Below are 115,343 nucleotides of genomic sequence, written 5' to 3'. Positions count from 1 at the left end.
CCATGCTGAAGGCGAAGTTGGGGATGTAATCGTAGGCGGCGTTGCACCACCACCCGGCGAGACCCTTTGGGAACAACGCAGTTGGATCGCCAAGGATCAGACCTTCCGCAACTTCATACTGAACGAGCCACGTGGTGGCGTGTTTCGCCATGTAAATTTTTTGGTCCCTCCGGTGCATCCAGAGGCACAAATGGGCTGGATCATCATGGAGCCAGAAGACACGCCGCCGATGTCCGGGTCCAATTCGATCTGTGTCTCAACGGTACTGCTGGATAGCGGGATCATTCCAATGACCGAACCCGTAACCAAGATGGTACTCGAAGCACCCGGTGGACTGGTCCGCGTGCACGCCGAGTGCCGGAACGGCAAGGCAGAGCGGATCACCGTGCGCAATCTGCTATCCTTTGCGGGTGCATTGCGCGTGCCTTTGGATGTGAAGGGTATCGGCCAATTAACCGTCGACACTGCCTTTGGCGGTGACAGCTTTGTTGTGGTGGATGCGGCAACTCTCGGGTTCGAACTTGCCGCGTCCGAGGCCAGGGCGCTGGCAGAACTTGGCGTGTCGATTACCAATGCGGCCAATGCACAGCTAATGTTCCGCCATCCAACCAATCCCGATTGGAAACATTTCTCCTTTTGCCTGTTCGCAGGACCAATCACACGCGAAGGGAGCCACCTGACCACCTCGGCTGCCGTCGCGATCCAGCCTGGAAAAATCGACCGCTCACCTAAGGGTACAGCCGCCTCTGCACGCATGGCACTGCTTCATGCACGCGGCGAGATGCAAGTGGGGGAGACCTTCACGGCCCGTTCAATCATTAACTCGGAATTCCACGGACGGATCGCCGAGAGAACTACGCTAAGTGACACGCCCGCGATAATCCCTGAAATCACGGGCCGCGCGTGGATTACAGGCACACATCAGCATATGCTTGATCCCAAAGACCCCTGGCCCGAAGGGTACCGCCTGAGTGATACTTGGCCCGATTTGAAGGGGAGCTGAGAATGGCAGATATGAACATCCCTTATTTGTCGCAGGACGATATGATCGGATTGGGTCTAACCACCGAGCAAATCGTCGATAGCATCGAATGTGCTATTCGTGGGAGCGTGAACGGCACTGTCTGGGGCGCACCTAAAGCAGTGATCACGCCACTTGATGATCCGCGTTATATGATGGCCGCTCTGGCGGCGATGGATGATCCATCTCTACTTGCTGTCAAAACGGTTGTGCTGAACCCCGAAAACAACGCAAACGGTCTGCCGCAGATCAACGGTCTTGTGACAATGCTCGACAGCGTCACGGGATTGCCGGCTGCCGTGCTTGATGGCAACTGGATCACCGAGGTGCGCACGGCGGGGCTTAGTGCGATGGCTGCAAAATATATGGCCAACTCGGATGCAAAAACCATCGGCTTTGTGGGGTGCGGTGCTCAGGCGCGCAGCCACCTTGACGCATTTGCCGACATCTTCGACCTTGAACACATGTGCTATTTTGGCCGCGGCCAGGCCAATCAGGACCGGCTCGCAGAGCAAGCCAAAGCACGTGGCATACCCTCGACTGCGTGTGCTTCCGGGCAAGAGGTTGCGGCCAGCTGCGACTTGCTGGTGACCACCGTCACACATACCGGCGGTGCAGCCCCGTTTCTCGACGCGTCTGGGATGAAGGCAGGGTCATTTGCGGCTGTCGTCGATCTTGCTGCCCCATGGAAGCGCGACAGCCTTGGCACGCTCGATTGCGTCGTGATCGATGACCTCAAGCAAGAAGCTTCGTTGCCCAACAAGCTGTGTGATCCTGGGTTCATCCACGGTGATCTAGCTGGTTTGGTGACTGGCGAAACAAATGGACGCAACGCGCGTGAGGATCGAACAGCATTCATCTTTCGTGGACACGCGCTAGGTGATTTAGCGTTGTCCGTATTGGTTTTGGAAACGCATCGGAAACGCGACGCCGGTCGTCTGACGATGTAAGCAGATCAACTCACGTTTCCCACTCGTTTCCAAGAAGCCGACGTCCATACAATCTGCAGCATTGGTCACTCTGGGCTCTCTCCGGACCTTTGCCGTACGGTGTTCAAAGGACGGCGAAGCGGATTTTCTTCCTTGAGGGAGGGTTTCAGGCACACCGTAACCACCAGGGGGTGGAGATGAGACAGAAACTCGGAACCGGTAAGAAACGCCTTGCCGGTGGCAGGGTCCGTGTCGCGACATCGACCGAGGTTAAAGATCTGTGGAGAATGACGGCTGCGTGCCCAATGTGTCGAATGATGCGCAAAGAATGAACGTCCGCTCGGCAGTCAAACCTACTCTCACAAACGCGACAGTTCTGCCTCCATATTTTTAGTCAGGTGTCTCGATCGTCGGCGGGCCACCACCAAGCGCTCTGCTGAGTTGCTCTGTGAGCGCGAAGAGCCGTTTGCTGTCCTCTGATCCCAGGATGTTTTCTATTAACTTGTCGCCTTCTTCCCAAACCTCTGCGACTCCCAGCAAAACCGACTGTCCGCTAGGTGTGATTTTGATCACATCAGCGCGCCGGTCTGTAGGACTAGTCTCGCGTTGCACATATCCAAGTGCTTCAAGCCTGGAAATCATTGAGCTCATGGTTCCAGGTGAGACGCTGAAATGTTTGACGAGGTGCTGCTGAGAGGATGGTCCAATCTTCTGTAGCGCATCCAGAACAAGGGCCTGGCGATGCCGTATCCCGGACGATCCAAGCAAGCTTTCCAGTCGCTTTTCCAAAATCGCAGCTGAGTGTAGGAAGGGATGGATTCGTGCGTGCTGACGTTTCATGGGCTCACTTTGAGAAATCTTGTGTATTAATTACAGTGATTTAAGCAATTTGTCAAATTAGTTCTAGTTGAAATAGTTTGGCTTGAAAGTATATTGAAGTGTAAGTAGATTATCCTCTTCAATCAGCCTTAGAAAAGGACACACAATGCGACTTACGATGTTCACAGCCACGCTGCTTGGTGCGGCTGGCGTTGCCAATGTTGACGCACCACAGGTTCCGTCAGAAGCACCATATATCGTCCTCAGTGAAAACCACGACGAACCAAACGGATATGGGTTTTGCATTGATACATATGGGGCCGGGCAGTCTGATCTTTTGCAGACCCATTCTTGCAAACCACCCAGTGAGGGTGAACCACGTAGCTATGCAGGTCATGACACGCGTTTTGAGTACAATGTAGACACCATGCAGGTCGTATCTTACCCGTTTGAAGGCTTCTGCATGCAGGCCTTAATCGCTACAGGAAAGTCGGAATTTGCACTGTTGGAATGCAGTGATCATCCTCGCCAAAAGTTCATTTACGACGAAACAGATCAGACTCTGCGACTAAGCGAGGACCAAGCTAATTGCGTGGTAGTAGCATCGGAAACAGTCCCAGCGGGTCCGTGGGTGAAACGGCCACTCTCGTTGGAATCCTGCGATGAGGTCGAGGCATCTCTGAAGCAGTGGAGCATTGTCACTGAATGACGCAAAGCGGGGTATTCTCCCTGCCGTTCACTCCCATGTGCTGTCCTCAGTTTTGTGACCATGCGCTTCCTGCCATCACGGAATTGAAAGCTGCAGGCGCCCCTATCCGATCCGCGCCGCGCCCAGTGCTATTTCGTCAGCGCCAAACGGCAAAGCGTACCGAGTTCCCAGCTGACATAGCTCAAGACGGAGCTGTTTTATGAACTTCCGCCCATTGGCGATCCTGCCCCCACTCGTGATTGCTGTGCTCGGCTTCAACTGGATGACTCGGGAACAGCCCAAGGACATCACCCGTCACGAAGAAACCCGTCTCGCGGTGCGCGCGATGGAGATCCTACCGCAACCAGTCTCGGCCACTGTCATCGGCTATGGACGGGTCGAGCCAGCTCGGAACTGGTCAGCCGTTTCCGAGGTCGAGGGGCGGATCGACGCGATCCCCGGGGACCTTGCCGTCGGAAGCGTCGTCGAAGCCGGCGATGTGCTGTTCGAGATCGACGTGACGGATTACGAGCTTGCCCGCCAGAAGGCGCAGGCAAATATCACCTCGGTCGAGGCCCAGCTGCGCGAGAGCGAACGGCAGGAAGAAAACACCCGCAAGACGCTGGAGTTGCAGGAGCGGACGAAAGCTGTGGCGCAGAACGAGTATGACCGCGTCGCCTCGCTGGTTGAACGCGGCGCCTCGACACAGGCCGCGCTCGATACCGCGCAAAAAACCCTGCTGGCACAGTCGAATTCGGTGCTCACCCTGGAGAATACGCTGGCGCTCTATCCAGCGCAACGCGAGAGCCTGGAGGCGACACGCGCGGTGCGGATGTCCGAACTACGCGAGGCTGAGCGGTCGATCGAGAAAGCCAAGATCTCCGCGCCATTTCGCGGTCGGGTCTCGGAGATTGGCGTCGAGGCCGGACAGTTCGTTCGTACCGGCGACATATTGTTGGTCCTGGACGACACTTCGGCCGCGGAAGTAACCGCCGAGGTTCAGCCGAAAACCTTCGCGCCGATCTTTATGGCGGCACGCGGCAAGGGCGAGGCTCCCGCTGAGGGCATAGACACCTCCCGGGTCATGGAGTTCCTGACGGATGCCGGGATTTCGGCAGAAGTGCGCGTCTCGCTTGAAAATCGCGTCCTGTCATGGCCGGCGAAGTTGGAACGTATGCGCGGCACACTCGACGCCGACACCGCAACGATGGGCGTTGTCGTCCGGGTCGAGGATCCGACAATCGGGCAGCCGCACCTGCAACGCGGCCCGCTTGAATCCGGTGCATTTGTCTCGGTCATCTTCAGCTCGGAGCCGATGGAGAACACCATCGTCGTTCCGCGCAGCGCTTTGCGCTATGGCGACGATGGCGCTGCGTTTGTCTACCTCGCGGATGCGCAGGACCGGCTTGCCAAATCCGCGGTCAAGGTCGGTCATTCCATCGGCGAGGGCGCCATTATCCTCAGTGGGCTGGAGGGCGGCGACCGGCTGGTGCTGAGCGAGCCATCCCCGCCGGTGATCGGCATGGCGTTGGATCTTGTCATGCCCACGGCGGAGCAGTGACATGATTGCCTGGTTCGTCCGTCACCCCGTTGCGTCCAACCTTCTGATGGCGTTGATTTGCATCCTGGGTCTCGCAACCGTCAGCAATATCGAACGCGAGACCTTTCCCGACACCACTGCCTCCACCGTTCTGGTCTCTATCTCCTATCCCGGCGCCTCGGCCGTCGATGTGGACGAGGATATCTGTACCCGGCTGGAGGATGCGATTTCCGGTACTGACGGATTAGAGGAACTTTATTGTCTCTCCATCGACGGACGTGCCTCAGCCACGGCCGAGCTGGAGACCGGCGGCGATATCATCCAGTTCTACAACGACGTCTCCTCGGCCGTCTCCGGCGTGGACGACTTCCCCGATGATGCTGAGACACCCTCAATCGAGCGAGGTGGGCGCACCGAGATGATCGCACAGATCGGCATCTCTGGGATCGACGGCGAGCAAGGACTGCTGGAATATGCCGACGAGCTGGCCAGCACGCTCCAGGGTGTGGACGGTGTGACCGAAGCTACCGTGTCGGGGCTGACCGATCGAGAGCTGCGCGTAACTTTCGACGACGAGGACCTGCGCCGCTACGGGCTGTCGAGCCAAGACGTGGTCGATGCGATCAACGCCCGCTCGCTCCAGCAGCCGCTGGGTGAGGTCGAAACCACTGAGAAGAGCCTCGTGCTGCGTTATTCGGACGTGCGTCGCTCGGTTGCCGATCTCGAAGACCTGATCGTATTGCAGAACCAGAACGGTGGCATCGTCCGGCTCAAGGATCTCGCAACCGCACGGATCGTCGACAGCGACGAGAACACGCAAAGCTACATCAACGGTGCGCAGGCGGTGACCATCCAGATCATGAAGGCGTCGGATGGTGATTCCATCCGTATTTTCGAACGTGTCGAGGCGATTCTGGAGGCGGAGCGCGCAGCTTGGCCGAAGCCATTCGAAATTACCGTCATCAACAACATGACTGAGATCGTTGAGGAACGCCTTTCCCTCATTGTCAGCAATATCGTGATGGGCTTGGCGCTGGTTTTTGCGGTGATGTGGATGTTCTTCACACTCAAAGAGGCTCTCTGGATCTCGGCCGCACTGCCGGTTTCCTTCCTCGGCGGGCTGTTTCTGATGAGCGCTCTGGGCGTCACCATCAATATTTTCACGCTCATCGCGCTCCTGCTGGCTGTTGGGCTGATCATGGACGATTCAATCGTCATCGCCGAGAATATCGACAAGTGGCGCCGGCGCGTCGGCGGCAAGGAAGCTGCCTGGCGCGGCACGCAGGAGATCTTGCCAGGCGTGTTGTCCTCTTTCCTGACCACGGCCTGCGTCTTCGGCCCGCTGATGTTCATCGACGGCGACCTTGGACAGGTGCTCAAATACATCCCGATGGTGCTGCTGATGACGCTGGCATTGTCCTTGCTTGAAGGCTTCCTGATCTTGCCGCATCACCTGAGTCATATCGGGAAGGGGGCGCCCGCCGAGTACAAGGATCGACCAGCTGCGCGGGTGCTGGAGCGGTTCAAGGAGGGTGTTGTCATTCCCACCGCCGCAGCGCTGGCGCGGGCACGCTACCTGACCGTCGGCAGCGTTCTAGGCGCGCTCGTCCTCTCGATCGGGTTGGTCGCGTCCGGTCAGGTCAAGGTGGTTGGCTTTCCAGAGGTGGAGGGCGACACGATCGAAGCAAAGATTGCGCTGACCTCGGGGATCGCCCGCCATCGCACCCTGGCCAATGTCGAGCAGATTCTCGCGGGCCTCGAACGGGCGGATGCGCAATTCAGCCCTGAAACTGAGGGCGCCGCGCCGCTGGTCGAACGTGTCCTTGTCAGCTACGGCTCTAACTCGAGCGTTAACGACAATGGCTCGAACACCGCGACGGTGACCGTCGACCTGTTGGAAGCTGGGAAGCGCAATGTGAGTGCCGACGAGGTCCTGCAGGTCTGGCGCGCGGAATCCGGCACGCTTCCAGACCTTCACCAGATAAGCTTTGCCCAGAATGAGGCAGGGCCGGGGGGCAATGACATCGATATCGACGTCTCGGGAAGCGATCTCGGGGAGATCGAGGCGGCCGCGTCCAAAGTCCTGTCACGGCTCTTGGAGCGGATTGACGTCAAAGAGGCCTATTCCGATTTCTATGGTGGCCGTCAAGAAGTGAAGCTAACGCTGAACGAATACGGTTATACCGTCGGGCTGACACCGCAATCGCTCTCGGCGCAGCTCCGCCAGGCCTTTCAAGGCTCGGAGACCGACACGTTCCACACCGGAGCCTCGAGCGTGAACGTGCAGGTGCAGCTAGGAGACACAGTCGCGAACTTCACCGAGCTGGAACAATTCCCGATCATCGTCGGCGGCGGCAAACAGACCGCCCTGATCTCGGTGGCCGATATGGACCTCGCTGCCTCCTACCCGACGATCACACGTAAGGATGGGCGGGTCGTCGCCAATATCATCGGCCAGATCGACCGCAAGGCCACCACCTCCACAGCCATTTCGGGCTTCGTGCTGAACGATGTCGCGCCGGAACTGGAGCGGCAATACCCCGGCATTTCGATCTCAATTGGCGGAGCCACCGAAGAACAACAGAAGTCGCAATCTTCGGTCGCCACGAAGCTGCTATTGGGGCTTGTCGGCGTGTATATGGTACTCGCCTTCCAATTCCGCAGCTACACGCTGCCGCTGGTGGTGATGCTGTCGATCCCCTTTGCGCTGATCGGCACGATCCTTGGCCACTGGGCAATGGGGTTGAGTCTGTCGATGCCCAGTCTGATCGGCTTTGCCTCGCTTGGGGGGATTGTAGTCAACAACGCCATCCTTTTCCTGACTTTCTTCCAAACCCACCTGCAAGGAGACGACCACGTTGCCGCAGCACTGGATGCCGTCCGTGCCCGCTTCCGGCCGATCATCTTGTCGACCGGGACCACGGTGGCCGGGCTTCTTCCCCTGATCTCCAACACCTCGGTCCATGTGCAAACCACAGTGCCCCTCGTTGTCTCGGTGGCAGCTGGTCTAACGGCCTCGATGATTCTGGTGACACTGGTGCTGCCATCTCTTCTCAGTATCTATTTCGACATTTTCTCGGTGCAGAGATGGGTTGGAAAGTTCGATGACGCGGAGGGAGGAGACATCCCGGCGCAGTAAGGATTGCCGTCGGAGGCCTGAAGTATAAGCAAAAACTTGCGACAAACCTCGGCTTTGCAGAATGCCTACTGCATTTGGCCAGGTTGGACTGGTCAGTACCCGATTTTATGCATCTTGTGTCGTCGACAAAGGCCGCTAAGTGTAGACCTGCCTACCGTGATAACAGCGACCGAAGTCATCGAAGTCCAACTGGGTGTTGAAGCCGAAAAGCTGTTCGGCAATGGTGGTATACTAAGCGGACAGCTGAGCGGAGTTCTGCGGCGCGATCTGGGAACAACAGATGCGAATGTAACCGTGTTCTCCTCAACTCAGTCGCTGATCTTTGCCTCTACCGACTTCACCGGCGCTCGCGTCTCGGTTGGTTACGAGCAGGAGCTTGTTCAGGACATTCGGCTCGAATTGAATGCAGAGCAGGAAATCGGCAACGACGCCCAGGGACCCTTCCTGCGGGCGGGGCTTCGCTGGTCGTTCTAAATCCAAGGATCCCTGCGGCACCCAGTGGGTGCCACAGATTTCAGCTCGAAGCTGAACGATGTCGGGCTATTTGACGTATAGTGTTGACCCTTTCACAAGTCTATTTGAGCTTTTCGAGTGGTCGACAATTATCCGAACTTTTTGCGGTTGCCTGAAAGCAATTGTGCAACTGTTTCTTGAGTTTGTGTAAGCCGACATTTCGTCCGAGTTGCGACATTGGTCAAAAAGGGCTCTTATCAGACCTTATCCGCGCAAAGTTATTGTTTATAGTACAAAGGAACGACTCATGACCTCACCCAAACCAAATGTCGGCGCGCAAATCGAGCAAATGAGTTTTTTGAGGCTGGGATCTGAGGACAAGGTTACGATCGGTCAACAAAAAGACCGCTGGACCATGTTGTTTGTTTACCGAGGTAAGCATTGTCCACGCTGCAAGCGCTTCTTGAACAAGTTGAATGTGGCGCTGCCAGCATGGGCTGACGTTATGGACGTTATTGTTGTCTCTGCCGACACCAAAGAAAAAGCTGCGGCAGACAAAGCAGAATTCGGCTGGGAGTTTGATCTTTGCTATGGAATGACCGAAGCGCAAATGCGCGCGCTTGGTCTTTATGTGTCATCACCTCTATCTGATGCGGAAACCTCGGGTCTGTTCGCCGAACCTGGCGCGTTTGGTATCCGTCCGAATGGGACGCTGATGCTGGCCGACATCTCTAACGGCCCTGCGGCACGTCCCGATTTGGAAGAGCTTTTGGACGGCATGAAATTCAATATTGATAATGATCGTCCGGAACGAGGAACGGCCTGAGACCACCAGATCGCATGGCCTCGGTTACTCAAAGTAGCCTGGGTGCGTCTTGTGAATGAAGTCGATGGTTTCGTCAAGGCGGGACAAGTGTTTTCTGACAGAGGCTTGCGCTTGGTCATGGTCTCCTGCCGCCATGGCCTCTGCAATCTCTCGGTGATCGGCGAGGATGGCGTCTGCGGCGCTGCCCTTTTCAAGACTGAGCATACAAAGCCGGTCAACCTTTTGCTTGGATTCTAGCATTACATCAAATGCCATTGGATTGCCGCTGAGCACGTAGATCAGTTTGTGAAAATCATAGTCCAGCGCGTGAAATGCCGATAGGTCACCGTCACTGATCGCTTGCTCTTGTAAGGCGAGGTTTTCTGCAAGTTTTGCTTCACGTGTTGCGTCCCAAACTTCCATTGCTCGATGGACGATCTCTAGCTCCACCGCCATTCTAACCAATCGCGCGAGAGCCACACGCTCCATAGAAAATCCTCGAACTACGGTCGCCTTTTGTGGTCGTATCAAGAGCAGATCTTCGTTGCCGAGCCTTGTGAATGCGTTGCGAACAGGTTGGCGTGATACGCCGAATCGGCTGGCTACCTCTGTTTCGGATAGCTTTGTACCGGGAAGAATTTCAAGCGAAACGATCTCGTCGTGTAGCGCTTCATAGACCGCATCGGTTGTGGTTCGTCTGACAATATCTTCCACGGTATGTTGCTTGCGCCCTCTATCTTGGTTGCGTTTCAAATTACAGGTTCACCTTTAGATCATTGAAATATATAGAATATTCTATTTGATCTTGCTTGAGTGAACCAATGTAACCCTGTCACCTATCAAATGCCCTGCGCTTTCGACTGTCAAGCAATCTGACATACTAAAAGCCTACAGTTGACATAACTTGGATACTAGTGTCCCTTTGGGGGCAGCAGCGATTCTGGTTCTTGGGGGAAATCGAAAGCTACGTGGCTTACGGTCTCTGAATTTCCATGAAAGCCAAATCCTGTCCAAAATTAATCGGGGAGGAGAACCCATGACTTTCACGAAATCGTTCTTTGCAACTGCGACCGCTGTGGCATTCATTGCAACGTCAGCTTCGGCCGAAAACTGGCGGGCCTGGAACATCCACAACGACGGCCATCCCAACACGGCTGCAATGGACAAGTTTGCCGAACTGGTTGACGCTGCTACAGACGGCGAGGTTACCGTCGATGTGTTCCACGGTGGTGTTCTTGGTTCCCAACCGGATGCCCTTGAACAGGTTCGTATCGGCGCAATCGAGGTTGGTAACTTCAACCTCGGTCCCATTGGCCCAATGGTGAAAGAAGCTAACCTTGTATCGCTTCCTTTCATCTTTAAGGATGTGCCGCACATGTTCCGCGTGCTGGACGGCGAAGCCGGTGAGGTTGTTTCAGCTGCGATGGGTGAAGCAGGCGTTCTGCCACTGGCATGGTTTGATGCCGGTGCGCGTTCTTTCTACAGCCAAAAACCGATCAACACGCCAGCAGATGTCGAAGGCCTGAAAATCCGTGTGATGAACAACGATCTTTATACATCGATGATTTCAGCTATGGGCGGAAACCCGTCTCCAATGGCTTTCTCCGAAGTTCAGCAAGCTCTGAAAACCGGCGTTGTTGATGGTGCGGAAAACAACTTCCCGTCATTCAAAAATGTTGGCCACTTTGAAGTGACCACAAATTATTCTTTATCCGAGCACCTGATTATCCCCGAGTGCATCTGCGTGAACACAGCCAAATTCAATGCGCTGTCTCCTGAACTGCAGGCCGCTGTGCGCGGTGCAGCAGAAGAAGCCGCATTGGTCCAGCGTGAGCTTTGGGCAATCGGCTCTGAGCAAGCGCGTAAAGATGTCGAAGCGGCTGGCATCACAGTCAATGAAATCGCTGACAAAGGCCCATTCCAGTCCGCAATGGATTCGGTTTATGCAGACTACTTGGCTGCAAATCCTGACATGAAAGCGTTGGTAGAAATGGCGCAAGCCACTGAATAAGTTGTCTTAACAGTTCAACTTTGAGCGCCCGGCTCCGCCAATTGGATGCCGGGCGTTTTGTCTCAGAGGAAATCCAATGCAAGAGCCCGACACCCCCCCCGCCGCCATGCGCAACATGGACAGGATTCTTGATCTGCTCGCACGAGTTTGCATGTTGCTGTCCGGCGTCGCCATTGTTGTTATGACAGCGATCTTTGCCTGGCTGGTGTTCGGGCGCTACGTTCTGAACAACACGCCCACTTGGGTCGAGCAGGTTTCACTGCTTTTGGTCATGGTCATCGCGTTTCTCGGTGCGGCTGCGGGTGTGCACAATCACACGCACCTCTCTGTTGTTGTGTTCCGCAATATAGTTCCACCCTCTGTGCGAACGGTTTTCGTCGTGCTCACTGATGTCCTGATGGCAGGTTTCGGTGGCATGATGTTTTGGTACGGGATCGAGTTGACCATATTCAAATGGAACACTCTGATCCCGCTCATCCAATGGTCAGAAGGCTTGCGCTCCTTGCCTCTGACAATCAGCGGCGCTTTGGTGTTCCTTTTTTCCACTGGCCATTTGATCCGCCTGTTTCTGGGCCGAGACGAACGCCAAGACAACATTGATCAGGGATAGTTATGGGACTCATGATTCTGTTGGGGGTTTTTGCCCTTTGTGTCATCATCGGTGCGCCAGTGGCATACGCCCTTGGTATCGCTGCATTGGCTTCCTTTTGGTTTGAAGGATTGCCGATGTTTGTTGGATTCCAGCGTATCGTGTCGGGGATCAACGTCTTTTCCCTAATGGCGATCCCATTTTTCATCTTTGCGGGCGAGCTGATGTTTCACGGTGGTATCGCGATCCGGTTGGTTCGGTTCGCGCAGGCTGCCGTAGGCGCTGTGCGCGGTGGGCTTGGTATCGTCAATGTCTTCTCGTCCATGTTGTTTGGTGGCATTTCCGGATCGGCAATTGCAGATATCTCGGCGCTTGGGTCAATCCTGATCCCGGTGATGAAAGACAAAGGTTATGATGCCGACTATGCGGTGAACGTCACAGTGACATCATCAATTGCCGGGATCATCATCCCACCCAGCCACAACATGATCATCTTTGCCCTTGCAACCGGCGGTGCAGTTTCAATCTCAAAATTGTTCCTGGCCGGTGTTGTTCCCGGTGTCCTTATGTGTTGCTGCCTTGCGATTGCTGCCTATGTCGTGGCGGTCAAGCGCGGCTATCAGGCCGAACAGTTTCCGGGTTGGACCGCACTGGCCATCGCCTTTGTGGGCTCGATCCCTGGCTTGTTGACGGCCGTGATCATTGTTGGAGGGGTCTTGTCAGGCGTCTTTACGGTGACGGAATCCGGCGCGTTCGGGGCAATGTATGCCTTTGTGGTGACGCTTGTTGTCTATCGCAGCCTGTCCTGGGAAAACTTCAAAACCGCCGTTATCTCTTCGGTGCGCACAACGTCTATGGTGATGATCCTGATCGCCTGCGCCGGTGCCTTTGCCTATATGCTGACGTTCAACCGGGTTCCGACAAAAACAGTCGAATTCCTGTTGGGTATCACAGAAAACCCGATCCTGATCTTGTTGATGATCAACGCTGTGCTGTTGCTCTTGGGGATGATCATGGACATGGCCGCGTTAATCCTGATCTGCACACCGATTTTCCTGCCTGTGATGAACATGCTGGGCATCGACCCGCTGCAGTTCGGCATGATCCTTTTGGTGAACCTCGGTCTTGGTCTTTGCACGCCACCTGTCGGGACCTGTCTCTTTGTGGGGTGTGCTGTTGGAAAACTACCGATGGAGAAAGCGGTCAAAACGATTTGGCCTTTCTACCTCGCCATCTTTGCCGCGCTCATGCTGATCACTTTTGTACCGGCAATATCGCTGACGCTGCCGAACCTGATCATTGGCCCCTAAAGCAAAGGAGAATGAGGCGATGCTGACAATAAGACGCCTGGACATCGATGACGCGGGCAAGTTGATCGCCGGAGCGCGAGCCAAAGCGAAGGAAATCGGCGTGCCGATGTGTATTGCCGTCACAGACGAAAGCGGCAACCTCATCGCGTTTGAACGGATGGATGGTGGCAAGATTACCAGCATCATTTTGGCCATCGACAAGAGTTTCACTGCAACCGGTATCCAAAAAGGAACCGATGCTCTTGGTGAAGCAAATCAGCCTGGCATGGCCGCACACGGAATATCCTCAACGCTGGGCGGACGAATGGTGACCGTTGCAGGTGGCCTTCCCGTGACGGTCGACGGACAGGTGGTTGGCGGGATCGGTGTCAGCTCGGGCTCACCAGCCCAGGATCTCGAAGTTGCACAGGCAGGGGTCACGGCGCTCTGCGAAGCCTAATTGGAAAGAGTTTAAGGAGTCAGATATGACAAAACCCGTCATCGGTTTCATCGGCCTCGGTCTTATGGGCGGCAACATGGCAGAGTGCCTGCAAAACAACAGTTTTGACCTGGTTGTCATGGGGCGAAACAAGGAAGCCGTCGCAGCCACAGTCAACCGCGGTGCTGTAGAGGTTAAAACGCCACGAGAGCTTGCTGAAAACAGCGATATCGTGATGCTTTGTGTAACAACATCGGATGTCGTCGAAAGCCTGATCTACGGCGATGACGGTATCCTGGCAGGCATCAAGGATGGTGCCGTAGTCATTGACTTTGGCACCTCGATCCCGGCGTCCACTCGCAAAATCGGCGCAGACTTGGCCGCAAAAGGTGCCGGTATGATTGACGCGCCGCTGGGACGCACACCCGCGCACGCCAAGGATGGTTTGCTGAACATCATGGCAGCGGGGGATATGGCCACCTTTGAGAAGGTGAAACCTGTCCTGGACGTACTGGGGGAAAATGTCTTTCACCTCGGCGAGCTGGGTGCGGGCCACGTGACCAAGCTCATCAACAATTTTATGGGTATGACGACGGCTTGCACCATGAGCCAAGCCTTTGCTGTGGCTGAACGCTCAGGGGTAAACAAACAGCAGCTTTTTGACATCATGTCAGCTGGACCGTCCAGTTCCCCCTTTATGCAGTTTTGTAAGAACTACGCGGTGGATGGTGTCAGCGATTTGGGGTTTTCGATTAACAACGCCAACAAGGATCTTGGTTACTTCCTGAAGCTGGCCGAAGACGTGGGCACTCGTGCCGAGATCGCTGAAGGAACCGCGAGCAACCTTCAGGCGGCCGCGGACGCAGGCATGGGCGACGGCAACGTGCCGGAAATCTTCGACTATTTTGCCAAGCTTTAGCGTCAGATCCATCAGTCACTCACAGCAGCACCAATTGAACGGGAAAGAACAACCATGAGACTTCAGGGAAAGACCGCAATTGTCACGGGTGGTGGCCGCGATATCGGGCGCGCCTGCGCTGTCAAACTCGCCTCCGAAGGGGTGAATGTCGCGGTGAACTACTTCGCCAGTAGTGCCGGTGCCGAGGAAACCGTAACCGAGATCAAAAAGATCGGTGGAAAGGCGTTTGCAATGCAAGGCGACCTGAACAAACCCGAAGAGGTCGATGCGTTAATCGCCAAGACGGTCGATACCTATGGCAGCCTGGACATTCTGGTGAACAATGCCGGAGGTTTGATCGCGCGCAAGAAAATCACCGAGATGTCGCTTGAACATTGGCAGGCTGTCATGGATCTCAACCTGACCAGCACGTTTCTTATGGTCAAAGCGGCACTGCTGCATATGAAATCCGGGGCCATTGTAAACATCGCCAGTCAGGCGGGTCGCGACGGTGGTGGCCCGGGTGCATCGGCTTATGCAACGTCAAAAGGCGGGGTCATGACGCTCACCCGTAGTCTTGCAAAAGAACTGGGTCCCGATATCCGTGTCAATGCAATCTGCCCAGGCATGATCGACACGGATTTCCATAACATCCATACTCCCGATGCAGGCCGTCGCGGGCTAGAAGCTGCTGCGCCGCTCAAGCGGCAAGGCCAGTCTCAGGATGTTGCGAACCTCGTGGCGTTTCTAGCAAGCAAGGACTCGGCTTATCTGACCGGGACCAATGTCGATATCAATGGTGGGATGCTGTTCTCGTGACCACTGCAGAACAGGTTACCTAATTGTCGAACGCTACCGTTTGTCAAACTTCGAAGTACTGGAAACCGGAATATGCGAATTCTCGCGATAGGTGAGTGCATGGCCGAAATGGCCCCAACTGACGCGCCAAGCACGTATCAAATGGGGTTCGCCGGAGACACGTTCAATACAGCTTGGTATCTGGCCCAACTCACACCCGAAACACCCTTGTCCTATTTTACCGCCGTCGGAGATGATGCCATCTCGTCCCGGATGCTGGGGGCCATGCGCGAAAGTGGGGTGGATACCCAGCAGGTACGGATCGTGCCAAACCGTTCTGTGGGGTTGTATCTTATCACGCTGGACAACGGGGAACGTAGTTTTACTTATTGGCGCGGTCAGTCCGCCGCACGCCTGTTGGCGCAAGACAAGCAAGCACTTGCCCACGCTATGGCGCAATCAGATCTCATCTATTTCTCGGGTATCACTCTGGCAATCTTGAACCCTGAAGGGCGCGCCGCCTTGCTCGACGTTGCTCGGTCAGCGCGGCGCGCCGGGAAACGGATTGCCTTCGACCCCAATCTGCGCCCGCATCTTTGGGACAGCCCCTCTGAGATGACCGAGAACATCATGCAGGCGGCCGCCGTTAGCGATATCGCCTTGCCATCGTTCGAGGACGAGGCACGTTGGTTCAGCGACATGAACCCCGCGGCCACTTTGCAGCGCTATGCAAGGGCGGGTGCGGAAACGATCGTTGTCAAGAATGGCGCAGAAACGGTCCTTTATCGTACCCGCGGCGCAGAGGGCTCTGTCCATGTTCCGCCTCTGGCCTCGGTTGTGGATACGACTGCTGCAGGCGACAGTTTCAACGCTGGCATTCTGGCTGGGCTGGCAACGGATACACCCTTACCTGACAGCATAGCGCTGGCCTGCAAACTGGCAGGGCATGTCGTGCAAGGCAAAGGTGCACTTGTTCCTATCAACCAAAGCCTGCTCGACAGTTGCCCACAGCCTTAGCAGAAGGATCCAGCCCATGCCGAACCCTCAGCCTGCCGAAACGATCAAACTGCGTCCGGATACGCTTGATCGCTTGTCAAAGGTCAGCACAGCGACTGTGGCCACGCTGCTTTACAAACGCGGTTATCAAAACGCCTATGTTCAAGGCGTTGCCCCATTGGGCAAAGGCAAGCCCACCCTAGTGGGACCGGCTTTTACACTGCGCTACATTCCTGCACGGCCTGACACCGACCCGATCGAGGCGTTTCGTGAGCCAGATCACCCGCAGCGCGTGGCCGTGGAAACATGTCCTGAACGCGCGGTATTGGTCATGGATTGTCGCCAAGATGCCTCGGCGGCCTCGGCAGGTTCGATCCTTTTGACTCGACTGGAAATGCGCGGAGCAGCGGGCGTTGTCACGGATGGTGGCATTCGCGACGCCGACGGTGCCGCAGCACTTGAGATGCCGGTCTTTGCTGCAAAACCGTCTGCCCCAACCAACCTTACGAAACATCATGCGGTTGATATCGGGTTGCCAATCGGGTGTGGCGGCGTTGCGGTCTATCCCGGCGACATCGTTCTGGGTGACAGCGATGGTGTCATGATTATCCCACGTCACCTCGCCGATGACATTGCGATCGAGGCAGGACCAATGGAGCTGTTCGAACGCTTCGTTCTGGAAGAGGTGCGAAAAAACACCCCCGTGATCGGACTTTATCCTGCAACCGACCCAGACGTTCTTGAACGATTTGAGGTCTGGCGCGCACGGATCTCTGACTGATGTCTGAATCGCTGCCATGTTTTGTCCAATACTGGGACGAACTCATTTCCCTTCAGGGCTCACTCACTAAAAGGACCATCGCCTTGAGTTTAAAGAACAGCAGGGAAATAGGGCAGAAACGGATCGACAGACAAGTCAAACCGCCGCGCATGACAGCTTTGGGAGCATTTAACGCTATGGAATCCGGCTTACTTGACAACTCGGCGATCGCCGCCAAAATTTTAACTGTCTCGTCTGGCTTAGAAAACGCGCTGTACAAGTCGTTCCGCTTCACAGTCGGATCGGTTACACCATGCGCCCACCAAAAGGATAATTTGTCCAGATGACTATTTCGCCAAAGGCAGCGAGTTTACGGGCCCGAGAAATCTGTGCACTCGCGCCAATTGTGCCGGTTTTGGTGGTTGATGAAGTCGCAACGGCCCGACAGTTGGCCGAGGCGCTTATCGCAGGCGGTTTGCCCTCGCTGGAGGTCACGTTGCGCACCCCTGCCGCTCTCGAGGTCATTCGGGTCATGAGCGACGTCCCGGGTGGACATGTGGGGGCTGGTACGCTGATAACCCCCGAAGATGTTCGGGCTGCCAAAGAGGCGGGAGCGACCTTCGGTGTCTCTCCGGGTGCAACCGACGAACTTCTTGCGGCTTGTGAAACCGAAGGATTGCCGCTCCTGCCCGGCGCCGCGACTGCCTCTGAGGCGATGCGTCTTTTGGCGCGCGGCTATGACATGCTCAAGTTCTTTCCAGCCGAGGCCTCGGGCGGGGTATCGGCACTCAAGGCTATTGGCGGGCCATTGCCACAGATTTCCTTCTGTCCTACGGGCGGGGTCAGCGCGGCCAATGCAGGCTCGTATCTGGCGCAGCAGAACGTGGTTTGTGCTGGAGGCAGTTGGGTGGCGCCCAAAGATCTTATCGCCGCGGGCGATTGGGCGGGTATCGAAACTCTGGCTCGGGACGCGGCCCAGTTAGAGGTGTGTAAATGAAGATTTCCGAGGTTTATACACATCTTCTTGACTACAAGCTTGAGACCGCCTTCGAGAGCGCAGCAACTCGTTTCACGCGGCGCCAACATGTTTTGGTCGAGATTGTCTGTGATGACGGTACGACGGGTTGGGGAGAGTGCTTGGGGCCAGCGCAGCCAAACGCGGCGATCGTAAAGGCCTATGCGCCCTATTTGATTGGCCGCAATCCGCTGGATACGGAAGTTCTCTGGCAAGGCCTGTATAATCTCCTACGAGACCAAGGGCAGCGCGGTCTCACAATGACCGCACTTTCAGGAATTGATGTCGCTTTGTGGGATATCAAGGGTCACCACTTTGGCGTTCCGGTTTCGGTTCTTCTCGGGGGACGTGCTCGGGACACAATACAGGCATATGCGACCGGGTCATTCCGGCGCGACGGGGTCGATCGCATTTCGGACAATGCCGAGGAATGCGCAGCCCATGTCGCTGAAGGGTTCGACGCAGTTAAAATCAAGATTGGCTTTGGGGTGGAAGAAGATCTTGCAGTCATCAAAGCGGTGCGTGAAGCGATTGGCAGGCATACTCGTCTGATGATCGACGCAAATCACGGGTACTCGATCCAAGAAGCGATCACTCTGGGCAACCGTGCCGCAGAGTTCGATATCGATTGGTTCGAGGAACCAGTCATTCCGGAACAACTTGACGCGTACCGTCGCGTACGCGCCGGTCAGCCTATTCCGGTTGCTGGTGGCGAGACTTGGCATGGCAGGTTTGCGTTCCGCGAGCCCCTGGAAACAGGATGTATCGATATCGCCCAGCCAGACTTGTGTGGCACTGGCGGTTTTTCGGAGATGCGCCGGGTCGTTGATATGGCAGCTCTTCATGGCGTACGTGTTGTTCCGCATGTTTGGGGAACAGCAGTGCAAATCGCTGCGAGCCTTCAGTTTGTTTCGGCCCTGCTACCAGACCCACCACGGCGGGATCCAATCGAACCGATTTTCGAGTTTGATCGGACGCATAACCCATTCAGGCAGGCGATCATCACTCACCCGATCGAACAAAAAAACGGTGTGATCGCAATTCCAAACAAACCGGGTCTGGGTATCGAGATCAATCGTGATGCATTGGCAGAGTTCGCCATGGGAGAACCCGAATGATCGAGCGCAGCTTCTCTGGCCGTGCCCCTGAGACCAAGCTGCCTGCAGGCGCCATTGATACACACCTTCACGTCTATCTTTCCGGGTTTCCAGCACTGCCAGGAGGTCCTGATCTGCCGGAGGGCCAGCCTGGGTTATCAGAGTACAGACAAGTCATGGGCTGGCTTGGCATTGACAGGTTTGTCATCACACAAGGAAATGCACATCACGCCAACCATGCGAATTTGCTGGCGGCGCTCAAGGAAACCAGGGACGTGGCACGTGGCGTGGCCGCCATTGACGGTGAAACCTCTGACGCAGAACTTGAAATGCTCAAGGATGGAGGGGTCGTTGGGACGCGTATCGTGGATCTGCCAGGGGGAGCCGTTGGGCTCAGTCAGCTCGAAGAGGTTGACGCCCGTGCTTTTGCTGCGGGCTGGATGATTGCAATTCAGTTCGATGGCTCAGACATTTCGGACCATGTTGATAGGCTCTCAAAACTGCGATCCAAATGGGTGCTTGACCACCATGGCAAATTTTTGAGGGGCGTCGCGCCAGATGGCGATGAAGTAGCAATGCTCAAACGCCTTGTCGACGGTGGCCGATGCTGGTTCAAGTTTGCTGGTTGTTATGAGTCCTCCATCGAAGGCGAACCGCATTATTCAGACGTAGCTAACGTTTCGAGGATCATGGCAGCCCATGCCCCCGAGCGCATTGTGTGGGGAACGAATTTTCCTCACAATTCGGCGACAAAAACCTCGGACTACCCTAACGACGCGGCGTTGCTCGACACGGTTCTGAACTGGTTTCCAGACGACCGCGCGCGTCACCTCGCTCTCGTAGAAAACGCCGAAGAACTCTACGGTTTCCAATCTGAAGCGACGTGATCGCCGCCTGCAAAAAGTGAGAAATACAAAATGTTAAACAAACTTTTGATAACGGGCGCGGACGGCAACCTAGGGTCGGTTTGCCGGTCTCGCTTGCACGGCCTTGCCGCAACCATTCGCCTTGGTGCGAGGGAAGATGTGGGCCCTGCCGGTGAAAATGAAGAGATTATGTATTGTGACTTGGGCGAAAAAGATGCGGTTGAGGCCATGGTTGAAGGGTGCGATGGGATTGTTCACATGGGGGGGCAATCGATCGAAGCACCTTGGGAAACTATAAAACAATCCAATATCGACGGTGTATTCAATCTCTATGAAGCGGCCCGAAAATCGTCGGTTACGCCGAGGATATTCTTTGCCAGTTCAAATCACGCGATTGGCTTTCACGAACAGACAACGCGGCTTGATGCCAATGCACAGGTAAGGCCGGATGGTCTGTATGGCGTGTCAAAAGTCTTCGGAGAAGCTCTCGCACGGCTCTATTTTGAGAAGTTTGGGATCGAGACAGCATTGGTCCGCATCGGTTCATCCTTTCCGGAACCAAAAAACCATCGCATGCTTGCAACCTGGTTGAGTTACGATGATCTGATATCTCTTATCGAGAGTGTTTTCACTATTCCGCGCCTGGGGTGTCCGATTATCTACGGTGCTTCGAACAACGACGCATCCTGGTGGGACAATCGTGAAACAAGCTTTCTGGGGTGGAAGCCAAAAGACAACTCCGAGATGTTTCGCGCCCGTATCGATGCCGAATGCACCCCACCTGCGAACGACGAAGTTTCCGCAGTTTATCAGGGCGGAGAATTCTGTGGTCAGGGCATTCTCGAAGAATAGCTCCAATCCGATCAACCCATATGAGTGGACATTCTAAAAAGGTAAACTGATGCGCTCAAACAAAATTAGAGAGCATTGGGCCGCCGGACGGCCTGTAGTCAATGGATGGCTGGCGATCCCAAGCGGTTTCTCGGCGGAAACCATGGCGCATCAGGGATGGGACACGCTTACTGTTGATATCCAACATGGCGTAATCGACTACCAGAAGGCGGTCGAGATGTTCACTGCGATTTCGACAACCGATACCGTCCCAGTTACGCGCGTGCCGTGGCTCGAGCCCGGTATTTTGATGAAGGTGCTCGATGCCGGCGCTTACGGTGTTATTTGCCCAATGATCAATAGCTGTGAAGATGCTGAGAACCTTGTGGCGTGGACACACTACCCGCCCAACGGAACAAGGAGTCTTGGGCCGACCCGAGGCCTCTTGTACGGAGGTTCAGACTACCCACAGCATGCCAATGACACGATCGTCGTCTTCGCGATGATCGAGACTCTGCAAGGTCTCGACAACCTTGAAGACATACTGTCGGTTCCAGGGCTCGACGCCGTGTACATCGGACCTTCCGACCTTTCCCTGGCTTTAGGTTGCCGCCCGGCATTCGATGAGGTCGAGCCCCCCGTGGCCGAGGCCATTGAACTAATAGCCGCCAAGGCAAAAGAGTATGGGAAGTTCGCTGGCTGCCATAACGGAACACCGGAATACGCTTTGAAACGCATCGAAATGGGGTTCCAGTTCGTCACAATCGCGTCGGATGCCCGTTTGATGGCAGCTGCCGCGAAAGACGCTTTGGCCCTGGTGCGTGGTGGACTGTCATAGTCTGTTGGCGGTGAATTTTGGGAAGCGCGTTTTAAAAACGTGAAGCCAGACAAGTTTCCGCTACTGTACGCTGCTCAAATATGAGGACCCGCATTTCGCGCTGTTTGGTATGTTCAAAGGTCGAAAGATCTAACCGACACACGACCAAGACTTAGGAGGCACGCATGTCACGTATGAAGCCCGAGAACCTCAGATCACGTCAATGGTTCGCCAATCCGAGTGATCCGGAAATGACCGCGCTCTATTTGGAACGTTATCTCAACTACGGGCTCACGCGCGAAGAACTGCAATCCGGTAAACCTATCATCGCAATTGCACAGACGGGCAGCGACCTAAGCCCCTGCAACCGCCACCATCTGGAGCTCGCCAAACGGGTACGGGACGGAATCATCGCAGCAGGAGGCACAGCCATCGAAGTGCCGGTCCATCCCATTCAGGAAACTGGCAAACGACCCACCGCCATGCTCGACCGTAATCTGGCATACCTGAGTTTGGTTGAATCGCTGTACGGCTACCCGATTGACGGCGTGGTGTTGATGATTGGCTGTGACAAGACGACACCGGCCCTTCTGATGGCAGCTTCAACGGTCAACATTCCAGCCATCGCTCTGTCTGTGGGGCCGATGCTCAATGGTTGGCACGAGGGGAAGCGTGCAGGGTCTGGCACTGTTATTTGGAAAGCTCGCGAACGCCTTGCTGCCGGGGAAATCTCCGCTGATGAATTCATGGATGCCGCCGCCGCATCTGCTCCCTCAGTGGGGTACTGCAACACCATGGGGACCGCCACCACCATGAACAGCTTGGCCGAAGCACTCGGCATGCAGCTACCAGGCGCGGCGGCCATTCCGGCACCATACCGCGAACGCGGTCAGATCAGTTATGAGACCGGACAACGCATCATTGAAATGGTGTGGGAGGATCTGCGCCCGTCTGACATCATGACGCGCGCGGCTTTTGAGAATGCTATCGTGGTTAACTCCGCCATTGGCGGATCCACCAATGCGCCTATTCACCTAAATGCCATTGCGCGCCATCTAGGTGTGCCGCTTGACAATGATGACTGGCAGGCTTTGGGGCACAATGTGCCACTTTTGGTCAATCTACAGCCCGCAGGCGAGTATCTCGGCGAAGATTACCACCGCGCTGGCGGTGTTCCTGCCGTGATCGCAGAGCTGATTGCAGCTGGTCGCCTACCTCATGCAGAGGCCAAAACTGTCAACGGGCACAGCATAGCCAAAAACTGCACGCGCCGGCGCAGCACAAACTCCAACGTCATTAAATCTGTTGATGCCCCGCTGAAAGACAAGGCAGGGTTCATCAACTTAAAAGGCAATCTATTTGACAGCGCGTTGATGAAAACCAGTGTTATCGGGTCAGAATTTGCAAAAGCCTATCTTTCCAATCCCGATGATCCCAACGCGTTTGAGGGTCGTGCAGTTGTTTTTGATGGACCCGAAGATTTTCACAAGCGTATTGATGACCCTTCTCAGGATATCGACACCGGTTGCATTCTCGTTATGCGCGGAACCGGCCCCAAAGGGTATCCCGGCGGAGCAGAAGTCGTGAATATGCGTGCGCCATCCTATCTCTTGAAGCAAGGTGTTCAGGAATTACCCTGCATAGGCGATGGGCGCCAATCTGGCACTTCTGGCTCGCCATCAATCCTGAACGCTGCACCAGAGGCTGCCGACAATGGTGGCCTAGCAGTTCTGCAAACAGGGGATCGGATCCGCGTTGATCTTAACACCTGCACAGTCAACATTCTGATTTCCGACGCGGAACTTGAACGGCGCAAAGACCAGTTAGTCCAAAACGGTGGATATCCCGTGCCCGAAAGCCAATCTCCTTGGCAACAGTATTTCCGTGATCTGGTGCAACCTTTTGACAAAGGTATGAACCTACGCAATGCTGACGCCTATCGCGACATCGCGCGCAAGTCACTGCCCCGAGACAACCACTGAATTCAACAAAATGTGGGCACGCTGCGGGATCTTTTGCGGCGTCACATACGCATTCCAGCTTCACATCTTCATCTCGATGGTGACGGTAATCACGACTATTATGATGTCTCCCCTGCTTCTCATTTTTCGTGGCTCCTGCTTGGCAGGGTGGTTTGGGCCAGCATTTTCGGGAGGAGGTGAAAATGCTGGCCCTTTGCGTTGGCGCTCCCTGTTGGCTTTTTCGCCGCCGCTTTTGCTGGCTTACTCTGGGAGGAGCGAGGACCAGCAAATTTCGTGTGAGCTTCTTACCTGAGGGCCCCCGCTCTATTAATCAGCCATCAATTTCGCGGCGTATTCCGGGATGTCGGATCGCGAAATTCCGATCTGAGCGAGCTGATGGTCGTTCATATTTGAAAGTGTGGAGAGCATCCGGGCCATTTGAAGCGCCTTCAAGGCAGCATTTGCCGTGGCTCCGATCCACGCCAGGAACCTGATTGATAGGGCGATGGCCTGACCACGATCTGTACCAGCCGTTTGGGTATTAGCAGCCATACGCAGCCTCCATAGCAAGTCTTTTGATGCAACTGCGCGGAATGCCCAGATCAATTAAGTCGCGGTCGGATAGCGCCGAGAGCTCATAATACGTTGCGCGATAAACCCTGCGTTTGGCCTGTGCCTTTCGCATCGTATCCAGCTTTTGATGAAAGAACGTGCGGCCAGCTTCGAAAACGACATCCAGACCGCTGTTTGATCGAGAAATTGCCATGATATTTCCTCGTCCGTTGCTGCAATGCAGTATTTATGCTGCAATGCAGAGATAAGGGTATTTGGTAGCGCTCACAATTCGACAATTTGGCAAAGGCCCCATGCCATATTGGAACAGCAAAGGTCACGACATGGACATTTCTGCGCAAATGCTAATCTTTGCGACGGTTGTCGAGCAGGGCAGCATCTCTGCGGCTGCAAGATCAATGGGGCAGACCCCATCGGCAGTAAGTAAGCAGATCGGATTACTTGAAGATCAGGTGCACTACCGCCTTCTTAATCGCACCAGAACGGGTGTCTCTCCGACGCGAGAAGGCCAAGATTTCTATGAAAAATGCAAAGCGATGGCTGACAAGTACAATGAAGCCAAAGCGATGATCCACAGCTTTGACGGTGTCCCACGCGGAGAACTCAGGATCGCATCCACTGTTGCATTCGGTAAGTCCCAACTGATTCCTGCTCTGCCAGAGTTCATGAAAGAGAACCCTGAGGTTCAAATGTCTTTGGATCTGACCGACCGAGAAATTGATCTTCGGAATGAAGGGTTCGATGCGGCGATCTGCTTTGCGGAACAACGCAAGAATCCAGATATGGTCATCAGGCGCATTATGCAGAGTCGAAGGGTGCTATGTGCCTCACCTGAATACCTTGAGCGTTCTGGAACACCGTTGAATTTTGCCGAATTGGCTGAGCACAATTGCTTGAGAGTTGCTGGGAGAAGCCAACGGAATGCATGGAACAGCATCGAACTGAACGCAGGCGAAAAATTTGTAGCAACAGGCAGCTTTGAGGGGAACAGCACCGATGTCGTCTTTCGAGCCGCTCTTGCTGGCATGGGGATCGCACGGCTGCCCTGCTATATGGCCAACAGTAAATTTAGCTCCGGCGAACTTGTCCACGTCATGCCGGAGTATGCACCACCCAGCACAGATATTGTCGTAATGTTTGCCGAAAGGCGGAATCTAGCACCAAAAACCCGCGCGTTCGTAGATTATCTCGCGCGGCGGTTTCGGGATGCCGAAGAGCACCAAAAGAACGGCTAACTACGCGTAGAAACGATAGCAGTTGTCCAAGCTTATCCGATCCCATCTGCTGAGACTGTTTAAAAGCCCAGTCGAAATTCAAAGAGAACTGCCGGGGCACCGCGATCAAAAATCTGGTAGCGGTTGGTGAATGCAGAATTGGTTACTTCGATCTAAGAGGAGCCCTTTCCGAACACATGATCGATGGCTGCTATCAGCGGCATCAAAGTGATAGTGCGTTTAACCCGCAGATGAGCTGCACACCTAACGATGGATCGCTTCACCTAAAACCGCTTCGACAATACTTTCCAATCGTTTCGACTCTAAAAAACATCCAATGGTTGGGATAGAAGGCCAAGACCTTGTCGCGGAAACGCTGACTGCGAAAGTCAATTTTCTAGGGCCTCTGAGGGCTTGGCCAAGATGAACCGTGGATTGCCACGAAGCGATATCAACGCATGACTGACTTCGTAGCTTACACCAATTACCTCAGATAGGTGTTGAACCAATTAATGGTGCGGTCCCAGGCTAGGTTTGCCATCTCCTCGTCATAGCGTGGCGTGCTGTCATTATGAAAACCGTGGTTGGCGTTTTCGTAGATGTAGGCCTCGTATACCTTGTCGTTGGCCTGCAGGGCGGCCTCAAAATCTGGCCAGCCTGTGTTGATGCGCTCGTCAAGCTCCCCCATCTGTATCAGTAACGGCGCCTGAATTTTGGCTACATCTTCGGCTGCTGGCTGGCGGCCATAGAACGGCACACCTGCGGCCAATTCGGGATAGGCCACGGCAATTGCGCTGACCACACCACCGCCGTAGCAGAAACCAACAGCGCCGACCTTCCCAGTGCAATCATCTCGGTTCAACAAGTATTCGAACCCATTGAAGAAATCGTTCATCAGCTCGACCCGATCGACGGTCTTTTGCAGCTCGCGCCCATCGGCGTCGTTGCCAGGGTATCCGCCCACTGACGTCAGGCCGTCGGGGGCCAAAGCCATAAACCCGGCTTTCGCCAATCTGCGGGCCACATCCTCAACGTAAGGATTCAAGCCTCGGTTTTCGTGGATTACCAACACCGCGGGTAGGGGCTCTTCCACGCCAGCAGGCCGAACAAGGTACCCCCTGACATCACCGGTTCCATTTGGTGAAGGGTAGGTGATGTAGTCTGCATGGATATCGGGATCGTTGAAGGATACCTGCTCGGCCAAAGCATAATTCGGGCTAAGCATGTTCAGCAGCGCGACCGCTGATAAACCACCAACCGCGAACTTACCAGCGCGGTCCAGGAACTGGCGCTTGGTGATTTTGCCGTGCGCATAAAAGTCGTACAGGTCCAGAAGTTCCTGGTCAAAGTCCTTTGCCGTCATGCGAGTCATTGTAAGTCTCCTTATGAATAGGCAGTCAAAAAGGTTGGTTATTGTTCGATCTATGAGTCTTGGTTTGGCTGTGTTTTTAGAAACTCTGTCCAGCGCTACGCAGCCTTGAGATGTTCCAAGGCAGCCTGAGTACCGCCTCCGTTATGTGGCATCCCGCTCTTGGCTAGCCCCATTTCTACGCCAGAAAGGGTGGCCATCAACATTAAGTCGTTGAAGTCGCCCAAATGGCCAATGCGGAATACCTTGTCGGCTACCTTGGACAGACCATTTCCTAGTGAGATGTCATAATGCTCAAGCGCCGTAGCACGAAACGCATCGGCGGAGTGACCTTCTGGGACCTTAACCGCAGTCAAGACGCCCGATTCCTGACCTTGATGTGTGCACAAAACCTCAAGACCCCAGGCGCGCACGGCAGCCCGTGTCGCGGCTCCGTGTCGGGCATGACGGGCAAAAACATTGTCCAACCCCTCCTCGTGCAACATGTCTATGGCCTCATTTAATCCATAGAGAAGATTGGTGCCGGGGGTGTAGGGAAAGAAGCCCTTCTGATTTGGCCCGACCATATCCTGCCAATCCCAGTAACTTCGCGGCGTGGTCACGGATTTTGAGTGTTTCAGCGCCCGATCACTCACGGCGTTGAAGCTCAGACCAGGCGGTAACATCAGTCCTTTTTGCGAGCCGGAGACACACACATCGACCCCCCAGTCATCGAACCAAAAATCAATCGACGCAAGGCCGGAGATGGAGTCCACGATTAGAAGCGCAGGGTGTTTCGCTGCGTCTATGGCTCTGCGCACTTCCTCAATTGGTGAGACTGACCCGGTAGACGTTTCGTTGTGGACGACGCACACCGCCTTGATGTCGTGCTGCTCATCCGCACGTAGACGGTCTTCAATCTGATTGGGGTCAGCGCCGCCACGCCAATCTCCTTCAATCAGCTCTGGCTGCAACCCTAGTTTTCCAGCCAAGTTGCACCACATGAAAGCGAAATGCCCTGTTTCGAACATCAGTACTTTTTCGCCCGGCGAAACCGTGTTCACAAGTGCGGCTTCCCATGCACCGGTGCCGGATGAAGGATAGATAAAGACGTTCTGTTGTGTCTTGAAAATCGTTTTCATGCCATTGAGGGCTTTATTCCCGACTTCTGCAAAATTGGGTCCTCGATGATCAATGGTCTGCGTGCTTATGGCTCTCAGGATGCGATCTGGCACAGCGCTTGGCCCTGGAATCTGCAAAAAGTGTCTACCCGCCTGACGCATTTGAACTGATCCTTACGCTGGTGCCAAAAGAGTGGCGCTATTACCTATTGCAAAAGTTAATTATGAATTCATTATTCAGTCAACGGTGAAGTGAAGCGTCTAACTGGGGCTTACAGGGAAGGGAAGGCGAACCTGATGGTAGAGAATGGATCGTTGTACCGCCGACTGTTGTCTGATGTGCGGGGGGAAGTGATGACAGATCTGGCATCGCTTGCTCGATACTCGACCGATGCCTCAATCTATCAGATGATACCGGACGCTGTGGTGATCCCCCAGTCCACAGAAGATGTCCAAGCCGTGATGTCCATTGCGCGGGACGAAGGAAGTTCGGTTCTGCCTCGCGGCGGCGGCACGTCGCAATGCGGGCAAACGGTCAATCAGAGTGTTGTGCTGGACAACACAAAACACTTGAATCGTATTCTAGACGTAGACGTTGAGAAGCGTATTGCGCGCGTTCAACCCGGTGTTGTTCTGGATCAATTGAACGAAGCTTTGAAGAAGCATGGCCTGTGGTTTCCCGTGGATCCCTCTACAGCGTCTCGTTGCACTCTTGGGGGGATGGCCGCAAACAATTCTTCAGGTGGAAAGTCTCTGCGATACGGGATCATGCGAGACAACGTCCGTGCGATAAACGCAATCCTGGTTGACGGCATGGAAGCGCGGTTTAGCACTGATACGGCCGCATCAGGCGATTATGCGGATCTTGTTGGTGATTTGCGCGCTCTTGGGCGTCGCGAGGCTGTTGAAATTGACGCTCGTTTTCCCAAAGTCCAGCGCCGTGTGGGCGGGTACAATATCGACGCCCTCGTAGGTAACGACATCAACATGTCCCATTTATTGGTGGGGTCAGAAGGCACATTGGCCTATTTCACAGAACTGGAACTAAGTCTGGCACAGTTGCCGGGCGCGAAAGTTACTGGTGTGTGCCATTTCCGACATTCCGTGCTGCAATGGAGGCCACCCAGCACATCGTGACACTCAACCCCCAGGCGGTAGAGTTGGTCGACGACACCATGATTGCGTTGGGGCGTGAAATCCCATTGTTTCGCAAAACGATTAATGCATTTGTTGAAGGCAATCCCGAAGCCCTGCTGCTGGTGGAATTCGCCGAGGGCAGCGGCGAGGCCAATGCCGCAAAACTGGTCGAACTTTCGCAACTGATGGGAGATCTCGGGTTTGCTTTCAGCGGTGCGGGAAACCGGTGGGGCGGCGTTGTCACTGTTACGGACAACTCTTTGCAGAATGCTATCGCCGAGTACCGAAAATCCGGGTTGAATGTCATGATGTCGATGAAAGAGGCAGGCAAACCGATCTCTTTTGTCGAAGATTGCGCCGTCCCTTTGCCCGACCTCGCCGATTACACCGCTGGCCTAACCGAAATATTTGCCCAGCATGGCACAAGGGGAACATGGTACGCGCATGCCTCGGTGGGGTGTTTGCACGTGCGCCCTGTGCTGAACATGCGGCAAGACAAAGACGTCCGGACAATGAGGGCGATCGCCGAAGAAACATTTGATCTGGTCAAAAAATATAAAGGATCTCATTCAGGTGAACATGATGACGGGATCGTACGGTCAGAATTTCATGAAAAGATGTTCGGTCAGCGTATCGTTTCTGCGTTTGAACAGATTAAGAACCGGTTTGATCCCAACGGGGTAATGAATCCCGGCAAGATCGTGAACGCGCCTGCCATGGATGACCGCCGACTGTTCCGCTACGGCCAGGACTATTCGGTTCCTGAATTTGAAACGACGCTGGACTGGTCCGCTTGGCCGGGTTCCGGAGGAGGGTTTCAGGGCGCCGTCGAGATGTGCAACAATAATGGTGCATGCCGCAAGCTCAAGGGCGGCGTTATGTGTCCATCTTTTCGAGCGACCCGAAACGAGCGTGATGTTACGCGTGGACGGGCAAATACGCTGCGGTTTGCGATCAGCGGGCAGATGCCGGGCGGTTTGTCGTCAGATGCCATGTTGGACACAATGAAGTACTGCGTATCCTGCAAAGCTTGCGCTCGGGAATGTCCGACTGGCGTCGACATGGCGCGAATGAAAATCGAAGTATTGTCAGCGAAACGTAAAAAAGATGGGCTGACGTTGGCAGACAAGTTGATAGCTTACCTGCCCCGATATGCGCCAATAGCAGCGAAAGTCGCGTGGCTTATGAATTTACGAAACAAAATTGGACCCTCGCGTAAACTATTGGAGGGACCGACTGGTATTTCAGCGCGAAGTGACCTGCCAGTGTGGTCTTCTGCTCCGTTCCGTGATGCCGAGGCTCAGGACAATGATCCGCAGGTGTTGCTGTTTGCCGATGTGTTCAACCGGTATTTCGAGCCGGAAAATCTACGCGCTGCTGTCCGGGTTCTGCGGGCAACAGGACTTCGGGTGGCCGTGGCGCGAGACAAGCGATCTGACCGGGACTTGGATTGCGGACGTACTCTCTTAGCTATGGGCTGCGTCGACGAAGCGCGTCACGAGGCACAGCGTGTGATTGACGCGACGCAAGAGGCGGTTGCAAAAGGTGTGCCGGTAGTCGGACTCGAACCGTCCTCTATCCTCACTTTCCGGGATGAATTTACAGGTCTTTGCCCGGGGTCGGAAGCAGACTCGTTGTCTGACGCCACGCATACCTTCGAAGAATTCCTGGCCAACCAGCCGGACTTGCCTTTGAAGCCGTTCGATCGCCCAATTTATGTGCATGGGCATTGCCACCAGAAAGCTTACGATGCTGTCACACCGATGCTTGACCTTTTGAAGCGTATTCCGGGGGCACAAGTTCACATGATTGAAAGCGGTTGATGCGGCATGGCCGGGGCGTTTGGATATGCGCCTGACACTATCGATGTTTCGATAAAGATGGCACAACTCGACTTGTTCCCGGCGTTGGAAGCGGCGCCTATAGACGCAGTTATCGTGGCAGACGGGACATCTTGCCGCCACCAAATCGCCGAAGGTACGCAACGCCAAGCTATGCACGTCGCGCGCCTGTTGGATATGGTTCTTGATGTTTAGGAAATGGAAATGAACCTGACGGACAGCATTAATCGCCCGACCCTTCACGAAGAACTGGTCGAAAGGCTGCGTAACCTGGTTGTCGAAGATGTTCAAAAGCCGGGTGAAAAAGTGCCCGAGAAACAGCTTTGCGATTCGCTGGGGATCTCACGGACACCACTGCGAGAAGCCCTAAAGGTGCTTGCATCAGAAGTCTTTGTGGTACTTCAGGCCAACCGGGGAGCCCGCGTCGCCAGTGTCACGCGAGAGGAATTGGAGAAAACGTTTCCAGTGCTTGCAACGCTTGAGCAACTGACGGGAGAGTTGGCATGTCAGCACATGGATTCTGCTGAAATCGAACTAATCGAACGTCGCCACGTCGATATGCTGAAAGCCTATAAATCGAGTGATCGCCAGGCATATTTTTAGGCCAATCAGGACATTCATCAGGCACTGATACGTGGCGCGCGAAACGATATCCTTGAAAGCCACCACAAGCTGTTGGCCGCACGGGCCCGCCGCGCACGCTTTATGGCCAACTTGTCGGACGAGCGCTGGGCGCAGGCCATTGACGAACATGAAGCCATGATGAAGTTGCTCAAGGACCGAGATGCAGATGGGCTTGGAAAGTCCATGAAGCATCACATGATGAACAAGCTTTCTGCTCTTGTGAAAGCGCTGGAGGCAGAGGGCGAGACACCTCGCTAAACTCTCGTCAAAAGCGCCTACCAGCTTCCCACGGATGCGCTGCTAGTCGGCACTGAGACTAGGAAACAGAGGGGATAGCCCACAGTCCTCAGCAAGTTTGTTGAGATCTCTACAAAGAGCGGGGTTCAGCCTCACACCGTCTTTGCGGCGGGCCTCTGCAGCAGCCGTTTTGCCGTCTCCGGGCAAGCGCACCGGGTCATGACCGGGCAGGGGGGGAGATGCGCGCATTTCAGAAAACACGCGGGCTGCCCTAGAAGCAAAGTCTTTGTCCATTCCAAAAGCTGCCGGATCAAGCGCCATTACAAATTGCCCTGTGTTTGTGGACGATGTCGTGTCTGAGGTGAAGTTAACCACATCAGAGCCGAAGGCCGCGCCGTTTAACACCCCGGCCATCAATCCGATAGCTACGGAAAGACCGAACCCTTTCGGACCCCCAATCGGCAACAGAAACCCTTCTGACTTGAGCGCAGGGTCCGTCAATGGGTTTCCATCACGCCCAACCATCCAGCCCTCGGGCATAGGCTTGCCTTGCTGCAACAGGGTTTTGATCTTACCCATCGCGGCTACGGTCGTCGCCATATCAAACACAAACGGGTCGGGACCATCGGCAGGGGCGGAAAAAGCAATGGGATTGGTGCCAAGAAGCAAATCGCTACCGCCATAAGGCGGGACGTGGTTCGCGCTACCCACTGCCGCGGCCATACCAAGCAGCCCTGCCTCGGCTTGTGGACGTACATAAAGTGCCAGTGGTCCCGCATGATTGCCGCGCCGAACACCAACCCATCCGATGCCGGCCTCTTTTGCCTTTTCAATTGCAAGATCCCGGGCCGCCGACATAGCCAGATGGCCGAGGCCGTCATCTCCGTCGATCAAAGCGGTTGCAACAGTCTCATGTACTACTGTGACTTTTGGCGTAGGATTAGAGCCGCCTCCCGCCAGCCGGGCTAGGTACTGTCGCAGGCGAAAGACACCGTGCGTGCCGTAGCCATAAATGTCGGCCTCAACCATCGTCGAGGCCACCTTGTCCGCGTCTGATTTTGGCACACCTCGAGTTTCGAGTGCGGCCGCCACAAATTCACGCAGGGTGTGGCAGTCTATTTTCACAGGCTCAGAAGTCATCTCTTCCTACTTGTTCTTTGTGCCAGAACACCAATTTACGCTGTGTCCAAACCACCGACGCAAATACGACCAGACCAACAAGGCTGAGATACAGGATCAACGAGAAGACGCGCGGCGTGTTGAGCTGCGAGGCCGCAACCCGGATAAGTTCGCCAAATCCCTTGCCACCACCCAGGAATTCTCCTGTGATTGCGCCAGCCATTACGCCGACCGCTCCGATCTTGAGGCCAGTGAAAACCTGCGGTAGGCCAGTTGGCAATTTCATCTTGATCAATGTCTGCATCCGACTTGCACCCATCGTCTTGAAAAGCATACGCGCGTTTTCGTCGGCAGCGTGAAGCCCGGCCGCAGTACCAACAACGATTGGAAATGTTGCGATAAAGGCAGCAAGCGCGACCTTTGATTCAATGCCAAAACCCAACCACGCTACAAAGAGTGGGGCAAATGCCACCTTTGGCATGGTATCTATCGCCACCAGGTAAGGCATCACTGCCTTTTCACCAAATGCCGTTTCCCCCACCAATACGCCCAGCGAAAAACCGATCGCGATTGCCAGTGCAAAACCATAGATAACTTCTTTGATTGTGATCCACAGCGCCCCAAGCATGTAGCCGCCAGTCAATAGATTTTGACCCACGAAGATCATATCTTTCAGGGTTTCCAACGGTGTAGGCAGAATGATCGGGGAAACCAGCCTAAGGCTCGTCACAATTTGCCAAGTGCCGACGAAAACCACGAAGACAAAGGTCATCGCCAGCCAGCGTGGGACCGAGTCTATAAAGTGAACTTTTTGTTCCCATACCGTGTCTTCTGCGGTGTCGGCGTCTTTTAGGGCAGGTGAGTAGTTATGAACGTCGCTCACATTTCTTCTCCCTTATCCAGGAGGCCGCGAATGTAGTCTACAATGGCGCCAAACTTGGGCGTGGTCATCATATCCAACGTGCGCGGGCGTGGCAGGTCGACCTTCACAATTTCGGCAATCCTGCCCGGGCGTGGTTTTAGCACGACGATTTCGTCGGACAAAATCACGGCTTCCTGAATAGAGTGCGTAACAAGAAAAGCAGTCGCATCCTGTTCATGGCAAATCCGCTGCAGTTCCATATTCATCATGTCGCGTGACAGCTCGTCCAGCGCGCTGAATGGTTCGTCCAACAAAAGCACGGCTGGTTCTGTGATCAGCATACGGCAGATTGAGGCGCGCTGCGCCATGCCGCCCGACAATTCGTTCGGGTATACGTTTTCGAATCCCTTCAAACCCACGATGTCCAAAAGTTCGTGAGCCTTGCCCATTGCTTGCTTCGCGGCTGCCTTGCCGTCGCGGATCTCGATTGGCAACACGATGTTTTCCACTGCTGTTTTCCAGGGAAATAGTGTCGCCTGTTGGAACATCATGCCAATGTCTCGACGGGGTCCGGTCACTGGCATGCCCTGTAGGATCACACGCCCTTTGGTGGGAGGGATCAGACCCGCCATGATCTTGAGCAGAGTTGACTTCCCGCACCCGCTGGACCCAATGACAGAAGTGAAACTTCCTTTCCGTAGCGTCAGATCAATATCCTCAAGCGCAACAACAAGGTTGCGTGCATAGGTCTTGCTTAAATGGGTCAATTCGTAGACCGGCGTGCCCAAGGGCGCGCCGGAAAACTTTTGTGCGGCTGCAGCGTTCATTTGCTGGCGGCCTCGTTGCCAATGGCGGCAAATTCATTGGTCCAGGCGGCGCTCAAGTCATCAAGCGGTCCCGGAATTTCACCCCCTGCGACAAGTGCGTCTTGCCACTCTTGCCAAACCTCGGCGGGGTACCATCCCAGACCATTGCTTGGATCCGCTGCTATGGTTTTCGAACGTACGGCATCGAACAGCGCTGCCTGGAATTCCTTGTCTTCGCCTTCCTGCGGATTGCCGTCCGCCAGATGCTTCAGCACAGCTTCACGGTTGGCATCGTCGAGAGCAAAGGCATGGCCACGTGCGAACGCGCGGCTCCAGGCCTCGACCAATTCGCGATCATTGGCGATTGTGTCAGCCATTGTGGCGATACCGTTTCCGAAGAAACGCCCAAATTCCGCAGGCGTTATGTCGCGCACCTTCATTCCGCGCTGGTTCAGGATTGCTGTATCTGCCGTCGAAGCAGAATATGCGTCGATTTCACCGTTCAGGAAAGCTGCTGTCGCCGGGCCGCCGTCGCCAACGGTAAGAAATGTGAAATCCTCACCTTCTTTCATACCTGCACCGGTCAAGACGTTGCGTGCAAAACCCACTTCGGCACCGTCTGCGGTGCCGGTCCCGATGACCTTCCCGCGCAGTTCCTCAACGCTTTGGACTTCAGAGTCTTCCGGCACCGCGATGCCGAAGTTGCTGCGTGCCGCAACGTTGTAGATATGTACGGCATCCACATCGCGCGACCGCGCCGCAATCAGAGGCCCGGGTCCAGGGCGACCGAAATGCGCTTGCCCAGCAGACAATGCCTGAAGCACGGCGCCTGAGCCGTTGATAGCCTCGACGGTCACGTTCAATCCTTCATCTGCGAAGTACCCTTCTCCAATGGCGACAAACACAGGAAATGAGTTGATTGCCGAAGGGCTGGGTTGCACGAAGGTGATTTCACGCAAGTCTTGCGCAAAACCCATTGTTCCTAGTGCTCCTGCTACCGGAACAGCAGTAAGCAGGGACGCTGTGAAAGTCCTTCTGTTCATCATTGTAGTCTTCCTCCCTTGAATGTTGACGCCTCACAGCGATTGCTGCGTAGGAGCCATTATACGGCGCGCACTGTGTTCCTTAGCGTGCCGATTTCGGAAACCTCGCAAACTACGACGTCCCCGTTTTTCAAAAACTGCGGCGGTTCCATTGCGTATCCGACGCCTGATGGCGTACCTGTCGCAATGATGTCTCCCGGTTCCAGTGTCAGGCCTTCAGACAAGGATGCGATCAACGTTGGAATGTCGAATATCATGTCCGACGTCATCCCGTTTTGGCGCTGGTCACCGTTAACTGTCAGTCCGATCGACAGAGCTTGCGGATCGCTGACGGCATCGGCGGTCACGATGCAGGGACCAATTGGGCAAGATCCATCCAACCCTTTGCCTTTGAAGTACTGGCCGCCATGGCGGCGCTGTATGTCTCGGGCGGTTATGTCGTTCAGAATAGAATACCCAAAGACATGATTAAACGCATCTGCCTTGGTGATGTTACGGCCGCGCTTCCCTATCACGACTGCCAACTCGACTTCGTAGTCGATGGACTGCGACACTGAAGGAAAGAGTAGGATGTCAGCGTCTGGCGCAACGACCGAGGTCGGCGGCTTGGTAAAGAAAACCGGATGCTCGGTGATGCCGATTTTCTCTTTTTGCGCCCGTTCGCCTTCTGCGATGTGCTCAGCGTAGTTTCGCCCCACGCAGAAAACGTTCTTACGCGGCGTGGGAATGGGCGACAGAAGAGGCGCGTCTTCGGGGACGAGCAGGTCCTTGAGTTCGCCTGCCTCACCCGCGGCAACAACGGCACTCAACGCTTCCAGCGCGGTCTGACCGCCTTCGATAACCAACTGCATCGTGCTTACATCAAGAGCCGTATCCGGCATGAGCATCTTAATCGCACGCGAAACATCCAACCTGCTTCCATTGGGAAGAAATGCGACGCAAACGGCGTGGCTATCTACTGAAACAGTCGCTAAACGCACTTGGCTCTCCTACTATATGCTGGCGCCAACTTAGGTCACCGATCTTGGCAGGCGACTCAGATTTGGTTGTCACTTGCCCTTGAGTTTTTGCCGACTTGGCGTTTCAATCAATCAACCAATCAGCAAATTGGGTGGCAACGTGAGTGAGCCTACAGAACTTTCGCAACGTGTCCGGGACCTGATCGACAATGCTGGGTACCGGCACAACGATAGGCTTCCGCCTGAAAGGGAACTGTGCCAACGGCTTGGCACAACCAGAAATCAGCTGAGGCGCGTATTGGCTGAACTTGAGGCGCAGGGGCTTATCTGGCGGCATGTGGGTCGGGGCACTTTCGTCGGTGCCCGACCGGTTCTCAATCTGACGGACGTGACCTATCTGGGTGACCAGATCAAGCCAGAACAGGTTGTGGGAGTGCGATTTACGATCGAGCCGCAGCTTAGCCGCCTTGCCGCGCTTCATTCTACGCGCTCGGACCGCGAGCAAATGAGACTATGCGTTGAGAGGTGCCGAGCCGCAGAGGACTGGCGCACTTATGAAGCGTGGGACAACAATTTGCATCATGCGATAGCCCGGGCAACGCGTAACCAGCTTTTCCTGTATTTCTTCGAGACCCTGAATTCCGTTCGAAGGTCCATTGTGTGGGGGCAACCTCGTAAAACCTATAAACCCCCCGATGATTATTCCAGCTTTCGAGAGCATGACTTGATCCTGTCGGCGATATCGAGTGGGGACGGAGAAGAGGCGGCGCAGGCCATGTTGGCTCATCTGAGGTCCGTTTACTCCCGTGTTTTGCCAGCTAGTCTTGAGGCCGACCATTAAACCAGCGCCCGACCAATTTTGGAAATGGTTGGGTTAAGCTGCGGCTGAACCTCTTGCAAATAGACGGTCACATTGGCGATGACTGAGGCAACAGCTACGTCCTTTCGGGCGTGGTACCGCTTCGATCGGAACAAGGCCACAGATTGGCAAACCGATCTTTGGCAACGAAACGTTCAGGAGGATAGCGATGCACGATCATGTAATTCCCGCGGCGAAGGTTCACGAAATACCGGTAGAAGGCGGTGGCCGGTTTCCGGTACGTCGGGTTTATTGCATTGGTCGAAACTACGCGGCGCATGCTATAGAAATGGGCCACGACCCAAATCGTGAACCCCCATTTTTCTTTCAAAAGAATCCTGACAATCTCGATCCATCCGGAGAATTTCCATATCCTGCTCACAGCTCAGACGTACATCATGAAGCTGAAATGTATGTAGCGCTCAAATCCGGCGGCACAAAAATTTCTGTGGAAGATGCTCTGGATCATGTCTACGGCTACGGGCTTTCACTCGATATGACCCGTCGAGATCTACAGGGCGAAATGAAGAAAATGGGTCGCCCTTGGGAAATCGGGAAGGCATTTGAGCGCTCAGCTCCATGCGGACCGGTGCACAAAGCAGAAGAAGTAGGAGCACTCGACGAAGGCGCAATTCGCCTAACGGTGAACGAGGAAATTAGGCAGGAAGGCGATTTGAACCAGATGATCTGGAAAGTTCCTGAGATGATCTCATACCTGAGCGATTACTTCGAACTTGCTGCCGGAGACGTTATCCTTTCTGGAACTCCTTCTGGCGTTGGCCCCGTCAACCGAGGTGATGTGATGGTTTTGACGGTCGACAAATTGGGTAGCCTAACTGTCAAGGTGACATAGAGCCGACACCGAACCCTCTCTGCGAAATAGGCCAATGCTTTTGTAAACGGATCCCGGATGCCCCACTTAGTCGCCGAATTGATCGCACCCCATTCTGGCACTGCAAACGCTATCGGTGCCCCTGGTCGATCTTGGTTGAACTACCTCGGGCTGCGTGAGCTTTGCGCAAAGGTCAAAAAAGATCTCCATCAGATCGGAGTAGGTCGCGGCGACCGAGTGGCAATTGTGTTGCCCAATGGTCCCGAAATGGCGACGGCCTTCATATCCGTTGCCCAAGTGGCAACGACTGCACCTTTGAACCCGGCGTACACTTACGAAGAATACGTTTTCTACCTCAAAGACCTGAAGGCCAAGGCCCTTCTGGTAAACGAAAACGACGATGGACCTGCCGTAAAAGCTGCTGGGGACCTTGGCGTCGCAATCTTGAGGGCCTCTCACGATAGCTTACATTCGGCCGGTCAGTTTTCTATTTTGTCCTGTGACCCAATTGGCTCGGCTGACACATCCACGCCGGGCGAAGATGATGTCGCCCTGATACTGCACACGTCAGGAACTACATCGCGTCCCAAAATCGTCCCTCTGACGCAGGCCAATATCTACGCATCCGCGCGAAACGTGGCTTCGTCTTTGAAACTGACAATCGACGATCGCTGTCTGAGCATTATGCCGCTGTTTCATATCCACGGGTTGATTGCGGCCGTTGCCGCGTCTTTAGGTGCTGGATCTCAAATTAGCTGCGCCCCCGGGTTCAACGCGCTCAGCTTTTTCTCTCAAGTCGCTGAAGTCGACCCTACCTGGTACACCGCAGTTCCGACAATGCATCAAGCTATTCTCGCCCGAGCTGCACGAAACCAATCGATCATTGAGCAATCGCGGTTGCGCTTTCTTCGGTCTTCTTCTGCTTCGTTGCCGGGCCAGGTAATGGAAGAGTTGGTGGCAACCTTTAATGCGCCCGTCATCGAAGCCTACGGCATGACTGAGGCGACACATCAAATGTGTTGCAACCCGCTTACTCCCCAAACTCAAAAACCCGGATCTGTTGGAATAGCAGCAGGTCCCGAAGTCAGAATTGCAGACGAGAACGAAAATGTTCTGATCTCTTCGAGGGACGTCGGAGAAATCGTTATCAGCGGTCCGAACGTGACGCAGGGTTACGAAAGCAACCCGCAGGCAAATGCCGAAAACTTCTTTGAAGTGGGCGGGAAAACTTGGTTTCGCACTGGTGACCAAGGGTCGTTCGACGAAGAGAATTACCTGCGACTGACCGGTCGTCTTAAGGAGCTTATCAATCGCGGCGGAGAGAAAATCAGTCCGCTCGAAGTTGATGCCATTCTATTAAGCCATCCGGACGTTGCACAGGCAGTTTGTTTCGCTGTACCCCACGAAAAATTGGGCGAAGATATCTCCGCGGCGGTCGTGCTCGCCGAAGGTGCCTCAATCGCAGGTCAGGAAATTAGGGATTTTGTCGGTTCTAGGCTCGCTAAATTTAAAGTGCCGAGTTCAGTAGTTATACTCGAAGAGATACCGAAGGGTGCGACAGGCAAAATACAAAGAATTGGGCTGGCCGCAAAACTGGGGCTGGCGGAGGCATAGACACATGAAAATCTGTATCTTTGGTGCCGGAGCTATCGGAGGTTACGTTGCCGCGAAGCTCGCGCAGACCGACGTGGACGTTAGTGTCGTCGCGCGAGGGCCCCATCTGGCTGCAATGCAAGAAAAAGGGCTGGCTCTTCTTCAGAATGGGGAAAATCCAATAAACGTCCCAATACGTGCCTCAGACAATGCTTCCGATCTCGGCCCACAAGATTATGTATTCATCACACTGAAAGCGCATTCCGTCCCAGCAGTCGTAGACTCAATGCAGCCGTTGATTGCAGACGAGACAACCATAGTAAGTGGAGTGAACGGAGTGCCCTGGTGGTATTTCCACAAACTGGGCGGCCCTTACGAGGGAACGAGGTTGGCGTCAGTCGACCCGGGTAACGTGCAGTGGGACGGTTTTGGACCAGATCGTGTCCTCGGATGTGTTGTTTATCCTGCCGCCGAGGTCATTGCTCCAGGATCAATCAAGCATATCGAAGGCAATCGTTTTTCGTTGGGCGAGCCCGATGGTTCTAAATCAGACCGTGCTGCCAAGCTTTCGGCTGCGCTATCCGCCGCGGGACTGCGTGCGCCCGTCAGACCAAGAATCCGAGATGAAATTTGGTTGAAACTGTGGGGTAACTTGTCATTCAACCCGATTTCAGCTCTTACCCACTCAACACTTGATGTCTTGTGTGCCGACGAAGGCACACGCTCCGTGGCACGCGGAATGATGCTCGAGGCTCAGGAAGTCGGTGAAAAACTTGGGGTTAAGTTCCCGATAGATGTTGAAAAACGCCTCGACGGCGGTGCGGCTGTCGGTGCGCACAAAACCTCAATGTGGCAGGATTTGGAGTTGCGCCGACCGATGGAAATTGATGCCTTGGTCACTTCAGTGCAAGAACTGGGGCAACTTACAGGAATCTCAACGCCCATAATCGACACCGTAGCATCACTGATCAAACTGAGGGCAAAGGTCGCAGGTCTTTACTAAAGTCTTTGTGGGCCTTGCAACGAGAGCATTGCTTGAGGCGGATAACTGAGACTGGTTCGAACGTGTCATACAGCGTCTTTGGGAGTTTCCCTGCACCTTCGATGACAGTTAGCTCCTCGTTTTGGGTTAGAAATTCTTGTCGTTTGGGTCGGAATTGAGTGACGCGATTTACCCATTTGTTGAGGTTTTAGACGCCGATTGAGTCAGGAATCAGTGACGTTCCACAGTAAATGTTGAACGTCACACGAACCTGATCCAACCGTCATAGTTGGACCAGAAAAGCAGTGAACGTTCGACATCAGAAGGCGCCCCCAACGTTGGACATCAGTTGAATTTGACCTTTGCGTCATCAACTAACACGCCGCCCCCATTTCATACTCCCGCAGACAGTTTGGTTTGATCTGACTTCCCTTTCGGAAATTCAGGTCTGATTTGTAGGTCAGACAGCGAAGCTGCCTGTTCCTGCTAAACTGCCACATGGCGAACGCGGGAGGGGGAGGGCTGCGCCCTCACCCTGACGGCCAGGGCGTTTGGCCTGTCCAAATGCCGCTGGCCCAAAAAACGGAAAGTGGTGGGGAAGAAAGCCCACCGCAATTTGCGATTGTATGATTCACTCGAACTGAAAAAGTAATAGTGGCCACCAAACAGACATCAGCCGCATGCGCAGCAAAGGGTCTCAGCGACAGCGGCAATGCGCAGGAAGCGGACTTTAATCTAAGATGCAGTGTTATGGAGCCGTGAACAGCTGTTATGCGGACAAAGTATCAATTTGCTGCGTCAAATCCAACGACCGTTTCCCTGTCGCACGCGCACCTAAAAAGTACTCATTCTGGATCAAATCATGGGTAACACAGTTCACAGCTTGGACTGAAGGCATTCGTTTGATCATTAGTCGATCTCAAGACCTGCCTTGCGAAGACTACCTAAAAGATTTTGTTCGAACGGTTCACCCAGTTGCCAGATTGACAGAATGTTGCTTGCCTCGGATGCGAAACCGGGTTGTTGTGACAGCAGCTCCTTCATCGAGGACTGGGCTTCTTTCTGGCGGTCCAATTTTGCATTCAGAGCTGAACTCCAAAGATGCGTCCAAAAGAAGTTCGGCATGTCGATCTGGTCCAAAACCGTTAATGCCTGCTGATAATCGCCTTGGTCGAATTCATAAAACACGCGCGGGAAATGGTACCAATGCGGATGTACCGGGTTCAAAGCGATGGCACGATCCACGATGGCCAGACCTTTGCCCCATTCGCCGCTGAAGGCGAGCCTCATGCCGAAATGTGCTAGAACAGCGCTGTCATTTGGACTCAGACCAACTGCGATCTCCCCGGCCTTGCGAAACCCATCAATGTCTCCGCGAACAAAGCGCATGTTGGCCATCATCAAATGTCCGACCGCAAGGTTCGGATCAATCTCGACTGCACGGCGCGCTGCATCAGAGGCGTTAGTGATCACCTCCTGGCGGTCACCGCCAAGACCAAAGCGGATTTGCTGAAGGTAAAGGTTGGACAGCACCGCCCATGCCTCGGCGTAATCTGGGCTTTGTTCCAAAGATCTTTGAATGCAGTCCAAGATTGCCGGATGGCGGTCTAGGTCGATTCTGATCTGGTAGCTGTAGTAGCTCAGCACGCAATCATACGCATCGCGGTTGCTCGGCGGCGTTCGGGTGGCGATTTTCATCGCACCCTGTGTCAGAACGCCGTATTTCCCAGCAAGTTTTCCGATCACATCCCGGATGATCTTGTCCTGTGCAGCGTAGATTTCACTGGGGGCGCTTCCCATAGTATAGTCGTTCACCCAAATGTATCTGTTGCTTTTGAGGTCGATGAGGCGAGCTGACAACAAAATAGTATCGCCCTTGTCCAGAACACTTCCTTCCATTGCAAAATCCGCATTGAACTCTGCCCTCAGGCTCTGCAGATCAGCGCCCCTCTGGGTCAGTCTCTGGCCACTGCCCAAAGGTAGAACCCAAATGTCACGGAATCTCGCCAACTCGCTGGTCAACTGCTGGGTCAGGCCATCGGAAAAATAACCCGGCCCGTCTCCTAACGTGTCAAACGGAAGCACAGCCACAACAGGGCCTTGCGGAAGCGTTTCTTCAGAGATTGAGGAGCGTGCTGTCCAAGGGCCACCAAAAACAATCCAGATCAAGGTGCACAATGCCGCCAACCCGACAACACCAAGACCGAAATAGGGAAAACGCCAGGGGCTACGGTCTTCCAGTGGCGAGACCCGGGGTGAGGAACTTGGTGGCTCAGGCGGCGTAACACGCTCGAACCGAGGGGCGTACCCGCCCTTGGGTATGGTCAGACGAACCGGATCTTCCCGGCCCGGTCCTGCATAGTAGCCATCAATGTCCTGTCGCAGGCGCCGGGCCTCAAGCCGGACAATCGGGTCAACTTGCTGATCAAAGGTCTCATCCCTGTCAAAAACAGTCATAGCGATGGAAACACCTTTGATCTGATCAGCGCGACCGGCCAGATACTCTTCGACGATGTAGGATAGAAAAGCGCGGCGCTGGGGTGTCGCTGCAAAATCGGGATGGGTCAAAAGGCGGTGCAACTGCGCCCGAATGTTACTTTCCGACAAGTCCAACCGAAGATCCTCAATCCCGAAAAAGTCCAAAGAAAACAAATAATCAACACACGACTCAGGGTGTAATACAGGGGATCAACGGCAGGTAGCAACATGTTCGCACTTCCCTGCTGCAGTTCTTTCGCTAACAGGGGCGAGCACTTTGCCATGCAGGCAAGTGCCGGAGCGTCGGGGAAGCGGCCTTTGTGTTCGAAAAGACGCCGCTCTACGCGAACGTCCAGGTTTTCCCTCGTGATTTGGTTTTGTTGCTGCTTCCTTGCCGCTTTCGACAATTGAATTCTTTCGACAGGAGCTGTCTGATCATGGCACGCCGACAAAAACTACTTCTCACCACCGCACTATTGATGCTGACCGCCGGTGCAGGGGCTGCGCAGGAACATTTTGATCCCAAGGGCAAGATGCCTTCAGAATTCACTGTCGAGTTTCAGGAGCAGATGCGTGGCTCTTTGCCGTTCGAAGATCAGCGCGATTTTGAAGAAAGCCGCAAGGGTCTGATCGCGGTTCCCGACTATCGCCAGATCAAAACCGAAGACGGCACCGTCGCCTGGGATATCGGCAGCTATGATTTCCTGCTGGAAGAGGGTCAGGAATTCGACTCGATCCACCCGTCGCTGCAGCGTCAGGCGATCCTGAACATGAACTATGGTCTGTTCGAGATCCTGGACGACAAAATCTATCAGGTCCGCGGTTTCGACCTGTCGAACATCTCGTTCATCCGGGGCGATACCGGCTGGATCATCTTTGACCCGCTGGCTTCGAAAGAAACTGCCGCTGCCGCGTTGAAGCTGTTGAACGACACGGTAGGCGAACTGCCGGTCAAGGCGGTGGTCTATTCGCACTCGCATGCTGACCACTACGGTGGTGTCCGCGGTGTCATCACCGACGAAGACGTCGCAAACGGGGTCGAGGTCATCGCGCCCGAAGGCTTCATGGAACACGCCGTGTCCGAGAACGTCTATGCCGGCAACGTGATGAACCGCCGTCTGTTCTTCCAATATGGTGTACTGCTGCCGCGCAACCCCTACGGTCACGTGGATCAGTCGATCGGCAAGAACATCTCGGCCGGGACCACCGGCCTGATCGAGCCGACCCGCTATGTCTCGGACGATTATGAAGAGATCACCATTGATGGTGTCCGCATGATCTTCCAGAACACCCCCGGCACCGAAGCCCCAGCCGAGATGAATACCTACTTCCCCGACCTCAAGGCCTTCTGGGCGGCGGAAAACATCACCGGCACGATCCACAATATCTACACCCTGCGCGGCGCATTGGTCCGCGATGCGCTTAGCTGGTCCAAGCATATCAACGATGCGCTGTATGAATTCGGGCAAGATGCCGATTTGATGTTCGCCTCACATTCTTGGCCCCGCTTCGGAAATGACCGCATTCAAGAGGTCATGCGTGCACAACGCGACACTTACGCCAACCTCAACAACGGCGTGCTGAACCTGGCCAACAAGGGTGTGACCATCAATGAGGTCCACAATGTCTATGAGGTTCCAGAAAGCTTGCAGCAGCAATGGGCCGCGCGCAGCTATCATGGCTCGGTCGAGCACAACAGCCGTGCGGTCATCAACCGCTATCTTGGGTATTGGGATGCCAACCCAACAACACTGACCCCCCTGTCCCCAAAGGATAGCGCGCCGCTTTTTGTCGAGATGATGGGTGGTGCCGAACCGATCCTGGCCAAAGGACAGGCGTTGTTTGACGCAGGCCAATACCTGCATGCTACTGAGATTCTGAACAAATTGGTCTATGCTGCTCCGGACAACCAGAAAGCCAAGGATTTGCTGGCGGATGCGTTCGAACAGATCGGGTACCAGAAAGAAAGCCCCTCGGTCCGCAACTCTTTCCTGGGTGCCGCCTATGAACTGCGCAATGGCATCCCGGAAGGTGCCACCATCGAAACTACCGGTCCCGATACCATCCGGGCGATGGAAACGTCGATGTGGCTGGATTTCATTGCCATTCGCGTTGACAGCGCAAAAGCGGCGGATATGGAGTTTGTCATCAACCTGTCCATTCCTGATCGGGATGAAGAAATCGTGGTCGAGATGAGCAATGCTACACTGACCCACATCGTCAACCAGACAGCCCCGAACGCTGATCTGTCGATCAGTCTGGATCGTGCTGAACTGGAAAAGGTCATGACGGGTGAACGCAAGCTGGTCGATATGCTGGCCGATGGCACCGCTCGGTCCGATGGCAACCCCGATGTCGTGGCACAGTTGGCCTCGACACTGGACCAGTTTGATCTTGGATTTGAGCTGATGCCCGGCACCGGGGCCAAGGATCTCACGCTCAAAGCCAATGATTTCGCCCAACCACCGTTGGCAAATTCGAACGGGGGTTAATCTCCGCGACCATCTCAGCGGACTAACCCAGATCGACTGAAGTTTGTGGCATCAAGAGAAATCTGAGCCCGAATTCGAAGGGGATCTGGGATGCTTATCCCTGGAAACGGTCGCATTGTTTTAGCAATGCGGCCGTTCGCTATCGGTGCAGCATCGTTCAGAATGGGCTCTAAGTCGCCATCCGATCATTTCACTCAAACAATTGACGGGCACTTAGGGACTAAGGTCGGCAAAGTGCTATACGCGGCCTAATGCACCCGCAGTAGCCAACTTACACAGCGACGGCCACACAGGGCTCAAAGGTCTTGTTCAAGCTCACCGCAGAGAATGGCAGCAGCGAGCCCATGTGCTGAATGCTGCAATTAGTGCAAACGACAGTTCTGCGCTCTGAGTAATCTCTACAAAGCTTGGACAGAGTCCGTGCTGCGGGGGTTTGTACTGATTACGACGAGCAGCAGGTGGGATGCTCAGAGTTACAGGATGCCGAATTGCTGCCAAAACCTGCTCTTCGATTTTTTGCTTGGGACAACCATATCGGCTCAACCATTCAACGCTTGGTTTCCGGGACCCCCAGTCTGCGCAAGTCGTCCAGCCATCGGTTAAGGTATTCGTCGCTCTCGAACGGCGCATTCCTTGCCTCTTCGATACTGTAATCGGGGTTGTCTGCCAAAAATTGGTCGATCAACGTTTTTGCTTCTTCTTCTCGCCCCAACCGTAAGAGTATCGGCGCAAGCGTGCGTCTTAGGCGATCCGGAACCTCGTTCATCTTTTCAATCGAAGCGAGAGCACCTGCGTAATCTTCCGCAAAATACTGTGCCCACCCCAGATTCCACAGATACCAATCCGGATGATGCGGGTTGAGGCGAATCGCCGACCGCATTCGTTCAACGGCTTCTTTGGCGCGTCCACTATAGACCAGAGGATCAGTTGAATTGACGAGCGTGCCCGCAGAATTCGGATTTAGCGAGATAGCCTTGTTATACAGCGTTACTGCCCGGTCGAGATCGCCGCTATACATCGTCACATAAGCCAGAACGGCGTAGCCGGCAAAATCGAGTGGTTCCAGATCAATCGCCTTTCTGGCCATTTCAAAGGCAAGATCGAGCGATTCTTCGCGTGAAAGGTCTTCGCTCCAGCCAAAGCGGTACCCAAAGGAATGCGCCCACGCGAGTTCAGCATATGCGCCCGCGAAGTTTGGATCGAGCGCAATCGCCTGCTCACTCAGTCGCTGCGCTTGAATATTGTCCCTCTTGTTGAATTTGAGCGAGTGCTCCTGAGCACGTGTGGAGAGTTCATAGGCCCCGAGGTTTTCAGTGGGCTGGTGTTTTAGCCTGTCATACTCGGCGAGATTAATACTCGTGCTCAACGTCGAGGCCACTGTGCGCGTAATCTCATCCTGAACGTCAAATATATCTTGCAGATCACGGTCGTATTGTTCGGCCCAGAGATGCTTGCCGGTAGTGGCATCGATTAATTGCGCATTTGCGCGCAAACGTTCGCCTGCGATCTGAACGCTGCCGTCAACGATGTATCGCACGCCGAGTTCCTGCGCGATCTGCTGCACCTCTATGGGTTCATCTTTGTACAAAAAGGATGAGTTGCGCGCGATGACAAAAAAGTCGGAGAACCGGGATAGCGCCGTCAGGATGTCTTCACTCAGACCATCGCTCAAGTAATCTTGGCTCGGATCGTTGTTCAAATTGTCGAAAGCCATGACCGCGATGGACGGCTTGCCAGACGCAGGTAGATATTGGTCATCATTGGCAGACGATGTCCGAGCAGGGCTCCAGGGCTGCCACCATGCCGCCAGGCCCAAGACCAAGGCGGACACGACGCCGATGGCAACTGCCGACCAACGTTGTGCAGGCTTTGCTGCGCTCCGCACAATGGGCGATACCAAAGCCGTGGCCTTTTCATCGAGCGTCAAACTGAATACGTGCAATGGGTCCGCGATGTTCTTGACCTGATGCATTCCCATATCTTCGATGCTGAGGTCGAGTTTGTCCTTAACCTGATCGAAGACATTGACCGACATACAGATGCCGGCGGGTTTGGCCAGGCTTTCCAGTCGAGCGGCTATGTTGACGCCATCGCCTTGAATGTCGTCCTGATCAACCACGATGTCGCCGACATTGAGCCCCATCCGATATCGAACCTGAGCATCCTGCGGTACGCCCTCATTTTCGGTCCCGACGTAGTGCTGCAATTCGACGGCACAACGAACGGCCTCGACAGCGCTGGCAAATTCGATCAGCAGCCCGTCACCCATCAATTTTACAATGCGTCCGTTCCGCGCCGATACAATTGGCTCGAAAAGACGTTCGCGATGCGTTTTGACTATCTCAAGAGTGCCGGCTTCATCATTGCGGATAAGGCGGCTGTAGCCAACGACGTCGGCAGCAAGTATCGCGGCGAGGCGGCGTTCCAAGTTCCTACCTCCAAGTTTTTAGATCAGGTTAGGCAGAAAGCTGAGACTAATCCAGAACCTTTGAGACCGTTGATACGTTCCTCTGACGCTCAGTTGACAGAGCCACGACTGACAACAGCTATTCCGCTTCGGGGCGGGGGCTGGCCATGATACTTCAAAAATGAAAGGCGACTTTGTCCGCATTGTTCGTTTTCATCACCTGAGGAACATGGTCTGCAATCGACCGAAAGCTGCCGAATGCATCCGCAGTGCCTACGCTGGGCGGCAATGGCGGCTCAGGACTCTTACTTTCAGTTGAGGCACGTCGCAGAGAATGACCGCTCCGAGCCCGAAGCGGTCGTCCGTACGGATGAAGGCCGCCTAATGTTGTCGTCATAGGAACCGTCGGACATTTGTGTTGAACGACGTTGGCTTACTAATGATCTCAGCCCTCGGGAGTATACCAAATTGGCGAAGTGTAAGCACGTTCCTGTGTTGACGTTGGCACCTCGGGCGGTAGTTCATCCCCGAACCGAACCGCGTCGTAAATTGTCCATCTCGGGGTAGGAATTTCCAAAACACGAGCATAGTAGAAAGCCCGCACTGAAGGATCGAACTCAGGGTCCGTCCAAACAGTGATCAGCTCTGGAGACCCTATGGAATTGGTAAACGTGCCCGTTGTAACATCCACGGTGTTCCCCACCGCTGGCAGGTTGCCGTCCGCGTCAGGTTCTCGGTCTCCCGACCAAGCCACGTCATAGACCCGCTCTTCAGTTTCGCCGCTGGAATTTAGCCAACCTTTCACAATCTGAACACGGTCGAGATTGCCGGAGAACGGATCTTTCAGCGCAGCAACCAAGAAGGTTGGGGCGTCCGCGCCTTCTGTCGCGTCTGCGAGGTCCCCACCCATCGGAACGCCTTTTTTATATCCTATTTCTGCGGGCAAACGAGACCTTGCATCAGCTTCCGTAAAATCCCAGCCACCAAAGAAACGAACCGCGATACGACTACCGGTTGTCCCGTAAACTTCTTTCCGTTCCATGGCGTCGAATATGGCTTCGCGTGTGTTGTCCTGAGCCCAGACCGCTGCATAGCCAGAGGCTGCCATCTCCCATCCAAGAATTCTTGTCGCTTCAAACTCACCAACAACATGCTGCCAACGACCCGGCTCTGGTTCGACCCCAGAGTGTTTGCCAAAAAAATTGTCTTCTTCCGCCGTTGCCAAAGCCGTATGGCTATCGGTCGATCCCACTACTCCGAATTTGTATGGATTAGTGCCGAGCTGAGCCTCTAGCTTCAGGCCGTTCTTCAATGCCTCACGGGCATATTCATATTGGAGCATCCAGTCTTCTTTGGGAGTTGGGCCAAGGTTGGATTTATCCCAAGTTTCATAGTCTGCGAACTCATCGTTTGGGCTTAGAAACGGATGCGCTTCGCCGTCACCTTTGATTTGGGTGATTTCATACATTGGTTCCCACTTCGCGCGCCGTTCTGCGTAGTCTGCTGTCAACGGTTCACCCGTTTCCAGGTTGGTCTCGACCGGGAACATAAGACCGTTAGATACGTTGCCGTTGTGGGCAAGAGCCAGTACACGACCGCCAGTCTCTTGTTCATATGTTTCCAACCAGTCCCATAACCGTTCCGGATTAAAGGTCTCTGCGGTTGTGAAAGGTAGCATTTGCCGCGCGCGAATGGCATCATCTCGGTAGATCACGTTGCGGTGGAGGTTGTTGCCAGCTTCAGTGGATGTCCACTCGTATCCGATGAACGCAGTGAAAGCCCCAGGGTCGTTGTGGTGATCCGCAGTTTGCGTGAAATTGTCCCAGACGGATTGTACAAATCTTCGATCTGAAACTGCCTCGGGAAGTGCATCTCCTGTAATACCCGCGAAAGTTTCAATGACTTCCATTGTTGCGCCTAGAGCGACGTCTCCACCGGCGTTAAGTCGTTCGCTCCAGTCTCGAAGCGTTGGGTCCCGCATCAATGTTGAGTTTCCGGCGATGATTTCATTCATAGCGCCCATGGCATCAGAGTGATCGGCAACGACAAGCCAGTCGAGCGGGCGCGACAATTGCACGCGCAGGCCGTGCGATGTTGTGACTTCCTCACCGCGTGCAAATCTATAGGCATCGTCCGGGCTCAGAATGACTCCAAATCCGCGCGCGTCGAGTGAATTTGACGTGTGAATATGGGTGTCACCCCACAGAGGACGCGTAGGAAAATCACGCCCAGCGTACGGTGAGAAATCAGCCGGTGCAGGTTCGCGCATATCATCAACCGATATAGTCATCTCCCCAACTTGCCCACCTTGTGCAGCCTCTTGAGCATTTGAAGAGCTTGCTATGAACGTGGCAGAAACAATTGCTGTCGATGTCAGAAAAAACTTCATTGGAACCTCCCAGCAGAGCTGAATGCCAGCCTATGGCAACATCTGACGCGGCTGTTCGTCAAGTAAAACAACGGTTTTTCTAATTTGGGCGCCAGCGATCCTGAGAAAGGTTCATTTATTTCTGAACCTCGGGTTCGCCCATAGCGTTGACGCTCAGCCACCTTGCTTCAGGTCCCGCAGTGAGTAGCCTTTCTTGACGATGGGTGCTCTTGTTCGTCAGTCTTATGCCAGTGATCTTGATTGGAGGCGTTGTCATGAAGTGGTTTTCACGAACATTCCTACTGTCCTTTTTTCTTCTATTTGCCACAGTTGCCTCAGCCCAAGACAAACCCAATATCGTATTCATATTTCTGGATAACTTTGGTTGGGGTGAACCAGGATTCAACGGTGGTGGCATAATCCGCGGTACAGCGACTCCCGAAATGGATGCCCTGGCTGCAGAAGGATTAAGGCTCACGAACTTTAACGTGGAAAGTCAGTGCACTCCCTCTCGAGCTGCGACTATGACTGGGCGTTACGGCATCCGGAGCGGCAACCATACAGTCCCACTGGCCGGCGGCGTCTACGGTCTGACCCAATGGGAAATCACTATGGCCGAGATGCTAAAGGATGCGGGATACAACACGGCCATGTACGGAAAATGGCACCTCGGCTGGTCTGCAGGGCGCTATCCAACGAATCAAGGATTCGACGAGTTTTACGGCGTCGAAACCACTGACGTTACAGTCTGGCGAACGCTTCCGGGATTTGCTGAAGCTGAGATGGAAGAGCCCGTCGTCAAGCAAGGTGTGTCAGGCGAGCCAGCATCCATAGTGCGGGACTATGACCTGGACTATCGCGGTGAGATAGATGGTGACCTGACAAAAAAGGCTATCGAATTCATCGAAGCGAAGAGCGAAGACGACGCACCCTTTTTCATTTATCTTGCTTATACACAGACCCACTATCCAAACATCGCGTCCGAGGAATTCGATGGTGCCACTGGAAACGGTGTTTGGGCCGACATTCTACTTCAGACTGACACCTACATCGGGCGCATCGTTGATGCGTTAGAGACCGCGGGTGTTTCGGATGATACCGTGGTGATCTTTACTGCCGACAACGGCCCCGAAGCTCTGCCAGTTGGAAACGCGAACGTCTCACCAGTACCTGCGGTTCATGGCACCGCAGGGCCTTGGCGTGGCACTCTCTTCACTAGCCTCGAGGGAAGTATGCGCGTACCTTTTGCGATCAAATGGCCTGGGAAAATCCCTGCCGGTTCTGCGAGTAACGATGTTGTCCACTCGATGGACCTCTTTCCGACATTCGCGACGTTTGCAGGCGGCAAGGTGCCAAGAGACCGGGCCTTTGATGGCATTGACCAATCCGAATTCTTTCTCGGTGCCCAGCCAAATTCAAATCGAGATGGCGTGATCGTTTACATGGGTGAACAGATTTTCGGCGTTAAATGGAAGGATTGGAAAGTCCTGTTCAAAGAGAATACGACAGCTTTTGGTGTGACAAATTCTTTTGACACACCAAGGGTCTACAATCTTCTGAATGATCCGCACGAGCGCGAAAGCGTACTCTTCCCTCACACATGGGCGGTCGAAAAGGCGCTACCGCAGTTGCAGGAGCACATCGCAACGTTCAAGGAGCACCCTCCGATCCCGCCGGGAACGCCAGACCCCTATGAACCACCCAATGACTGAGCGGCAGTTTTGTCTCGCGTTCCAGGCATTTCACTAAGCCGAGCTGAAGGTCCGTTTCGGGTCTAACAGACGAACTCTCGATCAGTGATCTCATAAAACCTCTGACCTTGGTGCGCGCGGGTTCCGCGCGGCTTTCCGAGCCATCTACGCGGGGTTTCTGAAGACCAATATGGAGGCTTTTGTCCCGTAGAACGCGTTCCAGCTTCTCGAGTGGTTGGTGCTTCCGATTGGGACCTGCGCAAAACACGGCGTTCCGCTGCTCCAGCTTCCCAACGCGTCATATGTACATCGCACCTATGATGTGGTTGAACAAGTAACGCGTCACCAAGATCTGATCTTTAAAGCCGCTCAAGACGCAACATCGCTTGGGCGATCCTCGTTTGAAACCTACCTGAGCCGCCGTATTGAGTTTGGGGTCGCCGGTGACTGGTTGGACTCGCTGGAGCTGACGCATCTTCATCAGGCCGCTCTGACATTAGGTATGGCGATTGCCATGGACCGCGGTATCGGCCGCTCGGATTTGGATTTTGAGCTGGAGCGTACTGCCATGTCGGCCGGATTCGAGATTTTGAAGAGTGGGCCGGAAGCCCTGAAAGCTGAGCTGGTGCGTGCCAGACGCCGGTCTTCCTCTAAGCGGTCCTATTTCACGACAGATATGGGCGAATTCTATACCTGGCTTAAAGATACTGAAGCGGACCCGGCGACAGCGGTCCTCAGGGCTTGCGTGCAGGATTTTGTGCGCGAAAACTATCCACTGCAGACCGGTGCGAAAGTTCTGGGTACGGAAATCTCAGCACCAAACTCATCACGCTTGAACGCGCGCGGGAGCTACATGGGGTCGGCGAGGTCCGGGTGCGAGGTATTCTCGCCCATCTTCGCAGTAAAAACGCGAGCGACCTGTCAAACATAGAAGATGTCAGCCTTGAGGAACTGCGATGCCCAACGGCTTTTATTTAAGGCCTTCCATCCGAGAACCCAAAACCTGACACTTATGCTGGACGCGGCGAATGTCTCATTGGAGCCCAAACTACCACATGCCGCAGTGTGGACAGATGTCCGCTTTGGTTTTGTAGGAGGAGTTGCGTTATGGCACGCCCAATGCAATTGCACACGATACCCACGAAAGCCTGCTTTGGACGTGGAGCGTTTTACTACGTTGGTGTCAGTCAGACTATTCAAAAGCGTTCGCTTACCCCGACGCAAGTGACCAAGAAAACGATTTGACGTGTTTAATCAGCGCCTGAACAGGGGGCAGGTCTTCGCGTCCAGCGGGGATCGTCAAATAAACCGATCTGAGTAGATTCTGGTCTCGCAAGGCCACTGATTTCAGGCCCGCTGAACTGGCAGAACTTTCTGGCATGATCGAGACACCGTGATCTTGCGCAAGCAATGATTTTATCCAATCTTCCCGCTCGCTGCTGGCCACGACATTCAGGTTCACATCGTTCTTTTCAACCATCGACAAGATCATATCCCGAAACTCGCATCGCAACCTGTCTATATAGGGAAACTCGGCGATCATCTTCAGAGGGATCGACTCGCGTTGAGCCAACCGGTTTTGCAATCCGCAGGACATCACCATGCGTTCCTGAAACAATTCATGGGTGCGCATTCGTGGAACAGCTTCGACAGGGCTGCCAATGATTGCGACGTCGACTTTGCCATTCAATAGCGCCTCTTGAATCGTTGCAGCGGTGAAATCCAGCAACTCAATCGACAGCGTCGGGTTGTCTTGCTGGAACTGCGCCAGACAACGGCCTACCTTGCCCGGGTCTATGGTGCACATGATCGCAATACGGATACATGCGGTTTCGGTCTTCGCAATCCGTGATGCAAGCTGTGCAGCGCGACTTGCTGCATCCTCCACCTCCTGAAGAGAGGTACGCATGCGTTCACCCAGGTGGGTCAAGTGCGTCAAACGCCCTTCTCTTCGGATCAGAGATCCGCCAAATTCCGATTCAAGCTGCTGGATTGCTTTACTCAATGCAGGTTGCGAGATCTTTAATTCTCTCGCAGCTTGAGAAAAATTGAGTGTGCGTGCGACGGTAAGAAAATATCGAATGCGACGAAGTTCCATAGGTTCTTGTACCTCAGCGTGGCAGGTGGGCCAGTTATACATATCATAACTAAAATATATGATTGGAGGCACTAGATTTGAGGTCAGCCACAAGGAGACCTCTCAATGAAGCTACCACATTACGCTGCCGCCACAGTAATTGTCGCTTTTGTTTTGGCGGGTGCAGTTCTGGCTCAATCCTCAGCAGAAACTATTGCCGAAGCGACCTTTAATGACGACGGGTCAGTCAATGTTCCCACTGATTACCGTCGCTGGGTTTTCATCGGTTCGCCACTGACCCCCAATGCCCTGAATGACGGCGAAGCTCCTTTTCCAGAGTTTCACAATGTCTATGTCGAACCTTCAGCCTATGACTACTTTGCAGAAACCGGTGAATGGGCAAATGGTACGCAGATTGCCAAAGAATTGGTGATGATCCGCGAAGGCGACAATTGCACCGAAGACGATGGCGCTTGTTTCGAAGTGTCCGGCAACGGGTACTTTCAGGGCGAATTCGTCGGTCTTGAACTTACGGTCAAAGATACGGAACGGTTCAGTAGCGAACCGGGCGGCTGGGTCTATTACAGTTTTGGGCACGATGGCGAACCCTATGCTGAAACAGCACAGGCCTTCCCAGCAGAATCCTGCAACGCCTGTCATGAATCCAACGCAGATACCGATTTCGTGTTTACCCAGTTCTACCCTGTGCTTCGTGCCGTTCAGGGAAATTGAGACGTGAAACGTCTATTGGGTTGCCTCGCTCTGATTAGCCCAATCGGAGCGCTCCCCGGGTCGGCACAGGAGTTTTCTGTGTCGACCCAAGGGGTCGTTGGATCAAATGGAAGCATCCACATGCCCAAGGGTGAGTTTCGCACCAATTGGCCAATGCTGGGTAGCTGGACCATTCTGGACGAAGGCGAAGCCACTGGACAGCACGTTGTCTATACGCAACGGGGCGTGATCGAACATTATCTGGACCATGGGTCGTTCCCCGACGGTGCAGTTCTGATCAAGGAGCTGTTAGAAAGCAAAACCGACGAGTACACCACCGGAACTGCAGCCTATGCGACCGAGGTTACGGGCTGGTTTGTCATGGTGAAAGACGAACACGACCGGTTTGACGGAAATGGCCTCTGGGGCAGCGGCTGGGGTTGGGCTTATTTCGACGTGGCTGATCGTGAAACAACGACGACCGAAGATTACAATATCGAATGTAAGACCTGCCATGTACCCGCCCGAGAAACTGACTGGGTCTATACCGAAGCTTATCCGGTGCTGAACACAAATTGAGACGACCAAACAGGCTGGGCAACCTAACCCCCACCACTCACCCTGACGCAGCGGGGCGGATTAGCTAAAACGATCCGTTCCCGTTGCAGTTGGGAGTGAGCGAGTTATCCATGGTTCTAACCTGTAGGATCGTTCGTGCACCTGCGCGGTCAACTGGAGTATTTGAATGAAGCGTTTCTCAAACCTGCGACGCCCTCCGAACCTAGGAGCGCAGATACCGGTGGACTATATTGCTCAGCTCGATACAGCGATTGCCAGGCTGCATGATGAGGGACGCTACCGGACCTTCATCGACATCGAACGCCGGAATGGTCATTTTCCGCATGCCGTTCGAACCCGCCCGGACGGTTCGCAGCAGAATATTACCGTGTGGTGTGGCAATGACTATCTGGGTATAGGCCAGCACCCCGTTGTTCTGAAGGCCATGCACGAAGCTGTTGACGCCGCTGGCGCCGGTTCGGGTGGTACTCGCAATAGCTCGGGCACCACGATTAGTCACAAGCGGCTTGAGGCCGAGCTGGCCGATCTGCATGGCAAAGAATCTGCGCTGCTTTTCACCAGTGCTTATATCGCCAATGATGCAACGCTGAGCACGCGGCCGAAACTGTTCCCCGGTCTGATCATCTATTCGGATGAGCTGAACCATGCCTCGATGATCGAGGGCGCGCGCCGCAACGGCGGTGCCAAACGCATCTGCCGTCACAATGATGTGGCACATCTGCGCGAATTGCTTGAGGCGGACGATCCCAAAGCCCCCAAGTTGATTGCCTTTGAATCTGTCTATTCGATGGACGGTGATTTTGGTCCGATTGAGGAGATTTGCGATCTGGCCGATGAATTCGGTGCACTGACCTATATCGACGAGGTTCATGCAGTCGGCATGTACGGCCCGCGCGGTGGCGGCGTATCCGAGCGTGATCGTCTGGCGCATCGTATCGACATCATCAACGGCACGCTTGCCAAGGCTTTTGGCGTGATGGGGGGGTATATCGCGGCCAGCGAGAAAATGTGTGACACCGTGCGGTCATATGCGCCGGGTTTTATTTTCACCACCTCATTGCCGCCAGCGGTTGCGGCGGGGGCTGAGGCCTCGGTTGCCTATCTGAAAACGGCATCTGAGCTGCGTGAGCAGCATCAGACCCGGGCGAAAATTCTGAAGCTGCGCCTGAAAAGGATGGGCCTGCCGCTGATCGACCATGGCAGCCATATCGTGCCCGTGATCGTCGGCAACCCGGTTCACACCAAGAAACTGAGTGATATGCTGCTGGACGATTATGGCATCTATGTGCAGCCGATCAATTTTCCGGCCGTCCCACGCGGGACCGAGCGTTTGCGGCTTACCCCATCCCCGGTGCATGGATCAGCAGAAATTGATCAACTTGTGAATGGATTAATCACACTTTGGGCCCAATGTGAATTGAATCGCACTGAGCTGGCCGGTTGACGCGCCTGCCCTTCCACCCTTTGCCCAGAACCAATTCCGGAGCTAACTTCTGATGTCACAACTATCGAATGTGATCCTAACACTAATGCAAGTCCTCTCTTTTGCTTTCGTCTTTGCCGTTGGATTCGCCGTGCTGTGGGTCGTGGTGATCTATTTCCGCGACAAGACTCAAACCGACAGCACCCTGCGGCGGAACTATCCAGTGGTGGCGCGGTTTCGGTATTTCTTTGAACATATGGGCGAATTCTTTCGGCAGTATTTCTTTGCGCAAGACCGCGAAGAGATGCCGTTTAACCGGGCCGAACGGTCATGGGTTTACCGTGCGGCAAAGGATATAGACTCGACCGTTGCTTTTGGGTCGACCCGCGATTTGCGCCCAAATGGGACGGTGTATTTTGTGAACTGCCCGTTTCCGACATTGGAGCAGGACGCAATGGACCCTTCTGCTGTAACCATCGGACCTTATACGCAAAAACCCTATACGACGGATTCAGTCTTTAATATTTCAGGGATGAGCTATGGCGCAATCTCGGTGCCTGCTGTGCGCGCATTGTCATCCGGTGCAAAAGAGGCCGGTATTTGGATCAATACCGGGGAAGGCGGTTTGTCGCCCTATCATCTGGAAAGCGGCGCAGACATCGTTTTCCAGATCGGCACGGGCAAATTTGGCGTGCGTAAACCTGAAGGCGGTTTTGACGAGGACAAGCTGCGCGCTGTAGCTGCCCATGACGCGGTAAAGATGTTCGAGATTAAGCTTAGTCAAGGGGCCAAACCCGGCAAGGGCGGCATTTTGCCCGGCGCAAAAGTGACTGAGGACATAGCCAAAATACGCGGACTGATGGTTGGCCAGGACGCGATCAGCCCCAACCGTCACCCGGAAGTCAATAGTGTCGGCGATCTTCTGGACATGATCGCTTATGTGCGCAACGTCACCGGTAAGCCAGTTGGCTTCAAGGCCGTGATCGGAGCCTATGGTTTTTTTGAAAACCTGTGTAAGGAGATTCTAAAGCGCGGTCCCGAAAGCGCCCCGGATTTTGTTACAATCGACAGCGCCGATGGCGGCACCGGTGCCGCACCAATGAGCCTGATCGACAATATGGGCATGCCTATCCGTGAAAGCCTGCCGCTGACCGTGGATATCCTTAGGAAATTTGGCTTGAAGGATCGGGTGAAAGTCTGTGCCAGTGGCAAGATGATCAACCCTTCCGAGGTCGCATGGGCGTTTTGCGCAGGCGCGGATTTTGTGAACTCGGCGCGCGGTTTCATGTTTGCGCTTGGCTGCATTCAGGCCCTTCAATGCAACAAGAACACCTGCCCCACTGGCATCACCACCCACGATGCCAAACTGCAATTCGGACTTGATCCGGTCAGTAAAGCGGAGCGTGTCGCAAGCTATGCCAGGAACATCAAGAAAGAAGTCGGGATCATCGCCCACAGCTGTGGCGTCGCCGAACCGCGCCTGCTGAAACGGTATCACGCGCGCATCGTACTGACTAACGGCCAGTCGGTTTCGATGGACGAGCTGTATCCAGATCCACAACTGGTGCAAGCTGCCGAATAGCCGATCTTACAAACCCAATCGACAACGCAACCTGGGCTACGAGCCAACCCGCAATTGCATCAGGAGACCATATGTCAGCTTCTATCCCAACCGCATCATCGCCCACCAAAGCCTCGGATTTGCTGGTCGCAGCACTCGAGGCTGAAGGTGTCGAATACATCTTTGCTGTACCGGGTGAAGAAAACCTCGATCTTCTGGAATCGCTCAGACCCTCCAGTATCGAGCTGGTTTTGACCCGGCATGAACAGGGCGCGGCCTTCATGGCGGCCACCTACGGCCGATTGACCGGTAAGGCGGGGGTCTGCATGGCAACGCTTGGTCCAGGCGCAACCAATTTTGCCACTCCGGCGGCCTATGCCCATCTGGGTGGCATGCCGCTGATCATGATTACCGGACAAAAGCCGATTAAGAAATCGAAACAAGGCCAATTCCAGATCATTGACGTGGTGGGTCTGTTTGCGCCGATCTGCAAGATGTCCAAGCAGATCGTGCATGGAAACACCATCCCCTCTCTGATCCGTGAGGCGTTCCGTGTCGCGCAAGAGGAACGCCCCGGCGCTGTCCTGCTGGAACTGCCCGAGGACATTGCCGCCGAAGATACTTCGGAACCGGTTCTGAAACCGCATCCGCGCCACTATGCCGTGGCTGGTGACACGGTGTTGAACGAAGCAGCCGACATGATCCGTTCGGCAAAGATGCCTTTGCTGTTGTTGGGTGCGGGGGCCAACCGTAAACACGCGCGCAGCGCGCTCAGCCAGTTCGTTCAACAGACGCAAATCCCATTCTTCAACACGCAGATGGGCAAGGGAGTGGTGGATGAACGTTCCGATCTGTTCCTCGGCACCGCGGCGCTATCTGACGGGGACTACCTGCATTGTGCCATTGAGCGTGCCGATCTGATCATCAATGTCGGGCATGACGTCGTCGAAAAGCCCCCCTTCTTCATGGAAGAAGGCGGCACCAAAGTGATCCACGTGAACTATAAGGCCGCGCAAGTCGATCAGGTGTATTTCCCACAGGTCGAGGTGGTTGGGGATCTGACGCAATCCATTGCTCGGCTGGGTGATAAACTGGGTGGGCCGCTGGAGTTTGATCGCAGTTACTTCGAGCGCGTCAAAAAGGAAACAGATCTACATACCTCGGCAAGGGCCGATGATGCCCGGTTCCCGGTGATCCCGCAGCGCTTTGTGGCAGATACACGCAAAGTCATGGGAGATTGCGATATCATCGCGCTAGACAACGGCATCTACAAAATTTGGTACGCGCGCAACTATCAGGCCTATCAGCCCAATACGGTGCTGCTGGATAACGCGTTGGCGACAATGGGGGCCGGGCTGCCCTCGGCAATGATGGCCGCCAAGCTGTATCCCGACCGTCGCGTCATGGCGATCTGCGGCGATGGTGGGTTCATGATGAACAGCCAAGAGATTGAAACTGCGGTGCGGCTGGGCTTGAATCTGGTCGTGACGGTGCTGAACGACAGCTCATACGGCATGATCCGCTGGAAGCAGTCCCATGCAGGTTTCGACGATTGGGGGCTGGAGTTCAACAACCCCGATTTCGTGCAATATGCAAACAGCTATGGCGCGACCGGCCACCGGGTTGAGCGCACCGAGGATCTGGTGCCGATTTTCGAGGCGGCCTTCGCCGCTGGCGGTGTGCACCTGATCGATCTGCCGGTCGATTACAGCGAAAACCAACGCGTGCTGATCGATGAGCTGGCCGCAAAGGTCTGCCTAATATGAGAAATGTTCTGGAGGTCGTGAATCCCTTTGATCTGATCAAAGTGGGCAGTGTAGAGCTAAGTGGATGGAATGATGTCGACGCCATGCTGGATGTTGCCGGCGCTCTTTATCGTAATCGCGACGAATGGCTGCCAGCCTACAAAAGGATCGAAATCCTGAAGGAAACCGCCCGGCTGATGACTGGGCGTGCCGAAGAGTTGGCCTTGCTGATCGCCAGCGAGGGTGGCAAACCGCTGGTTGATGCCCGCGTCGAAGTCACGCGGGCCATCGATGGGGTCGAACTGTGCATTCACGAGATCGGTCAGATGGCGGGGCGAGAAATCCCGATGGACTTAACTCGGGCGGGGTCCGGCCGCATTGCGTTTACCCAGCGGGAACCCATCGGCGTGGTGGTCGCGGCCAGCGCGTTCAACCATCCGCTCAACCTGATCGTGCATCAGGTGGCCCCGGCTGTGGCCGCGGGGTGCCCGGTGATTGTAAAACCGGCGTTGGATACTCCTTTGTCCTGCAAGGTTTTCGTCGACATTCTGCATCAGGCGGGTCTGCCGCAAGACTGGTGCCGGTTCGCCGCCTGCCACAATGACGTGGCCGAACAAATGATCACCGATCCGCGCGTTGGGTTTTTCTCTTTCATCGGTTCAGCTCGGGTTGGCTGGATGCTGCGGTCGAAACTTGCGCCCGGCACGCGCTGTGCGTTGGAACATGGCGGCGCGGCCCCGGTGATCGTGGATGAAACCGCTGATATCGACGCGATGATCCCATTGTTAACCAAGGGCGGGTTCTATCATTCCGGGCAGGTTTGTGTTTCCGTTCAGCGCGTCTTTGCCCCCACAGCAATGGCCGCCGAGGTCGCGCAGAAACTGACTGATGCGGCCGCCGCGCTGAAGGTCGGAGACGCCCGCGATCCCAGCGTGGATTGCGGCCCCCTGATCCGTCCCGCCGAGGTCGACCGCGTCGAAGCCTGGGTGAATGAGGCCGTTCAGGCCGGGGCAACCGTGTTGACAGGTGGCAAACGACTTGGGCCGACAACTTATGCACCAACAGTCCTGCTGAACCCGCCTGCAGATGTGCGTGTTTCCACTGCCGAGATTTTCGGGCCGGTTGTTTGTGTTTATGGGTATGACAGTCTGGAAGATGCGTATTGCACCGCGAATGGTTTGCCTTTTGCGTTTCAGTCTGCGGTTTTCACCAAAAACCTCGATACCGCCATGCAGGCCATTCAGCGGCTGGATGCTACAGCGGTCATGGTGAACGATCATACCGCCTTCAGGGTTGACTGGATGCCATTCGCAGGTCGCCGTCAGTCTGGATATAATACGGGCGGTATCGGTTACACGATCCACGACATGACGCAAGACAAGATGGCCGTGATCCAGTTGTGAAGTGTTGGGCGGTGTAGTGATCCGCTAGATCTAACCTCTTTGCCTGGCAGTTCTTGAGGTGGATCTCAAACCAGCCATTCGAGAAATCGCAGCGAAAGCTAACTTTGCCCCGCGAGGCAGCCTTTCGTACTCGCTCCACAGAACGGCCATCGCTCAACCAGAGATCGCTTCACATATAACCGCTTCAGCGACGTTCGCGGATTGCCTCCGCCCCATCATGCCTCGATCTGTTGCTCAATGCAGAAAGTGAATCAGCGACTTGCGGCGAGATCAATCAAGAGTGTTTTCAACACAATCTGGACAAAGCTGACTTTCACCCGTGGCGTGCGAATGTCTGATATCTATCGTCTTACTTCACGAGCGAGCTGAACCCAAAACGCGATCCCGTGATCTATCGCGGCGTCGTTGAAATCGTAAGATGGGTTATGCAACGGCATCGCATGGCTGCCGCTCTCTCCATTTCCCATAAGGATGAAAGCACCGGGACGGTGCGTCAGAAATTCAGCGAAGTCCTCAGAAAACCCAACGCGGCCATACTCTTTGTCAACTGAACCAACTGCGCGGGCGGCGTTTGCCACTATCCGAGTTGCCTTGTCTTCATTCACCAAAGGCCGGAATGAGGTTGAGTACTCAAGTTCCGCTTCGGCCCCCTGCGCTGCGCAAAGTCCGTCAACGATTGCACGCATTCGAACCTGGATCTTTTCCGACACTTCGCTCGTAAACCCCCGGCAATCCCCTTTCAGAGTAACATTGCTTGGCACGATATTGCGTGCACCATCGGTGAGAAATTCGGTGACGGACACGACGGCGTGTTGGCTTGCCGGCAGTGACCGCGAGACAATGGATTGGAGGTGCATCACGATCGCAGAGCCAACGACGATGGGATCAATCCCCTTGTCGGGCATGGAAGCATGCCCACCACGCCCTTTTATCCTGATCTCGAAATTGTCTTCGAAAGCACAGAACGGTCCGGCCTGTGTGGCGAAGTGACCAAGGGCCATCCCTGGCATGTTATGTAGGCCATAAACTTCGGACATAAAGAACCGCTCGAACAGCCCATCTTCAATCATGGCCGCCGCGCCGTTGCCGGTTTCTTCGTCAGGCTGAAAGATGAAGTGGATCGTACGGTCCAGGGACGTGTCCGCAGCGAGTTTCAGGGCAGCGCCGAGCAGCATGGTGCTATGCCCGTCATGGCCGCAGCCGTGAAATTTACCGGGACATGTCGAGCGATGATCGAAGCCATTTGCTTCTTTAATTGGCAGCGCGTCCATGTCCGCTCGGAAGCCAATTGCACTGTCGCCTGGGCCCCGCTTCAAGGTTGCAACGAGGCCCGAACGTCCCACGCCTCGCACCACCTCAAGGCCCGCGCTTTCCAACTGTTCGGCAATCAAGCGCGGCGTGCGCTCCAGATCAAAACCCGTTTCGGGATGCGCGTGGAGGTCACGGCGAAAGGCAGTGAGATCAAGCAACGGAAACGCCTCCTTCGGAAAAAATAACCAAGGGCATCGGGACGTCTTCGCGCATCGCAGCGGCAAGGCCCGCTGCGCCGGACGGAGTGGTCGAGAACCCCAATTCATGCGCGTACGCTACGGCCTCTTCAGCCTGCACATCGCTGATCGTGACCCATTCGTTCGCGTGCTCATTGAGGATGTCTAGGGCCAACATGGAAGGTGTTTTGCAATCAAGTCTTCCCATATTGGACACGGGACCTTCAACTGTGACGATCTTGCCTGCTTGGGCGCTATTGCACAGGCAAGGCGCGGCGTCAGGCTCTACAACGATGATCCTTGGTTGAACCGTCCAGGTTGTTCGGATCATGTAGGCTATCGCTGCCGCCAGCCCACCGACTCCTGCTTGTAGATAGACATCGCTCGGCCACTGACCCGACGTCTCAATGGATGTGCGCATCTCTTCGGCAATTACGGTGTAGCCTTCCATCACCAGCCGGGGCGGCTCGGTGTATCCGGGCCAGGACCCGTCGGCGAGATGAATAGCCTCGTTGTTTTTTGCATCAGTAATTGCGGCCTGAACGCTGGCCTCATAGTCCTCGCCAGAGCGGACCACCTCGGCACCGTTGTCGCGCAAACGACGGGCAAAGTCTTCCGGCACTGTTTGAGACAGATGTATGCGGGCCTTCGATCCAAAGAGCCGCGCCCCGGCAGCGACTGCGAGACCATGATTACCCGCACTGGCACAGACGAAGGTCATGGTTCGGGCAACGTTACGAACAGCCGCATCCAAAAAGCTTTGCGGATTGAGAGAAACACCGCATTGGCCTTCTATGAGTTTGGCAACGGCGTAGACCCCGCCAAGTGCCTTGAAAGCGCCAAGCCCCATCCGATCAGTTTCGTCCTTGATCATCAGGGAGCGACAGTTGAACTCCCGCACTTCGAGAGGCGAAGCCTGATAGGCAGGGCAAGCTTCGAGCAAGGCGAGCGGTTTGGTCACGTCGAGTTTCGCAAAATCTTTCATGGTCGTCATACTAGAGCGTCAAGGCTATACATATCGGTCAATTTTTACCAATATTCGGAAAAATTTCTCACAAAGGCGGTTTTCTTGACCATGAAGCTGGACTCCCTCGACCGCAAACTCCTCGAACTGGCGCAAATCGATGCACGCATGGGCCTCGAAGCATTGGCCTCAGAAACCGGGCTCTCTGTCGCCTCCGTACAACGGCGGCTCAAAGCATTGAAAGCTTCTGGAACGATCACTTCAGAGGTCGCCGTCGTTGACCCACGGAAGGCAGGCGTAGCGATGCGCTTCGTCGTAATGGTGGAACTGGAACGTGAGCGTCAAGACCAGATAGACGCCTTCGCGAGACAGGTGCAGGCAGAGCCAAGAGTCCAACAGTGCTACTACATCACGGGAGATGCCGATTTCTGCTTGATCTGCACCGCGAGGGACATGGATGATTTCGAACACCTCACCAAACGCCTGTTCTTTGACAACTCGAACGTCCGACGGTTTAGAACATCGGTCGTCATGCGGCCTCACAAAGTTGGGCTGGGTGTGCCTATGTTGGGCTGAGCTCTAATTGCTCTGAAAGCCCCGGAATGCCGTCATTCACCGCTGAGCAGAAACAAGGATTTTGGGCTCGCCGCCGCCATTCTCTGCGGATCGCATGGAACGGTGGCAGGAGCCCCAAGCGGATGAGGTGGGTGGCTCCTGCTCCACCGGCATCGATGTGGAAGCTATGATGAAAGAGGAGTGGTGCACCAGCCGTGCATCGCACCAGACAGGGGACATTGGTGCGCCGCGCGGCATCGGTCAATATTGGGCTCGTAGATGAGCAGATGACTCAATCAAAGATCGCTTCACATAACCCCTATACCGCGACGTTCGCACTTTGTTGCTGCGTCATCCATCAACTTTGGGCTTCGAATTGCCGTTTGCTCAATTGAACTTTTTTGCGTCCTTACCAAGCTGTCATCGTAGTGATGGAGATTATCCTGCTCTAAAGTGGCCAGATAGGAATTTTGTCGCAAATTTCATTCAAGTAACTGTGCGCCGCTGAGGTCAAAGTGTTTGGGGAACATTGTACTCAGAAAACGGAAAACAATTCTAATTGCCTCGTTACGATCAAAAGAGTCCGGGTGGAGTAGGTAATCGGTCCACATACCTTCCAACATGGCGAGTGTGCCGTGCGTAGCGTCCCGTGCAACCTGATTGGGGTTTTCGATTTCAGCTTCCTTTGCAATTCGCGCAAACGCGTTGAAGACCAGGTTCCGAAGCTTTGCGTCGCGTGTGTCTGAAAAGGCCGCGATAGCGGCTCGGTTTCTGGCCTCACCGCGAAATGCGTACCAAATGGAGACATTCTTCTTGTTAAGGATGGCTTCGCTCAAATCCCCCCGAACTATCATCTCAATATGTTCCTGGCCTGTTTGTCCGGTCGTCTCCAGCAAGGCATAGATGCCGTTGTAATATTGCTCGGACGAGTAGCGGGCGGCTTCGTCAACCAAATTGTCCTTGCCGCCGAAATGAAGGTGAATCATGCCGCGGGACAACTCGGCGCGCTGAATGATTTCGCTGACGGATGTCTCTGAAATCCCTTTCTCTGCGACCGAGTCGAGTACTGCCTGGATCAGGGATAGTCGATTTTGTTCGCGAATTTCTTGGCGTCTTCCAGTCATTAGATCAAGCAATTCTGTTTGTTTCCAGCCTCTTGCGCTGCCTTCTAGCGGATTTTGCGAAATTGGCCAGCACCGGTTGTGAAAATATCAGTTGACACAGCTAGCCTGAAAATTCCAGATTTAAATGGACGATTGTCCATTTTGTGATGACTGTCGTCGCGCCACCAAAAGCAAAGTTCTGCAGGGAAGCATGGCTGGAGTCTTACGAAGTGACACGGGCAAGGGCCTAATACTGAGCGCGCCTGCGACGCTCTATGTCGGTCTGCTTGTTGCTGTGCCGCTGTGCATTCTGGTCGCATACAGCTTTTGGACCCAGACATATGTCGAGATTGACCGAACACTTACGTGGGCGAATTACCAAGAGGCGTTCACTGACCCCTTGGTTCGTCATTTGATAATCAGATCGGTGGCGATTGCGGGGGCGGTGACACTGGCAACGGTTTGTCTGGCCTATCCGGTCGCCTATTTCATCGCATTTCGGACAAAAAAGAAGACCCTTTGGCTGTTGCTGATCACCATTCCATTTTGGAGCAGCTACCTGTTGCGGGTGTTCAGCTGGAAGCTGATCCTTGGCTTCAATGGAGTGATGAACTCTGCTTTGATATCGCTAGGACTGATACAGGAACCTCTGACATTCCTGCTCTACAACGAGTTCGCCGTTGTACTAACGCTTGCGCACGCCTGGGCGCCATTTGCGATCCTGCCGATATATGTGTCGCTGCAAAAGATCGATCGTAGCCTGTTGGAGGCAGCAACCGACCTTGGCTGCAGCAAGCTCGAGAGGTTTGTCCGCGTGACTTTACCTCTGACAGTGCCGGGGATCATTGCGGCCTGTCTGATCATTTTCATCCCTACAGTGGGCGACTACGTGACACCGGCTTTGGTTGGTGGGTCGCAGGGTAAAATGGTTGCCAACCTCATTCAGGTGCAATTTGGTGCCGCTAATAACTGGCCGTTGGGTGCAACACTGTCTCTGCTGGCCATGCTTTCGGTCGCTTGTGTCGCAATCTTGTTTGTGGTGGCCGTCACCGCTCTGGGGCGGAGGATCAGATGACCAAGGCTTTTCGGATCCCATGGTTGCTGGTTTATGTGATCGCCTATCTGGTGTTTCTCTACCTGCCGGTTTTGCTTTTGCCGTTGTTTTCGTTCAACGACGGAACCATCGTGGCCTTCCCGCTAAAAGGGTTCACGTTGAAATGGTATGCACAGTTGGGTCAGCAGGACACGCTGCTGCAGGCGATGGTGAACTCTTTGATCGTCGGCAGCGTGACTGCCCTGATGGCAACGTCTTTAGGTCTGTTCGCAGCGCGCGCCTATGTTCGTTACCGATTCACCGGGCGCGAGTTGTCTGAGGGCCTCGTGATGCTTCCGCTAGTCATCCCCGGCATCATCGTTGCCAGTTCGATGCTGGTTCTTTTCATCAGCGTCGGACTGAAGCCATCGCTGACGACAGTGATCCTTGGGCATGTGTTCGTGGCGCTGCCCTTTTCCGTGTCGATCATGAAGTCCGCCTTTGACGATTTCGATCAGTCTCTGGAAGAAGCCGCCTTTGACCTTGGCGAAAGCGTTGTGGGAACGTTTCGGCGCGTCACTCTGCCCATTGTTGCGCCGGGCATCGTCGCGAGCCTTCTGGTCACATTCACCGTGTCCTTTGACGAGTTCGTGCTGGCCTTCTTCCTGTCCGGCAACAGCCCGACGCTGCCGGTCTATATCTGGAGCCAGATCCGCTTCCCGGCAAAATTGCCTAACACGCTGGCACTAGGATCGCTGCTTTTGATGTCCTCGGTCCTGCTTCTGTTGATCGCCGAATATTTCCGCCGCCGTTCCACCCAATCCTCGGATTGAAGCCAAAGGAAACGAACAAGATGAGCGAACAGATCATCATTGAAATTCAGGGCGTTGAAAAACGCTTTGGCTCCTTTGTGGCTGTATCCGATCTGAACCTGACCTTGAAAGAGGGTGAGTTCTTTTCGCTGCTTGGGCCTTCAGGCTGCGGAAAGACAACAGCTTTGCGCATCATTGCTGGCTTTCAGGATCACGAAGAGGGTGAAGTCCGGATTGACGGTCGGACGATGGGAGAGGTGCCTGCCAATAAGCGGCCCACCAATATGGTGTTCCAAAGTTATGCGATCTTTCCGCACCTGAATGTGGGTGACAACGTTGGGTTCGGATTGCGCAAGTCAAAGCTATCACGCAAGGAAATCAAGGACCGCGTTGCCGAAGCTCTCGAGATGGTGGAGCTCGGCGGCTTGCAGGATCGCAAGGCCAATGAGTTGTCGGGCGGTCAGCGTCAGCGCGTGGCTCTCGCCCGCGCGCTGGTCATGCGGCCGAAGGTGCTGTTGTTGGATGAGCCACTTTCCGCGCTGGACAAGAACCTGCGTGAAGCGATGCAGCTAGAAATGCGCCGTCTGCAGCAAAAGCTTGGCATTACCTTCGTCATGGTCACGCATGATCAGTACGAGGCGATGACCATGTCTGACCGGATCGGCGTAATGTTCGCCGGCCAGCTGAAACAGGTCGACAAGCCCGAGGTTCTGTATTCCCAACCCTGCAACCGGGAAGTGGCTTCTTTCATTGGCGGAATGAACTTTCTGGATGCCGAGGTAATGGCTGAGAATTCTGAAACGCTGGAGGTTACTGTTCAGGGGTTCGGGCAGATGACGATCGGGGTGAATCCAAACGTTCAGGTGCATGACAAGGAACTGCTGGTCGGCGTTCGGCCCGAGCAATTGGAGATCAGCGCAGAAAAGCCAGAAGGCTACGACGCTTGTGTTCAGGGCGAGGTGTCGGACGTCGCCTTTTATGGTGAGAGCGTCCACTACTATGTGCGCATCGACGGACTGCCCGAAAGCATCGCCGTCGCAGTGCCGAACTACTTTCACACAGTCGATCACAGCCGCGGGGATACCGTCTGGCTTGGCGCTCAAAGCGCCTCGGTGATTGATCTGGGTAAACGTGAAACTTTGGGAGGAGACAAATGACTAAAACATCATCACTTATGGCAGCGGTGGTTGCCACCTTTGCTGCCAGCCAAGCTCTGGCCAATGCGGCTGATCTAACCGTTTTTGACTGGTCCGGATATGAGGATCAGGGCTTTTTCGGCGACTATGTCGAAAAGTATGGCGGTCCGCCCAGCTACACCTATTTCGGTAGCGTAGACGAAGCGTTCACCAAGCTTCAATCCGGATTTGAAGCTGATCTGGCCCACCCCTGCACGGACGCCCTGAGAAAATGGGTGGCGGCGGACATGATCAATCCGATCGACACCAGCAAGCTGGAGAACTGGGACAAACTGATGCCCAAGATCAAAGAGGTCGATGGCATCACGATCGACGGGCAGACCTACATGGTGCCGTTTGAGTGGGGCAATACCGGCCTGATCTACCGCACGGATATGATTTCGGCGGATGATGTTTCGTTGCAACTGCTGGCGAATCCCGCCTACCAGGGCAAGGTTGCCATCCCAGACGCCGCCTCCAGTGCCTTTGCCATGGCGGCGCTGGCAACCGGTGCCTCCAGCTATACCGATATGAGCGACGAGGAATTCCAGAAAGCGGCGGACTACTTGCGCGCGATTCATCCGAATGTGCGCTTCTACTGGTCAGACGCGGGCCAGCTGGATCAAGCTATTGCCAGTGGAGAAGTGACAATGGGTTGGGGTTGGAACCAATCGGAACTGAACTTGATCTGGAACGAAACCCCGGCTGTCATGATGCGTGATGTTGACAAGGGCATCGCAACCTGGGTCTGCGGTTATGTGCATCTGAAATCTGCCAAGCAGTCGGATGAACAGGTATATGACATGCTGAACGCACTCAGCTCTGCCGCCAGCGGCAAGTACATCATCGAAAGCTGGGGTTACGCCCATGCCAACGAGGACGCGTTCGCCCAAGCTGATCCGGAACTGATCGATACCTATGGGTTCTCGGACGTGGACAGCTTCTTTGAAGGCAGCCTGTTCTTTGATGCGGTTAACCCCGAGCTGGAATCCAAGATGCTGAAGGAGTTCGAACGCATCAAGGCGGGCTTCTAAGGGCACCTCAGCGACACAACGGGGGAATGTCGGGAACTTAAAAAACCCTGCCATTCCCACGAAACTTTTTCCGATTTTCTGGAGGATGCGCGGTAATGTCAGGCGCTGGCGGATATTCTGTTCTCTTCGAGCCGGTTCAGATTGGGCCAGTGACGGCCCGAAACCGGTTCTATCAGGTTCCCCACTGTAACGGTCTGGGGCACTTAAGACCGCAGGCAGAAGCCGCCATGCGGGCGATGAAGGCCGAAGGTGGTTGGGCTGTTGTGTCCAATCAAGAGACAGAAATACACCCGACTTCAGACCTGTCTCCTTATGCCGAGAACCGGCTGTGGGACGAGCGGGATATTCCGGCGCTGCGCCTAATGACAGAGGCAGTGCATAGCAAGGGGTCTTTAGCGGCGATTGAACTGGCGCATAACGGTCACCATGCGCAAAACCACCTGAGCCGAGCCCCCTTGCTGGCCCCGTCAGAGCTCGCCTTGCAGGCCGCATATCCAAAGCAGGCTCGGGCGATGGACAAGTCAGACATTCGCGAGTTCCGCAAATGGCACCGCGCCGCGGCGCGACGTTCGCGCGAGGCTGGTTTTGATATTGTGTATGTTTATGCCGGGCATCACATGACCTTGCCGCACCACTTTATGCTGCCGCAGTTCAATGATCGGACCGATGAATACGGCGGTTCGTTAGAGAACCGAGTGCGGCTTACCCGAGAACTTCTGGAAGAGACCAGAGAAGAAGTCGGAGATGAATGTGCAATAGCCCTTCGGTTTGCAGTCGATGAAATGCTCGGGCCGGACGGGATGCAGGCGCACGAAGAGGGACGTGCAGTTGTCGAACTGCTGGCAGAGCTGCCAGATCTATGGGACGTGAACGTCGCGGATTGGAGCAACGACTCTGCGACGACCCGGTTTGAGCCCCGGGACGGTTTTCAAACCTCATACATCGAATTCGTTAAACAAGTGACATCCAAGCCTGTTGTGGGCGTCGGGCGTCTGACTTCTCCGGATTTGATGGTGTCATTGGTCGGGAAGGGCATCCTTGACTTTATCGGCGCGGCACGACCATCCATCGCCGATCCCTTTCTTCCCAACAAGATCAGGGAAGGGCGCACCGAAGAAATCCGAGAATGCATCGGCTGTAATATCTGCGTTTCTTCCGATACTCTGGGTGTCCCTATCCGGTGCACCCAAAACCCGACGATGGGCGAAGAGTGGCGTCGGAAATGGCATCCTGAGGTCATAGAACGCCGGGGAAAAGAAGAATCTGCGCTCGTAGTTGGCAGTGGTCCCGCGGGGCTGGAATGCGCCATGCAGTTGGCTCGTCGGGGCTATGAGGTAACCCTTGCCGAAGCGAAGCAAGAGCTTGGCGGTCGCGTTTTGCAAGAATCCAGCCTGACCGGGCTATCCGCCTGGAAACGCGTGACCGATCACAGGATCTATGACCTGCAACAACGCGGGAATGTTCAACTGTTCACCGACAGCCGTCTTTCGGCAAATGAAGTTGTCGAACTGGGCATTCCGAACGTCTTTCTGGCAACTGGCGCATCATGGCGGCGGGATGGCCGAGGAAAATCTGCATTCCATGGCGTATCAATGGGCGTGGGCTCTCAGGTTTTTACTCCGGACGACATCATGTCAGGGGAAGTACCAGGGGACGGTCCGATTTTGGTCTACGATGATGATCAGGCCTATCTAGGCGGGGTGCTGGCGGATCACTTGGCTCAAGCCGGGCGGCAGGTCGTATTTGCAACCCCGGCCTCGATGGTCTCGCCCTTCACAGAGCTGACGTTGGAACAGACCAAAGTGCAACGCAGCCTGCTGGAAAAGGGCGTTCATCTGGCGTTGTCGCAGACCTTGGCCAGCTTTGCGCCAGGTCAGGCGAAATTGCACTGCGTCTACACTGGACGAGAACGATCCATTGAATGCAGTTCCGTTGTGTTGGTGACGCAACGAATGCGAGACACCACACTTTACGATGAGCTTTCCGGTTTGACTGCCAGTCCGCTGAATACGTTGGAATTGATCGGGGATGCTGCAAACCCAGGCTTGATTGCGGACGCTGTATACTCGGGTCACATGGCTGCCCGAAACTTCGAGCGCGATGCGGGCGATATCGACCGTGAATTTTTCCGCCGGGAACTCGTTTCCCTTGAACCTGTGTGAGGTGCGCTATGCCAAAAGATGACTTACAAGTAATGCGCGACTTGATGGAAGTACAGCGGGAAGGTTTCGCCTTGCCACGTCACTTCTATACATCTCAGGCAGTATACGAGAACGATATCAGTACGTTCTGGAACAACAACTGGATCTGGGTCGGCCATGTCAGTCAGGTCGCAGAACCCGGTGACTTTTTTCTGTTCGACTACGGGCCCGAGTCCGTGATCATTGTTCGGGATCGCGAGGGTGAAGTTCGCGCGCATCTGAACGTTTGCCGTCACCGAGGATCGCGTGTTTGCACTGAACAGAAAGGCAAGGCGCGCAATTTCATCTGTCCATATCACGCGTGGACCTTTGACTTGAACGGTAAACTGCGAAACGGGCGGTCCATGGGTTCGGATTTTGACCCGAGCCGATACGGGTTGTTCCCGGTTCAGGTAAAGATCTTCCAAGGTCTGATTTTTGTCTGCGTAGCAGAAGACGCCCCGCCGCTGGACGCTGCGTTGGAAAAGCTGGCCCCGCTTTCACGGCCTTTCGATTTCGAAAACCTGAAGGTCGCGCATGAGGCGTCATACCCGGTTCCTGCAAACTGGAAACTGGCTTTGGAGAATTATCTGGAATGCTATCACTGCGCTCCGTCCCATCAGGATTACTCACGCAGTCATTCCCTGAAAGACCCCGCTCAGGTTCTGGAGTTCAGCGGGGCACTTCATGAGCGGATGGAAGAAGCCGGAGTACCCACCGAAGAGCTTGACCTGACCGGTGAAAACGCGGTCGCACCGGGCGCAGATGTCTATTGGCGGCGCTACCCGCTCTTCCCGGGCTATTTGACAGGAAGCAAAGATGGCGTGCCGTTGGCTCCGCCTTTGGGAAAGCTAAAGGGCCATGACGGCGGCGCTACAGATTTAGGGATCGGGACGCTCAACTATTTCCTCGTCTACGCGGATCATGTGGTTGGGTATCGGTTCGTCCCGCGTGCTCTTCAAGAAACGGATATTCAGATCGTTTGGTACGTACGCGGCGACGCTGAAGAGGGTCGCGACTATGACAAGGATGCCCTGACGTGGCTCTGGCATGTGACGTCGCTCGATGACGAACGGATCATCCGACACAATCAGGAAGGCGTGAACTCTTACCGCTTCGAGCCGGGGCCGCTGTCCGAGATGGAATGGAGCATTCCCGGCTTCTATCGCAATTACTTCGGCATGATCTGAGACGCGCAAAATTCGGAGAAAGACTATGACAGAGTTAACGCAGCGCAGGTCAAGACGGCGCGGGGGCGGGCGTGAAGCACGAGCGGCAGTGCGAACCAGCAACGCCGCCTCGCAGGCAATCTGGCCCGGTATCCCGGGTGGGCGATACAAACCGCTGTCAGACGCCGATATGGTGCGCATTCACGAGGCTGCACTCACCATTCTGGAAAGAACTGGGGTAGGGGACCCCACGCCGGAAGCTCTTGATCTCGTGTTGCCCAAAGGGGCTACGGTGAACGAGCATGGCAGGCTGTGCTTTGCTCGGTCATTGATGGAAGACCTGTTGGTCACAGCGGCAAACGAGTTCTACGTCCATGCGCGCGGATCGCGTGCTGGAAAGGACGACATGCACTGCACCAAGGACAAAGTGTATTACGCAAACTCCGGCACTGCGGTGACAACGTTCGACGCGGAAACGCGGAGTTACAGGCCATCAACCCTCAAGGACATCTACGACTTCACCCGTTTGGTGGACCGGCTCGACAACATTCACATGACGGGTGATACGGTTCTGGCAACGGATGTCCCGCAGGACTACGAGCATGACATGAGCATGCTCTACGCCATTCTGGCAGGTAGCGAGAAACCATCTTGCCTGACCTTCAGAACCCGCGAACACATTCAAGACGCGATCCATTTATTCGATCTGGCATCAGGCGGAGAGGGCAAGTTCCTTGAAAAGCCCTCGGTTATTTTTGGCGGCTGCCCCATCGTATCCCCGCTTCGGTTTGGACGGGAAAATCTGGAAATCCTGATCGATACGGCGAAAATGGGGCTTGTCTGCGATCTTGCCGTTCCGCCGCAAGCCGGGGCGACATCGCCTGCGCCGCTGGCCGGCACTTTGGCGCAAGCTGTGGCTGAGACGCTGTCGTGTGTCGCCATTGCCAATTTGATCAACCCGGGCACACCGGTGGTTTTCGCGGCCTGGCCCTTCATCACCGATCTGCGCACAGGATCGTTTACGGGCGGCAGTGGCGAGCAGGCGTTGATCTCGGCTGCGGCCATTCAGATGGGCAATTTCTACAACCTGCCGACCAGTGTCGGCTGTGGCATGACAGATTCCAAGATTCCCGATGCGCAATACGGTTTGGAAAAGGCGTTGACCTTCGCTTTAGCTGCCCATGCCGGGGCCAACAGGCTCTGTGAATTTGGCGGGATGCTTGGCAGCCTGATGGGCTGTAGCTTTGAGTCGATGGTCATCGATAACGAGGCTGCGGGCATGATCTCGCGAACGCTGCGGGGGATCGAGGTGAGCGACGATACGCTTTCGGTCGATGTTATCCACGAATGTGCAATTGATCCCGGTCACTTCCTCGGCAACGCGCAGACCTTGCAATACATGGAAACCGAGTTTGTCTATCCGACCCTGATGGACAGGGAACTGACCGATACCTGGGAGAAAGCCGGTCGTCAGGATATGTTCGAGCGGAGCCGGTCAGTAGTGGACGATATCCTATCCAATCATTACCCGAACTACTTTGGCATTAAGGTAGATGAAGAGGTTCGGTCAAAGTTCCCAATCAAACTGCCCCTTGAGGCGATGCGCGCTGGGTAAGTGCTGCGGAGCATAGGAAAGGCGTCGCAACGTGCAAGGTTGCGACGCAGCCTTGTTGCAATGCCTAGGTCCTGAACGCACCCTCGCGCGTCAGGTCGTCGGTCGCCAGCCGGATGCCTGTTTCAAGTATGTCAAACATCTGGTTCAACTCGTCTTCTGTGATGATCAGCGGTGGGGAAAACACACACATGTTGATGATCGGCCGCAAGATCAGTCCGTTCTCCTGACAATGCCTGTCAATCAGTGCACCGACGGATTTATCCAGGTCCAAAAGGTTGTCTGCCTGGGCGTCCGCAACGCATTCAACGCAACCAACCAGACCCATACCGCGGGCGTCACCTACCAGCGGCAGCTCTGCCAGGTTTTGAAGGCGCTCTTCGAATAGCGGTGTGATCGCGCGGACATGCTCCAGAACGCCGTCGCGTTCCATGATTTCGATCGTCTTCAACCCAGCTGCCGCGCTCACCGGATGGCCCGAATAGGTGAAGCCGTTTGAAAATGTTGCGTCCTGCGCGTTTTCACCGGTCACATCTGCAATCAGCCGGTCAGAGATGATGCAGGCCCCCATAGGTACATATCCAGACGTCATTCCTTTGGCACAGGTGATGATGTCCGGTTGAATCCCAAAGACGTCTTCGGACGCAAACCAATGGCCCAACCGACCGAACCCGGTTACGACCTCGTCTGAAATATATAGGACATCGTACTTCCGGCAGATTTCCAGGCAACGCTGATGATACCCCTGCGGAGGCACGATGACGCCTCCCGAACACAGGATCGGTTCAGCGATGAAAGCAGCCACCTTGTCTGCTCCGGTTTGCAGGATCATGTTCTCCAGATCCGCGATTTTTTCGTCCAGGAAATTTTCGACCGTCTGTCCGGGGCGACGTGCATACGGGTTCACGTTCGGAAGGAAACGCGTCAGGTGAGAGGCCTGGTCCAGCCATCCTTTGTCCCGCTCTTTTCCGGATACCGAGGCCGCCAGGTAAGTCGATCCGTGATAGGCCTTCTGCCGCGAAATCACGATTTTCTTTTCAGGTTTTCCCAGCAAGTTGTTGCGGAACTGGACGAAGCGAAGTGCACTGTCCACCGCCGTCGACCCGCCGGTCGTAAAGAACACATGGTTCAGGTCGCCTGGCGTTCTCTTGGCGATCTCGTACGCTAACCGAGCCGGAGCCGAATTTGCATTGTTGAAGGGAGAAAAATACGCCATCTCCCTTGCCTGTTGGGCCATCGCATCGGCAATCTCAGTGTTGCCATAGCCCAATTGAACGCACCACATGCCGGCAGGCCCGTCTATCAGGCGCTTTCCATCCTCTGTCACAACGTGAATGCCAAACCCGCTTTCTGCAAACGTCCGTTCATTTTCACCCTGACAAGACATCCCTTCCCACGGGTGCAGGAAGTGTTCGTTGTCCCAATCACGTATGGACTGAAAGCTTGAATTCAAAAGGGTCATTCGGCACCTTTGTGTAACATAAATCACAAAATGAACAATCATTCATTCAATGTCAATCCTTGGACTTTCATTCCACTAGATGCGAGAAGTCAGGAAGAGCACCCCAGCGAAGGATGACGAGATTACTGTCGAGCCAAATATCCCAACTAATGCCCGGGATCTGAGTAAGTTGCAGAACCGGAAGCAGCTGATCCAAGCGGCTGCGGATGCTATCTATACATTCGGAATTCGGGGGACGACCTCGGCAAGAATCCAGGAACTGTCAGGATTGTCGCGGGGAATGGTGAACCTGCACTTTGGCTCCAAGGAGAACCTTCTTCTTGCGGTAGCAGAGGAGTTGGCGGCGCGCTATGCAGGGCAGTGGAAGGCAATCGCAAACAATCCAGAGTTAGACGCAGCTGAAAAGCTGATTTCTATCATAAAGGCGGACTTCGATCCCTTGGTCCTTAACGCGAGGGACGTTGCGATCTGGTTTTCGTTTCGGGCCGAAGCGCTTTCGAACCCACACATATTTCCATTCATCGACTCACGGGACAAAGGCTTCCGAGCGGTGATCTTGGAGCTGTTGGAGCAATTAAAGAGTGAAGGTGAGTACGAAGACGTCGATGCCAAACTTGCAACAGACGCATTAACTGCAATGCTGGAAGGGCTTTGGACCGATTACCATTTGCATTCAGATACCTTCATTCCCGATGAGGCTTTGAATCTCTGCCTGTTTGTTTTGCGGTCAATGTTTCCGGCGCACTTTAGCACCCAGTCCGCCCATGGTTGAAGATAACTGAAGGACTTGGAACTACCCGTGGGCAATCAAGACCCCGTCGGTGTGTCCGACTGCGCCTCGTGGCTCATTCGACGCAGGTCGTTTATCATTGCTTTGGCCAGAGATACGCACATAAGCAGCAAAACAACGCTGAACGGAAGTGCGCCGATGATCATCGAATTGGTCAAAGCCTCTAACCCACCGCCACCCGCAATCAGCAACGTTCCAATGACAAGCGTCAGCAGGATGCCCCAGATGATGCGATGAAGCAAGCCGGTGTCCTCGGAGCCACCAGACATGATCGTGTTCATCACAAGGATGCCGGAGTCGGCGGATGTAACAAGGAATGTCATTGTTAACAGCACACACATGACGCTCATAACCGTGAGAAAATCGCCCGAGATCATTTCGCCCAACGTGACAAACAGTGTGGATGTTGTCGAAGCGGCAAGGATTGAGCCATTGGCATCCCCATTCAACTCCAAATAGATGGCGGCTCCACCCAGAATGGCCATCCAGGCGAAGCAAACCAAGGATGGGGCAATGACCGCGCCAAGAATAAATTCGCGCACGGTTCGTCCTTTAGAGATTCGCGCCAGAAAAAGACCCACAAAGGGCGAAAACGCGATCCACCAAGCCCAGTAAAAGGTTGTCCATCCAGCTTGCCACTCAAACAAGCGCCCTTGTGTGCCTGCGTCGTAAGCCGCGTCCTTGGTCGCGTCGGAAAGATCGGCGGCATTGGTGCTCAACCCGTCAAGAAATGCCGCTTTCGTTCCCCAGGCATCTGTCACACCTGTGAATAACTCTCCGATGAAAGGTGCTGCCTCTGCCGGTAATACCGACGCATACTCGGCTTCCGATATCGGGCGATAGGCTTGAAAGCTCAACGGAATGAAGTTTTGGATATAGTCGATCAACGCCGCGGCGTATGTTGTCGCGGCAAATGAAAACGAGCCAAAAACAATGAAAACGGCCAGCAAAACCAGAGACAACAAGAGGTTAATGTTCGACAGGTATTTGACGCCGCGCCCTACACCAGAGACGGCAGAGAGTGTCGACATTATCATAACTAGTGCAAGCGCAGCGATGAGCCCAGCGGTCGAAGGCTTCATTGTGGTCGCGGCATCTTCCACAAGCCAATTCGCACCTGTAATCAGAAACGCGCCATCCACCAGTTGAGAAACGCCATATCCGATTGTGACAGCAACGCCGAGTATCGTTGCCACGACCCCAAGTATATCGATCACATGACCGGCAACACCGTTGGAGTATTCGCCAAGTAACGGGGTCAGCGCTGTTCGGATCGTCAGCGGCATGCCGCGGGTAAAGGCGTAGTAGGCAAGGCTTAGACCTGTGACCACGTATATTGCCCAAGCGTGAAAACCGGTGTGCAAGAAAGTATAGCGGTAGGCTCCTTCTATCGCCTCCTCACTTTTGGGCGTGACTTCCCCAGAAACGGTCAATGGATTGGTTTCCCACAGACCAAGCGGTTCAGCAGTTGCATAGACCATGAGGCCCACGCCCAAACCTGCTCCAAACATCATGGAAAACCATGAGAAGTTCGAGAATTCGGGCTTCTCGCCTTCTGCTCCCAGCCTTATTCGCCCGGTTGCAGGAATGAGCGCGACAAGAAAAAGGAAGAGTACAAAAAGACCGACGGACAGGTTGTAGAACGTGTTGAATTCAGACAACAATCCTGACTTCCAAGATCGCAACGTGTCGTTTGCAGATAATGGCCACACCAACGCCCAAAGGACCAGCAGGGATACCGAGAACTTGCTCACCAGCGCAATTGGCAGGCTATATCCTTTGTAAAACCCAGCCCGTTGCGTTTCTATTTTGAGGTCTGTGAAAGGGTCCTCAAGCGTCATGTCTTCCCGGTCTCTCATAGATTTTCTACCTTGCACGCAGCGCTGCCGGTCCTAACCCTCAGCATGAGCACATTCGACGCTTATAACATCCAAAGAATAGACCTGATCTGCAACGATTTTCCGCTGCTATGACTTTGGCCCATAAGATCAGCCAAGTAGTTTCTGCGTGTTTGTAGGTTGGCTGTTGCCCGAAACAATTTGGCGTTTGATTGTCGCAACCTATAAGGCGATGTTGGGACCTGCCTGGAGGAAAATTCGTGAGGCGATGCTTGCAAGCCACAGGTTTTGAGAGGGTCAATTTACCTTGGGTCAGGACCCATTGATTTCCAGCTAGCTGCGTGATTCACGGCCCGAAAACCGAGCAGTGAACATGTCTGATCTTTTTTGAATAAGTGACGCCCAGATGGCGCGTCTGGAACCTTTCTTTCCCAAGTCCCACGGTAAGCCGCGCGTCGATGACAGGCGCGTATTAAGTGGGATCATTCTCATCAATCGCAATGGCTTGCGGTGGCGCGATGCACCCGCTGAATATGGCCCACACAAGACGCTATACAACCGTTGGAAACGCTGGAGCGATAAGGGGATCTTCGCCCGGATGATGGCCTGTTTGGCCGCCGAACACGGTGAGCAGAAAACGGTCATGATCGACGCTACCTATTTGAAGGCACATCGAACAGCGACCAGTTTGGGCGTCAAAAAGGGGGGCGTGGACGCCTGATTGGTCGCACGAAGGGCGGTATGAACACGAAGCTTCATGCCATCTGCGACAGCCAGGGCCGACCGCTCAACCTGTTTATGACCGCCGGTCAGGTCAGCGGTTATATCGGGGCACGGGCGTTGCTGAGCAGCTTGCCGGATGTCGATTGGCTACTCGGCGACCGCGGCTGTGACGCCGATTGGTTCAGAGAAGCGTTGAAAGACAAAGGTATACGCGCTTGCATCCCAGGTCGGAAACAACGGAAGAAGCCGGTGAAGTACGACAAGCGTCGCTACAAACGACGCAACCGGATCGAGATCATGTTTGGCAGACTCAAGGACTGGCGGCGTGTCGCAACCCGATATGACAGATGCCTGAAGGTCTTCCTATCAGCAATCGCGCTGCATTTCATGTCTCCATCTGGCTACTCAGGTACTCACCTGTTCGACGATAGTGATCGATCAAGTGCCGGGTTGCGCTGTCTGCGTCGTGATCTAAGGCAGCGTCCAGAATCTGCTGATGCTCGGCGGTGATATCCCGTTTTTTGTAACTCGAGCCGCCGGCCGCCAGATAGCGGTAGCGAATGTTCAGGTCGTAAAGCTGCGAACAATACCGTAATAGCAACGGCAGTTTCGAGTTGTCCAGCAAAGCCATATGAAACGCTTTGTGAGCATCTTCAAAGTTGTGCGCCCCATTATGGCTGGCCTTTTTCATGTGGTGGTGACGCAATACAAGTCTATCCTCCCATGTGGCATCCGCATTGGCGATGGAGGCGCGCAATGCGGTTTCCTCAAGGTTGCATCGCAGCAGCAGGATTTCCTCGAAGTTACACTTGCTGACCGGCGCAGCTCTAAACCCGCGTTGGTCAATCCGTTCAACCAACATGTCTGATGTCAACAGACTCAGCGCTTCGCGAACCGGACTGGCGCCAGTGTCCAAAAGCCCGCGGAGCTGTTCAATCTTGAGTTTTTGTCCGGGAGGCAATTCGCCTGTCAGGATCATATCGCGCAGCCTTCGATATGCACCGTGAGTGGCTGATGTCTCTTTGCCCTCGGTATCCAGCATGGCGTCCATATCCGACCGTTCCTCTTAGAATTCGCAAACTATGGGTGCTCTTAACTGAGAGCACTCGTTCCAGTCGATAGGCCAACTGAAAGGTTCAGCGAACCTTCGTTTATCATCCAACGGCGAAGGACAAAGCTGCGCGCCCCGCACTTGTGCATGGGGTCGTTCTCGGCCAGCTTGCGGGCAGCCTCAAGGCTGTCGGCGCGATAGATGATCAGGCCCATCCCCTGCATATGTTTACCAGTCTCATCCGACATTGGCCCGGCAAAGGCCAACTTTCCCGATCGTTCCAGTTGCGCCTGATACGCCAAATGATCCTGAAGCGCTGCCTTAACATCTTCCGGTGCTTTGGCCGGCGTGCTGTGAGCAACGTATAGTTCCAAGGCAAGTGCGCCACGGCTTTTCGCTTCTGATTTGTAGTCTGCCCAAGCAACCATGGCCATGCTCCAAAAATATCGATATTATTTGACATATGGCAAAATAGTCGGCAAAAATCAAGCGAACTGACATGGATGGTGAAAATGAAATACCTGGTGGGAGAGACTTCGGAAGGCACTGCGGTTTTCGCTGTGAACGGTGAAAACGCTGTGAATTTAACGGTTTTGGATCCTGCCGTTGGTTCCGATCTGATGGGTTTGATAGCCAAGCCTGAGTTGGTCGACTCGCTGGCTGGCAAAATCGCCGCTGCAGACAGCGTGCCTCTTTCGTCTATCACACCGGCCTTGCCCGTGGCCGCGCCCGGCACAATCATTTGCATGGGGTTGAACTATACGGACCACATCAAGGAAGGCGGATATGACATCCCCGAGTATCCGACGCTGTTCATGCGTGGGAAAAACTCGATCATGGCGGCAGGACAGCCAATGGTGCGGCCTGCCTGTTCTGAGAAACTGGACTATGAAGCCGAGCTTATGCTGATTGTCGGAAAACGAGGTCGCCACATCTCGGAAGAAGACGCGTTGGATTATGTCTTTGGCTACACGGTGTTCAACGATGGATCACTACGGGACTATCAGCGCAAAACCGTTCAATGGACGCCTGGCAAAAACTTTGATGACACAGGCGCCATCGGCCCTTTCACCGTAACGCCGGACGAATTGCCCGAAGGGGCATCTGGTCTGAAGATCGAAAGCCGTGTGGGCGATGAAATTCTTCAAAGCTCGAACACGGCCAACATGATTTGGGGCGTTCGTCAGGTCATTGCGACGATTTCCGAGTACACCACTTTGGAGCCCGGAGACCTGATTGCGCTGGGCACACCCCCGGGGGTCGGCCACGCCAAGAAGCCCAATCCCCGTTGGTTGAAGCCCGGCGAAACCGTCGAGATCGAGATTGAAGGCATCGGTATCTGCGCCAGCCCGATCATCGACGAAAAAGAGGCCAACTCAAAGGTGGCAGCAGCATGAGCGCACCAACCGGGGCAAAGCTGGAGGCACTTCGTGCCAAGGCGCAGCAAGATCATCGCGATCTGCGCGAGCGCATTCCACGCCTGTCGGATGACGCAATCGCCTTGATCCTGCGCGACTCCAGATCGCACTACGCATGGACCGATCAGCCAGTCCCTGACGAACTGCTTGAAGAAATCTATGACATCACGATCAACGGCGCGACCAGCATGAACACCCTTCCAGCGCGCTTTATTTTCGTGAAAAGCGCCGAGGGCAAAGAGCGGCTTGCTAAGTCGTTAAAGCCAAAGAACGTGCCAAAGATGATGGACGCTCCGGTCACGGCGATCATTGCCTATGACTTGGACTTCTGGAAGGAACTGCCCTTCCTTTTCCCGCATGAAGATCGCCGACCTCTGTTCGAGAACAACCCCGACTATGTGGCCGACACTGCATATCGAAACGGCACGCTGCAGGGCGCGTACTTCATGATCGCGGCGCGGGCCGTCGGGTTGGACGTCGGTGCCATGTCAGGCTTCTCGAACAAGATCGTCGACGAAGAGTTCTTTGCGGGTACGACACTCAAGTCCAACTTTCTTTGCAATCTGGGCTACGCGGACGAAACTGGACTGTTCCAAAAGCTGCCGCGCTTTCCGTTCGAAAAAGTTTGCTCTTATGCATAAGGAGGTGATGCCGTGGCCATGAAAGTGAAACCTGTCGTGACTTACCGCACGACAGCTCAATGCCCGACACATGCGCGCACTGAGATCCCAATTCGCGATCTGGATGTGGTTGTCGACGAACCCGTCGAACGGGGCGGAACAAATCTAGGCCCGTCTCCGACCGAAACCGCAATGGCGGCCCTGATCGCCTGTACCAACGTCATCGGGCACAAGAACGCGCACCGGTTGGGTATTGATCTTGGTGCGGTGACAATCGACGCGAAATGCAGGCTGGATCGGCGCGGTGTCTTGATGGAGGAGGAGATCGATGTTCCGTTTCCCGAAATTGAGCTCACCGTAAATTGCGAGACGCCCGCCAGTCAGGAGGAGTTGACACGCGTGGGCGAAGAAACAGCCAAATATTGCGCCATTGCAAAACTGTTTGAAGCGGCAGGCACTGACCTGACCGTCAACTGGGTCAAAACTAACCACTAAAAATAAAAGACCCGACTTTCTGGGAGGAGAGATAATGAAAAACTGGACCAAACGCAGCCTTATAGGAGCTGCTCTGACAGGCGTCATGGCCTTGCCTCTTGCCGCAGAAGAGACCATTTCCGCAGTTGTAATAGACGGCTACCCCGACCGCGCGTTGTGGGTGAAAGAATTCACCAATTTCTTCATTCCGGAAGTGGACAAACGGCTGGCCGAGTCCGGCAGCTATAAGATGAACTGGCAAGAGAATTATGGCGGTTCAATCGTAAAGCCGAAAGGCGTTCTGGAAGGGATCCAGCTGGGCCTTGGCGACATAGGCATCGTCACAACGATCTTCCATTCCTCGAAGTTGCCCAGCCAGGGTATTTCGGGTTCGACGCCATTCGTTGCAACGGACGCGCGCGCCGTGGCCAAGGCCGTGGACGAAATCGCACGAGAATATCCGGCGATGCAAAATGAGTTTGCCGCGCAGAACCAGGTCTATCTGGCAACGGGTGTTGTTCTGGATACCTATCAGATCTTTTGCTCGAAACCGGTTGCTGCAGTCTCGGACCTGGAAGGGCGCAAGATTGCTGGTGCAGGACTCAACCTGCGTTATCTTGAGGGTATCAAAGACGCGGCTGGCGTTCGTGGTGGGCTGACGGACTTTTACAATATGGTCCAAACTGGTCTGGTTGATTGTGCGATGCTCTGGCCCGAAGCCGCCAAGACCTTCAAAATCGCCGAAGTGGCTCCTTACATGCTCAAAGCTGACTTGGGTGCCGTGAACTCCAAGACGATCACTGTGAATTCTGACTATTGGGCAAAGTTGCCAGATGAAGTCAAAGACGTTCTGAAGGCCGTCGCCATCGACTACCGGGATCACGTGGCTGGTATCGCTATGGACCGCGCAGCGGCCTCAAGAGAAGCATATACCGAAGCCGGTGGGACGATTGTCGAAGTTTCGGACGAAGACCGCGCCGCCTGGGCAAACGCCATGCCGAATGTTGCTCAGGAATGGGCGGCCACGCTGAATGAGAACGGCGAACAAGGCGACGCGATTTTGGCCGCCTATCTTGGCAAGCTTCAGGACGCCGGTTTCACCGGAGTACGTGACTGGACGGCCGAATAACCGTCCGGCGATCCGGGAAAGGGGCCTTTCATGCTGAAGACCGCAGTTGCTGGCCTGTCGCGGGTCGCCAATTCACTCGCTATCGCCGCCAATGCTTTGGGTACGCTGGTCGTTCTTGCGTTGGTGGTTGTTCTGAATGTCGACGTCATTGCACGTGGCCTGTTTTCGGCCCCACTGCGAGGCACTTATGAGATGGTGCAGTTCTCGGTCGTGATGATCGTCTTTCTGCAGTTGGCAGACGTGGTCAGGGTGGACCGGCTGACACGCTCGGACGGGTTTCTGAACCTGCTGCACCACCGACGCCCCGGCTTGACGGCCAACCTGAGGCGTATCATCAACGCGATTTCAGCGATCTTCATGGCCCTGATTGCTTATGTGACCTTTCCCGAATTCCTGCACATGTGGGAGACGCAGGACTACTTCGGAGTGCCCGGTCTTTTCACATTGCCCTGGTGGCCGGTCAAACTGGTCATCGCGTGCGGTACTGCGCTTGCCTGCGTGATCTTCCTGCTCAAGGTCGTCACGGCGCAGGACCGCCCGCAACTTATTCGCACCCCTGAACATGACGAGGCCTCAGAATGACGCCGATTGAGATTGGCCTGATCTCGGTCGTTGCCATCGTCTTTTTGATCTACGCAGGCGTCTACATTCCCATTGCTCTGGGTGTCGTCTCGTTTGTGTCGATCTGGCTGATGCGGGACAATTTCACCCTTGCGCTCAACCTGCTGAAAGTGGCGGTCGGCGATAGTGCGATGGAGTACAGTTTCGCGACTATCCCGCTGTTTACGTTTATGGGCCTCATCGTTTCAAAGGCCGGGTTAGGCAAGGACATCTACGAAGTCATGACCATGCGGTTTCGCAAGGTCAAAGGCGGGATTGGAATGGCCACGGTCGGGGCCAACGCCGTCTTTGCCGCAGTTACCGGATCATCAATTGCGTCAGCATCGGTGTTCACCAAAGTCTCGGTGCCGCAGATGATGGCGCAGGATTATAACCCACGCTTTGCTGTTGGCGTGGTGGCCGGGTCATCAGTGCTAGGCATGATTATCCCGCCTTCCGCGATGCTGATCATCTATTCCTTTGTCGCCGAACAATCCGTAGGAGACATGTTCCTTGCCGGGGTCATTCCCGGGATCATGTTGGCGGTCGCCTATGTTGGCGCGATCTGGGCCATGGGCCGATTCACACCGGCGTTCGTCGGTGGCCGCATCGTGGCAGATACCGAATGGATGTCCGGGCGCGAGATTGCGTCCAAAACGCTACCAACTCTGTGCATCATCACTATCGTTCTTGGCGGGATCTACACCGGCTGGCTTACTGCGGTCGAGGCAGGAGCAGCCGGGGCATTTGTCGCTTTGATCATCGCTGTCCTACGCAGGTCCATGTCCCCAAAAGCGTTCTGGGACGCGTTGCTGGAAACCGGTCATATCACAGCGGCTATCCTGTTCCTGATCACAGCGGCGTCAATCTACAGCCGCATGTTGGGACTGGCCGGGTTGCCTAACCAATTGCAGGATATGCTTGCAGGGAATTCCGCATCCTTCTGGTCAATCATGCTGCTCTATGTGCTGTTGATGCTGTTTCTCGGAACATTGCTCGACACGGCATCGATCATTCTGATCGTTGTCCCGTTGTTCCTGCCTATGGCCGAAGCGCTGGATATGTCGCTGATCTGGTTTGGGATCATCACCGTGGTCGGAGCCGAAATCGGGCTTTTGACTCCGCCTTTAGGCATATCATGCTTTGTTATCAAATCGACGATCAACGACGACCGCATCTCGTTGAAGGACGTGTTTATGGGCGCGCTGCCCTTCGCCTTTGTGATGCTAATCGTTCTGTTCATTCTGATCCAGTTCCCGATCCTCAGCCTTGCCCTGATTTAAGGAGGCCAAGATGCGCTCTGTCACCAAAGACAACATCACCGACGTGTTCATGGGGTACCTGTCGAAGGACACCGATCCGCGGATGCGTGAAATCATGGGGTCTCTGGTCAGGCATCTCCACGATTTCGCCCGAGAAACCAACCTGACGCATGACGAATGGCGCACGGGAATTGCATTCTTAGAAGGTTGTGCTGCTGTGGAAACCGAGGACAGGCATGAATTCGTGCTGGCCTCGGACGTATTGGGCCTGTCATCGCTGGTGGACATGCTGCATTCAAGTCCGGACGCAACAAGCTCATCTGTTCTTGGGCCTTTTCACGTCTCTGGCGCCCCCCCACTGCCAATTGGCGGCGATATGAAGCGCCATTACGGAGGGCCGGTTCTGCTTGCAGAAGGCGTTATCCGGGATACCGAGGGTAATCCGATTGCTGGCGCTGAACTCGACATCTGGCAAACTGCGCCAAACGGAATGTACGCGAGTCAGGATGAAGAACAGGACACCTATTCTTTTCATGGTCTGATGACCACCGGGGAGGATGGTAAATACGCCTTCACAACCGTCAAACCAGTCGAGTATACGGTGCCGTCAGATGGACCTGTTGGGGGCATCCTGCGCGCCTGCGGTCGTCATCCCTGGCGACCGTCGCACCTGCATTATATCGTCAAGGCACCCGGCCATAGATCTTTGGTGACCGAGATCTTTCCGGACGACGATCCATACCTGGATCAGGATACAGTGTTTGGCGTTCGGGATGACCTGGTGATGACGTATGTTGAACGACCAGCTTCAGAATTTCCCGATAACATGGAACTTTCTGGTAAGATCACCGAACCTTTCTTGTACGTGAACTTCGATGTGAAGCTTGCCAGAGTCTGAATTCTGCTGAGGATGCTTAAGGTGCTGAAACACACTTTCCTTTTAGGTGCAGCGCTGTTCTGCGGTACGGCATTCGCAGAAGAGCGACCGATCTTCGATGCACATATCCACTACAGCCATGATGCCGTAAAACTGGTGCCACCCGAACAAGTGGCCAAAATTCTCCGGGACGCGGGCGTTCGGAAAGCGCTCGTTTCCAGTTCGGACGACAATGGTACGCAACTGCTGTTGGCCGCAGCGCCGGACATCGTTGTTCCAGCGCTTCGCCCTTATCGTCGTCGCGGTGAAATCAACACCTGGATGCACGATGAAACGGTCATCGACTATCTGGAAGCAAACCTGGCCAAGAACGACTACGAAGCCATCGGCGAATTTCATGCCTATGGGGACGATATCAAAACGCCAGTTGTCCAGCGCATGATTGCGATGGCAAAAGAACAGAACCTAATTCTTCACCACCACGGCGATCGCGAGGCAGTTGATTTGATCTTCGAAACCTGGCCAGAGGCACGGGTATTGTGGGCCCATTCTGGCTTTGACGACCCAGCCAGTGTGGTCGATGCCTTAGACGCCTACCCCAGGCTATGGGCCGATCTGGCGTTTCGTTCGGATATGGTTTCGCGAAGCCGCGTCGACCCAGATTGGAAGGCAGCGTTCGAAGCGCACCCCGATCGTTTCATGGTTGGTACAGATACGTTTGCACCGGAGCGTTGGTACTACGTAGGCCCTCATGCGGACTTTTCGCGTGAATGGCTGGATTTGCTTCCGGATCAGATCGCTGACAACATCGCTTTTGCCAACGCAGAGCGTCTACTGGCGTCAGAATGATCCGCTGGGTTTTAGTGTTTTTTGCATCATCTGGCGCGGCTGTTGCTTGTGAAGCAGAGGGACAACGCATGGGATCGGAAACACAAAACGCACCCGCGGTGCATGTGGCTGCCGCTGCAATTCCCTTAGCCCAACCGTTTTCCATTTTGGTTACAATTTGCGGTGAAACTGCCGTCAGTGAGGTGCGTGTCGACGCGATCATGCCCGCTCACCAACACGGGTTGAACTACGCTCCAAAGGTCACTGCAATAAGCGACAGACTGTTCCGTGTGGATGATATGCTTTTCCACATGCCGGGCTTGTGGGAGCTGCAGGTGAACGTCGATTTCAACGGGCGATCGGTGTCCTATACGTCTGAAATTGCGCTAAAATGAAGCTGTGGGTGACAGCTGCGTCAATAGTCCTGACGGGTGCGGTGCGCGCCGAAGTCCTTTTATCTGAAGACGAAATTCAAAAAACGCTGTCCTTCGGGCCGTGGCCTCCGATTGTTCAATCGGATCCAAGCAACAGGGTTTCACGTGATTCAAGAGCGATTACGCTCGGCGCGGCCTTGTTCAACGATCCGGTATTGTCAGTCGACGGCGCATTTTCTTGCGCGAGTTGTCATGATCCTGAACAGGCATTTGCGACTTCCGAGGCGCAGGCGCTTGGCCGCGTCCTGTTAGATCGAAACACACCGTCACTTCGAAACCTTGCCGGTCTCCGCTGGTACGGATGGGGCGGCAAGAGCGACAACCTTTGGGCAGCCAGCTTGCATCCGATCATCGAAGAACAGGAGTTGGCGCATAGTAAAGAAAGCCTAAAAACGGCCATTTCTGAGAGTTCATATGTCAGTGATTATGAAACTATTTTTGGCAGTATCCAGGTTCAAGAACCAGAATTGGTGTTGGTGAATACTGCCAAAACTATATCGGCTTACCTGGAAACGTTGGGGACCGAGCGGACACAATTTGACGATTTCAGGGATGCATTGGAACGCCGAGATTTAGCGGCGGCTGCGAACTATCCCGCAGCTGCCCAGCGAGGTCTTCAGCTCTTTTTGGGACGCGGAAATTGTGTGCTTTGCCACAACGGTCCGAGGTTTTCTAACAATGAATTCCACGATGCTGGCGTTCCATATTTTCTGAACGAAACCGAAGTCGACGAAGGGCGGTTCGGTGGATTGAACTTCTTACTTTCGAGCGCGTACACATTAGACGGCGACTGGAGCGATGATCCGGATAAGAAAGGTGCATGGGCGGTTCGCAGTGTACGCAGGAGCCACTCCGATTTTGGGACTTTTCGTACGCCGAGCCTGCGGGGCGTGGCCGAAACCGCGCCTTACATGCATGACGGCAGCCTGATCGACTTGGATGCGGTGATCAGGCACTACAGCAAAATTGATGCAGAAAGGTTGCACGCCGACGGTGAAGCCATTCTCTCGGCGTTGAATTTGTCTGAGCGCGAGATTGCAGACTTAGTCGCATTTTTGGCGACACTGTCCAAGGTGCCTTAATACAGCTCTTGTGTTTACGGCTTGGGAATGGGCTAACTGGCTGGCAGCCTTGGCGACCGTTTGAGGTCTTGGAGTCTGTGCTTCATCTCACTAAGAAATACTACTCCCGAGGCTATTCCGATCATCGTGAACGTTTAAGCCAGCTGGGGTGCACGGCTTCGTTGAACCCAGATCTCGCTTTTTAGGTCACTGAAAAGTTTGATGGATATTGGCGGCTGTCTCACGCAGCGCTTGTTCAATTGTTGCTTTTTGTCTTGAAAACCGGGTCGTTGGAACCGGAATGGAGATTGCGTGCAAATCTCCAACCCAATCGACGAAGGAAAAACCTATTGCCGACACGCCGGCGGAATGTTCGTCCAAATCATAAGCTAGACCCTGTTCTCGGATAACAGCCAGCTCGGACAAGAACTCATCTAAGTTCCTCTGGATACCATTCCTGTTCCATTCGTTTCGAATTAGCTTGATCGCATCCTCTTTACTGAGTTGGGCAAGACACGCTTTTCCATTCGCCGTGGTGGTCAACGGAAAAACTTCCCCCACTTGCGAGACGGTTGTCAAACGGTACACGCCGGGAACCTGATCTAGAAAAACCATACCGATGCCACGCATGACTGCGAGGTCTGTTGTTTCTCCGGTCTTCTGGGTCAGTTCCGTTAATAGAAGCCGGCAGTGTTCTACAATATTGTAGTTGGCTGCGCCTGCGAGGACGCTCAGTTCAGGGCCTAGCCGCAATCCGCTTCCATTCGCGTCGGCAATAACCAATTTTTCTTCTGCAAGGGCGCTTGTGATTCTCTGTACCGTAGAGCGGGGCAGATCAACGCGGTCGGCGATTTTCCCCAAGCTCATTCCAGATTGGCTTTCCTTCAGAACACGCAGAATCGAAGCCGCTCGTGAAATAACCTGAATTCCACCTTTTTCATTTTTATCAGACACTTAATCTGTCCTCACACTTCTTCCTGCCACCGCATGCCGGTATTGAGTATTCAAGCACAATGTATCGCAATGCGGTGCAAGTCAACCGTAATGTGAGTTTCTTGTTGACCGCATTGTGGTGCGTATGCATCATGATACGGGACAGGTGGGGAGGCCACCCAAACAATCCAAATCGACCAACGCCGCTTCGTCGGCGAACAGAGGAGATATGCCCAATGGTTGAAATCCGCGGCATCGAGTTCCAGGGCAACACCGAAAATGACATGGGGTTGGAGTTCTACAACCTTAGCCACAGATACGGGTTTCAGTGTCCGAATTGGCCCTATTTCAAAGACGTTCAGATCGACCGGAAACACTACATGGCCAAGTCGGGCGTCTTGTCGCAGACGATTACCACGACCATGCACGTGACAACGCATATCGATGCACCAGCGCACGTGGTTCAGGGAACGCCCTTCATCGACGAAGTGCCGCTGCCGCATTTCTTCGGTTCGGGATTGGTCGTCTCGGTTCCCAAAAAGAAGTGGGAGCAAATCACAGGAGATGATCTGGAAAAGGCCTGCGGGCACGCCATCCGAAAAGGCGATGTTCTGATCATTAACACAGGTTGGCACAAGCAGTACGAAGATGGTGACTACTTCGCCTACTGCCCGGGTCTTGTTCCTTCAGCCGCTGAGTGGATGATCGAAAAAGGCGTGAAAGTCGTCGGTCACGACACTCAGGCAAATGATCACCCGCTGGCTACGGCCATTGGTCCACAACGTAACGGTCCGATCCTGCCGCACCTTGAAAAAGAGTACCTTGAATGGTCGGGCGGAACCCCATGGGAGGTTGATTTCCCCGAATGGGAGCCGGTGCATAACATGCTGTTCTCAAGAGGTATACTCGGCATCGAAAATGTCGGCGGCGATCTTGATGCGGTTACCGGCAAGCGGTGCACCTTCGCGTTCTTCCCATGGAACTGGGACCGTGGTGATGGCTGCATCATCCGCCTGGTCGCGATGATCGACAAGAACCAGTCTTACCGCATCGAGGCTGGCGAAGAATTCTAAACACTCGCGGACCGGTCGCTGGTTCGCTGGCGACCGCCAATTCCATAATCCTGAGCGGAGACGAACATGCATCTAAAGCGGTTTCAAGATGCCCGGCCCTACGAAGCACCGAACCACTTTGGATGTCACGGGCTTCGATTGCAGGGGTTCGAGGAGGGCGGGCCAAAAAATCAGTGGATCGGCTTCAGCCAGTTCCTGCCTGGGGGCGGGGCGGGGCCGGACTCTACGCCGTTCGAGAAGGTCTACGTGGTTTTAGAAGGCGAGATGACCGTCATCGTTGGCGGCGCCGAAACTACTCTTGGCCCCATGGACAGCTGCACGATCGCAACGGGCGAAGTGCGAAAAATTGAAAACCGCGCAAACCACATCTGCAAAATGCTCGTGGTCATTCCGTATCCGCCAGAAAGCTGAGGGCTATAAGAATGTCTGATCCACTCAAGATGTTTGACGTTAAGGGAAACGTCGCGCTGATCACAGGAGCCTCGGGCGCTTTCGGGATGGTGGCTGCGCGTGTTCTGGCCGGGGCAGGTTGCGACCTGGTTCTGGCTGCGGGCAATCAAGATGCGCTTGATGAGATTGCTAATGAATGCCAGGCGATTGGTGCAACCGTCGTCACCGTAAATACCCGTCCTGCTGACGAAGCATCATGTGATGCTTTGGTAGACGAAGCCGTCAACAACTTTGGAAAGCTCGACATTCTCGTTGTCGCGTCCGGTATGAACAAGGTTGCGCCGATCAACGAAATGGCACCCGAAACTTTTGACGCGGTAATGGATGCCAATGTAAACCAAAGCTGGTTGATGGCCCGCGCAGCAGCGGCACAGATGAAAGCCAGCGAATACGGCAAGATCATCTTTGTCAGTTCAGCTCGCAGTATCCTTGGCCATCCGGCCGGTTACACGGCGTATTGCGCGTCAAAGGCCGCAGTAAACGGGATCACCAAGGCCTTGGGGTGTGAGCTGGGGCCGACGGGAATAACCGTCAACGCCATCGCACCCACGGTCTTCCGTTCGCCGCTGACGGCTTGGATGTTTGAAGACACCGACCAGGCCAAAGCGGTGCGCGATGGTTTCCTTACCCGTGTCCCGAAGGGTCGGTTGGGCGAGCCTGAAGACCTTGCTGGCCCCCTGTTATTCCTCGCGTCACGCGCATCTGATTTTTACACCGGGCATATCCTTCATGCCGACGGTGGATATACGGCGGGTTAAATGATGGTGCGCAAGAAGCAGCAGATGGCAGTGATTGGCGCGGGCCTGATGGGTCATGGCATTGCCCTGACTTTGGCAAGAGCAGGCCAGTACGTCGCTATCACGGACCCCATAAGAGAAGCTCGGGATACAGTGTCTGAGCGCATTCGCGCCAGTATGGCGGCGATGGGGGATGACGAGGTTACAATCACTAAAACCCTCAAGATGATTGAGATCTTTGCGACAACGGAAGGTGCGGTTCGAAATGCTGACGCCGTGTTCGAAGCCGCGCCGGAAAAACTGAATCTCAAGCGTGCGATTTTTACTGAGATCGAAAAGCACGCCTCAGAGACCTGCATTCTCGCGTCCAATACATCCGTCATGCCGATCACTCAGATCATGTCTGGATTACGGCTAAAAAACCGGGCACTCGGAACGCATTGGTGGAACCCACCGCACATGATCCCACTGGTCGAAGTCATCAAGACCGAGTGGACAGAACCAGTGATAGCGCAGACGATGATCGATCTGTTGAAGGACGCTGGTAAAACACCGGTGATGGTCGAAAAGGATGTGCCCGGCTTTATCGGCAATCGTCTTCAGCACGCCTTGTGGCGCGAAGCTGTCAGTCTGGTCGAAAACGGTATCTGCGACGCGGAAGCAGTCGATACGGTAATCAAATCCAGCTTTGGACGCCGACTAGCAGTACTCGGGCCGCTGGAGAACGCTGACCTTGTTGGAACTGACCTGACGCTCGATATCCACGAAAACGTATTGCACGATCTTGAGGCGCAGAAGGGACCTTCATCCTATCTCAAGTCGCTTGTTGATGCGGGCAAGCTGGGTATGAAATCCGGCGAGGGGTTCAGGAAATGGGCTGAGGGCGAGGCAGACCAAGTTCGCCAGCGCGTCGCGAACCATCTGAAAAATCTCGAGAAGACTTTGTAAGATCAATCAAACACTGGCGGGAGGCCGGTGAAGGGAGGACGCAATGACAAGGACTTTCAAAACGGCCACAAGGCGCAGTTTCATAGCTGGGGCCACGGCGGCGTTTGCCGCTCCGGCCATCCTTCGGGCGACGCGCGCCTATGCCGCAAACCCGACACTGCGGATTGGCAATGTCAGCCCGCGTACTGGGCCTTTGGCGGGTTTTGCCGAAGCTGATGAATATGTGCTTCAAGCCATTCAGCAGGTCTTTTCGGCGGGGTTGGACAACAACGGCAAGACCTGGAATGTCGAGATCATCTCAAAAGACAGCCAGTCCAACCCGAACCGCGCAGCAGAGGTCGCCGCCGATCTGATCCTGGGGGATGAGGTCGATATCATCGTGGCGGCATCCACGCCGGACACGGTGAACCCCGTTGCTGATCAGGCCGAGATCAATGAAGTTCCCTGCATCACCACCGACTGCCCCTGGCAGCCATACTTCTTTGGGCGCAACGGTGTTCCAGGGGAGGGATTTGAAAACACTTATCATTTCTTCTGGGGTCTTGAGGATGTGATCGCAGCGTTCCTCGATATGTGGGACAAGACTGGCGTGACCAAGAATGTGGGCGGTCTTTTCCCCAACGATGCGGACGGCAACGCTTGGGGTGATCAGGAGCTGGGTCTGCCCAAGCCGCTGGCAGCCGCCGGTTACACACTCACCGATCCCGGCCGCTATCAGCCGTTGTCCGACGACTTCTCAAACCAGATCGCAGCGTTCAAAGCAGCTGGTTGTGAAATTGTCACCGGCAACATGATCCCACCGGATTTCGCGACATTCTGGAGCCAGGCGGCCCAGCAAGGGTTTAACCCGAAGGTCGTCACAATTGGTAAGGCGCTGCTGTTCCCGTCCGTTATTGAATCGTTGGGTGACCGCGGCGATGGATTGTCGACCGAGGTCTGGTGGTCTCCGCACCATCCATTCTCGTCTTCGCTGACAGGCACCACTTCGAAGGAACTGGCAGAAGGGTATACGGCAGAGTCAGGTCGTCCGTGGACCCAACCGCTTGGTTTCAAACATGCTCTGTTCGAGGTCGTCGCTGATGTCATCAAAAGAGCTGATGATCTGGAAGACCCGTCTTCGATCATTTCGGCGATCACGTCCACGAACCTGAACACAATCGTCGGGCCGGTGAACTGGGGTGATGGACCGATGAATAACGTCACCAAAACACCGCTGGTTGGCGGTCAATGGCAGAAGTCCGGAGGCGCGTACGAATTGCAGATTGTTGCAAACAGCACCGCGCCCGAAGTTCCGATAACGGCAGACATGAAATTGCTGGGCTGACCAGACATTCGGTGCCGATCACGGCGCCGAACCTTCCATCCGAGAAAAGCATGACAACGATCCTGAAACTCCAAGATCTGAGCAAGGCATTTGGCGCAGTCACGGTCGCCGATACGCTAAGCTATCAGGTCCAACATGGTGAGGCGCTGGGGGTGATTGGCCCCAATGGCGCTGGCAAGACCTCGATGTTCAACCTGATCACAGGGACGCTGAAACCAAACTCTGGACGTATCGAGTTTGATGGGCAGAACGTCACCAAGTGGAGCGCGGCAAAACGCAGCCATGCAGGGATTGCACGTTCGTTTCAGGTTCCGCAGCCGTTTTCGGGAATGACTGTTTTCGAAAACGCAATGATAGCTGCAACACAGTCGGCTGGGCTGCATGGGCACCAAGCTGAACGATTTTGCCTGGAAATTCTGGACCAAACGGAACTGCTGCCAAAGGCAAACGTACTTGCAGGCAGCCTGACATTGCTGGAACGAAAACGTTTGGAACTAACGCGCGCGCTATGTGCCAAGCCCAGATTGCTGTTGTTGGACGAAATCGCCGGTGGCCTGACGGAAGCCGAGTGCAAATCTCTGGTTCAAACCATCAAGGACATCCACGCGTCCGGCGTCACCATCATCTGGATCGAACATGTCGTGCACGCCCTGCTGGCCGTTGTGGACCGCCTGATCGTTATCGACTTCGGAAAGAAGATCGCCGAGGGCGAGCCACAGGCAATCATGGAAAGCGCCGAAGTCAAAGAAATCTACCTGGGGATCGAAGCCGATGCCTGATCCAATTCTGCAGACACGCGGCCTGAACTCCCACTACGGCGACTTTCAAGCGCTCTACGACGTCGAACTGGACGTTGGCGAAGGTGAAGTTCTTGCAATTATTGGTGCCAACGGTGCAGGCAAGACGACCCTGATGCGGTCTATCACCGGATTGATGACGAACGGACCGGGGCAGATCCACTACCGGGGTCAGGATATCAGCCGTCTACGCGCGGACGAGGTTGCGGAACTTGGCCTGGCGATGGTGCCAGAGGGTCGGCAACTGTTCCCTTCCTTGTCAGTCAAAGAAAACCTTATGATCGGTGCCCAAGTTGGCCGCACAGGCCCTTGGGATATGCAAGCCGTCTATGATCTGTTTCCGATTCTTGAAGAGCGGAAAGATCAGGCCTCTACGTCGCTGTCAGGTGGTCAACAGCAGATGGTTGCCATCGGGCGCGCACTGATGGCGAACCCCGACCTGATCCTCTTTGATGAAATCAGCCTAGGACTAGCGCCGATAATTATCAAAGACATCTACGAGGCGCTGCCCGGCATCATAGGCGAGGGCATGAGCGCGATCATCGTCGAACAAGACATCACCAAGGCACTGTCGGTCTCGAGCCGGGTCTACTGCCTGCAAGAGGGCCGCGTTTCGCTTGAAAGCGCGTCTGACACCGTTTCGCGCGAGGATATCTCGCGCGCGTATTTCGGGATCGAATGAAATGGAATGGCTGAACGCGATTGTGCAGGGAACTTTGCTGGGGGGGCTTTATGCTCTGTTCGCGGCGGGGCTGTCCTTGATCTTTGGAGTTATGCGGCTGGTCAATATTGCCCATGGCGACTTGATTGTGCTGGCCGCGTATCTCGGGCTGACCGTCACGACCGCGACGGGGATGCACCCGATGGCCGCGGTGGTGATCGTTGTTCCCGCCATGGCGTTGATCGGGTATGCCCTTCAACGCGGTCTGCTGAACCAGACACTGGGCGACGATATTCTTCCGCCCTTGCTTGTCACCTTTGGGCTGAGCGTGATCATTCAGAACGGGTTGCTAGAGGTCTACACCGCAGACCCCCAAACATTGAACGCCGGTGCGCTGGAAACAGCAAGCGTTGCCGTGGGTGGTGTGGCACTCGGAATCTTACCGCTACTAACCTTCGGAATCGCCATCGCAGTGATCTGGGGGTTGCAATGGACCTTCTATCATACCGCTCTGGGGCGGGCGTTCCGGGCCGTTTCGGACAATCAGGACATCGCTCAGCTCATGGGCCTTAATCGCCGGCACATCTTTGGCCTGGCCATGGCTCTGGCCCTGGGCGTGACGGCAATAGCCGGTATCCTGCTTGGTATTCGGACAAGCTTTGACCCTTCAATTGGCGGCGGTCGCCTGATCTTTGGCTTTGAGGCCGTGATAATTGGTGGGCTCGGAAATCTTTGGGGCACGCTGGTTGGTGGCGTCATTCTTGGCGTCGCTCAAACCATCGGCGCCAAGATCGATCCGGGTTGGCAGGTACTTGCTGGCCATATCGCATTTCTTGTCATTCTTGCCGTTCGCCCGAACGGTCTCTTCCCGAGGATCTCCGGATGAACCTACAGGACTATTCTGTATCTCGATCATCAAAAGCAGCCCGGGTTGCTGCGATCCTCGCTGCCATTGCGCTGCTTGCTCTGATTGCTGCGCCTTGGTGGGCGGGTCGCGCCGACATGCGCCTGATGGGAGAGCTGTTTCTCTACCTGTCCCTTGCCACGCTATGGAACCTTATGGCGGGATACGCCGGTCTCGTGTCAGTTGGCCAGCAGGCCTATGTCGGCTTTGGCGGTTACATGCTCTTCGCGCTTACGATGTTGGGCGGGCTGCATCCATTGGCCGCCATTGCAGCTGCAGGAGTGCTGGGGGCTTTGATCTCGATCCCTGTCGCTGTTCTGATCTTCCGGCTCCGCGGCGCTTATTTCGCGATAGGTACCTGGGTCATCGCTGAAGTCTTTCGATTGAGCTTCGCACAAATCACTGCGCTTGGAGGAGGATCAGGGTCTTCGCTGCCCGTTGCCATTGTGAAATCACTGGCGTCCGGTCGTGCGATGCGAGAGGCGTTGAGTTATTGGCTGGCGCTTGGGGCCGCTGCGCTGGTGGTCACAGCCGTGTATCTCTTCCTACGCTCGCGGCAAGGGTTGGCGTTGACGGCAATTCGCGACAACGAACTGGCAGCCGGAAGTTTGGGAATCGATATCTGGCGCACAAAGTTCATCGTTTATGTCGTAACGTCGGCATTCACGGCAATGATAGGTGCGCTCATCTTTCTGCAAAAGCTGCGCATCTCGCCGGACGCGGCATTCAGCGTCAATGATTGGACTGCCTTTGTCATCTTCATCGTGGTGATCGGCGGTATCGGCACCATCGAAGGTCCGATCATAGGCACGCTGGTCTTCTTTGCCTTGCGCGAAACGTTGGCCGACCTCGGTACAACTTACCTGATCGTTCTCGGCGTGGTTGCGATCGTCGTCATGCTCAGGGCACCGAAAGGCATATGGGGTCTCGTCCGCAGCCGCTATGACCTACAACTTTTTCCGCTGGGCTACCGCGTGAAGCACATCGGACAATCCAAGGAAAACTGAACCCATGGCCCGACAGAAAAAGACCATAATCACCTGTGCCGTAACTGGTGCAATCCACACGCCGACAATGTCGAATGCGCTGCCCTACACTTATGACGACATCGCACAACAGGCGGTTGAAGCGGCCGAGGCCGGTGCGTCGATCCTGCATCTGCACGCGCGAAACCCCGAGAACGGATCGCCATCAGTCGACCCGAGTGATTTCGCGCCTTTCCTGCCGCGCATCAAACAAGCCACCGACGCAGTTGTGAATCTATCAACCGGTGGATCACTGACATTGTCCATTCAGGATCGGATCACCCCAGCCAAGACCTTCAGCCCCGAAATGTGTTCAATGAATATGGGTTCAATGAATTTCTCGTTTCACCCATTGGCTAACAGGTATCGCGATGACGATTGGAAATTTGATTGGGAAAAGGACTATGTCGCGAACTCTGATCAAAACATCTTTCGCAATACATTCCGGGACATTCGTGAAGCGGCAGAAACCCTGGCGCCGCATGACATCAAATTCGAACACGAATGCTATGATGTCGGCCATTTGTACAACCTAAAGTTTTGTATGGATATCGGGCTATTTAAAGCGCCCATATTTATTCAATTCATCTTTGGTATCCTCGGCGGTATCGGACCTGAAGTAGACAACCTGATCTTCATGAAACGCACAGCTGATCGGCTTTTCGGTGACGACTACCGATGGTCGGTATTGGGAGCGGGAGGAGCACAGATGTCGCTTGCCACGACGGCGAGCCAAATGGGTGGCAATATTCGTGTTGGACTGGAGGACAGCTTATTCATTTCTCGTGGAAATCTGGCAGAAAGCAATGCGCAGCAGGTGTCTAAAATTCGCCGCATCGTAGAAGATCTGGGTAATCAGGTTGCCTCGCCCGAGGAAGCCAGAGAAATTCTGGATTTGAAGGGTGGCGATCGGGTAGCGTTTTAGCCGAAAAGGCGGCCGGTACTTTACAAAACTATATTGTGGATTGGTTCAAGTTTAGGTTTCAACATGAGCAGCAGTATCGGTGAGAGGCCGTTGGTTGATCTGGGTCAGAAATGCTTGACGTTTGGGCCAGAATTGAATGACGTGTTAAACTGATTTATTGAGGTTTTGGCCGTTGATTAAGTCCAAGATCTGTGACGTTCCACAGTAAATGTTGAACGTCACACGAACCTGACCCAATCGTGACAGTTGGGCCAGAAATGTGAAGAACGTTCGACATCAGAAGGCGCCCCAAACGTTGGACATCAGTTGAATTTGACCTTTGTGTCATTAACTGACCTAACGAGCCCATATCATACTCCCTCAGACAGTTTCGTTTGATCTGACTTCTCTTTTGGATAATCAGCGTTGATTTGCATATCAGACAGCGAAGCAGCCTTATCCTGCCAATCTGCCACGTGGCGAACGCGGGAAGGGGCGAGGCAATGCTATTCGACAGGGGTGGTGCAGCCCGTAGGCGTATCCGAGGATACGGCCCTGTCTAATAGGGTTGACCGAGGGGGAGGGCAGCGTTCTACCCCTGATGGCCAGAGGCGTTTGGCTTGTCCAAATCCCGCCGGCCCACGAAAGGAAAGTGGTGGGGAAGAGGACCTGCCGCCGTTCGCTATTGTACCTTTCTGTCGAACTGCAAAGTGTAACAGTCGGCCGCAGAGCTGCCGTTCGCGCCCATGCAATACTAGTTGCTAGTAACGGCAGCTTTGCACGAAAAGCACACTTTAGGTCAAAGATGCGGCGTGTTTGTGCCGGGCTCCTGAAAGGCGAGTTTCTCCAGCAGGCCAGAGAGTTCCAACCGGAAAGTTGAATTTTTTCAGATTTCCATTGCCGAAACCGGTTTCGGAACGAAAAAATAGTCAGATGATAACGAATCCCAGTCCACCAAAGCATCAACCAACGTTCCGTCGCCACTCCGCATCTGGACGGGTGAAACTGGACGAACTGGCTGATCATCTCGGTCTTTCGAAAAGCACCGTGTCGCGCGCTTTGAACGGTTATTCGGATATCTCTGAATCCACGAGAAAAAGGGTTGAAGCCACTGCTCGGAAGATGGGCTATCGCCCGCTCAGCCACGCGCAGGCGATCCGCACAGGAAAGGTGCGTGCTATCGCAATGGTCGTAAACAGCGGAGAACCAGACAGGCACAATCCATTTCTTCAGGATTTTCTGGCAGGCGCTTGTGAAGCCGCCAGCGCATTCGATTGGACGATGACAATCTCAACGGCCAAGTCCGAAAAAGACATGCTGAACGTTTTGGGGCGCCTGGTGGAAGAGCGCAAGGCTGATGGGTTCATCTTGCCAAGGACGGAAGTCGAAGACGCCCGTATCGAGTACCTGAGGGCGTCGAATGTTCCATTCATACTCTATGGTCGAACCGGATATGGGCAGACCGACCCTGATAGCGATACATCATGGTTTGACATCTCAGGCGAAGCGGCAATCTGCAGTGCTGTCACCCGCTTGCGTGCGTTTGGCCATAGTCGCATAGGCTTTGTTGGTAGCGATCCGAAATTCAATTACAGCCACCTCCGCCGCGAGGGGTATCTTGAGGGTCTAAAGGCCGCTGAAATGCCAGTTGACCCTGAACTGATCCGCGAAGGCGCCCGTAGTCGAGATGAGGGGGCAACCCAAGCGCGGGCGCTGCTGGAGCTTGACCACCCGCCAACCGGAATCGTCTTTGCGACTGATCTGGCCGCCTTGGGTTCTTATTCTGTTTGCGCCGAATTTGGCCTGCAAATCGGTCAGGATGTTTCGATCCTTGGATATGATGGCATACCCGAATGCCAATATGTCAGCCCCGGTCTGACGACATTCAGTGTTGACTCAAAGCGGGCCGGCGAACGCCTTGCTGAAATGCTCATACGGCAGACCCGTGGTGAAGCACCTGAAGGTCTACGCGAACTCGGCCAAGCCGAGCTTGTAGAGCGGAAATCTGATGGACCACCGCGCCTGACACCCGAGGAGTTGGCGCACAAAGTTACTCAACTAAAAAATGGTAATCGGGGAGGAGACCGACCATGAAACTTACACCAAAGGCATCTCGACTGATGCTGAGCACATCGCTGGCGCTGGCTTTGGCCGCAGTGTCCGCACAGGCAGATACAATTCGTTTCTGGACAACTGAAGAACAACCTGAACGGCTTGCAAAGCAGCAGGAAATGGCGGACCAGTTCAAAGCGGAAACCGGCACTACGGTCGAGGTGATCCCGGTGACCGAAACCGATCTGGGCACCCGCGCAACCGCAGCTTTTGCCGCAGGCGACTTGCCCGATGTGGTCTATCATCCGTTGCAGTACGCCTTGCCATGGGCTGAAGCAGGAATTCTGGACACCGAAGCCGCGACTGAAGTGATCGAAGAACTGGGAACTGACACCTTCGCCCCGGGCGCATTGGGTATGGCTGCGTTCAATGATGAAACCGCCTCGGTCCCGGTGGACGGCTGGACGCAAATGGTTGTCTACCGGAAGGATCTTTTTGACGAAGCCGGTCTGGAAGCGCCCGACAGTTTCGCGGACATTCAGGCCGCACTTGAGGCGCTGCACAACCCGCCTGAAATGTATGGTTTTGTCTCAGCCACCAAGGTTGATGAGAATTTCATGAGCCAGGTGCTGGAGCATGTGTTCCTGGCAAACGGCGTCTCGCCGGTCGGGCCCGATGGGTTCCAGCCACTGGACGAAGCCAAGACCACCGAGGTTCTGGATTTCTACAAAGCGATCTCCGAGGCGTCGCCTCCGGGAGAGCTTTACTGGAAGCAATCGCGCGAGCTGTATTTCGACGGCAAGGCGGCGATGATCATTTGGTCGCCCTTCATTCTTGATGAATTGGCCGGTCTGCGCGACAGTGCCCCGCCGACCATCAATGATGATCCGACCTCGCGTGATCTGGCCAGCAAGACCGGTATCGTGACCAAACTGTCCGGCCCATCAAACCCCGATGGCGCGGCTTGGGGCGACGTGCGGTATTTTGGTATCACCAATGATGCGGACACCGACGCGGCCATGGAGTTCGTAAAGTTTGCCATGGATGACGGCTATACTCAGACGTTGGCCATTGCGCCCGAGGGTAAGTTCCCGGTACGCCGCGGCAACGCAGACAACCCGACCGCGTTCTCTGAAGCCTGGGCCGAACTGCCCGTGGGCGTCGACCGCAAAGCCCCGCTGGGCGAGCTGTATGAACAAGCCATGATCGACGAGATCGTTGGCGGTCTGGACGTGGCGCAACGCTGGGGTGTGGCTGAAGGTCAGTTGGCGCTGGCGTCGAAAATGATCAACTCTCAGGCGATCAACCGTGTCGTGCGTCAGTACATCGATGGTGAAATCGATGCGGCCGCAGCCGTTGCAGCCATGAACGACGAACTCGCCAAGGTCGAGTAACACCGCCGCTCACTGGCATCTGCAGCGGCGCGCGCGCCGCTGCACCCAACCCTTCGAGGTATCCCATGACTTCGACCACCCCACCGACCGGAACCGGGGCATTAGCCAAACGCGAAGCGCGTCTGGCCTGGACGCTGCTGGCTCCGACCGTGATCAGTGTATCGCTTGTTGTGATCTTGCCTTTGCTGGCGATTTTCTGGATCAGCTTCAAGCCATTTACCCTTTCCGATCTACGCCCACCCGCACCAGTTGTACGTGAAAGCCTGCGCGGATCGGGCGACGATCTGCGGATTGAATACCGCTTGCGCAACTCCAGTCAGGAGATCGCAATCGACGGTGTCACCCTCAGCGATGTTCTGCCCGATGGTGTCGTTGCAGGGGAAGTTGCTGCTCCCTGCGTGTTGGACGGGCAAGAGCTGTTTTGTGACTTCGGCACTCTGGAAGGGGGGCAGCGCGAACGTATCCGCATTCCTGTCGCCATTGACGGCGACCCCGAGTCGTTCGAAGACGTGGTCGAAACGTCAGAACCGCGTGTGACCGGAAGCGGTCCGAATGTTCTGACCAATCTTGATTTCAGCCTCGAAAATTATGCCCGCGTGTTTGACGGGTCCGAGTTCTGGGGCGTGCTTTGGGTCACTCTGTTTTACACGGTGTTCGGGACCGTTGGCGCATTGGTCATGGGTTTGTTTGCGGCGTTGTTGCTGAACAAAAGTTTCAAGGGGCAAGGGTTCATCCGGGGGCTCTATTTGTTTCCCTATGTTGCACCGGTCATTGCGGTGGCCTTTACCTGGGTCACGCTGTTTGATCCGTTTTCGGGTTCGGCCAATGCGCTTTTGATCCAGATGGGGCTGACCAACGCACCGATCAACTTTTTCGGCGAACGCCCTCTGGCGCTGATCATGGTTACGGTGTTCGAGATTTGGCGCTATTTTCCGCTGTCCTTCCTGTTCATCCTGGCGCGGATGCAATCCATCGATAGCAGCATGTATGAAGCGGCGGACATGGATGGGGCGTCGCCCTTCCAGAAGTTCTGGTTGCTGAGCATCCCGCAACTGTTGGGTATCCTGTCGGTGCTGTTCCTTTTGCGCTTTATCTGGACGTTCAACAAGTTCGACGACATCTTCCTGCTGACCGGCGGTAATGCTGGCACCCGCACACTGACCGTGAATGTCTATGAGCAGGCGTTTGCGATCTCAAATATCGGGGCAGGTGCGGCGGTGGCCGTGGTCATCCTGCTGTGCCTGATCGCCTTCAGCTTTGTCTTCTTCCGCTACATCAGCCGTGAGGAGGGTCTTTGATGCGAAAAGGTTACATAACCGGTCCGGTTCTGGGCGCGCTCTGGCTCGTCATTATTGCCAGCACCATCGCCGTCACCATGTCTTTCGCGACTGGCGCAACTTTTCGCCCGCAGGTGGGATTGGGCCTGGTCTGGGGGGCAGTGGCAGGTCTTACTTATGTTGCGTTTCCAGCGCGCCATGCTCCGGCGCGTCTGGCGGTCTCCGTGTTGCTTGGCTTGTCTTGTCTAAGCGGCCTGGGTCCGGTTCTGATTGGTCCCGATACGTCGGTTCAGGCCAGTTTCATCACGATCATCGCTGTTGCAGTCGTGATGCATCTGTCACTGGCCGAGATCCTCAAAGAGCTACCCTTCGCCGAACTGACACGCCATGAATTCGAAGACGCGGTGATCCGATTCTGCACTGGATTTGGCTATATCTTTTTCACGGCCATCGTCGTCATCCCATTCTACGTGATGGTGATGACCAGCCTGAAATCGCAGCAGGCGCTGTTGCAGAACCCGCTGGATTTCTCTGTTGACTTGAGCCAGGGCACCGCGTTGTTCCGCAGCTATACCGAGCTGTTCCGTGACTTCAATTTCGGCACCTATCTCTGGACGTCCTTCTACGTCTCGGTCCTGACGGTGTTCATTACACTGCTGTTCAGTGTCCCTGGTGCCTATGCCGTGGCGCGGTTCCGGTTCAAAGGGCAAAAGGCGTTTTCGCGGTCGATCCTGCTGATCTACATGGTGCCGATGATCGTTCTGGCGCTGCCGATCTATATCGCGTTTTCGATAACGGGCCTGCGGAACTCGATCCTCGGCATCGTCATGGTCTATCCGGTCACGACGATCCCTGTCGCGCTTTACATGCTGCAGGGTTACTTCCGTGGTCTGCCGACCGAAGTGGAAGAGGCTGGTCTGATGGATGGTCTGTCGCGTCTGGCCGTGATCTGGAAGATCACTTTGCCGCTCAGCCTGCCTGCGCTGGCGTCGGTTTCGCTCTATGTCTTCATGATCGCCTGGAATGAATTCCTTCTGGCCTTCATGCTGTTGGACGATCCGTCGAAATTCACCCTGACCCGAGGCGTCACGATGTTGAACTCTTCGGAAATACCCCGTCAGCACCTGATGGCCGGTGCGGTGATCGCCACCCTGCCGATCATGGCGTTGTTCCTGGGGCTTGAACGTTTCATGACCAAGGGCCTCACGGCGGGGTCTGTCAAAGGATGACACAGATGAACCAACATACGAACCCCGACCGCGAGGCGCGCAATATCCTGATTGCCAACGATCGCGGAGGCTACACCATCCCGACCGAGGGGCTGTATCCATACCAATGGAACTGGGACAGCGCGATTGCCGCGCTTGGCTTTGCCCAATTCGACCTTGACCGCGCATGGACCGAGATCGAAACGCTGTTCACCGGGCAATGGAAAGACGGCATGGTTCCGCATATCCTGTTCCACCAGCAGGATGAAGGGTATTTCCCCGGCCCCGACGTTTGGGGATGCAATGGCCCGATCCCGTCTTCGGGCATCATTCAGCCCCCCATTGCTGCGACCATGGTGCGCAAAATCTGGGAACAGGATACCGCGTTTGGGGATGCTCGCATGAAGGCGCTGTTCCCAAAAATGCTGGCGTGGCATCATTGGATCATGAAATGGCGCCTTGATGAATTTGGCGCCGTATGCACGACCCATCCCTGGGAAGCGGGCCGCGACAACGCGCCCGATTGGGATAACTCCATGGCGCGTATGGACGCGTCGGATGTAGGCGAATACCAGCGCCGCGATACAAGCCATGTGAACAGTGACGACCGACCCACAAAGTTCGATTATGACCGGTACATCAAGCTGGTTCAGATCGGCCGAGATGCAGGGTGGGACCAGCAAGCCCTGTTGTCCCTGAACCCGTTCAGAGTCGCGGACCCCACGATGACCTTCACGACGCTACGCGCTGCACGGGACCTGCTTGCAGTCAGCGAACAGCTGGGTCTGGAGGCTGAAGGCCTCGCAACCGATATCGAAAAGCTTGATACCGGCGCGCGTTCGCTTTGGAACGATGACCTAGGCAGTTTCGATTCTCGTGACGCGCATACCGGGGAAGTGGCCAACAGTGTTTCGAACGCGTCATACCTATGTTGGTACGCGGGCATCGAATCCGACCAGATGCTTGAGCGGCTGAAGTCGACGTTGGAGACCGCTCCATACCCCGTTCCAAGCTATGACCTCGAGATGCCAAAATTCGATGCGCGCAGGTATTGGCGCGGCCCGACATGGGCATTCATGAATATGATGATTGGGGTCGGACTGGCTGATATGGGGCATACACAACAGGCAGAAGAGCTGCGCCGGAAAACTGCCGAGTTGATCTCGGGTTACGGATTTGCAGAGTATTTTGATCCAAAGTCGGGCAGCCCCGCAGGTGGCAATGCATTTACATGGACAGCCGCCGTCTGGCTTCACTGGGCAGGGAGGGCCTGATGGGTAGCATCGAACTAAAGTCTGTCGAAAAATGGTTCGGCTCGGTGCAGGTTATTAAGGGCGTAAACCTCAAGATCGAAGAAGGTGAGTTCATTGTTTTCGTCGGCCCGTCTGGTTGCGGGAAATCTACATTGTTGCGAATGATTGGCGGGCTCGAGGACATTTCGCGCGGGTCGTTGTTGATCGATGACGGCGATGTCACGGATCATCCACCTTCAAAGCGCGGTCTGACTATGGTCTTCCAGTCTTATGCGCTTTACCCCCACCTGACGGTTGCGGAAAACATGGGATTTTCCCTCAAGGTGGCCGGTGTGCCAAAGGTCGAGATTAACGAGCAAGTCGGTAAGGCCGCCGAAGTTCTCAAGTTGGGGGCTTTCCTGGAGAGACGGCCAAAGGACCTGTCCGGTGGTCAGCGACAGCGGGTGGCCATCGGCCGTTCTATCGTGCGTGATCCGACGGCGTTTCTTTTCGATGAACCGCTTTCAAACCTTGATGCTGCGCTTCGGGTTGAGATGCGTTACGAAATCGCCAAGCTGCACCAAACTCTTAAACGCACGATGATCTACGTGACGCACGATCAGGTTGAGGCAATGACGCTCGCCGACCGGATTGTCGTTCTGGAATACGGAAAGATCGCTCAGGTCGGCACCCCACGAGAGCTTTATGAGCGCCCCGCAAACCTGTTTGTGGCTCAATTCATCGGCAGCCCGAAGATGAATATTCTACCCTGCACCACCGAAGGCGGTATCTACCGGCTGGAACACGGTGGCAGTGGCGCGTTCGACCGGTCCGGCGTTGCAACCAAACTTGGTGTTCGGCCAGAGCACATTCAGGTTGTCCCGGCGGGTGAAGGTCAATGCGATGGCGTCATCGAGGTGATCGAATACCTGGGTGCAGATACTTTCTTGATCGTTGATTGTGGTGGCGAGGAAAAGGTCACAGTGCGGTTAAATGGCGATACCGATCTTGAGCCGGGGGCTAACATCGGTCTGCATTTCCCAACCGAAAAACTGCACCACTTTGGTGAAAATGGACAAGCCTTGGGGCTCAAATAACACAATCACCAATCTGCCCTTTTCATACCACACCATTGGAAAGCTCTAACTCTTCTCCAAGAGTCTGCAGCGAGCCTCGGATTGGATCACGAACATCGCAAAAAATGCGCCCCTTCTACTAATCCGGGGCAAAAATTTTCCCGTCCAGGCTAGTGCACTTAATCGCTAAGGGCTAAGTGGCAAAAACTATTCGGTCAGTATTGCAAGAGGGGTCCTGACATTCAGCGAGCCGTTCTGACCAATGCTGCGCTATGCTTGAACGGCTGCTTTTGAGAATTTGAAACCTTAGGCTCGAACCCAATTTACGCGACAGTCATCTGCTCGACGGCTCTTTTTGCCGAAAACGCAGCGCCTTGCACCGTTGACTGGTCATCTTGGCCAAGAGCTTCACCGGCAAAGAAAACGCGTCCCTTTACTGGCGCCAAAATTTCAATGATGTCATCGTTGCCGTAATTCTCCATCGAGTAGCTACCCATAATGTGGCGTTCGCGGCTCCAGTTTTGGACGACACCATCAAAGAATGCCTCTCTCACGACTGAACCGAAAATTTCTGTCAGTTCTGCGAGAACATCCTGCAAGAGGGCTCCATCATCCAATGATACGCGGCCGAGTGGCTCATCCGACACGGTAAAGAGCCCCAATATGTTCTGGCTCGTCGGTTTGCCGAAAGCGGCATCGTAGTAGATCTTTTCTGACCATGTATTGGCCAAAACACTCGCACGAGACCCTTCAAACAGTATGTCGGGATAGAAGCGCTCACTGAATTTGAGGAACACTTTGAAACCGGACCCAAAACCGATGTCTTGGAGCGCGTTCAGGCTGTGCGGCGCAAGCCCATCCTGAAATGCGATCTGATCGCGTTGCAGTACGGACAACGGCACTGTGACCAACACTTTGTCTGTGTCCAGCGTCCGACCGTCGGTGAGCCGAACTGAAACCCGCGACCCTTGTTTTGAAATCTGCGAGACCGCCGCACCAACCGCAATCTTTTCACGAACCGCAGGCAGTACAAATGTCTCGAAGAAACCGTACCATGTCGTGTCGAAGAATTTCACTTCCTCATAGCCGTGCCGCAGCGCATTGAAGTTTTTCAGCTTTCCGTTGTTCCAGAACTGGTATGTTTGCGGCTGGTAATTGATGGTCGCAACACCAAGATCGGTCTCGCCTTGATCAAGAATACGCCCAAGGATCTTAGGATCATCATGGATCCACTCCGCCCCAAGATCGAGGGGCACATCAGCAAATCCCGTGAGGCGCTTCAAGCGACCTCCCCATGACGGTGAGGCTTCGAGGATGTGAACCTGAACGCCGGTTCTTGTTAGATGGTAGGCCGCCGTCAATCCGGCGGCACCCGCACCGATGATCGTGACGTGCCGGGGCTGTTGCGCCGAAATTAAACCCGGCGAGCACACTAGTGATGACGCTGCTAAGCCTGCAAAAGTTCTACGATCCATGGCTAAATCCGAATTCGTTCATCTCAAAACTGCCACTCCTTGGATGGAATGCAAAGTCAGTTTTGTCCGCACACCGGACATCGACGCTCCATTTTGTTGACCTTCGAATGACGGCTCTGCGCCCACACAGGACCTCCAGCGTCGGTTGGTAAGAGGCGGGAGAGCGGACTTTACAGTCATGGATTGCGATGCAGCAACAGCCACGGCGAATACTGCAAATTCGCTCTTCGCAGACCTGGGAAAAGATCGAGATTTCACAGATGCATTACAGAAATATTTGTTAGCACAGATGTCGCACAAAAGTGGCGGTGCCGTGACGAAAAAGACCGGGTTGCTGTCATCAAAACGTGGGGAAAGCCTCAAACAGAATGAAGAAGTGGGGCTTGTTCTTGCCACTCTCTGTGGCGCAACTCGACTAGGTCTTCGAACTCAATCCGGTCGCACAGACAACAGATTTGCACAAAGCGCAACCTCACTAACCAACACGCTCATCACTTCTTTGAAGTAATCAATTCGCTGGCTTTTTCACCGATCATGATCGCCGGAGCATTGGTGTTCCCGCTAACGATCTCCGGCATGATCGAGCAGTCAGCTACGCGAAGATTAGTAATCCCCCTGACTTTCAAACTTGGGTCCACTACGGCATTTTCGGAGGTGCCCATCGCACAAGTTCCCGTGGGGTGATAGATAGAAACAGAGTTCGATCGCGCCCAATCCAAAGTGCCTTCGTAGTCTTCGCTGGAAAGATCGGAAGATGGTCGAAACTCTTCCGAAATCTTAGAAGCTAAAGGGTTATGCCGGGCGATATCACGTGCGATGTTCACGCCGTCGACGATGGTTCTGCAATCCGTTTCGGTCGAAAGATAGTTCGGGATGATCTTGACGTAGTCACTTGGATCAGGGCCATCCAAACGCAACTCCCCCCGGCTTTCAGGCCTGAGTTGGCAGACGGACATTGTGAACGCTGAAAATGGGTGCACGCCTTCTCCGGGGCTGTCGGCTGACCAGGGCTGGACGTGGAACTGGATGTCAGGTGATTGCACCTCGGGACGAGTTTTCAGGAACCCGGTGGCCAGACTGGCCGCCATCGTCATGGGTCCAGCACGAAATAGTGCGTATTTCAACGCGATGCGGGCCTGATTGAACAAGCTTCGCACTTCATCATTCAACGTGGGCTCGTTGCACTTGAAGACAAGGCGCGCCTGCAGATGATCCTGCAGCCGTTTTCCCACACCGGGTAGCGAATGGACGGGTTCGACACCATTGGCCTTCAGGTGATCGGGATCTCCGATGCCCGACAACATCAATATCTGGGGAGAGTTGATGGCACCGCCAGACAAGACAATTTCACGCCGTACTTTGATTGATTGCATTTTGCCTGATCGGTCTCGGTAAAGAAGCCCCGTTGCTTTCTTTCCGTCCAACTCTACGCGTGCCACCAAGGCATGTGTGATGATGCTCAGGTTTGGCCTGTTCTTAATAGGCTTGAGGTAAGCAACCGCAGCGCTGCATCGGCGACCATTTCGCGTGGTTAACTGAAAGTACCCAACACCTTCCTGATCGGCCCCGTTGTAGTCAGGGTTGAACGGGTAACCCGCGGCTTGCGCAGCGGAAACCCATGCGTCGCAGATTGGTCTCTGAATGCGCATGTTCGAGACCGACAGAGGCCCGCCGGTACCATGAAATTCGTCCTCTCCGCGTTCCTGATCTTCGCTGCGTTTGAAGAGAGGCAAGACGTCGTCCCAACCCCATCCGACATTTCCCATCTGACGCCAGCGGTTGTAGTCCTCTTTCTGTCCGCGAACGTAAAGCAGCCCATTCAACGAGGATGAACCCCCCAGGACCTTTCCGCGCGGCCAGTCAATCGAACGCCCGTTCAAACCTGGATCAGGTTCCGTGCGATAGCACCAGTCCACTGCGGGGTTGTGCATGGTTTTGAAGTATCCAACCGGGATGTGAATCCACGGGTTGGTATCCGGACCGCCAGCTTCCAACAATGCAACCGTTGTATTGGGGTCAGCGCTCAGCCGATTGGCAATGACACAGCCAGAAGAACCCGCTCCGACGACTGCATAATCTACCTCCATCACTGTCTCCTCCCAAGGTTGTTGAAAAAAACTCTATGCAAATTGCTGGAACTATACTAGCATTTTTTGATACAAAACGTCTCAATAATTGCGATCAGGGAGGTAAGCAATGGAGATCGGTAAGAAACTAAGCGGTATTTCACGGCGGGACTTTTTCCGCGTGGCCGGGCGCTATGGCATGAGCTCTACACTGTTGGCTGCAGGTGGCTTTGGCGGAGCCATGAGTCTGGCCAACTTGGCACAAGCCGCTGAATCCAATTACGAAAAACGTTTCTCGAAAGAACCCAAGCACACACTGAAGTTTGGTGCATCGGGTTTCAACACGCGTAACCTGCTGATCGAACGAGCTGGAGCCATCGAATTCGCCCGCGATCTGGAAGAGCGCACGGACGGAGAGATTCGGATCGAGTTCATCGGCGACAACCAAATCTGCGGGCAGCTAAGCTGTGTCGAGAAGACTCAGCAGGGAATTGTCGACATCTATGCGGCGTCGACCCAAAACTCGGCCGGTGGCGCGCCATATCTGAACGTGCTCGACTATGCTTACATGTTCCCTAGCCGGGCGGCCCAGTATCACTTCTTCTACAGCCCGGAAAGCCAACGCATTTTGCGTGACCCCCTCGAAAAGCGTCACGGGTTGAAGTTCCTGTTTACCCATTGCGAACTGCGCGGACTGCAAATGGGCTCGACCTTTGCTGACAAGCCAACCGTCACCAAGCTGGAGGAGCTGTTCGGAACCAAGAACCGCGTGACGGGGACGCAGCTGGGCCGGATTGCCATGCAACTGCTGAACCTGAACCCAGTTCCTGTGGCGTGGGAAGAGACTTTGGACGCGCTCAAAACAGGCCTGATCGATGGGGCTGAAACATGGGCGTCGGCTGTTGCATACGCCAACATGGCGCCTGTAGTTTCGCAATCAGTTAACCTCAAGTTCTTCTGCGGCACCGAACACACTTCGATGTCGGCCAAAGTGTTCGACAGCCTTGGCGGCGAGTTGCAGGATGCGGTGATGGAGTCTTCGTATTTCACTCAGGCCCTGATCCAGGGGGCTAACGAAGCGGCACTGTTGAACACGGTCGGTTTCTCGGAACCTCAGCTTCCCAACACGATCTTCGCTGAAAATGGCGTTCGTCCGGCCTTCCTGCCCGACGATCAGATCAAACTGGCCGAAGAAATGTGCGCTCCGAACTACAACCCCGAACCATGGGCACAGTGGCGCGAGCGGCTCAACAAGTGGGCCGGTGGTATCGACACCTATCAGGAGATCTACGACATCGCGCGCGAGATCCCCGCAGACACCTTGCCGGAAAATGTAGAGCCACGCCGTTGGTGGATGGGCCAAACCTGATAAACCTGACCGAGCCGGCCTTAATCGGGCCGGCTCCACTAAACACCGACTGGGAGGACGGGGTTCATGTCTTTATGGGCAGATATCGGCGCGATTTTCAGCGCGTTGCTCACCCGAGATTCATTCGAGATTCAAACCGCATTGGAATCTGATGCCGCCTGGGTTGTCGGCACGGTTGTTGCTGCTCTCGGCGGTCTTCTGGTGACGCTGATCTATCGCAAGGTACCCTTTGTCGAGCGCCATTTTGAGCGTTCGGTGATGGTCTATTCTTACCTTGCTATTGCCCTGATCATCTTCTGGGGTGTGATCGACCGGTTTGTCTTCAATGATCAGGAACCCTGGTCCACCACCATTCCTCCGCTTCTTTTCATGATAATGGCCTGGTTTGGCGCATCCTATAACGTCCGCTTGCGTACTCATCTCAGCTTTAGCGAATTTCGCAGCGCGATGCCACGCGGCGGGCAATTGGCTTGCCTGATTCTTGATGCCGTTTTGTGGTTCATTTTCGCGGTCATCGTAATTGTGACCACAACTCGCCTGGTCGCGCTGTCCGCATCAAACTTTCAGATTGTTTTAGGAACCGACAACATCATGCAGTGGTGGTTCCTCTTGGCAGCTCCGCTGTCATTCTTCCTGATGGTTGGCCGCGTATTCCAAAACCTGGCCGACGATTTGCATAATTGGAAAACCGGAGAGCCGCTGATCAAGCAGGCTGTAATTGGGGCAGACTGATGACTGACGGAACTTGGGTTACATTGATATCGCTGGGCGTGACGTTCCTGTTCATGCTGGGTGTGCCGGTCTTATTGGTCATCGGTTATTGGGTGATCGGATGCTCGTTCGTCCTTGGGCTGACGCTCGACAACATGGGCGCAGAACTGCTGAACGTCTTCAACAAAGGTTTCGCCTTGTTGGCAATGCCGCTCTTCATTCTGACCGGTGACTTGATCAACAAGTCTGGCATCGCGCGAAGGCTCAGCGACTTTGCTTATTCCTGTTTGGGCTGGATACGAGGCGGGTTGGCCATGGCATCGCTCGGGGCTTGTGGTCTGTTTGCAGCGATATCGGGTTCAAACTCTGCAACCACGGCAACGATCGGATCGATGTTGCATCCAGAGATGGTGAAAGGCGGCTACGACGAACGCTTTAGCGCCGCAACCGCAGCTGCAGGCGGTACGGTTGGGATTATCATCCCTCCGTCGATTATCTTTATCGTTTACGGTTTCTTGATGAATTTGCCGATTTCGGAGCTTTTCGTAGCCGGCATTCTACCTGGCGCGCTGATGGTTTTTGGTATGCAGTTTGCATGCTGGATCATCTGCCGGATCAATGGCTGGGGGCACCTGATACCATTGCAACTGAACCGCGTCCTCAAAACCGCATTTGGTGCGTGGCTTGGGTTTTTCGCGATCGGCTTGGTCTTGTGGGGCATCTATACAGGCAAATTCTCTCCGACAGAGGCGGCCGGGGTAACCGTCGGTTTCTGCGTCATCGCGGGATTGGTCAGCTATCCGATCAACCGGCTCATGGGTGCGCGTGGCGATGTCTCGCCCACAGACAAGAGCTTTGCCGAGATGATGGTCGTCGAAGGGTTCACCATCCCCGAGATTCCGTCCATCGTTATTCGCTCGGCGCAAATTACAGGCATTCTTGCGCCTTTGATTGCGATTTCCGTGGTCATGCAGCAAATTCTATCGCTGCTGGGCGCGCAGCAAACTATCGGAGATTTCGTGACCTCAATGGGCGGCTACTATGCTGTGTTGTTCACGTCGATGGTCATTGTCTTTTTCTCAGGCATGGTGCTGGAGAGTCTTCCGGTTACGATCATCCTGGCGCCGATCCTGGCTCCGATAGCGGTCTCTGTCGGCGTCGACCCAATCCATTTTTCGGTGATCTTCCTTGTTGGTGCGTCAATAGGTTTCATTACTCCACCATACGGCCTGAACCTTTATGTCGCATCGGGCGTGACTGGTGTGCCATATTTTAGACTATTGCGCTATACGGTGCCTTACCTTGCAGCGTTGCTGTCTGTCTGGATTTTGGTCTCTCTGGTACCTGATCTGGCCTTGATACTGCTGCCAAACAATTAGAATGTAGCGAAATGGCAAACGCGGACACATCGTGTAAAGAGACACAAATACCGACAAATCTTCGTTTGCTGCTTATCCTGGAAGAGGTCGCAAAGCGCGGCGTTGCGGTCAAACCGTCTGACCTGATCGAGTCTTTGGGTCTGGCGAAACCAACGATCCATCGTCTGCTTCAAACTGCCGAGACCGAAGGGTTCCTGCAACGTGACATGGATGGCCGATCCTATGGTCCCGGTCCCCGCTTGCGGCAGCTTTCGGTGAACACGGTTTCGTCAGAGCATCTGCGAACGGCCCGTCTCGCAATCCTGCGCGGGATCGCCGATGAAATAGGTGAAACCTGCAATTTGGCTATCCCGGACCGCGAAGGCATGATCTATCTGGACCGGGTAGAAACGAAATGGCCTTTGAGAATTCAATTGCCGATCGGATCGCAAGTTCCTTTTCATTGTACGGCAAGTGGAAAGATGTATCTTTCCACCCTGCGTCGAAACACTTTGGACGGGTTTCTTTCCGCACGGGCGTTAACGGCGAATACAGAAAAAACAATAACTGACCCCGAGGCCCTGCGCGCTGAAATCTTTCAGATCGCGCAAATTGGATATTCAACCGATGATGAGGAGTTCATGTCAGGAATGGCAGCCGTAGCTGTTCCGGTTTTGGATGAAAACGAAAGGTTGGTGGCCACGTTGTCTGTGCACGCGCCGACGCAGCGTCATGATTTGCAGAGTTTGATCCAGTTTCAGACCTTGCTACAGGCCGGGTCAAAAAAACTACTGGGTTTGCTCGCATCGTAGAACTGCTGGTACCTAACCTC

At 54.7% G+C, this 115,343-nt stretch carries 104 protein-coding genes and 1 pseudogene (1 of these 105 running past the window's edge); 80 read left to right on the top strand and 25 right to left on the bottom strand.

Annotation, left to right across the window (positions count from 1 at the left end):
- Positions 1-1,003: the 3' portion of a proline racemase family protein gene (locus ALB80_RS17730; protein WP_050605426.1), read on the top strand. The gene continues 35 nt to the left of window position 1, outside the view; the window shows 1,003 of its 1,038 coding nt (coding positions 36-1,038); the start codon falls outside the window, past its left edge; it ends in the stop codon at positions 1,001-1,003.
- A gap of 2 nt (positions 1,004-1,005) precedes the next feature.
- A complete protein-coding gene (locus ALB80_RS17725; RefSeq protein ID WP_050605425.1) occupies positions 1,006-1,971 on the top strand; it encodes an ornithine cyclodeaminase family protein in 966 nt (321 codons plus the stop codon).
- A gap of 369 nt (positions 1,972-2,340) precedes the next feature.
- Here ALB80_RS17725 and ALB80_RS17720 read toward each other — a convergent pair whose 3' ends face one another.
- Positions 2,341-2,790, bottom strand: a complete 450-nt coding sequence (locus ALB80_RS17720) for a MarR family winged helix-turn-helix transcriptional regulator (protein WP_050605424.1) — start codon at positions 2,788-2,790, stop codon at positions 2,341-2,343.
- An 887-nt stretch (positions 2,791-3,677) separates the two neighbouring features.
- Between ALB80_RS17720 and ALB80_RS17710 the strand changes: the two genes are divergently transcribed.
- From ALB80_RS17710 to ALB80_RS17695, 4 genes are all read left to right on the top strand, one after another.
- Positions 3,678-5,018, top strand: coding sequence for an efflux RND transporter periplasmic adaptor subunit (locus tag ALB80_RS17710; RefSeq protein WP_050605422.1), 1,341 nt, complete (start codon positions 3,678-3,680; stop codon positions 5,016-5,018).
- Position 5,019: 1 nt separating this feature from the next.
- Entirely contained in the window at positions 5,020-8,136 is a 3,117-nt protein-coding gene (locus ALB80_RS17705) for an efflux RND transporter permease subunit (protein ID WP_050605421.1), read from the top strand.
- Between the two features lie 156 nt (positions 8,137-8,292).
- Positions 8,293-8,610: a hypothetical protein gene (locus ALB80_RS17700; RefSeq protein ID WP_050605420.1), complete on the top strand. Its 318-nt coding sequence runs from the start codon at positions 8,293-8,295 to the stop codon at positions 8,608-8,610.
- A 208-nt stretch (positions 8,611-8,818) separates the two neighbouring features.
- Positions 8,819-9,415 carry a redoxin domain-containing protein gene (locus tag ALB80_RS17695; RefSeq protein ID WP_253276912.1) on the top strand — a complete coding sequence of 199 codons (597 nt, stop codon included), beginning with the start codon at positions 8,819-8,821 and terminating at the stop codon, positions 9,413-9,415.
- 24 nt (positions 9,416-9,439) lie between these two features.
- On the opposite strand, the gene ALB80_RS17690 is transcribed toward ALB80_RS17695, so the two are convergent.
- Positions 9,440-10,108 (bottom strand): GntR family transcriptional regulator, encoded by a 669-nt coding sequence (locus ALB80_RS17690; RefSeq protein WP_050605418.1) that lies wholly within the window; start codon positions 10,106-10,108, stop codon positions 9,440-9,442.
- 322 nt (positions 10,109-10,430) lie between these two features.
- Here ALB80_RS17690 and ALB80_RS17685 point away from each other — a divergent pair, with 322 nt between their 5' ends.
- The 15 genes from ALB80_RS17685 to ALB80_RS17615 all read left to right on the top strand — a co-directional run bounded on the left by ALB80_RS17685 (position 10,431) and on the right by ALB80_RS17615 (position 23,782).
- Entirely contained in the window at positions 10,431-11,405 is a 975-nt protein-coding gene (locus ALB80_RS17685; protein WP_050605417.1) for a TRAP transporter substrate-binding protein, read from the top strand.
- 76 nt (positions 11,406-11,481) lie between these two features.
- Entirely contained in the window at positions 11,482-12,015 is a 534-nt protein-coding gene (locus ALB80_RS17680) for a TRAP transporter small permease (RefSeq protein WP_050605416.1), read from the top strand.
- 2 nt (positions 12,016-12,017) lie between these two features.
- Positions 12,018-13,304 (top strand): TRAP transporter large permease, encoded by a 1,287-nt coding sequence (locus tag ALB80_RS17675; protein ID WP_050605415.1) that lies wholly within the window; start codon positions 12,018-12,020, stop codon positions 13,302-13,304.
- 19 nt (positions 13,305-13,323) lie between these two features.
- On the top strand, positions 13,324-13,743 hold the full coding sequence (locus ALB80_RS17670; RefSeq protein WP_050605414.1) for a heme-binding protein: 420 nt from the start codon (positions 13,324-13,326) through the stop codon (positions 13,741-13,743).
- 25 nt (positions 13,744-13,768) lie between these two features.
- The gene (locus ALB80_RS17665) at positions 13,769-14,641 is read left to right on the top strand and encodes an NAD(P)-dependent oxidoreductase (protein ID WP_050605413.1); all 873 of its coding nucleotides are present in this window, start codon (positions 13,769-13,771) and stop codon (positions 14,639-14,641) included.
- 54 nt (positions 14,642-14,695) lie between these two features.
- Positions 14,696-15,439 carry an SDR family NAD(P)-dependent oxidoreductase gene (locus ALB80_RS17660; RefSeq protein WP_050605412.1) on the top strand — a complete coding sequence of 248 codons (744 nt, stop codon included), beginning with the start codon at positions 14,696-14,698 and terminating at the stop codon, positions 15,437-15,439.
- A 72-nt stretch (positions 15,440-15,511) separates the two neighbouring features.
- The gene (locus ALB80_RS17655) at positions 15,512-16,435 is read left to right on the top strand and encodes a sugar kinase (RefSeq protein WP_050605411.1); all 924 of its coding nucleotides are present in this window, start codon (positions 15,512-15,514) and stop codon (positions 16,433-16,435) included.
- Positions 16,436-16,451: 16 nt separating this feature from the next.
- Positions 16,452-17,195 carry a ribonuclease activity regulator RraA gene (locus ALB80_RS17650; RefSeq protein WP_050605410.1) on the top strand — a complete coding sequence of 248 codons (744 nt, stop codon included), beginning with the start codon at positions 16,452-16,454 and terminating at the stop codon, positions 17,193-17,195.
- Entirely contained in the window at positions 17,195-17,521 is a 327-nt protein-coding gene (locus ALB80_RS17645) for a hypothetical protein (RefSeq protein WP_050605409.1), read from the top strand. The genes ALB80_RS17650 and ALB80_RS17645 overlap by 1 nt, the downstream gene beginning before the upstream one ends.
- Positions 17,518-18,171 carry a bifunctional 4-hydroxy-2-oxoglutarate aldolase/2-dehydro-3-deoxy-phosphogluconate aldolase gene (gene eda / locus ALB80_RS17640; protein ID WP_050605408.1) on the top strand — a complete coding sequence of 218 codons (654 nt, stop codon included), beginning with the start codon at positions 17,518-17,520 and terminating at the stop codon, positions 18,169-18,171. The genes ALB80_RS17645 and eda overlap by 4 nt, the downstream gene beginning before the upstream one ends.
- Entirely contained in the window at positions 18,168-19,307 is a 1,140-nt protein-coding gene (locus ALB80_RS17635) for a mandelate racemase/muconate lactonizing enzyme family protein (protein WP_050605407.1), read from the top strand. The genes eda and ALB80_RS17635 overlap by 4 nt, the downstream gene beginning before the upstream one ends.
- Positions 19,304-20,173 carry an amidohydrolase family protein gene (locus tag ALB80_RS17630; protein WP_050605406.1) on the top strand — a complete coding sequence of 290 codons (870 nt, stop codon included), beginning with the start codon at positions 19,304-19,306 and terminating at the stop codon, positions 20,171-20,173. The genes ALB80_RS17635 and ALB80_RS17630 overlap by 4 nt, the downstream gene beginning before the upstream one ends.
- A 30-nt stretch (positions 20,174-20,203) precedes the next feature.
- Positions 20,204-21,004 (top strand): NAD(P)-dependent oxidoreductase, encoded by an 801-nt coding sequence (locus tag ALB80_RS17625; RefSeq protein WP_050605405.1) that lies wholly within the window; start codon positions 20,204-20,206, stop codon positions 21,002-21,004.
- Between the two features lie 49 nt (positions 21,005-21,053).
- Entirely contained in the window at positions 21,054-21,821 is a 768-nt protein-coding gene (locus ALB80_RS17620; RefSeq protein WP_050605404.1) for an HpcH/HpaI aldolase/citrate lyase family protein, read from the top strand.
- Between the two features lie 164 nt (positions 21,822-21,985).
- Positions 21,986-23,782 (top strand): IlvD/Edd family dehydratase, encoded by a 1,797-nt coding sequence (locus ALB80_RS17615; RefSeq protein WP_050605403.1) that lies wholly within the window; start codon positions 21,986-21,988, stop codon positions 23,780-23,782.
- 306 nt (positions 23,783-24,088) lie between these two features.
- Here ALB80_RS17615 and ALB80_RS17610 read toward each other — a convergent pair whose 3' ends face one another.
- Positions 24,089-24,313, bottom strand: coding sequence for a DUF1127 domain-containing protein (locus ALB80_RS17610; RefSeq protein ID WP_050605402.1), 225 nt, complete (start codon positions 24,311-24,313; stop codon positions 24,089-24,091).
- A complete protein-coding gene (locus ALB80_RS21935; RefSeq protein WP_050605401.1) occupies positions 24,303-24,527 on the bottom strand; it encodes a DUF1127 domain-containing protein in 225 nt (74 codons plus the stop codon). The genes ALB80_RS17610 and ALB80_RS21935 overlap by 11 nt, the downstream gene beginning before the upstream one ends.
- 130 nt (positions 24,528-24,657) lie before the next feature.
- On the opposite strand from ALB80_RS21935, the gene ALB80_RS17600 reads away from it, so the two are divergent.
- Positions 24,658-25,569: a LysR family transcriptional regulator gene (locus ALB80_RS17600; RefSeq protein WP_050605445.1), complete on the top strand. Its 912-nt coding sequence runs from the start codon at positions 24,658-24,660 to the stop codon at positions 25,567-25,569.
- Positions 25,570-26,032: 463 nt separating this feature from the next.
- Here the strand turns inward: ALB80_RS17600 and yghX are convergent, their stop codons facing one another.
- Complete coding sequence (gene yghX, locus ALB80_RS17595; RefSeq protein WP_050605400.1) at positions 26,033-26,920, bottom strand: YghX family hydrolase; 888 nt, start codon at positions 26,918-26,920, stop codon at positions 26,033-26,035.
- A gap of 95 nt (positions 26,921-27,015) precedes the next feature.
- Positions 27,016-28,179, bottom strand: coding sequence for an alanine--glyoxylate aminotransferase family protein (locus tag ALB80_RS17590; protein WP_050605399.1), 1,164 nt, complete (start codon positions 28,177-28,179; stop codon positions 27,016-27,018).
- 192 nt (positions 28,180-28,371) lie between these two features.
- Here ALB80_RS17590 and ALB80_RS22735 point away from each other — a divergent pair, with 192 nt between their 5' ends.
- The 4 genes from ALB80_RS22735 to ALB80_RS22720 all read left to right on the top strand — a co-directional run bounded on the left by ALB80_RS22735 (position 28,372) and on the right by ALB80_RS22720 (position 31,877).
- Positions 28,372-29,154, top strand: coding sequence for an FAD-binding oxidoreductase (locus ALB80_RS22735; RefSeq protein ID WP_253276911.1), 783 nt, complete (start codon positions 28,372-28,374; stop codon positions 29,152-29,154).
- Positions 29,151-30,977, top strand: a complete 1,827-nt coding sequence (locus ALB80_RS22730; protein WP_253276910.1) for an FAD-binding and (Fe-S)-binding domain-containing protein — start codon at positions 29,151-29,153, stop codon at positions 30,975-30,977. The genes ALB80_RS22735 and ALB80_RS22730 overlap by 4 nt, the downstream gene beginning before the upstream one ends.
- Positions 30,978-31,199: 222 nt before the next feature.
- On the top strand, positions 31,200-31,598 hold the full coding sequence (locus ALB80_RS22725) for a GntR family transcriptional regulator (RefSeq protein ID WP_253276909.1): 399 nt from the start codon (positions 31,200-31,202) through the stop codon (positions 31,596-31,598).
- Between the two features lie 12 nt (positions 31,599-31,610).
- Positions 31,611-31,877 carry an FCD domain-containing protein gene (locus ALB80_RS22720; protein ID WP_256364028.1) on the top strand — a complete coding sequence of 89 codons (267 nt, stop codon included), beginning with the start codon at positions 31,611-31,613 and terminating at the stop codon, positions 31,875-31,877.
- A gap of 42 nt (positions 31,878-31,919) precedes the next feature.
- Here ALB80_RS22720 and ALB80_RS17575 read toward each other — a convergent pair whose 3' ends face one another.
- The 5 genes from ALB80_RS17575 to ALB80_RS17555 all read right to left on the bottom strand — a co-directional run bounded on the left by ALB80_RS17575 (position 31,920) and on the right by ALB80_RS17555 (position 36,666).
- On the bottom strand, positions 31,920-32,996 hold the full coding sequence (locus ALB80_RS17575; protein ID WP_050605398.1) for an Ldh family oxidoreductase: 1,077 nt from the start codon (positions 32,994-32,996) through the stop codon (positions 31,920-31,922).
- Positions 32,986-33,858 carry an ABC transporter permease gene (locus ALB80_RS17570; RefSeq protein ID WP_050605397.1) on the bottom strand — a complete coding sequence of 291 codons (873 nt, stop codon included), beginning with the start codon at positions 33,856-33,858 and terminating at the stop codon, positions 32,986-32,988. Before ALB80_RS17570 ends, ALB80_RS17575 begins: the two co-directional genes overlap by 11 nt.
- Entirely contained in the window at positions 33,855-34,664 is an 810-nt protein-coding gene (locus ALB80_RS17565) for an ABC transporter ATP-binding protein (RefSeq protein ID WP_050605396.1), read from the bottom strand. Before ALB80_RS17565 ends, ALB80_RS17570 begins: the two co-directional genes overlap by 4 nt.
- A complete protein-coding gene (locus ALB80_RS17560) occupies positions 34,661-35,620 on the bottom strand; it encodes an ABC transporter substrate-binding protein (protein WP_234416594.1) in 960 nt (319 codons plus the stop codon). Before ALB80_RS17560 ends, ALB80_RS17565 begins: the two co-directional genes overlap by 4 nt.
- Before the next feature lie 125 nt (positions 35,621-35,745).
- Complete coding sequence (locus ALB80_RS17555; RefSeq protein ID WP_050605394.1) at positions 35,746-36,666, bottom strand: fumarylacetoacetate hydrolase family protein; 921 nt, start codon at positions 36,664-36,666, stop codon at positions 35,746-35,748.
- Between the two features lie 139 nt (positions 36,667-36,805).
- On the opposite strand from ALB80_RS17555, the gene ALB80_RS17550 reads away from it, so the two are divergent.
- The 4 genes from ALB80_RS17550 (at position 36,806) to ALB80_RS17535 (ending at position 40,932) form a co-directional block, all read left to right on the top strand.
- Positions 36,806-37,486 (top strand): FadR/GntR family transcriptional regulator, encoded by a 681-nt coding sequence (locus ALB80_RS17550; RefSeq protein WP_050605393.1) that lies wholly within the window; start codon positions 36,806-36,808, stop codon positions 37,484-37,486.
- A gap of 187 nt (positions 37,487-37,673) precedes the next feature.
- Positions 37,674-38,357: a fumarylacetoacetate hydrolase family protein gene (locus tag ALB80_RS17545; RefSeq protein ID WP_050605392.1), complete on the top strand. Its 684-nt coding sequence runs from the start codon at positions 37,674-37,676 to the stop codon at positions 38,355-38,357.
- A gap of 57 nt (positions 38,358-38,414) precedes the next feature.
- Complete coding sequence (locus ALB80_RS17540) at positions 38,415-39,950, top strand: acyl--CoA ligase (protein WP_050605391.1); 1,536 nt, start codon at positions 38,415-38,417, stop codon at positions 39,948-39,950.
- A gap of 4 nt (positions 39,951-39,954) precedes the next feature.
- Positions 39,955-40,932: a 2-dehydropantoate 2-reductase gene (locus tag ALB80_RS17535; RefSeq protein WP_050605390.1), complete on the top strand. Its 978-nt coding sequence runs from the start codon at positions 39,955-39,957 to the stop codon at positions 40,930-40,932.
- An 888-nt stretch (positions 40,933-41,820) separates the two neighbouring features.
- On the opposite strand, the gene ALB80_RS17530 is transcribed toward ALB80_RS17535, so the two are convergent.
- A complete protein-coding gene (locus ALB80_RS17530) occupies positions 41,821-43,524 on the bottom strand; it encodes a hypothetical protein (RefSeq protein ID WP_050605389.1) in 1,704 nt (567 codons plus the stop codon).
- Between the two features lie 302 nt (positions 43,525-43,826).
- Here ALB80_RS17530 and ALB80_RS17525 point away from each other — a divergent pair, with 302 nt between their 5' ends.
- A complete protein-coding gene (locus ALB80_RS17525) occupies positions 43,827-45,881 on the top strand; it encodes an alkyl/aryl-sulfatase (protein WP_253276908.1) in 2,055 nt (684 codons plus the stop codon).
- 547 nt (positions 45,882-46,428) lie between these two features.
- Here ALB80_RS17525 and ALB80_RS17520 read toward each other — a convergent pair.
- Complete coding sequence (locus ALB80_RS17520) at positions 46,429-48,309, bottom strand: adenylate/guanylate cyclase domain-containing protein (protein ID WP_050605388.1); 1,881 nt, start codon at positions 48,307-48,309, stop codon at positions 46,429-46,431.
- A gap of 424 nt (positions 48,310-48,733) precedes the next feature.
- Entirely contained in the window at positions 48,734-50,677 is a 1,944-nt protein-coding gene (locus ALB80_RS17515) for a DUF3604 domain-containing protein (RefSeq protein WP_050605387.1), read from the bottom strand.
- A gap of 224 nt (positions 50,678-50,901) precedes the next feature.
- On the opposite strand from ALB80_RS17515, the gene ALB80_RS17510 reads away from it, so the two are divergent.
- On the top strand, positions 50,902-52,368 hold the full coding sequence (locus tag ALB80_RS17510; RefSeq protein WP_371256001.1) for an arylsulfatase: 1,467 nt from the start codon (positions 50,902-50,904) through the stop codon (positions 52,366-52,368).
- Positions 52,369-52,669: 301 nt separating this feature from the next.
- Positions 52,670-53,278, top strand: a complete 609-nt coding sequence (locus tag ALB80_RS17505; RefSeq protein ID WP_157054240.1) for a hypothetical protein — start codon at positions 52,670-52,672, stop codon at positions 53,276-53,278.
- A 279-nt stretch (positions 53,279-53,557) separates the two neighbouring features.
- Here the strand turns inward: ALB80_RS17505 and ALB80_RS17500 are convergent, their stop codons facing one another.
- Entirely contained in the window at positions 53,558-54,538 is a 981-nt protein-coding gene (locus ALB80_RS17500; RefSeq protein WP_157054239.1) for a LysR family transcriptional regulator, read from the bottom strand.
- A 12-nt stretch (positions 54,539-54,550) separates the two neighbouring features.
- On the opposite strand from ALB80_RS17500, the gene ALB80_RS17495 reads away from it, so the two are divergent.
- The 6 genes from ALB80_RS17495 to ALB80_RS17470 all read left to right on the top strand — a co-directional run bounded on the left by ALB80_RS17495 (position 54,551) and on the right by ALB80_RS17470 (position 61,846).
- The gene (locus ALB80_RS17495) at positions 54,551-55,156 is read left to right on the top strand and encodes a cytochrome P460 family protein (protein ID WP_050605383.1); all 606 of its coding nucleotides are present in this window, start codon (positions 54,551-54,553) and stop codon (positions 55,154-55,156) included.
- Between the two features lie 78 nt (positions 55,157-55,234).
- Entirely contained in the window at positions 55,235-55,714 is a 480-nt protein-coding gene (locus ALB80_RS17490; protein ID WP_253276907.1) for a cytochrome P460 family protein, read from the top strand.
- Positions 55,715-55,934: 220 nt separating this feature from the next.
- Positions 55,935-57,158, top strand: coding sequence for a 5-aminolevulinate synthase (gene hemA / locus ALB80_RS17485; RefSeq protein ID WP_050605381.1), 1,224 nt, complete (start codon positions 55,935-55,937; stop codon positions 57,156-57,158).
- 52 nt (positions 57,159-57,210) lie between these two features.
- Positions 57,211-58,719: an FMN-binding glutamate synthase family protein gene (locus ALB80_RS17480; protein WP_050605380.1), complete on the top strand. Its 1,509-nt coding sequence runs from the start codon at positions 57,211-57,213 to the stop codon at positions 58,717-58,719.
- Positions 58,720-58,790: 71 nt separating this feature from the next.
- Positions 58,791-60,464, top strand: a complete 1,674-nt coding sequence (locus ALB80_RS17475; RefSeq protein WP_050605379.1) for an acetolactate synthase large subunit — start codon at positions 58,791-58,793, stop codon at positions 60,462-60,464.
- On the top strand, positions 60,461-61,846 hold the full coding sequence (locus tag ALB80_RS17470; protein WP_050605378.1) for an aldehyde dehydrogenase family protein: 1,386 nt from the start codon (positions 60,461-60,463) through the stop codon (positions 61,844-61,846). The genes ALB80_RS17475 and ALB80_RS17470 overlap by 4 nt, the downstream gene beginning before the upstream one ends.
- 341 nt (positions 61,847-62,187) lie before the next feature.
- Here ALB80_RS17470 and ALB80_RS17465 read toward each other — a convergent pair whose 3' ends face one another.
- Positions 62,188-63,315, bottom strand: a complete 1,128-nt coding sequence (locus ALB80_RS17465; protein WP_050605377.1) for an amidohydrolase — start codon at positions 63,313-63,315, stop codon at positions 62,188-62,190.
- Positions 63,308-64,327, bottom strand: a complete 1,020-nt coding sequence (locus ALB80_RS17460) for a pyridoxal-phosphate dependent enzyme (RefSeq protein ID WP_253276906.1) — start codon at positions 64,325-64,327, stop codon at positions 63,308-63,310. The genes ALB80_RS17465 and ALB80_RS17460 overlap by 8 nt, the downstream gene beginning before the upstream one ends.
- An 81-nt stretch (positions 64,328-64,408) precedes the next feature.
- Here ALB80_RS17460 and ALB80_RS17455 point away from each other — a divergent pair, with 81 nt between their 5' ends.
- Positions 64,409-64,873, top strand: a complete 465-nt coding sequence (locus ALB80_RS17455) for an Lrp/AsnC family transcriptional regulator (protein ID WP_050605376.1) — start codon at positions 64,409-64,411, stop codon at positions 64,871-64,873.
- A gap of 461 nt (positions 64,874-65,334) precedes the next feature.
- On the opposite strand, the gene ALB80_RS17450 is transcribed toward ALB80_RS17455, so the two are convergent.
- Positions 65,335-65,976: a TetR family transcriptional regulator C-terminal domain-containing protein gene (locus ALB80_RS17450; RefSeq protein WP_050605375.1), complete on the bottom strand. Its 642-nt coding sequence runs from the start codon at positions 65,974-65,976 to the stop codon at positions 65,335-65,337.
- 190 nt (positions 65,977-66,166) lie between these two features.
- On the opposite strand from ALB80_RS17450, the gene ALB80_RS17445 reads away from it, so the two are divergent.
- The 7 genes from ALB80_RS17445 to ALB80_RS17415 all read left to right on the top strand — a co-directional run bounded on the left by ALB80_RS17445 (position 66,167) and on the right by ALB80_RS17415 (position 74,973).
- Positions 66,167-67,030: an ABC transporter permease gene (locus tag ALB80_RS17445; protein WP_050605442.1), complete on the top strand. Its 864-nt coding sequence runs from the start codon at positions 66,167-66,169 to the stop codon at positions 67,028-67,030.
- Positions 67,027-67,821, top strand: coding sequence for an ABC transporter permease (locus ALB80_RS17440; RefSeq protein WP_050605374.1), 795 nt, complete (start codon positions 67,027-67,029; stop codon positions 67,819-67,821). The genes ALB80_RS17445 and ALB80_RS17440 overlap by 4 nt, the downstream gene beginning before the upstream one ends.
- Positions 67,822-67,841: 20 nt before the next feature.
- Positions 67,842-68,957 (top strand): ABC transporter ATP-binding protein, encoded by a 1,116-nt coding sequence (locus ALB80_RS17435; protein ID WP_050605373.1) that lies wholly within the window; start codon positions 67,842-67,844, stop codon positions 68,955-68,957.
- Positions 68,954-70,009, top strand: a complete 1,056-nt coding sequence (locus ALB80_RS17430; protein WP_050605372.1) for an extracellular solute-binding protein — start codon at positions 68,954-68,956, stop codon at positions 70,007-70,009. Before ALB80_RS17435 ends, ALB80_RS17430 begins: the two co-directional genes overlap by 4 nt.
- A 95-nt stretch (positions 70,010-70,104) precedes the next feature.
- Complete coding sequence (locus ALB80_RS17425) at positions 70,105-72,171, top strand: FAD-dependent oxidoreductase (protein WP_083445345.1); 2,067 nt, start codon at positions 70,105-70,107, stop codon at positions 72,169-72,171.
- A gap of 8 nt (positions 72,172-72,179) precedes the next feature.
- Complete coding sequence (locus ALB80_RS17420; protein WP_050605371.1) at positions 72,180-73,379, top strand: aromatic ring-hydroxylating dioxygenase subunit alpha; 1,200 nt, start codon at positions 72,180-72,182, stop codon at positions 73,377-73,379.
- Positions 73,380-73,404: 25 nt separating this feature from the next.
- Complete coding sequence (locus ALB80_RS17415; protein ID WP_050605370.1) at positions 73,405-74,973, top strand: trimethylamine methyltransferase family protein; 1,569 nt, start codon at positions 73,405-73,407, stop codon at positions 74,971-74,973.
- 64 nt (positions 74,974-75,037) lie between these two features.
- Here the strand turns inward: ALB80_RS17415 and ALB80_RS17410 are convergent, their stop codons facing one another.
- On the bottom strand, positions 75,038-76,432 hold the full coding sequence (locus tag ALB80_RS17410) for an aminotransferase (protein ID WP_050605440.1): 1,395 nt from the start codon (positions 76,430-76,432) through the stop codon (positions 75,038-75,040).
- Between the two features lie 169 nt (positions 76,433-76,601).
- On the opposite strand from ALB80_RS17410, the gene ALB80_RS17405 reads away from it, so the two are divergent.
- Positions 76,602-77,204, top strand: a complete 603-nt coding sequence (locus ALB80_RS17405; protein WP_050605439.1) for a TetR/AcrR family transcriptional regulator — start codon at positions 76,602-76,604, stop codon at positions 77,202-77,204.
- A 35-nt stretch (positions 77,205-77,239) separates the two neighbouring features.
- Here ALB80_RS17405 and ALB80_RS17400 read toward each other — a convergent pair whose 3' ends face one another.
- A complete protein-coding gene (locus ALB80_RS17400; RefSeq protein ID WP_050605369.1) occupies positions 77,240-79,063 on the bottom strand; it encodes a BCCT family transporter in 1,824 nt (607 codons plus the stop codon).
- A 403-nt stretch (positions 79,064-79,466) separates the two neighbouring features.
- Between ALB80_RS17400 and ALB80_RS21930 the strand changes: the two are divergent.
- Positions 79,467-80,164, top strand: a pseudogene (locus ALB80_RS21930) (IS5 family transposase); the annotation flags it as partial.
- Positions 80,165-80,168: 4 nt separating this feature from the next.
- On the opposite strand, the gene ALB80_RS17390 reads toward ALB80_RS21930, so the two are convergent.
- A complete protein-coding gene (locus ALB80_RS17390) occupies positions 80,169-80,834 on the bottom strand; it encodes a GntR family transcriptional regulator (RefSeq protein WP_050605367.1) in 666 nt (221 codons plus the stop codon).
- A 41-nt stretch (positions 80,835-80,875) separates the two neighbouring features.
- Positions 80,876-81,262 carry a YciI family protein gene (locus tag ALB80_RS17385; protein WP_050605438.1) on the bottom strand — a complete coding sequence of 129 codons (387 nt, stop codon included), beginning with the start codon at positions 81,260-81,262 and terminating at the stop codon, positions 80,876-80,878.
- Between the two features lie 84 nt (positions 81,263-81,346).
- Between ALB80_RS17385 and ALB80_RS17380 the strand changes: the two genes are divergently transcribed.
- Genes ALB80_RS17380 through ALB80_RS17335 form a run of 10 tightly spaced genes read left to right on the top strand, consistent with a single transcriptional unit; the run spans position 81,347 to position 89,558 of the window.
- Positions 81,347-82,231, top strand: a complete 885-nt coding sequence (locus ALB80_RS17380; protein ID WP_050605437.1) for a fumarylacetoacetate hydrolase family protein — start codon at positions 81,347-81,349, stop codon at positions 82,229-82,231.
- Positions 82,228-82,893 carry a malonic semialdehyde reductase gene (locus tag ALB80_RS17375; protein ID WP_083445344.1) on the top strand — a complete coding sequence of 222 codons (666 nt, stop codon included), beginning with the start codon at positions 82,228-82,230 and terminating at the stop codon, positions 82,891-82,893. The genes ALB80_RS17380 and ALB80_RS17375 overlap by 4 nt, the downstream gene beginning before the upstream one ends.
- Before the next feature lie 18 nt (positions 82,894-82,911).
- Positions 82,912-83,367, top strand: coding sequence for an OsmC family protein (locus ALB80_RS17370; RefSeq protein WP_050605366.1), 456 nt, complete (start codon positions 82,912-82,914; stop codon positions 83,365-83,367).
- Positions 83,368-83,401: 34 nt separating this feature from the next.
- Positions 83,402-84,475 carry a C4-dicarboxylate TRAP transporter substrate-binding protein gene (locus ALB80_RS17365; protein WP_050605365.1) on the top strand — a complete coding sequence of 358 codons (1,074 nt, stop codon included), beginning with the start codon at positions 83,402-83,404 and terminating at the stop codon, positions 84,473-84,475.
- Between the two features lie 30 nt (positions 84,476-84,505).
- A complete protein-coding gene (locus ALB80_RS17360) occupies positions 84,506-85,057 on the top strand; it encodes a TRAP transporter small permease subunit (protein WP_050605364.1) in 552 nt (183 codons plus the stop codon).
- A complete protein-coding gene (locus ALB80_RS17355) occupies positions 85,054-86,358 on the top strand; it encodes a TRAP transporter large permease (protein ID WP_050605363.1) in 1,305 nt (434 codons plus the stop codon). The genes ALB80_RS17360 and ALB80_RS17355 overlap by 4 nt, the downstream gene beginning before the upstream one ends.
- 10 nt (positions 86,359-86,368) lie before the next feature.
- The gene (locus ALB80_RS17350; RefSeq protein WP_050605362.1) at positions 86,369-87,235 is read left to right on the top strand and encodes a dioxygenase; all 867 of its coding nucleotides are present in this window, start codon (positions 86,369-86,371) and stop codon (positions 87,233-87,235) included.
- Positions 87,236-87,256: 21 nt separating this feature from the next.
- Complete coding sequence (locus ALB80_RS17345; RefSeq protein WP_050605435.1) at positions 87,257-88,063, top strand: amidohydrolase; 807 nt, start codon at positions 87,257-87,259, stop codon at positions 88,061-88,063.
- Positions 88,060-88,437 carry a hypothetical protein gene (locus tag ALB80_RS17340; protein WP_050605361.1) on the top strand — a complete coding sequence of 126 codons (378 nt, stop codon included), beginning with the start codon at positions 88,060-88,062 and terminating at the stop codon, positions 88,435-88,437. The genes ALB80_RS17345 and ALB80_RS17340 overlap by 4 nt, the downstream gene beginning before the upstream one ends.
- Entirely contained in the window at positions 88,434-89,558 is a 1,125-nt protein-coding gene (locus tag ALB80_RS17335; protein WP_050605360.1) for a cytochrome-c peroxidase, read from the top strand. The genes ALB80_RS17340 and ALB80_RS17335 overlap by 4 nt, the downstream gene beginning before the upstream one ends.
- A 186-nt stretch (positions 89,559-89,744) precedes the next feature.
- Here ALB80_RS17335 and ALB80_RS17330 read toward each other — a convergent pair whose 3' ends face one another.
- Positions 89,745-90,491, bottom strand: coding sequence for an IclR family transcriptional regulator (locus tag ALB80_RS17330; RefSeq protein WP_050605359.1), 747 nt, complete (start codon positions 90,489-90,491; stop codon positions 89,745-89,747).
- A 215-nt stretch (positions 90,492-90,706) separates the two neighbouring features.
- Between ALB80_RS17330 and ALB80_RS17325 the strand changes: the two genes are divergently transcribed.
- The 16 genes from ALB80_RS17325 to ALB80_RS17250 all read left to right on the top strand — a co-directional run bounded on the left by ALB80_RS17325 (position 90,707) and on the right by ALB80_RS17250 (position 107,553).
- A complete protein-coding gene (locus ALB80_RS17325) occupies positions 90,707-91,543 on the top strand; it encodes a cyclase family protein (RefSeq protein ID WP_050605358.1) in 837 nt (278 codons plus the stop codon).
- A gap of 66 nt (positions 91,544-91,609) precedes the next feature.
- The gene (locus ALB80_RS17320; RefSeq protein ID WP_050605357.1) at positions 91,610-91,954 is read left to right on the top strand and encodes a cupin domain-containing protein; all 345 of its coding nucleotides are present in this window, start codon (positions 91,610-91,612) and stop codon (positions 91,952-91,954) included.
- Positions 91,955-91,965: 11 nt separating this feature from the next.
- Positions 91,966-92,751: an SDR family NAD(P)-dependent oxidoreductase gene (locus tag ALB80_RS17315; RefSeq protein WP_050605356.1), complete on the top strand. Its 786-nt coding sequence runs from the start codon at positions 91,966-91,968 to the stop codon at positions 92,749-92,751.
- Positions 92,752-93,678 carry a 3-hydroxyacyl-CoA dehydrogenase family protein gene (locus ALB80_RS17310; protein WP_216597688.1) on the top strand — a complete coding sequence of 309 codons (927 nt, stop codon included), beginning with the start codon at positions 92,752-92,754 and terminating at the stop codon, positions 93,676-93,678. It begins immediately after the preceding gene.
- A 43-nt stretch (positions 93,679-93,721) separates the two neighbouring features.
- Positions 93,722-95,002, top strand: a complete 1,281-nt coding sequence (locus ALB80_RS17305) for an ABC transporter substrate-binding protein (RefSeq protein ID WP_050605355.1) — start codon at positions 93,722-93,724, stop codon at positions 95,000-95,002.
- 50 nt (positions 95,003-95,052) lie between these two features.
- Positions 95,053-95,781, top strand: a complete 729-nt coding sequence (locus tag ALB80_RS17300; protein ID WP_050605433.1) for an ABC transporter ATP-binding protein — start codon at positions 95,053-95,055, stop codon at positions 95,779-95,781.
- The gene (locus ALB80_RS17295) at positions 95,774-96,481 is read left to right on the top strand and encodes an ABC transporter ATP-binding protein (protein WP_050605354.1); all 708 of its coding nucleotides are present in this window, start codon (positions 95,774-95,776) and stop codon (positions 96,479-96,481) included. The genes ALB80_RS17300 and ALB80_RS17295 overlap by 8 nt, the downstream gene beginning before the upstream one ends.
- A gap of 1 nt (position 96,482) precedes the next feature.
- Positions 96,483-97,346 carry a branched-chain amino acid ABC transporter permease gene (locus ALB80_RS17290; RefSeq protein ID WP_050605353.1) on the top strand — a complete coding sequence of 288 codons (864 nt, stop codon included), beginning with the start codon at positions 96,483-96,485 and terminating at the stop codon, positions 97,344-97,346.
- Positions 97,343-98,371 (top strand): branched-chain amino acid ABC transporter permease, encoded by a 1,029-nt coding sequence (locus ALB80_RS17285; RefSeq protein ID WP_050605352.1) that lies wholly within the window; start codon positions 97,343-97,345, stop codon positions 98,369-98,371. The genes ALB80_RS17290 and ALB80_RS17285 overlap by 4 nt, the downstream gene beginning before the upstream one ends.
- A gap of 4 nt (positions 98,372-98,375) precedes the next feature.
- Positions 98,376-99,314 (top strand): 3-keto-5-aminohexanoate cleavage protein, encoded by a 939-nt coding sequence (locus tag ALB80_RS17280; protein WP_050605351.1) that lies wholly within the window; start codon positions 98,376-98,378, stop codon positions 99,312-99,314.
- A 978-nt stretch (positions 99,315-100,292) separates the two neighbouring features.
- Complete coding sequence (locus ALB80_RS17275) at positions 100,293-101,387, top strand: LacI family DNA-binding transcriptional regulator (RefSeq protein ID WP_253276905.1); 1,095 nt, start codon at positions 100,293-100,295, stop codon at positions 101,385-101,387.
- Positions 101,384-102,739: an ABC transporter substrate-binding protein gene (locus ALB80_RS17270; protein WP_157054237.1), complete on the top strand. Its 1,356-nt coding sequence runs from the start codon at positions 101,384-101,386 to the stop codon at positions 102,737-102,739. The genes ALB80_RS17275 and ALB80_RS17270 overlap by 4 nt, the downstream gene beginning before the upstream one ends.
- 65 nt (positions 102,740-102,804) lie before the next feature.
- The gene (locus tag ALB80_RS17265) at positions 102,805-104,037 is read left to right on the top strand and encodes a carbohydrate ABC transporter permease (protein ID WP_050605350.1); all 1,233 of its coding nucleotides are present in this window, start codon (positions 102,805-102,807) and stop codon (positions 104,035-104,037) included.
- Positions 104,037-105,245, top strand: coding sequence for a carbohydrate ABC transporter permease (locus ALB80_RS17260; protein ID WP_050605349.1), 1,209 nt, complete (start codon positions 104,037-104,039; stop codon positions 105,243-105,245). Before ALB80_RS17265 ends, ALB80_RS17260 begins: the two co-directional genes overlap by 1 nt.
- Before the next feature lie 5 nt (positions 105,246-105,250).
- Positions 105,251-106,498: a hypothetical protein gene (locus ALB80_RS17255; protein WP_371255999.1), complete on the top strand. Its 1,248-nt coding sequence runs from the start codon at positions 105,251-105,253 to the stop codon at positions 106,496-106,498.
- Positions 106,498-107,553: an ABC transporter ATP-binding protein gene (locus ALB80_RS17250; RefSeq protein WP_050605347.1), complete on the top strand. Its 1,056-nt coding sequence runs from the start codon at positions 106,498-106,500 to the stop codon at positions 107,551-107,553. The genes ALB80_RS17255 and ALB80_RS17250 overlap by 1 nt, the downstream gene beginning before the upstream one ends.
- A gap of 302 nt (positions 107,554-107,855) precedes the next feature.
- Here ALB80_RS17250 and ALB80_RS17245 read toward each other — a convergent pair whose 3' ends face one another.
- On the bottom strand, positions 107,856-109,007 hold the full coding sequence (locus tag ALB80_RS17245; protein ID WP_083445342.1) for an NAD(P)/FAD-dependent oxidoreductase: 1,152 nt from the start codon (positions 109,005-109,007) through the stop codon (positions 107,856-107,858).
- Between the two features lie 178 nt (positions 109,008-109,185).
- Between ALB80_RS17245 and ALB80_RS17240 the strand changes: the two genes are divergently transcribed.
- Positions 109,186-109,515, top strand: coding sequence for a hypothetical protein (locus tag ALB80_RS17240; protein ID WP_050605345.1), 330 nt, complete (start codon positions 109,186-109,188; stop codon positions 109,513-109,515).
- Here the strand turns inward: ALB80_RS17240 and ALB80_RS17235 are convergent.
- Complete coding sequence (locus tag ALB80_RS17235; protein ID WP_050605344.1) at positions 109,499-111,094, bottom strand: GMC family oxidoreductase; 1,596 nt, start codon at positions 111,092-111,094, stop codon at positions 109,499-109,501. The genes ALB80_RS17240 and ALB80_RS17235 overlap by 17 nt on opposite strands.
- A 109-nt stretch (positions 111,095-111,203) precedes the next feature.
- On the opposite strand from ALB80_RS17235, the gene ALB80_RS17230 reads away from it, so the two are divergent.
- From ALB80_RS17230 to ALB80_RS17215, 4 genes are all read left to right on the top strand, one after another.
- Positions 111,204-112,442, top strand: a complete 1,239-nt coding sequence (locus ALB80_RS17230; protein WP_050605343.1) for a TRAP transporter substrate-binding protein — start codon at positions 111,204-111,206, stop codon at positions 112,440-112,442.
- A gap of 66 nt (positions 112,443-112,508) precedes the next feature.
- Complete coding sequence (locus tag ALB80_RS17225; RefSeq protein WP_050605342.1) at positions 112,509-113,174, top strand: TRAP transporter small permease; 666 nt, start codon at positions 112,509-112,511, stop codon at positions 113,172-113,174.
- Complete coding sequence (locus ALB80_RS17220) at positions 113,174-114,532, top strand: TRAP transporter large permease (RefSeq protein WP_050605341.1); 1,359 nt, start codon at positions 113,174-113,176, stop codon at positions 114,530-114,532. Before ALB80_RS17225 ends, ALB80_RS17220 begins: the two co-directional genes overlap by 1 nt.
- A gap of 11 nt (positions 114,533-114,543) precedes the next feature.
- The gene (locus tag ALB80_RS17215) at positions 114,544-115,323 is read left to right on the top strand and encodes an IclR family transcriptional regulator (RefSeq protein WP_050605340.1); all 780 of its coding nucleotides are present in this window, start codon (positions 114,544-114,546) and stop codon (positions 115,321-115,323) included.
- The last annotated feature ends 20 nt before the right edge of the window (positions 115,324-115,343 follow it).

The sequence above is a fragment of the Ruegeria sp. 6PALISEP08 genome (assembly GCF_001238295.1).
Taxonomy (GTDB): Bacteria; Pseudomonadota; Alphaproteobacteria; order Rhodobacterales; family Rhodobacteraceae; genus Ruegeria.
Note: the sequence above shows the minus strand (reverse complement) of the source record. Positions and strands in the feature narration are given on the sequence as shown.

Excerpts from the sequence above, each read along its gene's own strand:
- ALB80_RS17725 (WP_050605425.1), top strand. The coding sequence starts at position 1,006 with ATGGCAGATATGAACATCCCTTATTTGTCGCAGGACGATATGATCGGA.
- ALB80_RS17720 (WP_050605424.1), bottom strand. The coding sequence starts at position 2,790 with ATGAAACGTCAGCACGCACGAATCCATCCCTTCCTACACTCAGCTGCG.
- ALB80_RS17710 (WP_050605422.1), top strand. The coding sequence starts at position 3,678 with ATGAACTTCCGCCCATTGGCGATCCTGCCCCCACTCGTGATTGCTGTG.
- ALB80_RS17705 (WP_050605421.1), top strand. The coding sequence starts at position 5,020 with ATGATTGCCTGGTTCGTCCGTCACCCCGTTGCGTCCAACCTTCTGATG.
- ALB80_RS17685 (WP_050605417.1), top strand. The coding sequence starts at position 10,431 with ATGACTTTCACGAAATCGTTCTTTGCAACTGCGACCGCTGTGGCATTC.
- ALB80_RS17680 (WP_050605416.1), top strand. The coding sequence starts at position 11,482 with ATGCAAGAGCCCGACACCCCCCCCGCCGCCATGCGCAACATGGACAGG.
- ALB80_RS17675 (WP_050605415.1), top strand. The coding sequence starts at position 12,018 with ATGGGACTCATGATTCTGTTGGGGGTTTTTGCCCTTTGTGTCATCATC.
- ALB80_RS17670 (WP_050605414.1), top strand. The coding sequence starts at position 13,324 with ATGCTGACAATAAGACGCCTGGACATCGATGACGCGGGCAAGTTGATC.
- ALB80_RS17665 (WP_050605413.1), top strand. The coding sequence starts at position 13,769 with ATGACAAAACCCGTCATCGGTTTCATCGGCCTCGGTCTTATGGGCGGC.
- ALB80_RS17660 (WP_050605412.1), top strand. The coding sequence starts at position 14,696 with ATGAGACTTCAGGGAAAGACCGCAATTGTCACGGGTGGTGGCCGCGAT.
- ALB80_RS17655 (WP_050605411.1), top strand. The coding sequence starts at position 15,512 with ATGCGAATTCTCGCGATAGGTGAGTGCATGGCCGAAATGGCCCCAACT.
- ALB80_RS17650 (WP_050605410.1), top strand. The coding sequence starts at position 16,452 with ATGCCGAACCCTCAGCCTGCCGAAACGATCAAACTGCGTCCGGATACG.
- ALB80_RS17645 (WP_050605409.1), top strand. The coding sequence starts at position 17,195 with ATGTCTGAATCGCTGCCATGTTTTGTCCAATACTGGGACGAACTCATT.
- eda (WP_050605408.1), top strand. The coding sequence starts at position 17,518 with ATGACTATTTCGCCAAAGGCAGCGAGTTTACGGGCCCGAGAAATCTGT.
- ALB80_RS17635 (WP_050605407.1), top strand. The coding sequence starts at position 18,168 with ATGAAGATTTCCGAGGTTTATACACATCTTCTTGACTACAAGCTTGAG.
- ALB80_RS17630 (WP_050605406.1), top strand. The coding sequence starts at position 19,304 with ATGATCGAGCGCAGCTTCTCTGGCCGTGCCCCTGAGACCAAGCTGCCT.
- ALB80_RS17625 (WP_050605405.1), top strand. The coding sequence starts at position 20,204 with ATGTTAAACAAACTTTTGATAACGGGCGCGGACGGCAACCTAGGGTCG.
- ALB80_RS17620 (WP_050605404.1), top strand. The coding sequence starts at position 21,054 with ATGCGCTCAAACAAAATTAGAGAGCATTGGGCCGCCGGACGGCCTGTA.
- ALB80_RS17615 (WP_050605403.1), top strand. The coding sequence starts at position 21,986 with ATGTCACGTATGAAGCCCGAGAACCTCAGATCACGTCAATGGTTCGCC.
- ALB80_RS17610 (WP_050605402.1), bottom strand. The coding sequence starts at position 24,313 with ATGGCTGCTAATACCCAAACGGCTGGTACAGATCGTGGTCAGGCCATC.
- ALB80_RS21935 (WP_050605401.1), bottom strand. The coding sequence starts at position 24,527 with ATGGCAATTTCTCGATCAAACAGCGGTCTGGATGTCGTTTTCGAAGCT.
- ALB80_RS17600 (WP_050605445.1), top strand. The coding sequence starts at position 24,658 with ATGGACATTTCTGCGCAAATGCTAATCTTTGCGACGGTTGTCGAGCAG.
- yghX (WP_050605400.1), bottom strand. The coding sequence starts at position 26,920 with ATGACTCGCATGACGGCAAAGGACTTTGACCAGGAACTTCTGGACCTG.
- ALB80_RS17590 (WP_050605399.1), bottom strand. The coding sequence starts at position 28,179 with ATGCGTCAGGCGGGTAGACACTTTTTGCAGATTCCAGGGCCAAGCGCT.
- ALB80_RS22735 (WP_253276911.1), top strand. The coding sequence starts at position 28,372 with ATGACAGATCTGGCATCGCTTGCTCGATACTCGACCGATGCCTCAATC.
- ALB80_RS22725 (WP_253276909.1), top strand. The coding sequence starts at position 31,200 with ATGAACCTGACGGACAGCATTAATCGCCCGACCCTTCACGAAGAACTG.
- ALB80_RS17575 (WP_050605398.1), bottom strand. The coding sequence starts at position 32,996 with ATGACTTCTGAGCCTGTGAAAATAGACTGCCACACCCTGCGTGAATTT.
- ALB80_RS17565 (WP_050605396.1), bottom strand. The coding sequence starts at position 34,664 with ATGAACGCTGCAGCCGCACAAAAGTTTTCCGGCGCGCCCTTGGGCACG.
- ALB80_RS17560 (WP_234416594.1), bottom strand. The coding sequence starts at position 35,620 with ATGGGTTTTGCGCAAGACTTGCGTGAAATCACCTTCGTGCAACCCAGC.
- ALB80_RS17545 (WP_050605392.1), top strand. The coding sequence starts at position 37,674 with ATGCACGATCATGTAATTCCCGCGGCGAAGGTTCACGAAATACCGGTA.
- ALB80_RS17540 (WP_050605391.1), top strand. The coding sequence starts at position 38,415 with ATGCCCCACTTAGTCGCCGAATTGATCGCACCCCATTCTGGCACTGCA.
- ALB80_RS17535 (WP_050605390.1), top strand. The coding sequence starts at position 39,955 with ATGAAAATCTGTATCTTTGGTGCCGGAGCTATCGGAGGTTACGTTGCC.
- ALB80_RS17525 (WP_253276908.1), top strand. The coding sequence starts at position 43,827 with ATGGCACGCCGACAAAAACTACTTCTCACCACCGCACTATTGATGCTG.
- ALB80_RS17515 (WP_050605387.1), bottom strand. The coding sequence starts at position 50,677 with ATGAAGTTTTTTCTGACATCGACAGCAATTGTTTCTGCCACGTTCATA.
- ALB80_RS17510 (WP_371256001.1), top strand. The coding sequence starts at position 50,902 with ATGCCAGTGATCTTGATTGGAGGCGTTGTCATGAAGTGGTTTTCACGA.
- ALB80_RS17495 (WP_050605383.1), top strand. The coding sequence starts at position 54,551 with ATGAAGCTACCACATTACGCTGCCGCCACAGTAATTGTCGCTTTTGTT.
- ALB80_RS17480 (WP_050605380.1), top strand. The coding sequence starts at position 57,211 with ATGTCACAACTATCGAATGTGATCCTAACACTAATGCAAGTCCTCTCT.
- ALB80_RS17475 (WP_050605379.1), top strand. The coding sequence starts at position 58,791 with ATGTCAGCTTCTATCCCAACCGCATCATCGCCCACCAAAGCCTCGGAT.
- ALB80_RS17470 (WP_050605378.1), top strand. The coding sequence starts at position 60,461 with ATGAGAAATGTTCTGGAGGTCGTGAATCCCTTTGATCTGATCAAAGTG.
- ALB80_RS17460 (WP_253276906.1), bottom strand. The coding sequence starts at position 64,327 with ATGACGACCATGAAAGATTTTGCGAAACTCGACGTGACCAAACCGCTC.
- ALB80_RS17455 (WP_050605376.1), top strand. The coding sequence starts at position 64,409 with ATGAAGCTGGACTCCCTCGACCGCAAACTCCTCGAACTGGCGCAAATC.
- ALB80_RS17450 (WP_050605375.1), bottom strand. The coding sequence starts at position 65,976 with ATGACTGGAAGACGCCAAGAAATTCGCGAACAAAATCGACTATCCCTG.
- ALB80_RS17445 (WP_050605442.1), top strand. The coding sequence starts at position 66,167 with ATGGCTGGAGTCTTACGAAGTGACACGGGCAAGGGCCTAATACTGAGC.
- ALB80_RS17440 (WP_050605374.1), top strand. The coding sequence starts at position 67,027 with ATGACCAAGGCTTTTCGGATCCCATGGTTGCTGGTTTATGTGATCGCC.
- ALB80_RS17435 (WP_050605373.1), top strand. The coding sequence starts at position 67,842 with ATGAGCGAACAGATCATCATTGAAATTCAGGGCGTTGAAAAACGCTTT.
- ALB80_RS17430 (WP_050605372.1), top strand. The coding sequence starts at position 68,954 with ATGACTAAAACATCATCACTTATGGCAGCGGTGGTTGCCACCTTTGCT.
- ALB80_RS17425 (WP_083445345.1), top strand. The coding sequence starts at position 70,105 with ATGTCAGGCGCTGGCGGATATTCTGTTCTCTTCGAGCCGGTTCAGATT.
- ALB80_RS17420 (WP_050605371.1), top strand. The coding sequence starts at position 72,180 with ATGCCAAAAGATGACTTACAAGTAATGCGCGACTTGATGGAAGTACAG.
- ALB80_RS17415 (WP_050605370.1), top strand. The coding sequence starts at position 73,405 with ATGACAGAGTTAACGCAGCGCAGGTCAAGACGGCGCGGGGGCGGGCGT.
- ALB80_RS17410 (WP_050605440.1), bottom strand. The coding sequence starts at position 76,432 with ATGACCCTTTTGAATTCAAGCTTTCAGTCCATACGTGATTGGGACAAC.
- ALB80_RS17400 (WP_050605369.1), bottom strand. The coding sequence starts at position 79,063 with ATGACGCTTGAGGACCCTTTCACAGACCTCAAAATAGAAACGCAACGG.
- ALB80_RS17390 (WP_050605367.1), bottom strand. The coding sequence starts at position 80,834 with ATGGACGCCATGCTGGATACCGAGGGCAAAGAGACATCAGCCACTCAC.
- ALB80_RS17385 (WP_050605438.1), bottom strand. The coding sequence starts at position 81,262 with ATGGTTGCTTGGGCAGACTACAAATCAGAAGCGAAAAGCCGTGGCGCA.
- ALB80_RS17380 (WP_050605437.1), top strand. The coding sequence starts at position 81,347 with ATGAAATACCTGGTGGGAGAGACTTCGGAAGGCACTGCGGTTTTCGCT.
- ALB80_RS17375 (WP_083445344.1), top strand. The coding sequence starts at position 82,228 with ATGAGCGCACCAACCGGGGCAAAGCTGGAGGCACTTCGTGCCAAGGCG.
- ALB80_RS17370 (WP_050605366.1), top strand. The coding sequence starts at position 82,912 with ATGAAAGTGAAACCTGTCGTGACTTACCGCACGACAGCTCAATGCCCG.
- ALB80_RS17365 (WP_050605365.1), top strand. The coding sequence starts at position 83,402 with ATGAAAAACTGGACCAAACGCAGCCTTATAGGAGCTGCTCTGACAGGC.
- ALB80_RS17360 (WP_050605364.1), top strand. The coding sequence starts at position 84,506 with ATGCTGAAGACCGCAGTTGCTGGCCTGTCGCGGGTCGCCAATTCACTC.
- ALB80_RS17355 (WP_050605363.1), top strand. The coding sequence starts at position 85,054 with ATGACGCCGATTGAGATTGGCCTGATCTCGGTCGTTGCCATCGTCTTT.
- ALB80_RS17350 (WP_050605362.1), top strand. The coding sequence starts at position 86,369 with ATGCGCTCTGTCACCAAAGACAACATCACCGACGTGTTCATGGGGTAC.
- ALB80_RS17340 (WP_050605361.1), top strand. The coding sequence starts at position 88,060 with ATGATCCGCTGGGTTTTAGTGTTTTTTGCATCATCTGGCGCGGCTGTT.
- ALB80_RS17335 (WP_050605360.1), top strand. The coding sequence starts at position 88,434 with ATGAAGCTGTGGGTGACAGCTGCGTCAATAGTCCTGACGGGTGCGGTG.
- ALB80_RS17325 (WP_050605358.1), top strand. The coding sequence starts at position 90,707 with ATGGTTGAAATCCGCGGCATCGAGTTCCAGGGCAACACCGAAAATGAC.
- ALB80_RS17320 (WP_050605357.1), top strand. The coding sequence starts at position 91,610 with ATGCATCTAAAGCGGTTTCAAGATGCCCGGCCCTACGAAGCACCGAAC.
- ALB80_RS17315 (WP_050605356.1), top strand. The coding sequence starts at position 91,966 with ATGTCTGATCCACTCAAGATGTTTGACGTTAAGGGAAACGTCGCGCTG.
- ALB80_RS17310 (WP_216597688.1), top strand. The coding sequence starts at position 92,752 with ATGATGGTGCGCAAGAAGCAGCAGATGGCAGTGATTGGCGCGGGCCTG.
- ALB80_RS17305 (WP_050605355.1), top strand. The coding sequence starts at position 93,722 with ATGACAAGGACTTTCAAAACGGCCACAAGGCGCAGTTTCATAGCTGGG.
- ALB80_RS17300 (WP_050605433.1), top strand. The coding sequence starts at position 95,053 with ATGACAACGATCCTGAAACTCCAAGATCTGAGCAAGGCATTTGGCGCA.
- ALB80_RS17295 (WP_050605354.1), top strand. The coding sequence starts at position 95,774 with ATGCCTGATCCAATTCTGCAGACACGCGGCCTGAACTCCCACTACGGC.
- ALB80_RS17290 (WP_050605353.1), top strand. The coding sequence starts at position 96,483 with ATGGAATGGCTGAACGCGATTGTGCAGGGAACTTTGCTGGGGGGGCTT.
- ALB80_RS17285 (WP_050605352.1), top strand. The coding sequence starts at position 97,343 with ATGAACCTACAGGACTATTCTGTATCTCGATCATCAAAAGCAGCCCGG.
- ALB80_RS17280 (WP_050605351.1), top strand. The coding sequence starts at position 98,376 with ATGGCCCGACAGAAAAAGACCATAATCACCTGTGCCGTAACTGGTGCA.
- ALB80_RS17270 (WP_157054237.1), top strand. The coding sequence starts at position 101,384 with ATGAAACTTACACCAAAGGCATCTCGACTGATGCTGAGCACATCGCTG.
- ALB80_RS17265 (WP_050605350.1), top strand. The coding sequence starts at position 102,805 with ATGACTTCGACCACCCCACCGACCGGAACCGGGGCATTAGCCAAACGC.
- ALB80_RS17260 (WP_050605349.1), top strand. The coding sequence starts at position 104,037 with ATGCGAAAAGGTTACATAACCGGTCCGGTTCTGGGCGCGCTCTGGCTC.
- ALB80_RS17255 (WP_371255999.1), top strand. The coding sequence starts at position 105,251 with ATGAACCAACATACGAACCCCGACCGCGAGGCGCGCAATATCCTGATT.
- ALB80_RS17250 (WP_050605347.1), top strand. The coding sequence starts at position 106,498 with ATGGGTAGCATCGAACTAAAGTCTGTCGAAAAATGGTTCGGCTCGGTG.
- ALB80_RS17245 (WP_083445342.1), bottom strand. The coding sequence starts at position 109,007 with ATGGATCGTAGAACTTTTGCAGGCTTAGCAGCGTCATCACTAGTGTGC.
- ALB80_RS17240 (WP_050605345.1), top strand. The coding sequence starts at position 109,186 with ATGGATTGCGATGCAGCAACAGCCACGGCGAATACTGCAAATTCGCTC.
- ALB80_RS17235 (WP_050605344.1), bottom strand. The coding sequence starts at position 111,094 with ATGGAGGTAGATTATGCAGTCGTCGGAGCGGGTTCTTCTGGCTGTGTC.
- ALB80_RS17230 (WP_050605343.1), top strand. The coding sequence starts at position 111,204 with ATGGAGATCGGTAAGAAACTAAGCGGTATTTCACGGCGGGACTTTTTC.
- ALB80_RS17225 (WP_050605342.1), top strand. The coding sequence starts at position 112,509 with ATGTCTTTATGGGCAGATATCGGCGCGATTTTCAGCGCGTTGCTCACC.
- ALB80_RS17220 (WP_050605341.1), top strand. The coding sequence starts at position 113,174 with ATGACTGACGGAACTTGGGTTACATTGATATCGCTGGGCGTGACGTTC.
- ALB80_RS17215 (WP_050605340.1), top strand. The coding sequence starts at position 114,544 with ATGGCAAACGCGGACACATCGTGTAAAGAGACACAAATACCGACAAAT.